The following is a 115,343-nucleotide window of genomic DNA, read 5'->3' as shown; positions in this document are numbered from 1 at the left end:
ATCTCTTTGTTGAGCGTTTTTTAAGTTAAAAGTGTGCCATGAAGCTAAAATCATTGAATCGCATCGACGAATCTTTTCGTGATTTGCTGCGGACGGGTAATGGCGCCCCCGACTACTACTGCATGTACGTTCATATCCAATACTGAACGCGCGATTTCCGGGGTGATGACATTTCCTTCAGCAATCACCTTTGCCTTTTTCACGGCATTTACGATTTCTTTCAGCACGGCATAATCATCGTGATAGATTTTCTCACCGCTCGTTTCATCCGTATAGCCATATAAGGTTGGCGCGACAATATCGAATCCTAACTGGTTGGCGTAAATGGCCTCCTCTTTGGAGGATACATCAGCCATGAGCAGGACATCTGGATATTTTGCCCGGATTTCCTCGTAAAACTGTTTTAACGTTTTGCCATCCGGCCGTACACGCGCTGTCGCATCGGTCGCGATGATTTCTGCTTTCGTTTCCATCAATGCATCGATTTCCGCCATTGTAGGGGTGATATAGACATCGTTTTGTCCATATACCTGTTTAATGATTCCTATCACTGGCAGGTCGACATTTTTCTTAATCTCGATGATATCCGCTACAGAGTTAGCGCGAATGCATTTCGCCCCGCCCTCCTTGGCGGCAATGGCCATGCGCCCCATGATGAACGAGCTGTGCAGAGGCTCATTCTCCAATGCCTGACATGATACAATCAATCCTTTGTGAATGGTATCCAGCACATTTTGCATGTGTAACACTCCTTTATCATTTGTCTATCTGTACGCCTTAGTTACCCAAGTACTCTTCGACTTCATTTTTGATGATCGTAACTTGCGGTCCGTAAACGATTTGAATCCCTTTACCTTGTTTGACGACACCCTTTGAACCGGTCTGCTTGATGACGTCTTCTTTTACCAATGATTCGTCCTTTACCGTGACACGCAAACGAGTTGCACAGCAATCGACGATTTCGATGTTTTCCTGTCCGCCCAAGCCCGCGACGATGGTCTCGGTTCTTTCTGAAGCAGCTACTTGCTGTGACGGGGCTTGTTCCTCATCTTCACGGCCAACGACCTTTAAGTTCTTTTTCCTGATCAAAAACTTGAACGTGAAGTAGTAAAGGAAGAACCAAGGGATACCTACCAGAAGGACATACACCCAATTTGTTTTACTGATTCCTTGCAGGATCCCGAATAAGGTGAAATCGATGAATCCCCCAGAGAAGGTTTGGCCGATTGTGATATTGAAAATATCCGCCATCATGAAAGCCAAGCCATCGAATATAGCATGAATAACATAAAGGATAGGAGCGACGAATAAGAAACTGAATTCAAGCGGCTCGGTAATCCCTGTTAAGAAGGATGTCAAGGCTGCTGAAAGAAGCAAACCGGCCACTACCTTCTTGTTTTTAGGCTTAGCACAATGATAGATGGCCAATGCCGCTCCCGGCAAACCAAACATCATCGTGATGAAACGCCCGGACATGAACCGGGAAACACCTTCATAGTACTTGGTCGTGGTTGGATCGGCCAATTGGGCGAAGAAGATATTCTGCGTACCGCTTACAATCTGGCCTTTGATCTCCATCGTTCCGCCTAAAGCTGTTTGCCAGAAAGGCAGATAGAATATATGGTGCAGCCCCAATGGTCCGAGCATCCGTAAAATGAACCCATAAAAGAAGGTTCCGATCGTCCCTGTGCTTGTTACGAGTGCGCCAAGCTGATTAATGAAAAGCTGGAAGTAAGGCCATACGACAAACAATACGGCGCCGACCAGGATCGATGCGAAGGAAACGACGATCGGGATGAAACGTGAACCGCCGAAGAATCCCAATACTTGAGGAAGCTGGATTTTATTATATTTATTATGCAATAATGCCGCGGTGATCCCGACTATGATCCCGCCGAAAACGCCAGTCTCCAGTGTTTGGATCCCAACAGCCATCCCCTGTCCGGCACCTGCCAAATTGTCCTTGGCAAGCTCCCCGGTTATTTGAAGCAAAGCATTGATCGAACTGTTCATTACGAAGTAGCCGATCATGGCTGCCAAGGCAGCGGTTCCTTTATCCGAGCGCGCCAGCCCTACAGCGACACCTACGGCAAAAATGACAGGCAGGTTGGCAAAAACGATGCTTCCTGCAGAGCTCATGATCGTGAATATGGCTTGGAGCCAGGCAAAATCCAAAAATGGATACGCCTCAACTGTATTAGGATTGGAAAGAGCACCGCCAATTCCCAGCAATAATCCGGCCGCCGGTAAAACGGCAATCGGGAGCATAAAAGACTTACCGAACTGCTGCGCTTTCTCAAAAGCTTTCTTCATAAAACATTCCTCCCTTATTCAATGGGGCCCATGCCCTTCTTTATTTTTAGCTGAGCTATACTTGTATATTAATTCCCGATAAAAGCGTTTTCAATAAGCGGCAAAGAGATATCAATTGTTTTCAATAAGAGATAGATTTCTCTGAAAAAATTTTCAACGCCACTACGCGCCCGGAAACAAACGGAGGAAAAATTGCGCGAAATGAATGGATGCCTCACTATAAAGTTATATGAATATAGTGAAGGATCGTCACCAACTCCCTGGTATAATTCGGTTATTGGTTGTTAAATGGGCGTTTTTAATAAAATTGAACATTTTTTTATATCAAAACCGAATATTATCTTGTGCAATTCAAAAAAAGTATATATAATTACCTCAAATCAAAGTTTGGCAGGTGATAGTCATCTTACCGATAAACTCTAATGAAACGAAGAAATTGCTTTCTCATATGTATAATGAGGTATCGAAGGAATTGTTCGGTTTTGGTACGACGGTGCTCAAGGTTACCGTTGAACTGAATGTAATCACATTTCAGGCCAAACATCGCCGTGCACCACGCTCTCAAGCTTTGGAGGGGGAAGTTCCCAATCTGAAGCAGGAGGTTGATTTTCATATGTCACTGCTTTATAAAAAGAAATTGAGACAAAAGCTGGAAATACAAACGGATTGGGAAATTGAAGCGGTCCTGAGGGATTATGACTCGGCGACGCAGCTGGCATTCACCAATATTGTATTGAAGGAAAAAATATAATCCCATAGTTGGATTTCGCTCCGGATTCATCTGGAGCGAACGCCGCGAATGCACCGAATGATAAGTTTTATCTTTGTTTACAAAGAAAAGACAATCTTGGGTAGAATGTAAATTCTATTTAAGATTGTCTTTTTTTACATGTAAAGCAGTAAAAAGGGAATTTTATACAATATCAAATTGGAGGTTTCGAAGATGAAAAAAATAATTAGCTTATTCATGATGATTTCAGTGTTCACACTCGTTTTAGCCGCATGCTCCTCGAAGGAGGAAGGAAAGGGGAAACCGGCCAAACTAGTCGTCTCCACGTGGGGATTTGCCGATGATTTCTTCCGTCCTGAGGTCTACGCGCCTTTTGAAAAGGAACATAATGTTAAGATCGTCGTCGATTCAGGAAACAATGCAGATCGCCTGAACAAGGTTCGCCAGGCAAATAGTGACGTGGATGTCATCTACTTATCCGATTATTATGCACAGCAGGGCATCGATGAAGGCCTATTCGAGAAAATCGATGCTGCAAAGGTTCCGAACATGAAGCATATCTACGACCAAGCGAAGGCTCCGAATGGCGCCGACTATGGTCCGGCCTATACGATTGCCCAATTCGGCATTGCCTATAATCCCGATGAAGTGTCTGCACCGATTTCTTCCTGGAAAGATCTTTGGAGCAAGGATTTAAAAGGGAAAATCACGATTCCATCAATCACTTCAACGACTGGCCCGATGTTTTTGGATGCCGCTTCGAATGTAAGCGGAAGTAAGGAATTCAATGAAGATAAAGCCTTTGCCCAAATGAAAAAGATCATGCCGAATGCCGTAAAAGAGTACGGCCAAACATCAGAATTCGTCAACATGTTCTCACAAGGGGAGATTGCGGCTGGACCGATCATGGAAATGTATTTCGGTGATTTGAAGGAAGCCGTGCCGAATGCGAAGTTCATCGCTCCGAAAGAAGGCGGATACGCAGTCATGAATACGGTCAATATCGTAAAAGCCAGCGACCAAAAAGAATTGGCCGCAGAGTTCATGAACTACATCTTAAGCAAGGAAGTACAGGAAAAATCAGCCAAGGCGAAAATCGATTCTCCTGTCAATACGGAAGTGAAGCTGTCCGAAAAAGAGGCGACAGGCTTAACGTATGGGGATGACGTCATTAACAGCCTGCGTGTCCTGGACATGAAGTTCGTCAATGAAAGCTCGAAGCAATGGATCGATCGCTGGAATCGTGAGCTTGCACACTAACAATGGAAAGAGGTTGGATCGATGAAGAAAAAATTGATTCTCGATGTAGATACTGGGATAGATGACGCAATCGGGATCATTCTTGCTGTCAAAAGCCGTCAATTCGACATATTGGCAATCACCACCGTTAACGGCAATGTATCGCTTGATACCGCGACACTCAACACATGTAAAATACTCGATATGCTCGGCGAGCAAGACATTTCCGTCATAAAGGGCGCGGATGCCCCCCTTATCAGGCCTTCCTTTTTTGAACATAGGATCCATGGGGAGGATGGGATTGGTGGCGCGCTCGCCAATGTCCCGGTTACAAAACAGCCGGATGAGGGGTTTGCAGCCGATTTCATCATCAATTCCATTTTGAACTTTCCTGAAGACGTGACGCTGATCATGACAGGACCGCTTACGAATTTGGCACTAGCGGTGAAAAAATGTCCGCAAATCACCCAGCTTGTGAAAGAAGTCATTTTCATGGGCGGAGTTGTACAAGGGGGCGGCAATGTCACGCCGACCTCCGAATATAACGCATTCGTCGATCCGGAAGCAGCCAAGATCGTCCTGCATGCCGGGTTCCGATCGATCACACAGGTCGGTCTTGATGTCACAAGAAAGGTGCTGCTGGGCGAGGAGCATATCCAATCGCTTCAAGACGAAGCACTTGCCGGCTATATAAGTGAAAGCACCACAGACTATCGCAAAAGGTATTTTGAACGTAATGGTGTTTGGGCCTGTGCGATGCATGACCCTTTGGCGGTTGGCGTCGCCTTGCAAAAAGATCTTGTCATGACCAAAGAATATTATGTGGATATAGAAACAAAAAGTGAGATTTGTGATGGACAGATGATTTGCGATTTTCAGAACCGGCTGATGAAGCCAGCGAATGCGCATGTCTGTCTGGATGTCAATGCAGAAGCGTTTTTCGACCTGTTCATTCGCATCATCAATTCATAAATCAAACGAACAGGGGGCTCCGAGGTGAAAAAACGCTATCTATACCTGCTGCTGTTGCCAGGATTACTTTTTTTGACGGTTTTCATGATCATTCCCATCTTTCTGACGATCGGAACGACATTCATCAATGACCACGGTTTTTCGATACAAGGATATCTCGACTTTTTCAAAGATCGATACTTTGTCGAAATCCTGCTCACGACACTTAGGGTGAGTCTGTTCACGACGATCCTTTGCATTCTCTTAGGTTTTCCAGCAGCCTATTATATTTCGAAACTGAAACAAAGAAAAAAAGCGATCATGCTCTTGCTGACGATTTTTCCGCTCTTGACGAGCCCGGTCGTCCGCTCATTCAGCTGGATGGTGATCATCGGTAAAAACGGCGTGGTGAATAAAGTGCTCTTGAGTATCGGCCTGATCGAAAAGCCGCTGGACATATTATACACGCCGACGGCAATCATCATCGGATTGGTCCATTTATTCCTGCCTTTGATCATCGTGACGCTGGTGGGTGTGATGGAAAACATCGAGACCGATTTATTGAAGGCGGCGGAGAGCCTTGGAGCTTCACGGCTGGCCGTATTTTCAAAGGTGGTCATCCCGCTATCCGTTCCAGGCTTGGTCATCGGCAGCATCCTGGTTTTTGTAGGAAGCTTCACGGCTTATACGACGCCGGCTTTATTAGGCGGCAAGCAGCGCGTGATTTCAACATTTCTTTATCAAAATGCCATTACGTTGAATGAATGGCAGGTGGCATCGATCGTCGCGACGATCATGATTGCCGTAACCGTCCTTATCATCTCGATCATGAATGGTTTGGCGAAAAAATTAAATCCGAAGGGGTAGAGGTGTATGCAGGAAAAAAATCGAGGCTTGGGCCTGTTTACTCTCCTGGTGTTTCTTTTTTTACTAGGGCCTTTGCTGATCATATCGGTTACATCATTCGAAGGCGGAAATATTTTGAAGTTCCCGCCAGAAGAGCTTTCTTTAAGATGGTATGAAAATATTTTCCATGTCGAAATGTTTTTGGTCGCGTTTAAAACGTCCATCCTTGTTTCATTGGGAGGCAACCTTTTGGCGCTGTTACTTGGAGTGCCGGCTGCCTATGCATTAAGCAGGGTCGAGTTCAAAGGGAAATCCGTCATCAATGCGGTTTTCGTTTCGCCGATCTTGGTTCCGGGCATCGTGCTTGGCTTTGCGTTTTTGCGCTATATTGTAGGAACGTATCAGCTTCCGATTTATGCGGCCCTGTTTGTCGGACATACAGTCATCATGCTGCCGTTCATCATCCGCGTGATTTCTTCTAGTTTGTCGAACTTCGACTTTTCCATTGAAGAAGCGGCCGAGAGTCTCGGGGCAAGTAAGCTGGGGACATTCTTCACGGTCGTCCTCCCGAATATAAAATCAGGAATCCTGGCAGCCGTGATGATTGCCTTCTTGGAATCCTTCAATAATGTAGACATTTCCGTATATATGACGGGACCGGGTGTCAGCACGTTCCCGATCCAGATGCTGACGTATGTAGAGAACTACTTTGATCCAACCATTTCGGCCATATCCGTATTGCTCATGTTCATAACGGCTTTCTTCATGTTCATGGTAGAACGGCTCATGGGCTTGTCTTATTTCACAAAACGATAAAGGAGGTAATGAAGGATGGCTTTATTCACTTTACAAGATATATCTGTAGCCTATAACAAACAGAATATTTTAAAGGACTTCAACCTTGAGATTGAAAAAGGGAAATTGGTCTCCCTCCTTGGCCCGAGCGGCTGCGGGAAAACGACGACCCTGCGTTTGATTGCCGGATTTTTAAAAGCGAATGAAGGGAAATTTTTATTCAAGGATAAGGATTATACGAAGGTTCCCGTCAACAAGCGGAATTTCGGCTTTGTGTTCCAAAACTATGCATTATTCCCGCATTTGTCGATTTTCGATAATATTGCCTTCGGTCTGCGCCTGAGAAAGAATTCTAAGGCGGAAATCGAAAAAAAGGTAATGAATGTGCTGGAAATCGTAAATTTGAAAGGATTTGAAAAACGCTATCCCCAAGAGCTTTCCGGAGGGCAAAAGCAGCGGGTTGCGATTGCAAGGGCGCTCGTGATCGAACCCGATATCCTTTTATTCGACGAACCGCTGAGCAATCTTGATGCGAATTTAAGGGTGAATATGCGGGTTGAAATACGCCGGATCCAACAGGAATTGGGAATTACGACGGTGTATGTTTCCCATGACCAGGAAGAATGCTTCTCCATTTCCGACCAAGTGGCGATCATGAATAAAGGGGTCATCGAGCAGCTTAGTGATCCCGCGACCATTTACAAATATCCTGAAACCAAATTCGTCGCCGATTTCATTGGCTTCAAGAACTTCATTGACTTTGATGAGCGGACGGATACTGGCGGTAAGATTGAACTGAGTAAGTCAGGATACTCCTTCGTATTGGATAAGGATGCCCGGATGTTCAATCATGCTGGGAAAATAGGCGCGATCAGACCGGACGATCTGTTGATCAGGGAAAAAGGAGACGCCGGAGCCGTTCAGGAAAATAGCTTATCGGGCCGTGTGAAGGTGAGTACGTATCTTGGAAGAAGCTATCAATATGTCGTGGAAACGCCGATAGGGGATTTCATCGTCAACAAGGAAATGACGGAATCCTATCGGATGGGCCAGGAGATCATCCTTGAAATTCCAAGAAACCAGATGGTACTCGTCGATTAAGGTAGAGGGGGAATTATGCGAATGGATATGCTCATAAAAGATATCAATATTTTCAACAGTTATTTTAAAAAATTCATGAAAGGCAATGCGGCCATCAAGGACGGCAAATTCCATTATATTGGCGAAAGCGAGCTGGATGCCTTCCCTTCCGAACGAATCATCGATGGAAGGGGAAGGTATATGGTTCCGGGACTGATCGATATCCATCTGCACATTGAAAGCACGATGGTGACACCGGCCACATTTTCTTATGGGCTCATCAAGAATGGCGTGACCACAATCGTGCCGGAACCGCATGAAATGGCCAACGTCTTCGGGATTTCCGGTGTGAAGGAAATGATCAAAGCGAGTAAAGAGTGTGTCGCAGATATGTTTTATGCCATCCCAAGCTCCGTTCCTGCAACCTCGATGGAAACGACGGGAGGTTCCATCGAAATATCAGACATGGACGAATTGATGCAAACCGAGGAAATCATCTGCCTCGGCGAAATCATGAACTACCATGAAGTCATTTCCGACCCGGATTGCAAAACGAATAAGATCTTGTCCCATATCCGTACCCGCTATCCAAATCTGATCATAGAGGGCCACGTTCCAAAGCTGCTGAGCATGGACTTGCAAAAGATCATTCAGGCCGGAGTGAACTCTGATCATACCCACCAAACCGTGGAGGGAATGGAAGCGAGGATCGCTGCCGGGATGTTTCTTGAAATTCAAGAGAAATCGATGACGGAAGAAGTGATGGAGTTCTTGAAGAACAAGCAGGTGGATGAGCACTTCTGCTTCGTTACCGATGATGTCATGACCGACTCATTCCAACAAAGAGGACATTTGAACGTCCTGCTAAAGAAAGCGGTCGAAATGGGCATGTCCCCTGAAAAAGCGATATATGCCTGTACGTATACACCGGCACAGCGGATGAGGATGTATGATCGCGGCGCCGTTGCACCTGGAAAAGTGGCTGACTTCCTGCTTATCTCGGACTTGCAAAGCTTTGACATCGATCAGGTGTATAAAAACGGTGAGCTCGTATATGATTCGTCACAGCCCTATGTGCAGCAAGCAAGCGAGAAACAATTTCCGGAACACTTCTATCAAAGTGTGAAGCTTGCGGAACTAAGCGCAGCCGATTTTAACATATCTGTACCGAATGAGCAGGGACAAGCGAAATGCCGGATCATCAATGTCCAGAACGGTTCCACGTTTACCAGCGAAACACATGATTGGCTGACGATGGAGAATCATCAATTATGTTGGGAAGAAAGCCCCTACGGATTGATTGCCACCTTCGAGCGGTATGGGAAAAACGGCAACCGGGCGCACGGCCTGATCACCGGCGATGTTCTGAAGCGCGGGGCGGTTGCCACCACCTATTCGCATGATAACCATAATCTCTTGGTGATCGGCCGCAACAAGCAGGATATGGTGATGGCCGCCAACGAAGTCATCAGGAACCAAGGCGGTGTCTGCTGTGTCCACGACGGCAAGAAGCTTTCGATGATCCATCTTCCGGTGGGAGGAATCCTTTCCGAAGAACCGATGGACATCGTATCGGAACAGGTCGAGCAACTGACTGACGCGCTTAAATCATTAGGCTATGAGCATTACAATGTCATCATGTCATTAAGCACCTTATCGCTGCCAGTCAGCCCGGCCCTGAAAATAACGGACCATGGATTGATCAACGTAAATGAAGGGAAAGTAGTCCCGCTCATAATGAACACAGAAGCCTAAACGGCAAAGAAGGGGACCATCCTATGGATGATCCCCTTTTCGTATTTATCTTATGTGAAATTTCAAAAAAATGGAAAGTTGTGATAAAATAAAGGGACAACTGAGGACAGAGTGGTAGGTCACATACTTTTCCATCTACTTATGGATGGGAAGGAGGTGACTGCATGATTCATTTCTTATTGAACGTAATGATAGATATGGGGAAAGAGATAGTTGTTGCAGTAGCAACCAGTCTTATCCTGTCTATGTTCGGCAAGAAACGGAAAAAGAACCACTCATCCTCCCAAGATGGCAATGGTTCTTCTTCTGACGATTAATTTAAGTTAGTTGTGACCAACCACTCTTGCTAGTTGTCAGCCTCATGTTAGCGCATGGGGCTGTTTTTAGTTTATGATAATATAAGGATAACATACCCGGATTTTAAAGTAAATATTCAGACATTGAAGGGAATTACGCAAGCAGCATGAGAAAATGAATGCTAAAGCATTGATTAACTAACAAAAGAAAGAGCGTGCTTTGAAAAAATTGATCAAAACATGCTCTTAATATATTCGATTGAAGGGTTCTATAATTTTCCTCCATTAAAGCGAAGGTTCTTAATATAAGCTACTCGTAAAGTTCATACTGTCAGGTACCCTGAACCTATATAAAGGTGACGTTAAAAATGACTCAGGTTGATGATACCGGAACAGCGTCACTATTTTGCACAGGTGGTTTCACATCAGATGGAATACCAGATTTGTAGGTCAATCCTTTTGTGCTTGCTATGAACTCGGCTTTTGCTTTTTCAAGAATGCCACTTTGATCTAGCAGCAAATCATATGCAGATAACGCCATTACTTTCGCTGCGTAATGCATTCCCTTCATTCCGATCGATGAACCAAATGAGGCCGTAGCCTGCCAGGTATGGAACTGAATTCCGAGCGGTGCGCAGGTGGTCATGATTTGTCCGACCGGCGTGATCCAAGAGACATCGCCTACATCCGTTGATCCGCCCATGGTGATATCGAAATGCTTACGGTTGTGATAGAAACCTGTATCGAGTAACTTGTTAACATCACTTATGACTTGCTGCTTAGCCGCGGCCAGCACGGATGGATCAACCGTTTGGCACAATTCCTCAGAGAATTTCTCTTCTTCTTGGGAAAAAACCATTGATCCTGCTGCTTCCGCTTGCGTATACATCAGCTCATTTAACGTTCGATTAGGCAATGTATCGTAGCACCCAGATTTGATTTCCCAGAGTACCGACGTTTCTGTCATCATAGCTGCCCCTTGCGCCACTTTTATCAATCGTTCTTTCAATTCTTCCACCTGCCTACGGTCTGCACTGCGCAAGAAATAATAAACGCTTGCAGTATCTGGCACGATATTCGGTGCCATCCCTCCGTTTGTAATCTGATAGTGGATTCGGGAACCATCTGGCACATGCTCCCGTAAATAGTTAGCCCCTACATTCATTAACTCGACCGCGTCCAGTGCACTGCGTCCAAGATGCGGAGCCGCCCCAGCATGGGAAGTTCTTCCGGAAAAATGAAATTCGATTGCGGTCAATGCCTGAGAACGAAAATTGGCGGTCATATTGGACGTTCCCGGATGCCAAGTAAAGGCGCAGTCTAAATCATCGAAAATGCCAACCCTCGCCATGAATGTTTTTCCAGAGAGCAGTTCTTCAGCGGGACAGCCATAATATCGAATGGTACCCGGCAGCATTTCCGCATCGATTCTTTCCTTAAGCGAAATCACAGCTTCTACCCCTGCTGTTCCGAGCAAGTTGTGCCCACAACCATGTCCTGGTCCATGCTGAACTACCGGTTCATATTTTGGAGTGGCTTTTTGGGATAATCCTGGCAGGGCATCAAATTCACCAAGAATACCTATGACTGGTTTTCCTTTTCCATATTCTGCTACAAATGCAGTCGGCACATCCCCTATCCCGGAAGTAATCGTAAACCCCGCTTCTTTTAATGTCTTGATTTGCAAGGTAGATGCAAAGGTTTCCGTATACCCTACTTCAGGCTGGTCCCAAATCCGTTTGGCAATGCCTGTGAATTTGGCCTCGTTTTCATCAATCCATTTTGTAATCTTCGACTTTCCCATTCTTATCACACCTCTCGTTTGTATTGTGATTAACGGCAAAAGGTCCTTCAACCTACTGTTTTTACAGTTGCATCCGCAACCTCTTGATTTCTTTTAGCTGACGGTAAAAAACAGGCAATGACACCAGCGATTAAGCAGCATGCAGTTAAGAATAAGAACGCACTTTTGTAAGATCCCCCTGACGAAGCGATAAGAGCACCCATGATCATCGGGGAAAAAATTCCTGCAGCTTGACCTCCGAAATTTAATATACCGAATGCGGTACCCACTACCTTCTGTTCCATAACCCGATGGGGCAACGTGAAGATAAAGCTCATGACAAATGACATAAAGGTAAAAGCCATGCACTGGTATATAATCACTTGGGTAATGCTGGTGGAAAGCGTCATCAGATAAAGTGAGATCCCCATAATGAAGATTCCCGTGATGACTCCATACTTTGCATTAGATCCAATCTTATTAATGATTCGACCGCTAATGATCATGCCTGCTGCCAAGAACAAGGCGGGGATGGCACTGATTATTCCAATTGATTTAAGATTGATTCCAAGAACCTGCATCAAGTATGAAGGCATCCATGAAGAGAGACCCCAGCTTGTTATATTAATAAAAAAGAAAACTAGAAGAACCTTCCATAAGTAGGTATTTAAAAGTAGCTGCTTATACTCTTCCCGCTTAGGCTTATGTGCTTTATCCAAGGAATTGGAGTATACACCTGCTTGTCTTGTGGATAGGAGGAACCAGATTACAAAGATGATACCTAGTAGGGAGATCACCCAAAATACATGACGCCACCCTAGCCATACAAGTAGAGGAGCACAGATAATCGGTGCAAGAGCCCCGCCAAGTGCATTTGAGGACATCATTGTGGATTGGGCTTTCGTCCTTTTATCAGCCGGAAAATAATCGGATATGGCTTTAGTACTTGCTGAAGGATATCCTCCTTCCCCGATTCCGAACAGAAAACGAATGAGAAGTAGCGAAGTGAGGGACCAGGCAAGTCCAGTCAAGGCAGTAAATGCGGACCAGAACAAAACAGCTATAACGATGACCTTTCTTGATCCAAAACGGTCTGCGAGCCATCCGCCTGGAATTTGCATGATCGCATAGCCCATGAAGAAGGCACTTAATACAATCCCCAATTTTGACGCATCAAGTGATAAATCTTCTCCGATTTTTAATATGGAAAGACTTACAACAGTTCTGTCAATATACGATACAATCCAGCCGAAATAGAGAACTAATAAAATCATTTTGTTTTTTGAAGAATTGAGATTGGCCCCCATATAAAACCTCCCTTTTTAATGATTACAAGTTAAATATTAATAAAACTGGCTGACGGTTGTCATTGTCAGAATAAACAATGTATTCAGAATTCGATTGTAAATCTCTACAATGTGTAAGATAATGTATGGAGAATTGTACAATTAATAACAAAAGAGTGGGGTAAGGGGGAACGCTATGGAACAACGAGGAAGTTTAATGTGTCGATCTGATGGCACCTTAACATACCATGTTTGGATCTTGGATTCCACGGAGGATTGGGTCCACCTGTGTGGGGAGCCCCTAACCGATAATGATAAAAACACTTTTTCAAATGAAGATACATGGCCGAATTCATCATGCATGGAAAGTAATGATTATGTTACTTACTACCATGCTCAAACCGGTAACCAACTATTTTTGTTTGTAACGGAAGCTCCTGATCCAACTTCAGTTCGTGCGTGTGTTCATTCTGGTAGGACGTTAACTGAATTGGAGTCCGAGCATTTTGTGTTACAAGTCCGTTATATGCTGCTTGAACAAACAATTAAGCGGCATTGGCAAGAGAACGATGCATGGCTCGAAGGCTTGCATTCACTGACTTCCATGCTTGAGTTGAATGAACTGTTACACAACATCATGGAAAATGCATTGATTGCCATTCCAGCCGTAGACAGTGGATTTTTAATGCTTTATGACGCGGAAACACAAAAGCTTGTCCCTAAAGCAAGCATTGGAATGGGAGCTTCCATCTATGACTTCAAGACCAATTTAGGGGAAGGTGTTGGAGGGAAGGTATTCCAAGGCGGGATCGGCCGTATCTACAATAGGGAGCAAGCATTTGCAGCTATATCTAATATTCAGGCTAACAACATGAAAAGTTTAATGGTTTCGATGGAACATACTGAGGAAAATCCCAACCTAATGGTGATGGCTGTTCCTGTCAGGATGAACAAAGCTAAGCTTGGCGTGATGATTGTCCACCAGAATAATAAAAAGCAAAAGCTGACTACCGATGATTTAAGAAGGTTGCAGGGTTTTGCCGATCAGGCAGCGATTGCCATTACCAATGCGAGACTTTTCTCGGATTTAAGGGAAACAAACGATTATTTGGTTAAACGGAACCATATTCATGATGTTTTTACTAGACTCTCTTTTAAGGATTCTGATTTGATAATGGTTGCTAAAACCGTTGAACAGATGACCAACCTTCCTGTTTCTCTTTTTGATCTGACTAAAAATGAGTGGTATCCCCATTACACGCCTCTTTCAAGGAAGCTAATGGATACGGATTTTCTAAAAAAATGGGAAGAATGTGTGGAAGCATTGACAGTTACTACTAACGAAACATCCATTCATTTGTATCCGATTGTGAATGATGGAGTTCCAATCGGTTACTTTGTCGTCGAGCTTCACCGATCGCTCCTCCCCCTTGATACTGTAGTGTTGGAGCAGGGCAGTGCTTTAGTTGCATTAAAAATGGTCAATACCTATTCAATGACGGATATGTACTATAAACAATGCTATGAATTTTTTAATGAACTTCTCCAATATAGGGAGCCCAATCAGCTTGCTTCTAAATCACGGGATTTTGGTCTTTCTCCAGACATCCCACTCTTCGTTACAGTATTGCAACTTAGTGGGAAGGCACAAGTCCACAAGAAAAGGGAAACACACCAGAGAATGCTCATTGCCGCTCTGCATAAAGAGCTGGGGTCTTTAGATTACCTTCTATTCGGTTTTCATGACAAAGTGACGATCATCATGAACGCTAGTACCGAGTCCCTACAGGAAGTGTTGATCGAAAAATTGAACAAAGTGGTAACGTTATGGACAAATAAGGATGTCCCAATCCTTAGGGGAGGTATAGGCAGATCTTACACAGGTTTAGAGCATGTTGCCAGAAGCTCTGAAGAAGCGAATAAGTCGTTAGCTTATCTCTTAAGTCGCGGTACTCCTGGCGTAATCAGTTATCAAAGTATTGGCATCAACCGATTATTTCTAAATCAGCAGACCGAGGATATCGAACAGTTCATTCAAGAGGTGTTTGCACCGCTCCAATCTCCCAAGGCTAAGTCGAGTGATCTGGAATTGACACTGAAATCATACATTGCCGCTAACCGATCTATATCCGATACGGCAGAACGTCTTCATATTCACCAAAATACACTCTATCATCGAATAAGAAAAATCGAGGACGCTCTTGCAGTTGATCTAAACGATTCTAATGTTTGGCTTAAGCTGCTCCTAGCCTATCATCTAAGTGAAACGTATTAGAAGTTAAATGAGAAGATAGTAACTCCTTAATGAACCATCATTCAACACAATAAGGTGAACAAAGGTAAAAGAGTTTTAATTCCTTTATTGAAAAAGCAAAATCCCGGCAAGAAAAAGGGCTTGGCAGCGAGCAGAAAACGAAAAAAACGAATTGACTCTTTCTTGCTAATATGGTATATTAGTTCCAATTCTTAGAAAAGGTGTGGTGTTTTATGTCGGGAGTAGGTATCAACTAATTTAGTTGAATAAGGTATTTAATCACTGATGGATCAGTGATTAATGTATGCCTTTTTTCACGGTGCATTCACGCATTGTGGATACCTACCTTAAGACTGCTTCCTTTTCCATAATTCGTGTAACATGTAGGTGTTACGGCGAAAAGCATGGTGGGATTTGTCCTATCATGCTTTTTTGTTGTCTGCCAGGTTTATTTGACCTGCCTATTTTGTTATCGATTTTAGGTTCTTATCATTGATGAGGCCGATGCCCGCAGGAGCTTTCTACTCAAATGGCTTGTTCATTTGTAAAGGTAGGGAGGACTTTTGCGGGCATTTTTTTGGATTTATGGAGAATATCACACTCATTCAAGGAGGATCATGCTATGAATACGATGACATATGAAAAACTACAATATATTCAACTGAAGGACATGGTGAAAAACCATTGTGTAAGCGGCTTAGGAAAGGAATTATTGGATCGGCTGCAGCCAAGCAGCATATTGAATGTGGTCAAGAATCGTTTGAAGGAGACGACGGAAGCAAGAAACTTATTGAACGCGGAAAGCCATATTCCCTTAAAGGGCATTTCCCATATCGGCTTCCATATCGAAAAGCTGGAAAAGGGAATGATCTTGGAGCCGAGTGAGCTTGTGGCGATAGCCGACTTCTTGAGGGGCTGCCGGAATATCAAGAAATTCATGACCGATAAAGAGTTCTTTGCTCCTGCCCTGCATTCGTACGCGCATTCGATGACCGAATTCAGGAGCATGGAAGAAGAAATCCAATTCACGATAAATGGGAATGCGGTTGCTTCGGAAGCCAGCAAGGACTTGAAGCGCATTCGTAATCAAATCAGCAAAACGGAAGGAAAAATAGAGGAGCGTTTGAATAAGTTCCTCAAAAGCGGGGCCAATAAAGAGTTCATTCAGGAATCCTACATCAGCAAAAAAGATGATCGCTACACCATCCCGATCAAAGCCTCTTACAAAAACCAGGTGGCCGGAACGATCGTGGAGGTTTCGGCCAAAGGAGCCACCGTGTTCATCGAGCCAGCCAACGTGACGAAGCTGAATACAGAATTGGCCAGCTTCAAAGCAGAGGAAGCGATGGAGGAGTATCAGCTATTGGCCTCATTATCAGGCATGGTTTTCGAGCAGCTAAAGCCGATCAAGATCAATATCGAGCTGATCAGTCAATATGATATGATCTTCGCAAAAGCCAAGTTCAGTAAAAGCATGGACGGAATCGAACCGAAAATCAATGATCATGGGTATATCCGATTAGCAGGCTGCAAGCATCCGCTATTGCCCGCCGACAGTGTTCCCTTGGATTTCGAAATCGGCCAGGATTATCGCAGCTTGATCATCACGGGACCCAACGCCGGCGGGAAAACGGTCGTCCTGAAGACGATCGGCATCCTTACGCTGGCCGCGATGTCCGGACTTCATATTGCCGGAAAGGAGGGGACGGAGCTGGCCGTCTTCGATCACGTATTTGTCGACATTGGCGATAACCAAAGCCTGGAAAATGCGCTGAGTACGTTTTCGTCGCATATGAAAAACATTTCGGAAATCATGCTTGCGGCAACGAATGACTCGCTGCTGCTTTTCGATGAAATCGGCAGCGGAACGGAACCGAATGAAGGCGCGGCGTTGGCGATTGCGATACTGGAGGAATTTTATCAAAAGGGCTGCATCACCGTTGCGACGACCCATTATGGGGAAATCAAGCGCTATTCCGAAATTCACAGCGACTTCATGAATGCGGCGATGCAGTTTAACAGTGAAACATTGGAGCCGAAGTATAAGCTGCTGATTGGCCAATCCGGCGAAAGCAATGCCCTGTGGATCGCGAAAAAAATGGACCTTCGCCAGCAGGTATTGCAAAAGGCAAAGCGTTATATCGACAACAAAGACTATGACCTGCAACGTGTCAGGGAGGGGAAAATCAAAAAAGCGAAAGTCGAGTCGCCAAAGAGAGCCTTGCCCCCATTTACGGTCGGTGACAAGGTGAAGGTAAGCGGACTTGACGGAAGTGCAATTGTCTATAAAGAGAAGGATTCATACAATCATGTCGTCGTCCTTTTTGAAGAGGAATTCAAGGAGGTTCATGCCAACAGGCTGGAGCTTGAAATAAAAGCTGTCGACTTATATCCGGAAGGCTATGATCTGAACGCCCTATTTGTCAGCTACGAAGAAAGGAAGCTGGATCATGACCTAAAGCGGGGATCGAAGAAAGCATTAAGGAATGTCGCGGCGGATATGCGGAAGAAGCTAAACGAATAAACAACGTTGGGGCATGGGTTCTTTATGGATTCATGCCCTTTGATTTCGTCGTGTATATTGTTACCCGTTACGGTGTAGCGAGAAAAGACTGGGAAATCAAGTGAAAACCTAAAATAGGGATTGGGCGTAGATAGGAAAGGTATCAAACAAATATTAAATTTGTGGAAGAAGTATTAGTAAAAGGCAAATTTACTGACTATTAAATTTGATGGAAATGAACGGTGAAATAAGAAAGGTGATGCAAACAGCCTCCGAAAAGGTTGATTGTATCACCGGAATCTTTAGCTTTTTGAATGATCAAACATCTTTAAAATAAAAGCGGCACGTAGAAAAAGGACTGGAATTCCTACAATAAAATAATAAATACCTTTGGGCATGTACATTTCAAAGAAATATAAAAATAAGACCACCCAGAGAAATAGGATCATATATTTGGTTAATTTTCTCATGAATAATCAATCATCCTTTATAACAATCACTACATTTTTTTTCCTCATTTTTCTTTCTCTTGTGAGTTTGACCGATTAAGATAAATACCAAACCTATTATAAACAAGCAAATAAATAGATTGAAAGACTTTATATATCCGAGCGGAAATAATCCTGCACCAACTAATGATATTCCCCCCAGCGTATAAAATGTCAGGACCTTACTGATCATGATTCCTCCTAATAAGTACTAGCTTTGCTGACTCCACTTTACATGTTTTTTCAATTTGCTGGGTTCCTAAAATGATCCGTACAGTTTCAGAAGTGGGACGCCTTCCCTGATGATGGGCTGGTCCACCCGCAAAAACAAAATTCGACAAAGATTTCAAGGCTGTTGTAAGATGAATGAAAAAGCCAGTAATGGGGGGGGATGAGTTGGTTCATTTATTACCGTCGCTGTTTGAAAAAGTGGGGATCATCGTGATTGCTGCGTTCCTGCTTTCTTATATGAAGCCGTTTCGGCAAATGATCGGCCATGAGCATCAAATGTCAAAGAAAATCATGCTCATCGTCCTTTTTGGCACATTCGGCATCATTAGTAATTATACCGGGATCGAAATCGGAAATCATGAGATGCCCATAGGTGATTGGCATACAGAAATCGCTCCGGAAAATGCGATTGCCAACACCAGGATCATGGGTGTCGCAATCGGCGGCTTGCTTGGGGGGCCATTTGTCGGCTTGGGAGTCGGGTTGATTGCAGGGATTCATCGCTATACTCTCGGCGGTTTTACAGCAGGGGCTTGTGCCATCGCGGCGATTTTGGCTGGCATCTTGTCAGGTTTTTTAGGGGAAAGGCGGCAAAGGCATGGGCTGATCACCCCTTGGTTTGCCCTCCCGATATGCATGGCCCTGGAAGCGATCCAAATGGTCATCATCCTGGCAACGGCCAAGCCATTTGATCGGGCTTGGGAGCTTGTACAGGTAATCGGCCTCCCGATGATTTTCATCAACGGCTTTGGGACGTTATTATTCATGCTCATCATTCAATCGATTACGAGGGATGAGGCACGGACGCGGGCCGTGCAGACGAATTTGGCATTCCTGATTGCCGATCAGACGTTGCCTTATTTCCGTCAAGGCTTGAATCAAGCCTCTTGTAAAAAAATCGCCGAAATCATCCTTGGGCTGACGGAAGCCGATGCCGTGGCCATAACCAATGAACATAGCGTACTGGCTCATGTGGGCGCTGCCTCGGATCATCATGTTCCGAGGGAAGGCATCGCGACGGGCTTAACGAAAAAGGCACTCGAACAGGGCAATATCATCGTCGCGAAAACAACAAAGGATATTTATTGCTTTCATGATCAATGTCCTTTGCAAGCAGCGGTCGTGCTGCCGCTCCAGGTCCAACGGAAAACGGTCGGGACGTTGAAGATGTACTTCAAGCATCCCGATAAATTAAGCCAGGTGGAACAGGAGCTGGCTGAAGGGCTGGCGAAGCTTTTCTCCACCCAGCTGGAGCTGGCCAAAGCGGAAATGCAGACGGAGTTATTGAAAGATGCTGAAATCAAGGCCCTGCAGGCACAAGTGCACCCGCATTTTTTGTTCAATGCAATCAATACGATTTCCGTTTTATGCCGGACGGATGTGGAGAAGGCAAGAAGCCTGTTAATGGAGCTGAGTGCTTTCTTTCGCAGCAACCTGCAAGGGGCCAGGCAAATATTGGTGCCGCTAGAAAAGGAATTGGAGCATGTCCAGGCATATCTATCGCTGGAGCAGGCCCGATTCCCGGATAAATACCATATCGTTCAAAACATTGAACCAAGTCTTAAGGAGGTCCCGCTGCCTCCGTTCACACTGCAGCCGCTGGTTGAAAATGCGATACACCATGCTTTTTTGCAAATGAAACACAAAGGGGAAATCCTCATTGATGTATTTTTGGAAGAAGGGGCGATGTGCATTGCTGTGAAGGATAACGGCAAAGGGATCCCAAGCGGGAAATTGGCTGAATTGGGGAAGCGTACTGTAAAATCGCCGAAAGGTACAGGAACGGCCCTTCATAATATCAGTGAACGGCTGGAGGGCATCTATAAGGGCCAGGCCAGCCTCTCGATAGAAAGTGCAGCGAATGTTGGAACACAAGTGAAAATAACCATACCACTCAACGAAAAAGGAGCATATGACAGCGATGTTGAAAGCATTTATCGTAGAAGATGAACCCCTCGCAAGGGATGAATTGAAATACCTTCTGAAGAGAAGCAGGCAAGCTGAAGTCATCGGTGAGGCTGAAGGGATAGAAGGAGCCATCAGGGATATTCCCAGCTTAAAGCCAGATCTTGTTTTTATGGATATTGAGCTGGCTGACGGCACAGGCCTGCAATTGGCGAAACAATTGGCTGGGCTTGACCCTGCACCGACGCTCATTTTTGCCACGGCTTATGACGAATTTGCCCTACAGGCCTTTGAGTCGTATGCATTTGATTATTTATTGAAGCCCTTTGATGAAAAGCGAATACGTCAAACATTGGACAGGCTCGATAAAGTGCGCAAAGCAGGGGAGCGTGACACCAGGACAAAGCCGCCGCTTCGCAGTGTGGCGGAGCAGACAGGCAAACTGGCTGTTGAAATCGATGACCGGATCGTTTTGATCGATCGGGATTCGATATTATTCATCGGACTCATCGATGGAAAGACGATCATTAAAACGGAAGAAAATGAATATAAAATGGGCGACCCGCTCATCGTGTTTGAACGGAAGCTTGACCCACGCTCGTTTTTACGGGTGCATCGCGGGTTTATCGTCAATGTCATCCATATAGCCGAGATTCAGCCCTGGTTCAATTCGACGTATAACCTCATTATGAGCGACGGATCGAACATACCCGTGAGCCGCACCTATGTAAAAGAGCTAAAGCAGCTTATTGGTTTTTAAAATTTTCATAATTCTGCATTTTAGTATCTTTATATTGCAATCCAAGCCCCATTATCTGCATTATAGCTTGAAAACCCTTTGCATCCGCTTACATCGTGATATCATCAGTCTACGATGTAAGAAATAGAGGGGGTTTTCAAAATGAATGCGGTTTCAATCGTCATCGGCTCGATTTGTATATTAATGATCGCTTACCGTTTATACGGGACATTCATAGCACGGAAAGTACTGAAGCTGGATGATACCAAGCCAACACCGGCTCATGCCTTGGAGGATGGAAAAGATTACGTTCCAACCAATAAATGGGTGGCATTCGGCCACCACTTTGCCGCCATCGCAGCGGCAGGTCCGCTCGTCGGTCCGATCCTAGCTGCACAATTCGGTTATTTGCCAAGTTTGTTATGGCTATTGATCGGAGCTGTCATCGGCGGGGCGGTCCATGACGCCGTCGTGCTTTTCGCTTCCATGCGCAAAGATGGAAAATCGCTATCGGAAGTTGCCAAGGAAGAACTTGGCCCAGTCGCAGGCTTCTGTACAGGACTTGCCATGCTTTTCATCATCACCATTACGATGGCAGGACTTTCTATGGTCGTCCTGCATGCCTTGGAAAATAACCCATGGGGAACGTTCGCTGTCGGGATCACGATTCCCATCGCCATGGGAGTCGGGCTGTACCATAAAAAAACGGGCAATTTAAAAGGCGCGACCATTGTCGGCTTCGCCCTCATCATGGCTGGAATCTTGCTTGGTCCGAACATTCAAGGAACGGCGCTAGGTGAACTGCTGACACTTGATGCAAGCACGCTTGCCCTTATTTTGCCGATTTATGCTTTCTTCGCAGCGGCATTGCCCGTGTGGCTGCTGCTGGCACCGCGAGATTACTTAAGCACATTCATGAAAATCGGCGTCTTTGCCGCATTGATCATCGGCGTGTTCGTGGTGAATCCAGAGATCCAATTTCCAGCGTTCACCGAATTCGTCAATGGCGGCGGACCGATTGTCGCCGGCCCTGTATGGCCATTCATTTCAATCACGATCGCCTGTGGGGCGATTTCAGGATTCCATGCATTCGTCGGCTCCGGAACAACGCCTAAAATGCTGAACCGCTGGAGCGATATCAAATCCGTCGGTTTCGGAGCGATGCTGGTGGAGTGTGTCGTTGCCATCATGGCCTTGATCGCGGCAGTATCGCTGCAGCCAGGTGATTACTTTGCCATTAACTCATCGCCTGAAGTCTTCCAGACATTAGGCATGGAAAAAGTGCACCTTGATGCGCTAAGTGATGAAATCGGCATTAACCTTGAAGGACGGACAGGCGGGGCCGTAACCCTTGCTGTCGGAATGACCTATATCTTCACGGAAATTCCTTTCTTTGAAAAATTGGCTTCGTTTTTCTTCCAATTCGTCATCATGTTCGAAGCGGTGTTCATATTAACCGCAATCGACTCGGGAACACGTGTCGCCCGCTACTTGATCCAGGACTTCTTCGGCGAGTTCTATAAACCTTTGAAGAAAGTAGATTGGCTGCCCGGCAACATTTTCGCCAGCGCGTTAGCCTGCTTCATCTGGGGCTATCTGCTTTACTCCGGGGACATCGGCTCGATCTGGGCACTCTTTGGCGTATCCAACCAGCTCATGGCGTCGATCGGCCTCATCATCGGGGCGACCGTCGTCTTGAAAATCGCCGACAAGCGCTGGTATATGTGGACATGCCTCGTCCCTCTAGCATACCTGTATGTAACGGTTAATGTAGCAGGATACTGGATGGTGAAAAACGTATACTTGAACCCGGACGCCGCAGGCTTCAGCATCCTTAACGGAGTATTGTCGATCATCATGCTATGCCTTGGCTTGATCATTCTCATCACAGCCTTGAAAAAGTGGCGCGAGCTCTGGAAAATCCCGCAAGCCGAACTACTGAAACAATCAGCCTAACATTTGATTGATATAAACTCTAGTTTGATCGACAAATCCTCAGTACAAGAGTTGTATCACCTAAAATGGAGGAACCTAAAAAAGGAAAGTATCAATACCCCCAAATTTGTTAATGATAACAAATGAGGAGGTGTAATACGATGGCTAAAGATGTTCTATGTGAGGTAAACAACTGTGTACATTGGCATTCTGGAAACAAATGTAATGCTGAAGCTATTTATGTAGTGAGTCATAAAGGGAATCATGCATCAAATAGTAAAGAAACGGATTGCAAAACATTTGATCCAGGAGTTTAAAACAATGGAGGAGGGTAACCATCAACTGGTTGCCCTTCTTCTTTTTTATTATTGATAATAAAAATCATTTTCATTCACGAAAATTGAAATTCCTTTTATTTTTCTACATCTCTGCATGAATTTGACTGATAAACCTGAGTTGGAGCGATATAAATCTGAAATAGACAGCATGACGAATTTGGCGTGAAATTCAAATTCCCGGAAAAGGCCTCAAATTCGCGAGTTAAAGCCCCAAATTGGCGAGTAAAGCTCCGATCCAGTGAAAGAAAGCCCTAAACTTCGGGAATTTTACCCCAAGTCCGATAGTAACGCAATCAATCGCTCAATAAATCACGCCAAATTATGCGTCAACCCCAATTCGCGAGTAAAAGCCCCAAATTGGCGAGTAAAGTGCTCGAATTCGCGAGTAAAAGCCCCAAATTGGCGAGTAAAGTGCTCGAATTGGCGAGTAAAGCACCGATCCAGTGAAAGAAAGCCCTAAACTTCGGGAATTTTGCCCCAAATCCGATAGTAACGCAATCAATCGCTCAATAAATCACGCCAAATTATGCGTCAGCCCCAATTCGCGAGTAAAAGCCCCAAATTGGCGAGTAAAAGCCCCAAATTGGCGAGTAAAGTGCTCGAATTGGCGAGTAAAGCACCGATCCAGTGAAAGAAAGCCCTAAACTTCGGGAATTTTGCCCCAAATCCGATAGTAACGCAATCAATCGCTCAATAAATCATGCCAAATTATGCGTCAGCCCCAATTGGCGAGTAAAAGCCCCAAATTGGCGAGTAAAGTGCTCGAATTGGCGAGTAAAGCTCCGATCCAGTGAAAGAAAGCCCTAAACTTCGGGAATTTTACCCCAAATCCGATAGTGACGCAAGCAATCGCTCAATAAATCACGCCAAATTATGCGTGAACCCCAATTCGCGAGTAAAAGCTTCAAATTGGCGAGTAAAATGCTCGAATTGGCGAGTAAAAGCCCCAAATTGGCGAGTAAAGTGCTCGAATTCGCGAGTAAAAGCCTCAAATTCGCGAGTAAAGTGACCAAATTCGCGAGTAAGCTCTGATCTCGTGAGAAAAAAGCCTTAAATCTCGGATAATTTGCCCGAAAGATTGGCTGTTTTATAAAAAAGTTTCAAAAGTTTTCATTCCAGAAACTTTTTTGTTGTTGCGGGAACTGGAAGCCCTTTCCATCTTGCGTTTGCGCGACCTCATTTGGAAGCTGGATTCCCGTCCTTTCACAGAGCTCGAATTCATGCCCTTCTTCCGTTAAGCAGCGCTGCTTTATTGTGCACAAAAATGAATAGAGTATAATATTGTGCAGTCGAAGTGACAACAAACGAACTCAGAAACCGTTCATTTCTGCTGAGAAGTGAGATATGGTAGAGGCAGGGAGAGGGAATGAGCATGTTTTTAGATGAAAGAAGCGCCAATTTATTAAAGCTATTGCAGCATTCGCCGCTTTCGAAGATGAAAGAGCTTGAAGCGCAAACAGGTTTGACGAGAAGGCAAATCCAATATGCGCTTAGTAAAGCGAATGATTGGCTTGAATTTCAAGGTTATGAGCCAATTCAATATAGTCGTGATACGGGCTATTCCTTTTCTGGAACAATCAAGGACGAAGAGTTGAAGGTTAAGCTGACAAAACGTAATTATATATTTTCAGAGGCGGATAGAGAAAGAGTTTTTTATCTGATGATTTTGTTGAGTGGGGAAGAATTGTCCGTCTACCATTTCCAATCACTCACAGGTATATCACGCAATACCGTGTTGAAGGATTTAAAGCGGCTTAAGGAAAAGCACAGGAACATGGAACTGAAGATCCAGTATTCAAAACAAGATGGTTATGTGGTGAAGGGAGAAAGCCGGGGTAAGAGATATGTCATTGAGCATCTGGTGCATGATGTGCTGAACAGCCCGAATAGCGAGCCGGTCATGGAGTGCATTTGGGGGCGATACGAAAGCCGGATCAGCGCCATTCGGTCGCAGCTTGAAAAAATCGAGCGTGAATTGGGCATCACCATTACCGATGATCGTCTTCATGAGCTGACTTATTTGTTCTTATGCACCGATCAGCTCATTGGTAAAGGGGAGGCATTATCGGCAGAGCCGAGCTGGGAGCCATTTGTTACGACTGAGGAATACAAGATGGTCGAGGAAATGACCAAGACGGAAGCGTTTCACTCGACATGGAGTGAAACGGAAAACCTTTATGCAACCTTACATGTCTTGAGTGTGAATCGCACGAAGGACATCTCGCCGCTAAAGGATGATGAAATCATACAGCGGTTATTGGAGGGAATCGTGGAAGAATTCGAAAGGCTCGCTTTTGTCCACCTCCAGGATAAAGAGCAGTTATGCCAGCAATTGTATGTTCATTTCAAACCGGCCTACCACCGCCTCAGATACGGGTTGCCGCAAATGAATCCGATGACGGGACGTGTCCAGAAGGTTTATCCTGAACTGCATCATTTGACGAAAAAGTCGATGTGGCTCCTGGAGAAGGAGCTGGACTGTCCAGTGTCGGAGGAGGAAGTGGCTTACTTCACGATCTATTTTGGCGGCTGGCTGCGCAGACAAGGAACGACGTTGGATGATCGAAAAAGAGCAATTGTCGTTTGCCCGAACGGAATCGGAATCAGCAATATCCTCATTTATACATTGAGGGAGCTGTTTCCCGACATTTTGTTCCTGGATGTCCTGTCGGTTCGAGCTGCGTCCGATTACACACTCTCGTACGATCTTATCTTTTCAACCGTGCATATGCGGACAGACGCGACATTATTCGTCGTCCCGCCGATCCTGGAATTGCAGGATAAGCATACATTGCGCCAGCAGGTTATGCAGCAATTGTACGGATATACGACGGATCGTGTGGATGTTGCCGCGTTATTAAAGATCATTTCCAAGTATGCTACGATCCATGAACATGATCAGCTTGAAAAAGCACTGCAGTCGAGGGTGTATGAACATACGCCAAAAGTAACCCAATTTTCTTTAAAGGAGGCAGAGAAGCCTGTGTTGGAAGAACTGCTCAATATGCAAACGATTCAAATACAGCCGCACGTTTCTGATTGGAAGGAGGGCATTCGAGTAGCGGCCAAGCCCCTCGTGGACTTAGGAACCGTCGAAACACGATATGTGGATGCCATGATCGAGGCGATCGAAACGAATGGCCCTTATGTAGTCATCACTCCCGGGGTGGCGATCCCCCATGCACGGCCGGAGCAGGGCGTCCGGTCCTTATCGATGAGCTTATTGAAGCTGGATGAAGCCGTGGACTTTGCGTCGGATAAACCGGTGCGCTTGATCATCATTTTGGCTGCGGTGGATAACGATTCGCATTTGCGTGCATTGATCCAGCTGACTCAATTATTGAATGATCCAGCCAATATAGAAGAAATGCTGCGAACTTCTGACAAAGAGGTTCTTATGGAGTACGTTCATACATATTCAAAGGAGGAAGCGGAATGAAAAAAATCATGGTAGTATGCGGGAATGGATTGGGCAGCAGCTTCATCATGGAAATGAATGTGAAGAAGGCATTGACGGAAATGGGAAAAACGGCGGAGGTCGATCATACGGATCTGGCATCGGCAAAAACGGTTCAGGCGGATATTTACCTGGGAGCGGCGGATATCGTCGGGCAGCTCGATGATGGATCGCGTACGATCGTCACGCTTGAAAATATGATGAGCATTCCTGAAATCAAATCTAAATTGGAAGTCCACTTCGGATAAAAGGAGAGATTGATATGAAAAAAATCATGGTAGTATGCGGGAATGGATTGGGCAGCAGCTTCATCATGGAAATGAATGTGAAGAAGGCCTTGACGGAAATGGAAAAAACGGCGGAGGTCGATCATACGGATCTGGCATCGGCAAAAACGGTTCAGGCGGATATTTTCCTCGGGGCCGCGGATATCGTCGGGCAGCTCGATGATGGGTCGCGGACAATCGTCACATTGGAGAACATGATGAGCATTCCTGAAATTACATCGAAATTAACTTCACATCTATAAGCAGAAAAGATAAAGATAAGGGGGAGAGGCAATGCTGGAGCTTATCATGAATGACATCTTGGGTACACCATCGATACTGGTCGGGCTGTTTGCGCTGGTCGGCCTGCTGTTACAACGGAAAGCGGCGGCAGATGTTGTATCTGGAACGCTAAAAACCGTTATGGGCTTCATCATCATTGGAGCGGGAGCGGCAGTACTCATTGGCGCCCTGGATATATTCAGTAAAATGTTCGATCATGCCTTCAATGTTCAAGGCGTCATCCCGAATAATGAAGCCATTGTCGCAGCGGCACAAAGTGAATTTGGGACTTCCACTGCCTTGATCATGGTTTTTGGAATGGTGGTCAATATTTTATTGGCTCGATTCACGCCATTTAAATATATATTCCTGACAGGACATCATACCTTATTCATGGCTTGTTTACTTGCGGTCACCCTGTCTGTCGGAGGGCTTGACGGCGTTGCGCTCATCTTGGTCGGTTCCATTTTGCTGGGAGCATGCATGGTGCTGTTTCCTGCGCTCCTTCAGCCATACGTACGGAAGATCACCGGAAGCGATGATTTCGCCATCGGCCACTTCGGGACGGTCGGATATTTCGTTTCTGCAACCGTCGGAAAATGGTTTGGCAATAAGGAAAAGACGACAGAGCAAATCAAGGTGCCAAAATCGCTGGGATTCTTGAGGGACACATCGGTCGCTGTTTCCCTAACGATGACGCTGTTCTTCGTGATCGTCGCCCTGTTTGCCGGCCAGGATTATATCGAAACGAAATTATCCGGCGGTTCGAACTTCATCGTATTTTCCTTTATCCAGGCAATCACATTTGCTGCCGGCGTTTACATCATTCTTGCGGGGGTACGGATGCTGATCGCCGAAATCGTCCCCGCCTTCAAGGGGATCGCGGATAAAGTCGCGCCAAACACGAAACCCGCGCTGGATTGCCCGACGATCTTTCCATTCGCACCAAACGCCGTGATCATTGGGTTCTTATTCAGCTTTATAGCTGGACTATTGTCGATGTTCCTTCTGCCAGTTATCGGATTGAAGGTCATCGTTCCAGGACTCGTTCCCCATTTCTTCACTGGGGCGGCAGCGGGTGTATTCGGAAATGCGACAGGCGGCAGACGAGGGGCGATGCTCGGATCGTTTGCCAACGGCCTCATCATTAGCTTCCTGCCGGCCATACTCCTCGTCTTCTTGGGGGATGTAGGATTCGAAGGGACGACATTCGGTGATTCGGATTTCGGTGTTGTCGGTCTCCTGATCCTAAGTGTCATGAAGCTTTTAGGATTATCCTGACATGTTATACTGTTACATGAAGAAAAATAAATGAACGAAACCAGCAGCCTATGATCGATTCGAGAGTGGGCTGTTGGCATTTTCATTCCATGCTGAGGTGATGTACATGACGATTGAAGCCATTGTGCTGGACTTGGACGGCACGACATTGAACGAAGTCAATACAGTGAACGAAACCCTGATCCAGTACATAAGCGAACTAAGGGAAAGCGGTAAACTTGTTTTCATTGCAACGGGAAGGACGCTGGAAGAAGTGAAGGACGTTGTGCCGCCGCATATGCTCGTCGATGCCATGGTGACCGCGAATGGCATGTCCGCATTCATCGGAGGGAAACAGATCGTTGAACACGCCCTGCCTCCAGAACTTGTGGAGCGGTTGGTCGCAAAAGCGGGAGCGGAAAAGATGTATTATGAGGTACATCCGAATGACGGTGCACGGATGACGTTAAAAAAAGACAAAGGCTACATGGTCGAACAAGGTATGAGACAAAAGCCGGCTGCAGTCGAAGAAAATGAATGGCTTTCAAGGCAGGATGCGATGGAAGGAAAAATAAGATGGGTGCAACAAATCGATCCTGTCAGCATCGCCAAAATCTACTTCTTCAGCAATGAAATCCCTATCATGGAGAAATGGATTGCTGAGCTGGAACTGATCAAGGAGGAGCATGCCTTCACCACTGCATCCTCAACCCATCATAATGTGGAAGTGACCGTGGAGGGCGTATCGAAAGCAACAGGCGTTCAAATCTTGCTGAAACACTTCGGGGTGGACCCGAAAAATATCCTCGCTGTGGGCGATGGAGAAAATGACCTTCCGCTATTTACATTCGCCGGACGCTGCGTCGCCATGAAGAACGCGACGGATCTCGTCAAGGAACAGGCAGATGAAGTGACGGAGTATTCATATAGGGAGGATGGGCTCCATCGCTTTTTGAAGAAAAAATTCCAATGATGTGCAGGAAGGAAAGGGCTCGTTTAGCGGGGGCCCTTTTTTTTATTGGTCAATCCGTAAGAAAAATTTGCAATATTATGATATATTATAAGGGATGGAAATCCATTACCGTTTATTTGGAATCTTCCCATTGTTTTAGTTTTCTAGGATAACAAATCCTATGCGTAGAAAGGATTAAATAAGTATGAAGAGATTGACGACGGAAGATGTGGCAAGAATTGCCGGTGTATCACAATCAACGGTTTCAAGGGTGCTGAATGATTATCCGTACATCAAGAAGCATACCCGTGAAAAGGTCCTTGCTGTCATCGAGGAACTGGGGTTCACAAGGGACGAAATTGCCCGGAGCCTTGTTGAAAAAAGGACGAAGTCCATTGGGCTGATATTGGGGAGTATTTCCAACCCATTCTTTGCCGAAACGGCCGAGGTCATCATCGAGAGGGCCCAGGAATTGAAATACGATGTCATCGTATACAATACCGGGCACAAAGATGAGAATCTGGAGCAGGCGATCAATTTGCTGATCGGCAAGCGAGTGGACGGAATCATCCTTACCAGCGTAAGTAAAAACTATACTGAAAAAATCAAGAAATTACATAATAATGGATTTCCAGTATTATTATATAATAGCTCCCTGGATATTGAAGATGTGAACTTCATCGTCCTGGACAATAATAAAGGCGCGAGGCTCGCGGTCCAGCACCTGCTGGAATTGGGACATGAAAAAATCGCGAAAATATCCGGGCCTTCCAAGTACTTAGCGACCTATGAGCGAACGATGGGCTATAAACAGGAGCTGAAGGACAATGGATTTGAAATCGATGAGGATTTGATTTTCAATAGTAATTTTTCCTATGATGAGATTTATTCATTTACGAAGAAAGTGTTGATGAAAAAGGACAGGCCAACCGCAATCATAGCCGCATCCGATCAAATGGCCCTCGCCGTATTGGGGGCAGCCTCCAGCCTTGATTTGAAAATACCGGATGATTTGTCCGTTGTCGGGTTTGATGATATAAGGCTCGCCTCCAATGAATTCATCGGGCTGACCACCATCTCGCAAAAAATGGATCAAATGTCGCTGGCGGCTTTGGAAAAACTGATTTATTTGATTGAACATAAGAAAGAAGCAGTTGAATCGGTCCAAATTTTCCTGGAGCCTGAATTGATGGTCCGCCGTACAACAGGGCCAGCCCCGAAACAAGCTGGAGTGTAATGACCGGTTTTGGGGCGGGCCTCCATCATTTAAAAAATAATAATTTTACTATTTACAAAAGTCAGAAAGTTGTATATATTTTTATTTGTAATCAAAAAAACATGACATCCCATTTTTGAATACGTATTCAAAAGCAATCGCTTTATTCCGGAATTCGCAAAATACGCCTCCATGAGGTGAAGATGGGTGATAGATTGGAAATCAATCAATTATTTAATTTACATGGTAAAGTAGCGGTCATTACAGGTGCAAGCAAGGGAATCGGCAAAGACTTGGCAAAAACCCTGGCGCATGCGGGAGCACATATCGCTCTAATTGCCCGCAATAAAGAGCAGCTCGAACAAGCTGCACATGAAATTGAACGAATCGGTGTGAAGGTGTTACCCGTTCCTTTTGATTTAACGGAGGTCGAGGACACCGCACAGGTAATGGAAGGAATATACAGGCATTTCGGCAAGATGGACATTTTAATAAACAATGCCGGCATCAACGTGGCAAAGCCAGCAGAAGAGCTGATACCCGAAGATTGGGATAAGGTGCTGGACATCAATTTAAAAAGTGTGTTCTTCACGAGCCAGGCAGCAGGAAAGTATATGATCGACCAGAAAAAAGGGAAAATCATCAATATGTCCTCGCAAATGGCATTTGTCGGCTATTACAAGCGGGCAGCTTATTCCTCCAGCAAGGGAGGGATCACCCAGCTTACGAAAGCGCTGGCAATAGAGTGGGCGCCGCATCAAATCAATGTCAATGCCATAGCGCCAACCTTCATAGAGACACCGATGACCAAGCAGATGTTTGAGGATGAAGCCTTCAAACGCGAAGTATTGGGCAGGATCCCTCTAGGCAGGCTTGCCAAAACGGAAGACCTTTTCGGCGGCGTGCTTTACCTGGCATCGCAAAGCTCCGATATGATGACAGGCCAAACCTTGGTGATTGATGGAGGTTGGACGGTCTGGTGAGTTTTTTGAATACGTATTCAAAGGAGGATGAGACATGTCAGTTAATCAAAATGGACATCATAGTATCCGCGATTTTCGAATGCCTGCCGTTTTCCGGTTCGGTGCCGGGGCATTTGCGACGTTAGTGAAAGAAATTGAAACGTTAGGGGCCAAGAAGGTGGCGATCGTTAGTGACAAAGGGCTTGAAAGGGTGGGAGTCGTCCAACGTGTGGTCGATCTTATCGAACCGCTATCCGTGCCAAGCGTCACATATACGAACATTGCCGGCGAGCCAACGTTTCAGCTATTGCAGGATGCCGTAGAAACGCTTCAAGCCGAAAATTGCGACTTGATCATCGGGATTGGCGGGGGCAGTGCGCTGGATGTGGCCAAAGCAACAGCGGCATTATGCGGAAAAGTCAATTTGGCCCCATATTTAAGTGGCGAGGAAACGATCGAATCGCGAACGGTGAGATGCATCCTTCTGCCGACAACCTCAGGAACAGGTTCGGAAGTGACGATGAATGCCATTTTTGGCGATGAAGAGCAACAGGTCAAAAGAGGGATCGTCAGTCCGGTATTCCTTCCGGATGCAGCCATCATCGATCCGGAGCTGACCATTTCCTGCCCGCCACGGGTAACCGCGGCATCAGGGGTGGATGCATTCACACATGCGATTGAATCGTATATCGCCATCAAAGCGACGCCGCTCACCAAGGTTTATTCGGAAAGGGCCATGAAGCTATTCAACTCGAACATCGCAAAAGCTGTTCACAATGGAAGGGACTTGGAGGCACGGATTGGGATGAGCTGGGTAAGCTCGCTTGCCGGTGTGGCCCTTGCCAACGCGGGGGTTGGGGCGGTTCATGCACTCGCCTATCCGTTAGGCGGTACATTCCATATTGAGCATGGAGTCTCGAACGCCCTCCTAATGCCTTATGTGTTCGAAGTGATCGGCAAGACATGCACAAGGGAAATGGTGGAGGTCGCGTCCTTTTTACAGCTGGGCGATTTCAAGACACAACCAAATCAAGCATTAAAGGCAGTGGTCGATTATATGCATCAGCTTCTGGACGACCTTGATCTGCCGCATACGTTAGCGGAGCTTGGCATAGAAGAGGATTCATTGCCGTTGATGGCAAAGCAGGCAGCAAAAATCGATCGCCTGCTATCGAACACCCCTTATCATTTGAATGAACAAAAGATTCTCGGAATCTATCAAAGCGCGTTTAAAGGACGGGAGGCAAAGTAAGTTGATTGGTACCGATACGAAAAAGAAATTATTCATCGGCGGCGAGTGGAAGGACGGGAAGGATCATTACAATTTACTGTCTCCTTATTCCGGAAAGGTGATTGCCCAAATCCCTTTGGCAGGAAAAGAAGCCGTTTTAAGCGCGATAGCATGTGCCGAACGCGGTGCCAAGGAAATGAGAAGGCTAACTGCCCTTGAGCGTTCAGCCATTTTGGAGAGAGCAGCAGCACTATTCCAGGAGAGGCTTGAGGAATGCGCACTAATCCTTACACGAGAGAATGCCAAGCCTTTAAAGGCTGCAAGAGGGGAAATTCTTCGCACGATCGAGACCTATAAGTTCGCGGCGGAAGAGGCAAAACGGCTTCACGGTGAAACGATCCCGATGGATGCCGCCAAAAACGGGAAAGGTCGTTTTGCTTATACGAAACGTGAGCCGCTTGGTGTCATTGCTGCCATCACACCCTTTAATTTTCCGTTCAATTTGGCTGCACATAAACTTGGCCCTGCGTTTGCCGCAGGTAATGCGGTCATATTGAAGCCGGCGTCACAAACGCCGCTAAGTGCGATCATGGCAGCGGAAATCTTTGAAAAAGCAGGCCTGCCGAAAGGGGCGCTCAATGTCGTCACGGGTAAAGGGAGCATCATCGGTGATGTGTTGGTCACTGACCCAAGAATCAAAATGGTTACGTTTACAGGGAGTGTGGATGTCGGTTTAGGCATCAAAGAAAAGGCCGGCTTGAAGAAGGTGACACTGGAACTTGGCTCCAACTCAAGCGTCATCATTGACAGTGTCGAAGACCTGGATGCCGTTGCCGCGCGCTGTGTGGAAGGATCCTTTGCTTATTCAGGTCAGGTATGCATCTCGGTTCAGCGAATTTACGTTCAAGAAGATTTACATGAAGCATTTTTGCAAAAGTTTATCGAAAGAACAAAGAAGCTTACATTTGGCGATCCGGAGTCTGAAGCTACCGACCTATCCGCTTTGATCCATATCAATGAAGCAAAACGCGTCGAGGGGTGGATTGAAACGGCCAGGGCGGAAGGAACTGAAATCATCTATGGCGGAACAAGGACAGGCGCAGTCCTTCACCCCACCATCATCAAGAATGCCAAGCCGGAACAAGCATTGAGCTGCCAAGAAGCCTTTGCACCGATCGTGTCAGTGAACGCCTACAAAACTTGGGATGAAGCCATCGGCCTTGTGAATGATTCATTATACGGCCTCCAGGCAGGGGTGTATACGACCTCCATGCCAAAAGCCTTCGATGCCGTTGAACGGCTTGAAGTCGGCGGTGTCATCGTGAATGACATCCCATCCTTCAGGGTTGACCATATGCCATATGGCGGTGTGAAGAACAGCGGCACGGGCAAGGAAGGGGTCAAGTATTCCGTTGAAGAAATGACGGAATTGAAGCTTGCCGTATTTACCTTATAAACGAATAAAAAAATAACGAATATGGAAGGGGAAATTAACATGACAGTACAAGAACCAAGAGTGAAAAAAGCGGTAACGAATGAGGAAATGGAAAACAACTGGATCGTCCGGTTCGATCAAATGAAGGCAAAAGGCATTCCGCTCATGTTCATTGACAGCATCATTCCAGGACATCAGCGCATCAACTATACATTGATTGGCGATACAGCAAGTGAAAATGATAGCTTCACACCGGAAATCACCGAGCCGCACGGGTTTCAAATCGGTATGGTCAAAGCGCAAAAAGGCAATGGCCCGGCATACCATACGCATGATTACATTGAATCCTTCCTTCCTCTATCAGGCAAATGGCGTTTTTACTGGGGAAAGGGACCGGATGAAATTGATGGCGAAACGATCATTGAGCAGTGGGACTTGATTTCATTGCCGCCAGGTTTATGGAGAGGCTTCGAAAACATCAGTGAAGAAGATGCCTGGATCTTTGCTGTCTTGGAGCAGCATGAAGTATTTGATGGGAAAGATCCATACTGGTCGCCAAAGGTGATTAAAGAGGCAGCTAAACATGGCTTCCACGCCAATGAGTTAGGAAAAATGATTAAACCGGATAACTTCAAGGATCTTGAAAAGGAAATCGCAGATAAATTGAAAATGGGTGAGAAATAAACATGAAAAAAGTACCGCTCATGCTGCTTCCGGGCACGCTTTGTGATGAACGTTTATGGGAATCAGTGAACCTTTCGGACATGGCAGATGTGAGGGTATGTGATGTGACAAAAGCAGATACGATCGAGGGCCTGGCAAAGTCGGTATTGAAAGAAGCACCTGACCGGTTTGCCCTGGCAGGTCTATCATTGGGCGGCATCATCTCTCTAGAAATCATGCGCCTTGCACCCGAGCGGGTCATAAAGCTGGCGCTGCTTGATACGAATCCAAGCCCTCCCCAGCCTGAACAAATCTCAGGTTGGGGGAGGTTCATCGAGATGGCCAATAATGGCCAATTCCTTGATATTACACGAAACCATCTGCTGCCGGTGTTAATCCATCCAGACCGGAGAAGTGATGAAGCATTGGTTTCAAAAATTATCGATATGGCAAATAAAGTCGGGCCTAAAGGGTACATCAATCAGCTGAAAGCGGTGATGACGCGCTCTGATCAACGTCCCATCCTTTCCGACATTCAGTGCCCGACCGTGATTTTAGTAGGCAGGGAAGACGCGGTATGTCCTGTTCATATGTCTGAATTCCTGCAAAAAAATATCCCCGAAGCAAGTCTGGAAATCGTAAACCATTCAGGTCATTTAATTACGTTGGAACAGCCAGGAAAAGTTAGCTCCCTATTGAGGGATTGGTTAATGAAGTAATTCGTATTGCGAAAGGAGCGGGAAGATGATGAAGAACGCCGTAAAGGAAAAAATAACAAATGGCGAGCAGGTCCTTGGAGCATTCCTTGGCATTCATTCACCGCCATTGGTCGAAATGCTCGGCTATGCCGGCTTTGATTTTATCGTAATTGATGATGAGCATGGCGCCTTCAGTCCGACCGAGCTTGAGAATATCATCCGTACGGCAGATTCATGCGGGCTTGTCCCGATCGTCCGGGTTTCCTATGACCCCTCGAGCATTCAAAAGGCCTTGGATCGCGGAGCGAAGGGAATACAGGTCCCGATGGTCAATACTAAGGAAGCGGCGCTCGATGTCGTAAGCAAAGCCAAATTCCCTCCAGATGGAAATAGGGGGGTATCATATTCGACGAGGCCTGCACGCTACGGAAAAGAAAGTGGAAAACGATATTTAGATGAAAGTAATGAAAATGTTATGATAATTGTGCACATTGAAACGAAAGCTGCGGCCAGCAACTTCGAAGATATTGCCACGGTTCCGGGAATCGATTTGGCCTTCATCGGCTCCACCGACCTCTCCGTAAGCATGGGCCATTCCTTGGAGGGGGCAAGTCATCCCGAGGTGCAGCAGGTCATTAATGGACTTTACGAAAAAGCGAAGGAGCTGGATGTGCCGATCGGTACCGTTGCTGGAACCGGCGCTGCGGCTAATGCGGCATTCGCCAAAGGTGCACAATATGTTGGGGTGATATTGAATAATGTGATTACCGCTGCGTTATCCGATGTAATCTCTGCCGTCAAGCCAGTACAATCTATTAAATGAAACTCAAGAGGAGTCAATAAGATGACTAAATCTATTGAAACCATCGATGTGAACGAGGGAAAAGATTCAGTACAATCAGCTGTAACAAGGAAGATAGCAAATTCCAAAAACGGGAAAATCCATTATGGAAATAGTGAAGAAGTTAATAGGTTGGGCTTTCATGATTTCAATGAGTATAGGAAAAACCTGAATCGAAAGCAAAGCATGGAAGGTTTTGATCCACAGTATTTGGACATAGTCGATTACATCATGAAAATCACGCACCAAATTTGGGAAGAACGGGGCATTGGTGTTATTTATAAAACGTACCATAATAATGTCACCATGCACTGCGGGTCTGTAAATCTTCAAGGATTGAATGCCGTCATCTCCAATACCCTGCAAACATTACATGCTTTCCCAGACAGGAGATTAATAGGAGGAAACGTTGTTTGGTCTGGAAACGATAAAGAGGGCTTTTATTCCTCCCACCGAATTAATTCGACTGCAACGAATTTAGGAGACTCGACTTTTGGAGCTGCGACAGCTAAAAGGGTGAATTTTAGGACCACTGTCGATTGTGCCGTACACTCGAACCGGATCTATGAGGAGTGGTTAGTGAGGGATAATCTTCATATTGTGGAGCAACTTGGTCTCGACCCTCATGAGATAGCAAAAAGCCTGGCAAGGAATTCAAAGGGCATCTCATCTTCCTTGCAACTGAACTATGGTTTAAGCGAGACGATGAATGGCCAATTGATGCCGGCCTTGTATGAACCAAAATCCTCTCAATTCGATATCGGGGAGTTCATTTTGGATATGTACAATAAGATTTGGGAATGGCGTTTGTTTAATCAACTACATGACTATTACGCCGATCAAGCAGTTGTCCATTATATTTGTGATAAAGATCTCGTTGGCTACGATCAAATTCAAGGGATGCTCGTTAGCCTATTTGCATCCTTTCCGAATGCTAAGTTCTTGATAGACCGTGTGACTTGCAATCCGATAGATGATCTTGATGCTTGGGATGTATCTGTAAGATGGCGTGTCCAAGGATTACATGAAGGAATAGGCTATTTCGGTCAACCTAGTTGGAAATCGGTCGAGATTCTTGGGATCACCCAGCTGCGAGTAATGCATGGCAAAGTAGTCGAAGAGTGGATCACATTCGATGGATTGGATGTCCTCAAACAGATTTACTTGAACACAGATGATGATTTGGGGATATCCCCTCTTTAATCTAAGAATTTATCTAAAGGTACAATAAGGATGAGAAAGCTGTATGGGCTGGAAATGATAAAACAAATCCATGCCGATCAAGAAACAGAGGCATGAAAAATGCAGGGGATGTGTGGAATATTGACAAAAGTGGATGATAGTAAAGTGGTGATGGAAAAGAAAGAATCACGGGAGCTTAACAGCACACACAATGATATCGTTCTTCATGACAAGGTTTTTTACGGAGATAATGCGGAAGTAAATCGTTTAGGCTACGCAGATTATAACGATTATTCGAAGAAAACAATAAGAAAACAAAGCATGAGAGGCTTCGAGGAAACCTATGTAGACATTGTGGATTATATTGTGAAATGCACACACCGCATTTGGGAAGAAAATGGTTTTGGCTTGATTTATTCCCACTACCATAATGAATCGATTTTACATGCAGGATCACTTAACCATTATGGAATCAATCATGTCCTGTCCAGTTCCATCCAAATGCAACATTCCTTTCCAGATCGAAAGGTGGTGGGGGAACAAGTCATTTGGTCAGGCAATGATCAAGATTCATTTTATACCTCGCACCGCAGTATGTCATTGGGGACAAACCTAGGAGCAACAAGCTTTGGACCAGCGACAGGTAAAAGGGCATCTTTCAGGGTGATTGCAGATTGTGTTGTTCATTCTAACAGAATCGTAGAAGAATGGCTTGTAAGGGATTATCTTCATATAGTGAAACAATTAGGACATAATCCGATTGAGATTGCTAAAAAACTTGCAACCAGATCTCAAAAACAGGCAAGTTTCGGGAGACCTGAACCGATGGAAGGTCAATTCATGCCAGAAGTATATACTAAAAAGCATGAATTTTTCGAAATTGGAGATTTCGTTTTGGATATGTACAATAAAATTTGGGAAATGCGATTATTTAATCATGTAAAGGATTTTTACGCAGATCATGCAGTGGTCCATTACATTTGTGATCAAGATATCGTAGGGCATAACAGAATCCAAGGATTGCTTGTTAGTTTATTTGCATCGTTCCCAACGGCGAAAGTAATCTTGGAAAGAGTTACGTGCAACCAAAATGAAGGTAATAAAGAGTGGGATGTTGCTGTAAGATGGAGATTGCAGGGTATTCATGAGGGAATCGGGACCTTTGGTTTGCCAAGCGGAAAGCCTGTTGAAGTCCTTGGCATCACTCATCTAAAGGTTCGCAATGAAAAAATTGTTGAAGAATGGATCGTATTTGATGGGATAGATGTATTACGGCAAACCTTTTTAGATACGGAAGATGAAATTATCTAATTGCTGCATGTCTCCCGATTTCATATTTAAAGCAGCTTTCAGACGCCAAATTATCATCCTGCGAAAAGGAGCCTTCTGTTACTTTTAGGGGGAGAGTAATGGAGGTTTCCACTTTTGAAATTTTTTATTTACATTAGTTAGAAAATTGTTTATATTCGATAATATCAATCATTTTGAATACGTATTCAAAGCAATATTCCTGATGGGGCAAAATGGTTGAACAGGTGATATCACATTTTTGTGATGACGTACTGAATTGAAAAACCAGATGAACTTGTAAGGAAATCACCGAGAGCTTGAAAGTGGAGCAAAATAAAGTCTTTATAAAGTCTAGATATTTTACGTTTCAATGAAAGGAAACTATTACTCTATTCAAAAAAGGATGGTTATCTACTATGGCAGAAAAAAATTCAGGTTCAATCGAAATGGCGGTAAAAGAGGAAAAAGCAGGTTCAGTCAATGTGGCACCAAAGGACGGAAAGGCAGCCAGTAAAACGAGTCTGCCAATCAAGAGATCGCCCAACTACATCTTCTATGCAGACGCTGATGAAGTGAATATGCTGGATACGAAGGATGACTCCGATTACATAAATATAGAAGAAATGTATCAAAAGAAACAGCGGATGAACGGTTTTGACCCGGAATACAATAACATCGTCGATTATATCGTGAAAATCACGCGTCAAATCTGGAAGGAAAAAGACATCGGCCTGATATACGATACGTATAGCACAAGTGTCTCCGTTCATAAAGGGCTGATCAACAGTCATGGGGTGAACGAAGTCATTTCAGGCACGCTGCAAACCTTGCATGCGTTCCCCGATCGGAAAGGATTGGGTTGGAGTGTAATCTGGTCCGGGAATGATGAAGAAGGATTTTTCACCTCGCACCGGGGACGTTCGGTCGCAACGAATCTGGGAGATAGCTTATACGGTCCGGCAACAGGAAAGAAAGTGATGTTCAGAACAAGTGCCGACTGTATGATCTTGAATAATAAGATTCATGAAGAATGGCTTGTGATGGATACCTACCACCTTGTTTTGCAGCTTGGCCTGGATCCTGTCGAGTTCGCTAAAAAAATGGCCAAAAGCACGCAGAAGCTTGCTCCAGCGATTCAATTCGGCTTTAATGAGACAGCAGAAATGGGGCTTCCGCCAAAGGTCTTCACCCCATCCTCCGATGAATTCGAAATCGGGGAGTTCATGCAGCTTGTATTCAACCGCATCTGGGCACGGCGCTCCTTTAACTTCGTTCGTGACTATTATGAGGAAAATGCCGTTGTTCATTATGTCTGCAATAAGGATGTCATTGGGGCAAGTGAAATTCAAGGAATGTTCATGAGTTTGTTCGCCTCCGTTCCGAATGGCAAAGTGATTGTGGAAAGGGTGACATGCAATAAACGCGGATCGGAAGGTGACTGGGACGTAGCGGTGCGCTGGAGGATCCAAGGGATGCACGAAGGAACAGGTTATTTTGGGGCTCCAAGCGGAAAAGCCATCGATATTGCGGGGATCAGCCATTATAAAATCCGCAATGAAAAAATCCTTGAGGAATGGTTATTGTTTGATGGGATGGAAGTTTTGCGCCAAATCCATTTGCCGAAGGAACAGGATTCGGAGCAAAGCGCCGAAGCAGCAGTGGAAGATGGGAACTTTACCGGCGTATCGTGATTTAGCGGTTTTAGCGGCTGTGCGGCAGCCGCCTTTCAATTACAAGATTAGGAGGAAAACAAGATGGAGTATATGAAGCAAGCGGAGACGTTGGAGCAGACGTCTTCCCATGATGTAGAACAAACGGTAACGTCCATTATTGAGCATGTAAAAGCGGGCGGAGATGCGGCCGTACAGGAATACGAAAGGAAATTCGGACAGTCCGATCGACCGGTCCGGGTAAGTGAAGAGGAACAGGAGCGCTGCATAAGAACGCTTCCGGATGAAGTGAAAGTACTGATCGACCGGGTCGTGGATCGGGTTTCAGACTTCGCCAAAGCGCAGCTGAGCTGTCTGACACCATTCGAACAGGATTTTGGCGAAGGGATCAAGATGGGACATCGAATCGTCCCGATTGAAAAGGTAGGTGCTTACGTACCAGGGGGGAGATTCCCTTTATTGTCATCAGGCCCCATGGTCGTTGCCCCGGCCAAGGTAGCCGGAGCAAAAAGAATCGTTGCCTGCAGTCCGGCCAATTATGAAGGCGGCATCCATCCTGCTGTTTTATATGGGCTGATCCGCTCCGGTGCGACAGACATTTTTGCCATTGGCGGTGCCCAGGCAATTGCTGCGATGGCGTATGGAACGGAATCGATTCCCGAAGTGGATATCATCGCTGGACCAGGAAACCGCTTCGTCGCAGAAGCGAAGCGCCAAGTATTCGGCAAGGTCGGCATCGACCTCATTGCAGGACCGAGCGAGGTCATGGTATTTGCCGACGATTCCGCATCACCGACTAAAATCGCGGCTGATCTGCTTGCCCAGGCAGAACACGATCCGTATGCACGAGCAATTCTTGTCACGACTTCCCGGGCGGTGGGCAAGGGAACGGAAACCGAAGTCGCACGGATTTTGAAATCCTTTTCACCTTCATCGCCCGCTCACGAATCATGGGAAAAAAGAGGCGAAATCATTTTGGCGGATTCCCTGCAGGAAGGTCTCGATATTTGCAATGACTATGCGATCGAGCATTTACATCTGCATATTCAAAATAGCCGTGAATTGATGGACAGGTTATATAATTATGGATCATTGTTCCTCGATGAAGGCAGCTCCGTCGTCTTCTCGGACAAAGTCTCGGGGACGAACCATACCTTGCCGACGCAAAAGGCAGCAAGGTACACGGGCGGATTATGGGCAGGAAGCTATGTGAAGGTCATGACACATCAGGAGATTACAGGCCGCGGCATTCAATTCCTTGCCTCCCATGCGGAAGACCAATCCCAAATCGAAGGATTGGAAGGGCATAAGCTATCGGCCACGGTCAGGATAAAATAAAGAATATGAACCTATGAAAAAAGGATTGTAGACAAGCTCGATTCAAATCGGCAATGTCTGCAATCTTCGCCTGAATATACAAATGTCTATGATACCCACCTAGGGTGATCTATTTCTTCGGCGACATTCATTAGGGGACAGGGATTAATTAAAGCATTCAATGAAGGTCATCAGCATCACGAAAATTACGAGCTAATGCAACTGCTCGTTTTTTTTGGTAAATAAAAGGGAGAAAATAACAATGAGGTGACCTAATGAACAAAGTCCAATTCCAATCGAATATTATATTATTTTTTATCATAACGGTACTCTTCTTTATTAGTATTTCCGCCTTCGATCCATTCATTTCATCATATGCCAAAGATTTAGGCATTTCACCTGCAGTGATAGGCAGTGTGATGGGAGTAACGGGGCTTGCATCCATGTTTTTCCGTTTTCCGCTTGGGATATTCTCGGATATATTGAACAAAAGAAGATTGATTATTCAAGTGGGGCTTTTAATTACGATCATTGGTTGGTTAATCGCTTTTATGGAACCGAACGCTGCCACTTTATATCTCGCGAAATTTTTGGATGGTGTAACGGGAGCTACATGGGTTCTTTATACTGTGATGTTTGCTTCTTATTTCGGCGTTCATAATTCCGCAAAAGCTGTCGCTTTCTTGACTTTGGCAGATTACATTGGCGCTTTGGCAGGTTCGATAATCGGCGGGATTGTCGCGAAAAGTTACGGATATTCCTATTCCTTTCTTGTTGCCGTGGTTGCTGCGGCCATCGCCTTTGTTTTAACGTTCCTTTTAAATGAGAAAAAGGCGTTCGTGAAAAAGAAAAAGCATGATATAAAGCAAATCGTTAAGGAGCAAATGACCGATAAAAACTTATGGCTTTTATCCCTGCTGGCGATCATAGCCCTTATGGCTTCTTTTGGGATGAGAGTTACCTTTACACCTCTTGTCGCAAGAGATTTAGGTGCTGATGCGATTGCTCTAAGCTGGTTATCCAATACATTTTTAATTGCAGGAGGAATTGCTGCCGCATTATGCGGAGGCCTTTTTTATAAAAAGGCAGGTTTAGTGAACACGGCGGTCCTAGGGGCAACGTTACAATGCGCTGTTGCCATTCTAACGCCATTTGCACCAAGTTTACTTTTGCTCTTTGGCTTGCAAGCGTTTTCTGGTATCGCTTTTGCATTGAATTTCACTGTATTGATGTCTTTAAGCATTATGAATATTCCTGAACATAAGCAATCTACAAGGATGGGCTTTTTCCAAAGCTTGTTTTCGTTTGGAATGTTTTTTGGCCCTGTTTTGATGGGGATATTGACGGAGGCTTTCTCAAGAAGTTTCAGTTTCATAATAATAGGAATCCTGTCAGCGATTTCAGGTATCGTAATAAAGCTTTTCATTAAAACGAAAACAATCGGAGACGAAAGCTCAGTATCCGAAATCGATCAAGTTGGTTAATACAAATGGAAGGGGTGGTGCAAATTGATCGTAACGATAAAAGAACTAATGGAAGGATATAAAACGAAACAGTTTTCCCCTACGGAAATCACAAAATGGTATGTAAAAAGAATAAGAGAATTAAATCCAGACATGCATGCCTACATTACACTAACGGAAGAAAAGGCTTTAGATCAGGCAAAAAAGGCGGAAGTGAAGCTGAGCGCAGGAGAAGCGAGTGGCCTGTTGGGCGTGCCTATTTCGTATAAAGATTCTATTGATACTGAAGGGATCTTAACAACCAGCGGCTCAATAATCGATGGGAAGCGAATCCCGGCTGAAGATGCTGAAGTCGTGACAAAGCTTGAGCAAGAGGGCAGTATTTCACTTGGTAAAACGAACATGTATGAGTATGCATTTGGCATCACCTCCCATAATCCATTTTTTGGTGATGTCATAAATCCATGGAATCGGGATAAGACTGCGGGCGGATCAAGTGGCGGTTCAGCAGCAGCTGTAGCAGCGAACCTTTGCTTAGGTTCAATCGGTACCGATACTGCAGGCTCGATTCGTGTGCCAGCAGCTTGTTGTGGGGTTGTAGGCATGAAGCCCACCTATGATTTGGTTAGCATGAAGGGAATGACCCCGCTATCGCGGACCTTGGATCACGCAGGGCCTATTTCAGGAAACGTTGAGGATACAGCGATCATTATGCAAGCCCTAACAAACATCCCGTACACAAGGGCATGCCTGAATGGGCTGGCAGGATTGAGGATCGGTCTCCCGACACATTATTTCAATGAAACGATGGATCATGAAGTCCGCAGCATGTACGAAAAGGCAATCCGGAATATGACCGATCTAGGAGCTGACGTAGTAGAAGTAGATACCTCTTTTTTAACGGATGTAGTAAGAATAGCAACGACATTTGGGACGTCTGAAGTGGGAGTGGTTCACCAAGAACGAATCCAGACTGCTTTCCACCTTTACAGTGAAGGTGCACAAAAAACATTCGAAAAAAGTCGGCTCATTTCGGCGTTTGACTATTTGACTGCTATGCAAATAAGAGCAGAATGGACTCGCAGATTTTCAGGAATCTTTACGGATATTGATGTGATGATCACCCCGGCGATGCCTATAGTGACACCTGACGTACAGGCAGAAGAAGTGACGATTGACGGGGTAAACGAATCTATCGGGGATTGTCTGATTCGGTACACGAGTCCATTTAACATCACGGGGCACCCCGTACTCTCAATACCTGCTGGTCTTACGGGTACGGGCATTCCACTCGGATTACAGTTAGTCGCCAATCACAATAGGGAGGATCTCTTATTTCGTGCTGGATATGCCTATGAGCAATATGCCTTGACTAATTTTTACTCTGAACGGCACCTTCAATTGAATTAAATGAAGCAATCGTTTAGCCAGTTCATCCAGAAAAAATCTGGACGGTACAAAAAGAAGAATGGAAGAGATGAGTCATATGAAAAAGTGAGGCTCAAAACGATCAAGACAAGCTGTCCCTGCAGAGTTTCGCCTTGGAAAGTATATGAGGAATATGTGTAAACATTAATGACATAGCCTTTTTCTGACTACAGGGATGAAAGGGGAATGAGAGGGTGGAAAATATGAACCGCACCAATAAATTGAACAATCGAAAAGAAACGATTTTATTCTTTATCATTAGCTTATTGTTCTTTGTCACCATTACGGCCTTTGACCCATTTATCTCCTCTTATGCCAAGGAACTTGGATTCGACTCCGTGGTGATCGGCAGCATAATCGGAATATCGGGGATAGTCGCCTTACTGACCAGACTACCATTGGGTGTGCTTTCTGACATGATGCATAAACGGAGATTGTTCATCCAGGTGGGGCTGCTGGTCACGATCGTCTTGTGGACGTTAGCCTTTTTCATACCGAATGCAACAACCCTGTACCTCGGGAAGATTTCAGATGGACTGACAGGCTCGACGTGGGTGATTTACAACGTCATGTTCGCTTCCTATTATGGCGTGAAGGAAGCTGCGAAGGCTGTCGCCATATTGAGCGTCGCATCGCCGATTGGCTCGATCCTGGGTACGACGACCGGTGCGTTGGTGGCCAATAGCTATGGCTATCGTTACAGTTTCCTGGTCGCTGTTGCCGCAGCGATCCTTGCGTTGATACTAACCTGCTTCACGAAGGATTTGAGCGTAAAGGATATCAAAGCGAAATACGACAAGAAAATACTGGTGGAGCAAATCACCGATAAAAAAATCTGGATCATTTCCGCCTTGGCAACGGTTGCCTTGATGGTGACCATCGCGACGAGGGATACGTTCACTCCTTTGGTTGCAACGGACCTTGGCGCAAATCCCTTGATAATCGGAATGCTCGCAAACACGCATCTGGTCATATATGGGGCAGCGGCAGCATTATGCGGCAGCTTTTTTTATAAAAGAATCGGGTTAACGAAAACGGCATTCATAGGGGCGGTAGTGCAAGGGGTGATCGTGATAGCGATTCCTTATGCCCAAAACCTGTCAATGCTTTTCCTCCTGCAAGCCATTCAAGGCTTTGGATACGGCTTGATCTTTACGGTCGTCACTTCCTGGGCCGTTGAAAACATACCGGAGATCAAGCAATCCACGAGACTGGGCTTATTCCAAAGTCTCTATTCCGGGGGGATGTTTTTGGGCCCTGTCCTGATCGGGATATTGATAGAAATGTTTTCAAGGACGACTGGCTTCCTCATCATTGGCATCCTGTCGATCGTGTCCACGCTCCTGATCAGAGGAAAGGTCAAACCAGCAAAAGGGAAATCTTCCCCTGAGGTCCATCCTTTTATAGCAGATCCTGATAAAAAGAAAATCACCGTCCGCTGAAATGATAACGCATACATCGTCGATGAAAAGGCAAGCCCTTGGGGTTTGCCTTTTTAATTTTGAGCCGCTGAGCAATTAAATGCATGCAGTCGTTGTTAATGGCCATAATGATTTTTATTCACAAAATTTCAGAAATGTTGACGGTAGTAATGCATGACTTTATCATAACAACAAGATAATGATAATCATTTTCAATTATAACTTCATTGCTAAAACAGAAAGGGTGCAAACAATGCGGGAATCCAAGAAAGCAAGAACAGTAGGCGGAGGAATATTCATCCTGTTGTTCACGATGATGATGATATTGTCAGGATGCAATACCTCCCAAAAAACGACAGAAGCAGATCAAACATCTGCAGAAGCAAAGAATCAAAACATTAGAACCATCAAGCACGAAATGGGGGAAACGGAAATCAAGAATACGCCCAAAAAAATCGTTACCCTTGAGTTATCTTTCGTGGATTCTTTAAATGGCTTAGGCATGGAGCCGATTGGGATTTCGGATGATAACAAAAAAGATATGATTACAAAACTTGTAGGAAAAGAAATCGATTATACCTCTGTAGGAACGCGTGAACAGCCAAATTTAGAGGTGATCAGTTCTTTACAGCCGGATTTAATCATTGCAGATGCCGAGCGTCATAAAGGGATTTATAAAGATCTGCAAAAAATTGCCCCTACGATTATCCTGAAAAGCCGGGAGTCTACTTATCAAGAAAACCTGGATTCGTTTAAAACGATCGCAAAGGCAGTCAACCAGGAAGCTGCCGCTGCAAAACGATTGACAGAACATGAAAAAACGATTGAGGACCTGAAGGCAAAGCTTACGGTCAATACCAATATGACGGTTCTGCCAGCCGTTGTACGCGATACTTCCTTCCAAGCCCATACTTCTTCTTCATATGATGGAGAATTACTTGAACGGCTTGGATTGAAGAATGCCATTCAGCAGGATCAGCCGCATGCCGAGATGAATTTGGAGCAGCTTGTCGAAATTGATCCAGATGTCTTGCTGCTGGCGAACAATGAGGGCAAGCTACTGACTGATGAGTGGAAGGATAATCCTCTTTGGAAAAATCTGAAGGCCGTAAAAAACGGGCAAGTTTATAGCGTCGATCGTGATTTATGGACAAGATACCGTGGTGTTGTATCAGCAGAAGCCATCGCCAAGGACACGATCAAAATGCTTGATGAAAAATAAAGGAATAACAGAGAAGTAAGAAACATGTTTCTTACTTCTTTTTTCCAATCGTTTTAAATTTCGTTAGGAAGTGTGTTGTCTCTAAATGGAAATTATAGGTAAAGGTAAAGTGAAAGTATATGCTACAGCTATAGCTGGAGTGGTTTTGTTGATATCAGGAATTTTATCCAGTATTGCGGTGGGGGCAGCGGATATTGATGCATCAATGGTGCTGAAATCCTTTTTTGAAATGGATTCGTCCAAGGAACAAACCATCATCAGGACCATACGCTTACCCCGGGCCTTGGTCGGGGCCCTCGTCGGGGCAAATCTAGCGGTGGCTGGTGCCCTCATGCAGGCAATCACCCGAAATTCATTAGCCTCGCCACAGGTGTTTGGCGTGAACGCCGGAGCCTCATTTTTCATCGTGTCCGCTTTTGTCTTCTTTCCCAACCTATCATCCGCCTCGCTCGTTTGTCTTGCATTTGCCGGGGCAGCAGTGGGTGGCATGTTGGTTTATTCGTTTGCCTCGGGAGGAGGAATGACACAAGTGAAGCTGGCATTGGCTGGGATGGCTGTTCACTTTTTTTTATCTTCTTTGACGCAAGGCATGATCATCTTCAATGAGCAAGCGAAAGACGTGCTCTATTGGCTAGTCGGATCGATAAATGGAAAGACCTGGACGCATGTAAACCTGATTCTCCCATGGTCCTTGTTAGGGCTATGTCTTGCTGCCGTGCTCTCCCGCTCTGTTTCCATCCTTGTCTTAGGAGAAAATATGGCCCAAGGGCTTGGGCAGAAGGTTCACCGAATCCGGATTCTTGCAGGGCTCCTGGTAATCATCCTGGCAGGTTCCTCGGTTGCCGTCGCAGGACCCGTCGGCTTTGTTGGACTGATCGTTCCCCATATCGCCAGAAAGCTGGTGGGTGGGGACTATCGAAGGATCATTCCCTTTTCTGCCTTATTCGGGGCTTTATTGTTAGTATATGCAGATGTTCTCGCCCGTTTTATCGCCTATCCGTTCGAGTCGCCGGTAGGAATCGTAACAGCTATTATCGGTGCACCGTTCTTCCTTTATTTAGCGAGAAGAGGGAGGAATATTAAGCAATGACTTTAAAACGGAATGTGAAAGCAAGAGTGCGCCCACGTACCATTCTCCTGTTGCTTGCCTTGATCACGTTGTTGCTCTCGTTGCTAAGCCTCGGGTTGGGGGCGATCTATATTTCCCCTTTAAAAATCATCCAAAACCTCCTTGGAGAGGGGATGCAAAGCCAGGCATTCATTCTTCACAACTACCGGATACCACGCATTTTAATTGCAGTGATAGTGGGAGCGGGATTGGCAGCGGCTGGGGCCATCTTGCAGGGAGTCCTGCGGAATCCATTGGCTTCTCCCGATGTGATCGGGGTAACGAAAGGGGCCGGATTGGCGGCCGTTATCGTAATCGTGTTATTTCCGCAATCACCCATCATCATCCTGCCTCTCTCAGCCTTCATCGGAGCGGCGATCACGGCGGCCATTTTAATGCTATTCGTTTATAAAAAAGGAGCTCAGCCGAATACGTTAGCTTTGGTGGGAATTGCTTTAGGTTCCATATGTCAAGCGGGCATAGAGTATTTCATGGTCAAATTCCCGGATGATGTCAATACGACACTGCTGTGGTTGACCGGCAGTTTATGGGGAAGAGGGTGGGATCAAGTATTCCTTTTGCTGCCATGCCTTCTTCTGGTCCCGATATTGATTCCCTTGACGTCGAAATTGGATGTGCTGAGCCTTGGCGACGATATAGCTACAGGTCTCGGTGAAAAATCAAAATCCCTGCGCTATCTATTACTGGGTGTATCGGTCATTTTGATCGGAGTATGTGTAGCGGCAGTCGGCTCCATCGGCTTCATTGGTTTGATTGCCCCCCATATTGCCCGAAGACTGGTAGGATCGAAATTTAAGGTATTACTTCCTGCATCCGCTCTTTTCGGTTCGATTTTTCTGCTTGTTGCCGATAGCCTGGGAAGGGGATTATTCCCGCCAATCGAAATACCCGCCGGAATTATCACAGCGGTGATCGGCGTGCCGTATTTTCTATATTTATTACGTCGTGAACGAAAAATAACATAAGGAAGGCTGGCGATTATGACAACATTATCAGCAGAGCATCTTACTCTCTCTTACGGATACAATCGAATCATCGACGATATCGATTTAGATATCCCGGAAGGCAAAATAAGTATAATCATAGGAGCCAATGGATGCGGCAAGTCCACCATCCTGCGGTCCCTGGCTCGATTATTGATGCCTCAGGAAGGGACGATCTATTTAGATGGAAAAGCGATCGCCCTTCAATCTTCCAAGGAAGTGGCAAGGAAATTGGCCATCCTGCCCCAAGCTCCGGAGGCTCCTGAGGATATAACCGTTAAGGAACTGTGTCATTATGGCAGGCATCCGCATAAGGGGCTATTTTCCAGACGAACCCCGGAGGATGAGGCCATTGTCGACCGGGCGTTATCCGCAACTAAAATGACGGAGTTCGCTGATCGGACTCTGGATGCCTTGTCTGGAGGACAACGGCAAAGAGCGTGGATTTCGATGGCCTTGGTACAAGAAACGGACCTTTTACTATTGGACGAGCCGACAACGTATCTTGATCTAGCACACCAAATCGAAATATTGGAATTACTGCGCGATCTAAACCAAACCTACGGACGCACGATTGTCATGGTTTTACATGATTTAAATCAAGCAGCACAATATGCCGATCATCTGATTAGCATCGTGAAGGGGAAAATCTATAAAGAGGGGCCGCCTGAAACGGTGTTTACCAAAGAAATGATCAAGGACGTCTTTAGACTGGAATGCTGCATCATCGAAAATCCTGTCGACCAAACGCCGTTATGCATTCCGATTGGGCTGGCACAAAATCCATAAAACGTGTGGCACAATCAGGGGGATATCCATCTCCCTGATTTTTTTTCATCATGATAAAATAGAAGGAACTTGATAGTGAAGGAGACTTACGATATTGGAAGCCACATGCGCAAAATTCTATGAGTTCGGAAATCCGCAAAACGTGATAAAAGTGGAACATACATCTATACAAAAACCTTTAGGCGGGGAAGTCCTCGTTCGGATGACCACCCGTCCGATTAATCCGTCTGACCTGCTGCCCATCAGAGGCGCCTATTCCCACAGAATTCCCTTGCCTGCAATTCCGGGTTATGAAGGTGTCGGCGTGGTGGAAGAGGTGGGCCCGTTTGTCTCGAAAGACCTCATCGGCAAGCGAGTTTTGCCTTTACGCGGCGAAGGTACGTGGCAGGAATATGTACGAACCTCTGCCGAACTTGCCATCGTCATTCCCGATTCGATCGAGGATTATGTTGCGGCACAATTATATATCAATCCATTGACGGCCTGGTTGATCTGCACAGAAACGTTAGCGTTGAAGCCGGATGATGTATTGCTCGTGAATGCCTGCGGATCTTCGATTGGCCGTATCTTCACCCAGCTAGCGAACATCCTTGGCTTCAAGCTGATTGCCGTAACGAGAAACGATACCTACACCGATGAACTGCTGAAGCTTGGTGCGGATCATGTGGTCGACACGTCCAAGACCTCCATGATCGAGGCCGTGATGGAGGTGACGAATGGGCGCGGAGCGAAGGCGGCGATCGATTCGGTGGGCGGCATTGCTGGCTCGGAGCTTGCATTTTGTGTTCAGCCTGCGGGCATTCTGCTGACGATCGGTCTGCTATCAGGTCAATCCGTCAATTGGGCGAAAATTTCACAGCAAACAAAGGTTCAAGTGAAGATGTTCCATCTGCGGCATTGGAATCATCAGGCGTCCGTTCGGACTTGGCAGGAAACGTTTGACCGCCTGCTCGGCTTCATTGCCGATCATCGCCTGAAACTCATGCTGCCACATTCCCACTACGATCTTCGCGATGTGCAGGAAGCCATCACTGTCGCCGAAACTCCCGCCAGCAATAGAGGGAAGATTTTTTTGGAATGAGGTTCCTAAGGTAAAAGGCAATCACCCCTGATAATATGGAAGTACTTGATTACAGGTAAGGTACTAGTTTAGAATGTTGAGCAATGATATGACTTTGGAGGAGATACGAATGAAAACGATATATATGAATGCTACTTTTTTTACCATGGATAAGGAAAATCAAATCTTTGAAAATGGCATGATGGTTGTACAGGACCAAATGATCTCCTCCATCGGTCCGCATGCAAACGAACAATTGAAGGATGCAGATCAAGTGGTCGACCTAGGCGGGAAATGGGTGATGCCAGGCCTTGTGAATGCCCATTCCCACATCGTGATGACGCTATTGCGCGGAATCGGTGATGATATGCTGCTGAAGCCATGGCTAGAAACGAAAATCTGGCCGATCGAAGCCCAATTCACGACAGAAATAGCCTCTGTAAGCACGCAGCTTGGCCTTCTGGAAATGATGAAATCAGGCACGACGACCTTCTCGGATATGTTCAACCCCAATGGAATAGATGCAGGGGCTGTCATGGAAACAATAGGCGAAACAGGCATGCGCGGAGCCTTCTCCTACACGATTTTCAGCTTGGGCACCGAAGCGGACCAACAAGCGAACCTCAGCGGAGCGGAGCAGTTCTCGAAAGCGTATAAGCATTTTGCCGATGGCCGCCTGACCGCCATGGTCGCCCCGCATAGCCCATATGCCTGTACCCCTGAAGCGATTTCGGAGAGTGCACGGATCGCAAAGGAAAATGACCTGATGGTGCACATTCACGTTTCGGAAACGGACTTTGAAATCCTCGACATCGAAAAACGCTACGGCTTCCGTCCTGTCGAGCACCTTCGCCGTCTAGGCCTGTTCGACCAGCCAACCGTGATGGCCCATGGTGTCGTCCTCAACGATGAAGAACGGTCGATCTTGAAACAGCATGACGTCCGTGTGGCCCATAACCCCATCAGCAACCTCAAGCTCGGCTCGGGGATTGCCGATGTGGTCAGCCTTCTGGATGCGGGCATCAAAGTGGGCGTGGCAACCGATGGCGTCGCCTCCAATAACAACTTTGACATGTTCGAGGAAATGAGGACCGCGGCCTTGCTGCAAAAAGGCATCTACAAGGACGCCACCAAATTCCCAGCCCAAACCGCACTCGCCATGGCCACCAGAATGGGCGCCGAAGCGATCGGCATGAGTCACACCGGATCACTCGAAGCAGGTAAAAAAGCAGACTTCATCACGATTTACCCTCACGACAAAGAACATCTGCAGCCGCTGAGCGAAGCCTACTCACACTTGCTCTATGCCGCACGCGGAAATGATGTCAGTGATGTATACATCGATGGCAAAATGGTCGTCAAAGACCGCGTCTCCCTCACCATCGACGAAGAAAAAGTCATTGCTGAAGCCAATCGCCTCCAAGGCACCCTTTCACGATAAAAAAGAAGCTGCGTTTTGCAGCTTCTTTTTTAATGGACTGAATGATGCAAGGGAGGTTTGGTCGGAATAAATAATCGTATGGCGGAAAAAGTGTGGTGAAACACTAGTAGTTTTTAAGTTCTTTGATAAGAGAGGAAAATAAATAATAAGCACTATTAAATATCCTTATATTACCAATATTTAAGGAGAGATGTTATTTTTAGCGAAATCGAAAATTTCACCGTAAAAATTTGGGGTAAAATTCAAGTGAATTAGTAGTTTGTAATTGGGCAAATGGTTTCGTTTTACATCCTTATCTTTGCGGGAAAGTTTTTTATTTAGGAAACGGTAGAAAAATATGGGCAATACTGGTAGGGTGATATAAGCAATATATAATGAAAACTGAAGAAGTGAAGGGAAGTAATTTTATAAAAAAACATACTGCTATATGAACGGAGGAATGGGATATGCAAATATATAAAAAAACTTTACTCTCTGCTGTAATGGTTTCACTCATAATAATAACCATATTCTTTACTAGCATTACGCTATACTCTCTTTTTACTTTTCAATCATTTAGCATAGGTGATTTCTATAGGCTGGAAATTACAAAGGATCCCGCAAGCTTCAATTTAGAGGCGTCAGAGGGCATGTTGTATCTGCTCGTAATAACAATTATGTTCTTTCTCCTTTTGTTCTCCATTTTTCAAATGATGAAATCCAAGTTGTTAAATTCAAAATAAGAATAGAAAAACAATCGCATTTAGATTAAGTATCTAAACTTAGAGAATTAAGAAGTTCAATCTTGCAATATGTTAAATGCAGATGGCAAATGTTTTTTCACCAAGGGACGAAAACAAATTGTCCTCTTATTTAACAATAAAGAGTGCAAGTACCTGTCATTATTATTCCAACAAAACGAAAGAGGGGGATGGAATGATCTTTCGAACCATAGATATCGACAAGGATAAGGAAACAATCGTTGCATTCCGGAAGGATTCGTATGTGGTAAGCTTTGGGTCGGAAGATGGTTTTGGTGACGAAGAGGCCTATCTGCAACGCATGCGGGAAAGGGTGCACCAGTTTCCGGAGGGACAGGTGATCATGGAGCTGGACCGGCGGCCAATCGGACAGCTGGAGCTTCAAATTCGGGAGCATGAAGGGACTGAAATAGGCTATGTGAATCTTTTTTATCTCATTCCCGAATACCGGAGCCAAGGGCTTGGCAAGGAATTGGTCGGCTATGCAGAAACCTTTTTCAGGAAGTTCGGGGTATCCGAATATCAGTTAAGGGTGTCTCCGGATAATCAGCAGGCGGTTCGGTTTTATACGAAGTCAGGAATGGTGAAGCTAAGGGAAGAAAACGAAAGGCATCTTGTATGGAGAATGAAGAAATCCTTGTAAAAAATTATTTTAATATAATAAAAGAGTAGTTCGTTTATTATCTTGTTAAAATATTTAGAATGATGAAAATGGTGGTTGACTTTAGCGGGATTTGAAGATATAGTGAAGGACATAATTAAATATACCGTTATTTCTTATCAAGAGATGTGGAGGGACTTGGCCCTATGATACCTCGGCAGCGGGTTTTTACTTTTGTAAAAATACTGTGCTAATTCCAACGGACGAAAGTTTGAAAGATAAGAAGGAGCTTTTCTTAGATAATTAAATTAAGAGTTTACTCTTTTTTATTTCTAAAAGAGGCCTCTTCTGTCTGATGACGGAGGGGGCCTCTTTTGTTTATTCATTCCAAAGCTCTTCTCTAGATAATGAAATCGAAAAAAAGAACAACTTGGGGGGAGACAGGATGATTGAGTTTCAGCGCGTTAAAAAGGTGTACCAAACAAAGAAACAGACCGTCGAAGCTTTGAAAGGAATCGATTTGACCGTCGAGAAGGGAGATATATTCGGTGTAGTCGGTTATAGCGGGGCCGGAAAAAGTACGTTGATCCGGCTTGTCAACCTGCTGGAGCATCCTTCGGAAGGTCAGGTGATCGTTGGCGGGAAGGACCTTACTTCACTGAACCCGAAGGAATTACGGGCAGAAAAGAAGAAAATCGGGATGATCTTTCAGCATTTCAACCTGCTTGATTCAAAGACCGTATTTGATAATATTGCGATGCCGCTGGTTTTATCAGGCACACCGAGCAGGGAAATCAAAGAGCGGGTGGGCGAGCTGCTTGAGTTCGTCGGCTTATCAAGCAAAGCCAGGAGCTATCCGGAACAATTATCCGGCGGTCAGAAGCAGCGGATCGGGATCGCGCGGGCATTGGCCACCAACCCTTCGATCCTTTTGTGTGATGAAGCGACATCCGCATTGGACCCGCAAACAACGAGTGCGGTGCTGCAGCTCTTGAAGAAAATCAATCAAGAATACCATATCACGATCCTGCTCATCACTCATGAAATGTCGGTGATCAGGGAGATTTGCAACAAGGTGGCAGTGATGGAGGACGGCTGCGTGGTTGAACAAGGGTCGGTGTTCGAGGTATTTGCCAAGCCCCAAACCGCTACCGCCAAAAACTTCGTGAGAACGGTGATCCATGATGAGATCCCGCAAAGCTTCCTCAAAGGCATAGGGACGCACATTCCGATTATTTGGAAAATTAACTTTATTGGGACTACTTCGGGTACGCCGCTGCTTTCTACGATCTCGAAAAAATATGATGTTCACTTAAGTGTACTTTCCGCCAATATTTCCGAAATTCAAGAAACGCCGTTCGGGAATTTGATCATCGAAGTGACGGGTGACAAGCAAGAGGTCGACAAGGCTTATCAATATATTAAAGATGAGGGAATTCTCGTCCAGGAGGTGCAGGTAAATGGGTAATACACTTTGGGGGATGGAAATAACGGCAGAACAGCTGTCGACCGCTTTCGGGGATACTCTTTATATGGTGGCCATTTCATTGATTTTTTCCGGGCTGATCGGGCTTCCGCTAGGCATCCTGCTCGTCATAACAAGGAAGGGGCATATCCTTGATAATAAATGGGTCTTTAATATCTTGAACCCTGTCATCAATATTTTGCGTTCTGTCCCGTTCATCATATTGCTTGTGGCAGTCATTCCTTTAACTAGATTGATTGTAGGCAGCGCAATCGGAACGAATGCGGCAATTGTTCCGCTCGTTTTTTACGCGGCTCCTTATATTGCCCGCCTCGTGGAAAACTCCCTGCTGGAGGTGGACAAGGGAATCATCGAAGCAGCGCAGGCTATGGGGGCAACGACATGGCAGATCATCCATCGTTTCTTGATTCCTGAGGGACTTAGTTCGCTGATCCTTACCTTTACGACAGCGACGATCGGGCTTGTCGGAGCCACGGCAATGGCAGGTGCGGTCGGTGCTGGCGGTGTAGGTGACTTGGCCTTGGCTTACGGATATCAAAGATTCGATACGATGACGATGATCGTCACCGTAGCGGCGCTCGTGATCATCGTTCAATTACTGCAATCGACAGGGAACTACGTTTCCAGAAAAATCAGAAGAAGATAAACATATCAGGAGGTAGGAGACATGAAGAGAATTTTAGTAACGATCATGGTATTGGCATTTGCGTTCGTAACGGCCGCATGTGGAAATGGAAAGGAAGCATCAGGCGGTTCAGGTGAAGTGAAAACAGTGAAAGTCGGTGTCAGCAGCGGGGATACGAGAACATGGGAATATATTGTCGAAATAGCCAAAAAGAAGAATCTGAATATCGAGCTTGTTACGTTTAACGATTATATTCAACCAAACCTTGCCTTAAGCGAAGGCGAAATCGATGCGAACTCGTTCCAAACGGTAGCCTACTTCGATGAATTCGTCAAAGATCAAAACCTGAAATTGGAGGCCATCGGGGCGACTGTCATTGCGCCAATGGGTCTTTATTCGAAAAAGCATAAAAGCTTGAAAAGTCTGCCGGATGGAGCAACGATCGCCGTTCCGAATGAAGCAACGAACTTTGGACGTGCCCTACTCCTTCTTCAGGAAGCGGGATTGATTACATTGAAAGACGAATTCAATGGATCGGGTTCATTGGAGATCATTAAAGACAATCCGAAAAAATTGAAAATCAAACCTGTTGCGGCTGGCAATACGCCGCGCCTGTTGGATGATGCCGATGCTTCCGCGATTAATAATAACTTTGCCGTCGAAGCAGGACTCACGTTAAAGGATGCGTTATTCCATGAAAGTAAAACGGCCAAGCCGTATATCAATATCATTGCCGTCAAAAAGGGAGATGCCGATCGTCCTGAGCTGCAGAAATTAGTCGACCTTTATCAATCAAAAGAAGTGGAAGCATTCATTAAGAAAACGTTCAAAGGAAACACGATTCCGGCATATGTAACGGTAGATGAATTGTTGAATTACCAAGATGCCTGGACAAAACCGGCTACGGAAAAATAAGCAGGGAAGAAATAGGTGGGGAGCGCCGGATGGAACATCGTCAGCTATCCGGCCTTTTCATTCAAAAGCGAAAAAGGGAGAGAGGAATATGGGAATAGAATTAGTGAAGTCGCCTCAGCAAATCATCTCCGATCACATTGATGATCATTGCAAATTATATGCAGAAACGAGTCAGGCCATCCATGCAAAACCGGAAATCGGCAATCAAGAGTTCTTCGCATCGGATACGCTGACGAAATTGCTTCAGGAGGCAGGCTTTGAAGTGACCCGCAATATAGCTGGACACGAAACAGGCTTCATCGCCAGAAAAACCTCTTCCAAGACAGGGCCCACCATTGCCTTTTTGGCTGAATACGATGCACTTCCTGGCCTGGGTCATGCCTGCGGCCATAATATCATTGGCACAACAAGCGCGGCGGCAGGGATTTCCCTCGCTCAAGTGCTGGAGGAAACAGGCGGTGAGGTGATTGTATTCGGAACGCCTGCCGAAGAGGGAGGTCCCAATGGAAGTGCGAAGGGGAGCTTTGTGAAGCACGGACTGTTCGATGAGGTGGATGCTGCGATCATCATCCATCCAGCCGGCAAAACGGGTGTATCAAGTCCATTCTTGGCTGTCGATCCGCTTGATTTTCACTTTTACGGCAAGGCGGCACATGCAGCAGCTGCACCGGAACAAGGCGTGAATGCATTGGACGCGGTAATCCAGCTGTTCACGGGCATTAATGCTTTGCGCCAGCAGCTTCCAGCAGAAGTCAAGATTCACGGAATCATCACCCATGGCGGGGAAGCACCTAATATCATTCCTGAATATGCTTCCGCCAGGTTCTACATCAGGGCCACAACCTGGAAACTATGCCAGGAAGTATCCGGAAAAATCCGTGATATCGCAAAAGGTGCAGCACTTGCCACAGGAAGCACGGTCAAGGTCGACCGCTTCCAGAATGAAGTGCTCGATTTCATCATTAATCCGGTTCTCGATGAGGTGCTAAAAGAAGAGCTGACTCAATTAGGGGAAAGTGTCGCACCTAAAAAAGAGAGCGGTTTTGGCTCGACGGATGCAGGCAATGTAAGCCATGTGGTCCCGACAGCCCATCCTTACATTAAGATTGGACCCGATGAGCTGATTGCCCATACGAATGAATTCCGCGATTGTGCCAAATCTCCTGCTGGGGACCAAGCCATCCTCACTGGCGCAAAGGCCCTTGCGCTTACAGGTTATCGATTGCTAACGGATAAAAACCTGTTGGATCAGGTGCGAGCGGCATTTCAGGAAGCGAAGCAAAAGGCTGAATGAACGTTGGAAAAAAAAGAAAAAAGTTGTTGACTATGAAGCAGAGAGTTTGTAATATAAGAGTCAATAATACTTAGTAAACTAATAGGAATTATAGATGATTGACCGGAAAACCGGAGACCTTTTCTTTTGGATAAAGAGATGTCTCCGGTTTTTTTGTAAGGTCAAGCTGGAACCGTCGCGATTTATCATGAAGGAGGGTTTTATTATGGGGATGAGACTGCGCAAGGCAATTGAAACGAAACGGAACTTTTTGATCAACCAGCTCATTAACGAGGGAATTTATAAAAAGAATGATGCCCATCTGTTTGAATGGACCTTGACTGATTTGGAGCAGGAATATAGGAAATTAAGTAAAGCGAAGCAGGATGTCGCCGATCCAGAGGACCTCCCTCCCTGTTTGATTGAACAGCATTGGGCAATCCATTAAAGAATAGGAGCGGATGATATGAAGCGAGATGCGAAAGAAAGGCAACGGGAATTAATCTATAAACTAAAAATCCATCAGTTAACCAAAAGCGAGGAGCAGCTTTTGAAGCTATCTTTACCTGAATTGGAAACAGAGTACAAACGGATGCAGACGGACTGTCATCCTCACAGTGACTCGGGTTCGATCCATTGGATTCATGCAAAACGTTAGCACCTCATGCTTCGTAAAATCAGACTTGATGATTCTCGATTATCGTTGGAGCCACTGAAGCCTTGCTGTCCATTGAAAGTATGGTAATCGAAAGACTTTGATTGCAAAATCGCATCAATTCATCCACGTCAACAGCTCGTTCTTTTTGAGCAAGAATAGCAGTACAGGGAGCAGTGGCACCCATTCGATAATACCTGATACGAGAGCCGTAAAATCCAACGAATCCAACGAACCCATCCACCCATTCTTCCTCACAGCCCATCCAGGCCACAGTTTCACCTGCACAGATTTCCATGTTCGGGGCATCAGTGAAACCTGCCTCCTCCCTAAAATGACGATAAGCGCCCTCTTTCCTGAATGACGAAAAACTAGCTCTCGTTCCCATAAATTTGGACAAATGACATCAAAACGCTCGAATAGGGCGAAGCAAAACCTGCCTAAAGAAAAGAAGAAAAAGGGCAGGAAAGGAGTCTTACAGAGTGGAAGATAAATTTATTTCGGGTGATAAATGAGTTAGGGAGTAACAACATTTTCCATATATCCAGTGTAAGAAGCAGGGACAGGAGGAATGATCATGATGCCCATAAAAAAAGCCTATGGCTATGTGACCAGAATCAGAAATGGGAGGACGGAGGTGTTGGTTTTCCGACATCCCATCAGGGAGGCTGGGATCCAGATACCAAAGGGGACAGTGGAGCTCCATGAAAATGCGTACGAAGCAGTGATTCGGGAGATAAAAGAAGAAACAGGACTTGCATCATTTCAGGTGGAGAAATTGATTGCCGAAGATTTTTGGGAGAATGCAGATGGGACCATGCACAATAGATTTTTTTATCATATCAGCGTATCGGACGTTCCGGATCAATGGGGCCATCAGCCAACGGGCGGCGGAGAAGAAGATGGGCTGACCCTTCATTTCTTCTGGATTTCATCTCAGCATGAGGTCGAACTTATTAAAGGGCATGGAGATTATTTAAACCTGATATTCAACTAACTCATCAGTGTTTATGACAAGCGGCCAAGATCATCATGGATCTTGGCCGCTTGTTCTTTATGATCAGGTTTGATTTTCGGTAATGAAAGTTTTTACGGTTGGCGGCTCATATGTATTGAATTGATCAAGAAGTCCCTTTGGTTCAACATCTACCAGCGCCATGGAACGGAATTTTTCATGGAGGAACTGCTCGTCGGACATATGATTGAATAAAGCGACCAACGGATCATAATAGTGATTGATATTCAAGAGTCCGCAAGGCTTTTGATGAAGGCCAAGCTGGGCCCAAGTGAAAATCTCGAAGAATTCCTCCAATGTTCCAGGTCCGCCTGGCAAGGCCATGAACCCGTCTGAAAGCTCGGCCATTTTCGCTTTTCGTTCATGCATCGATTCCACGACGATCAGTTCGGTCAAGCTCTTATGTGCGATTTCTTTCTTTTCTAGAAAATCGGGCATTACGCCAATCACTTTACCGCCTGCTTCCAAAACGGAATCGGCAACTGCACCCATGATTCCTACACTTGAGCCTCCATAGACAAGAGTAATCCTCCGTTTCGCCAGCTCCTTACCCAGCTTTTTGGCCTCTTCAACATAGACAGCAGATGCACCTTTGCTCGATCCACAAAATACAGCCAGACTTTTCAACATATCACATCTCCCATTTCGTAATCTTTCTTTCTTATCATACAAAACAAAGAGGGATTTGTTAATGAAAGGAGATGAACTTTGAACATCACTGTATTTTAAAATGTGTAAAAAGTTATTATGAAGCGCGGGTCGGAACTGGATCTTTTCATTGGCATGGGCTTTTCGGCAGAAGAAAGCGATGACGTTGCATGAGCGATTCGCTCCCTTGAAGTCATTGGTTCGCATGAAGAGAACAAACAAGAGCTAACCGAAGGGGTGGTGATGTGCTGGGAAACGTGATCGTCATTGCCAATACGTGCGATATTCCTTGGGAGGAATGATCATACAAGGAAAGTATCTGGATGCTGTGGACATGCATGACGAGTGGAAGAGCTGTGACAATCAGCTTGTCTATTTTTATGGGGCAAACGGATGATTAGTCGTTCGTTTTTCTTGTTTTTCGGAAAATAAATCAATCTTTTGACCCTCTTTTCTTTATGAATCATTCACAAATTTTGGGTATTACGCTCGATTGAGATTGGGTTTTATTGGGTATACACTTGCAGGGATAGGAATGAACGTTCATTCCGCATTTTCTGGATGAAAGGCTGATTCATATGATAACGGCAGTTAATAAACGAGACAGCATCGTATCCAGCGCCTTGGAACTATTCTCGGAACGGGGATATGATGCGACGACGATTCCGATGATTGCAACAAAGGCAGGAGTTGGAGCGGGTACGATTTATCGTTACTTTGAAAATAAGGAAGTACTGGGGAACAAGCTCTTTCAAGAATACGTGGATATTTTCACGGCGACCATCAAGCATGGATTTCCGCATGAGGCTTCGATTCGCAAGCAATTTCATCATATTTTCAAGTCAATGGTCGATTTTACGATCGAGCAGGACCAGGCGCTGTATTTCATTAAAACCCATAGCGGGGCCCATTTCTTAAATGAGGATAGCCACACTAGCTTTCAAGGACTTTTGAACATATTTAAAAGCTTCTTTGATTCAGGAAAGGAAAGAAATGAAATCAAGCTGCTTCCTTCTTCCGCTTTGATCGCCATCATATATGGAGCATTTCTTGAACTGCAGCGGCTTGTCCTTATCGGGGAGCTGGAACCTGAAGCGAAGCTTTTGGAAGATGTGGAAGAAAGCTTTTGGGATGCTGTCCGTCTGCACGGAGACAGATTCGAATGATTAGCCATTGGGCGGAATGAACGTTCATTCCGAAATTTTTGTAATAGAGGTGCTAAGCATGACAAAGACCACTGAAATACCACAGCCAAAGACATATGGGCCATTAGGAAGCCTGCCTGTCATCGATAAGGATAAACCGCTTCAGTCTTATATGAAGCTGGCACGTGAGCTTGGACCGATTTTTCAATTCCAATATCCGGGCCGGATTGGTACGTTCGTTTCAAGTGCAGCACTAGCAAAAGAAATTTGCGATGAAACAAGGTTTGATAAAAAGGTTGGTCCGGCACTGCAAAAAGTGAGGGCATTCGGCGGGGACGGTCTCTTCACAAGTGAAACGGCGGAGCCGAATTGGAAAAAGGCGCATAACATATTGCTGCCTAGCTTCAGCCAGCAGGCAATGAAGGGCTATCATGCTAAAATGGTGGACATTGCGGCCCAGCTGATTCAAAAATGGGCCCGCTTGAATCCAGCGGATGAGGTTGATGTGCCCGAGGACATGACCCGCTTGACCCTGGATACGATTGGACTGTGCGGGTTCAATTACCGCTTTAACAGTTTTTATCGCGATACCACTCATCCATTCGTCGCCAGCATGGTCCGGTCGCTCGATGAAGCGATGAGCCAAACCCAGCGGCTCGGCATCCAGGATAAACTGATGCTGAAATCAAAAAAACAATTCCGCGAAGACATTCAATACATGTTTTCCCTTGTAGATGAATTGATTGCTGAACGAAAGCAAACCGGCGATCAAGGCGAGGATGATCTCCTTTCCCATATGCTCAAGGGAGTCGATCCTGAAACGGGAGAGACACTGGATGACGAAAACATCAGGTATCAAATTATTACCTTCTTGATTGCGGGACATGAAACGACGAGCGGTCTCCTCTCGTTCGCCATCTATTTCCTGATGAATAACAGGGACAAATTAAAAAAAGCGCAGCAGGAAGTCGATGAAGTGCTCGGTGACGGGATCCCGGATTACAAGCAAGTCAAGAAACTGAAATATGTCCGGATGGTGCTCAATGAAGTGCTTCGCCTTTGGCCGACAGCTCCGGCATTCACCGTTTACGCGAAGGAAGACACCGTGCTTGACGGAATATACGAGGTGAACGAAGGCGATGTGTTCTCACTTCTCATACCTGAGCTTCATCGTGATCGATCCGTTTGGGGCGATGATGTCGAATCGTTTCTTCCGGAACGCTTCGAAGATCCAAGCTCCATTCCTTATCATGCGTATAAACCGTTTGGAAACGGGCAGCGCGCCTGTATCGGACAGCAGTTTGCGCTTCATGAAGCGACGCTTGTGCTCGGAATGATATTACAGCACTTTGAGTTGATTGATCATAACGAGTATCAATTGGACGTGAAAGAAACGTTGACGCTTAAACCGGACGGATTAACGATGCGCGTTTCGCCAAGGAAGCCCATGCTGTCGCTTGCCGTTGATTCCTCAGAATCGGTTTCAGCGAATGAAGAAGCCTCTGCCCCAGCCACCGAAGCGGCTCATGGCACACCGTTGCTCGTCCTGTTCGGATCCAACATGGGAACAGCGGAGGGAATGGCCCGTGATCTCGCCGAGATAGGGAAACAACAAGGATACCATACGGAGGTTGCTTCCTTGAATGATTATGTCCATCGACTTCCACGCGCAGGAGCTGTCCTGATTGTCTCGGCGTCTTACAATGGAAATCCCCCAGATAATGCGGACGACTTCGTTTCAGCGCTGAAGGAAAGTAAGGAGGGCAGCTTGGATGGAGTCCGCTATGCGATTTTTGGATGCGGTGACCGCAACTGGGCCACTACGTACCAACGCATTCCATCCTACATCGATGATCGGCTGGAGGAATCTGGTGCCGCTAGATTGTCAGAAACGGGCTATGGAGATGCAAGTGATGATCTAGAAGGAGATTACGAGAAATGGACGGACGCCCTTTGGCCGAATCTTGCCAGAGCCTTTAACATCGAACTCAATCCGGATGATCGGGAAACAAGCTTGATTACGATGAACTTCGTCAGTGATGTAAGCGGCACACCGCTCGCCCGCAGCCACCATGCCTTTACATCCGTTGTCAAAACGAATGTCGAATTACAACATGCAGCTAGCGGAAGAAGTACACGACATATAGAACTGGAGCTGCCAGCTGGAATGAAGTATCAGGAAGGCGACCATATGGGGGTCCTTCCCCAAAATCCAGCGGAACTTGTCGAGCGAGTGCTCAGTCGATTTGGTTTGAACGGGGAAGATTATATCAAGCTTACAGGTGATTCGGGTAAAGCCGCCCATCTGCCTACGGAAATTCCGGTAAAACTAGCGGAAGTTCTATCAAACCATGTCGAATTCCAGGAACCCGCGACTAGGGCGCAAATCCGGGCGCTTGCCGCTCATACTGTATGCCCACCACATGTAAACGAGCTAGAAGCGCTGCTGGATGAAGACACCTATAAACGGGAAATCCTGAGCAAGCGCATGACCATGCTAAATTTAGTTGAAGAATATCCTGCGTGTGAAATCCCATTTGCAGGCTTCCTGGCATTGCTTCCGCCATTGAAAGCAAGATATTACTCGATTTCAAGCTCCCCGCTTCACAAGGAGGGAGAAGCGAGCATCACGGTCAGCGTCGTCCGCGGCGAAGCATGGAGCGGCAACAGCGAATATAAAGGCATTGCCTCCCATTACTTGGCAGGACGCGCGGAAGGCGATAAAGTAGCCTGCTTCATTCATACACCGCAATCCAACTTCCAGCTTCCGGATCAACCTGGAAAACCAATCATCATGATCGGACCTGGAACGGGGATTGCACCGTTCAGAGGCTTCATCCAAGCCCGCCGCGCCCTGAAGGAAAAAGGCGAAACACTGGGCGCCGCCCACCTATACTTTGGCTGCCGCAACCCGGAACACGACTTCCTCTATCAAGATGAACTCGTGCAAGCGGAACAAGACGGTCTCGTAACCTTGCACACCGCCTTTTCACGATGCGAGGGCCAAGAAAAAACATACGTCCAAAACCGCCTTGCGGAGAACGCTTCAAACATTCTCCCTTTATTAAATGAAGGCGGACACCTATACATCTGCGGAGACGGAAGCAAAATGGCCCCAGATGTTGAACGAACCTTAATCGAAAGCTATAGACAAATCCAACAAACAACCAAACAAGAAGCCACATCCTGGCTGCTATCCCTAGAACAAACCGGCAGATATGCAAAAGATGTCTGGGCAGGCGCATAAATCAACCTGAAAGCAGCAAGTTCCTGTTGGAACTCGCTGCTTGTTTTTATATAGCGGCGAAAGCGGAAACTCGCGAGTAAAGAGCTGGAATTGGCGAGTAAACCGCCAAAATTGGCGAGTAAACCGCCTAAATTGGCGAGTAAACCGCCCGAATTGGCGAGTAAACCGCCTAAATTGGCGAGTAAACCGCCCAAACTTGATAGAAAATCGCTCAATATGCGGATAACAAGCCCAATCTAGCGTGGAAAGTACTAAATTTACGAGAAATCCTCGAAATGATAGAGCAAAGCGGAAACTCGCGAGTAAAGAGCTGGAATTGGCGAGTAAAGTACTCAAATTGGCGAGTAAACCGCCTAAATTGGCGAGTAAATCGCCTAAACCTGATAGAAAATCGCTTAATACGCGGATAACAAGCTCAAAACTAGCGCAAAATTCAGACAAACTCATGACGAAAATCTGTTTTTAGGTTTTCGCTGCTTGAAGTTTCGAGCGGAAGTATCCTCAAAATGGACATAAAAAGGTACAATGATGTAAAAATATATTCAAGTCGAAATGATTCGTTAAAGCGGTGAGATGTCCTGCTGATATGATGAGTGAATGATAGAGGGGATAAGTTATGTTTAAGTATACGGTTTGTTTTGTAAAGAGGATGGATGCAATCTTGATGCTTAATCGGGAGAAGGCTCCCATCATGGGGGTCTGGAACGGGGTCGGCGGCAAGATAGAGCAAGGGGAAACCCCTGATGAGGGGGCGATGCGTGAGGTGTTCGAGGAAACGGGCATCCGTGTCGGGCGCTATTATTCTAGCGGAACGGTGATGTGGGAGAATGCAGCGGGTGAGCGGGATGGAATTCATGTTTATTTGTATGAAGCGAATGATGATTTAACCTATGAAACTCCCAAAAAAACGCGAGAAGGAATTCTTGATTGGAAAACGATTGATTGGATCATCGCACCCGAAAACCTTGGGATTGCGGCAATGGTCCGGGAGTATTTGCCGGTTTTATTGAAGGAAGAAGGTACTTACTCTTTCCTGCATGAAAATGGTCAAACCTATCTTTCGTAATCTTTTTAGCCTAAGAAAGACGCAAACGGCTATATTGGAAAAATCTCATATGCCACTATAGTAAACTGGTATAATTGTTTAAGTGTTCCATTTTTGAAATGGATCATGCAGGAGGTGCAATCATGCATGTCATGAAATATATCTTAGCGGTGATCGTCGTCGCTTTATCACTTTATCAGCTCATGACGGGAGAAACTGAACTGATGCCGTATATGATGCTGTGTCTGGGCGCCATGGTGCTGGTGATGGGATTTGTCGATCGTCGAAGGGATCGGAAGAGATCATGGTATATATTCCTTGTTATCTCGGTCTTTCTTTTTTTAGTCTCGATCCTAGGTTTTTTCGGGTGATGCGGAGTCTATAAGGGGAGGGAGGTTTTTGGATGGAATTAGTCTGGATGTTCGTGATATTAATAAGTGTCATGTTCTTTATCGATAAAGTTTTAAGGAAATGGCTTGGCGTGAAAAAGAAAAAAATATCGGAAACCCCTGGGAAGAATATCGATCGTTGGGGGAGGGGGAGCATTTTAGTCCTTTATTTGTGCATTTTACCTTTTGTTATAGAGGATTCACAGCACATGAAGATGTTCATATGTTGCTATTTCATAGTCCTAATGGGATTTCAGTTAGCTATGGAGAGACTATACCTGAAAAACAAAGAATATATGTTAACACTTGCTAATCTATTGTTCATCCTTATGTTTTTTTATTATATCGATTACTTCATCTGAACGTTTACTATTTGCTGATATGAGTGTCGCGAGAAAATGTAACGGAGACCATGTTAGTGTAATGCGAGGCAAACCACCCCTTGAATCAGGGTGGTCAGCAGGCTTCCTCTCATTCCAAGCCCACCTGTTGTTCACTCCAATGCCAGAATCGTTCGGCAAGCTCGTCATCTTGGGCAAGCTTTGAAAGGGGGGCTTCTTTTTCATCGTAAAAATAAGTGCCGGAAATACCTTTGAGGTGTTCGCTTGTTGCTAGAAATACGGCGGTTTGTGCCCCTCTTTCAGGGGTTCGGAAAAAGGGGACGAGCAGCTTGATGAAGCGCTTGCCGAATCCGGTGTCGCGATCGACGCCTATATTCGTTGCAACCGCACCGGGATGCAGGGCATTAACGCTGACGGATGTGCCGGCCAGTCTTTTGGCCAATCCTTTCATGAACCAAACATTGGCTAGTTTGGAGCGGCCATATCCTTTAACAACATTGAAGCCTTTGTGAAAGTGCGGATCAGCGAAATCGAAATTCCCCCATTTATGCGCTCCCGACGATACGATCACGACCCGCCCATCCTCCGACCGCTTTAACTCATCTATGAGAAGATGGGTCAGTAAAAAATGGCCAAGATGATTGACGCCCAGCATCGATTCGAACCCGTCCTTCGTTTCCTGCCGCTTCAATGTAACGACACCTGCATTATTGATCAATAAATCAAGTGAATCATGATTCTCCTTAAACTCCTCCGCAAACTGGTGAATGCTTTCGATGGATGCTAAATCACCTATCATTAATTCGATGCTGTTGGAATGGCTTTCTTCCTTGGCCCATTCAAGCGCTTTCCTTCCCTTTTCTTCATTACGGCATAGCATGATGACGTGCATATTCTTCTTGGCTAGGGCTATTACGGTTGCCAGGCCCATTCCTGAATTGGCCCCCGTTACGATCGCTCGTTTCTTCTCCATCTTTTAGCTCCTTTTTTGAAAGTGACGTTTATTGTACCCTATTCCCTGACTGGACCAATGAAAACGCCATAGCCACCTCAGTGGAATCAATTATTGTACGTCTGGTCGACGTTCGCAGCATCGAAAGGAAATGGCGTTATTGCCATTATCATTTATATCGTAACCGACAACAATGGCTTTTTTTCTGGATGGGCCTTTTATTTGTGATCATCCCAGTCATTTGCTAAAGGGTTCCTGGCGGCGAATTTCAAGGCGACAAGCTGGTTCGATCGTATGAATGATCAGCTCACGCGGCCTTTGTTCCTGACGCAATAATTGCAAAAAATGGTGGCATGATGCTTGGGAAAACTCTATCGTAGAAGGCAGGGGAAAACCGCTGTGATGTTCGTTAAGAATGCAAGGAGGGAGTTGTTTCTGTGGGAGTTTTATTGTCAAATGGAAAAAATATCGAGGTGGACTGTTTGAGCTGTGCCCTAACAAGCGGCGTAATCGAGCCGGAAGGCGGTGCCATCATAGAAACGGAGCATTTTCACGCCCACCAGGATGTGGCTTACCCGATCAAAGGGTTAATCATTTTAGCATCAAAACGCCATATTAAGGGCTTTGATGAGCTGAATGAAGCTGAAAAAATCGATTATATCCATTTGTTGACCAAAATCAGGCAGGCTCAAAGAACCGTATTGAACATCAAGCATGTGTATTATTTTTACAATGAAGATACGTCGCACCATTTCCACACGTGGATGGTTCCGCGATACGATTGGATGGACGAATTCGGCCGTTCGGTCGAATCCGTAAGACCCATCCTTTTGCATGCGAGGAAGCATATGAACGATGAGAAAAATAGTAAGGAAGTGCTGCATGCACTAGCGGCGCTGACCAAGGAATTGAATGGAAAATGAATGCTGAAGGAGGAAAGCTGAATCTTTTGGGAGTCCCGTGTAAATTCGAAGATATTCTATGATGTTGGAATGAGGGGCTTGCTTTTGAGTTATCTCGCTTTCTGCTTCCGTTGATCATATAAATGATTGTAGACGATCTGTTTCATCAGATAGGTGGAAATTAATTGATCGTTGGAAGCCGCAAATGAATGGGGCGATTCCCACAATTTCTTGAATGTGACGAACAGCAGGTTCTCGGCATTGATTTCAGAACCCGTCAATTTGATGGCCGTGTTTTTTAACATGTCTTCATATTGGGTGTAAAGCTTTGAAAAGTAAAGCTGGTCCCTTTTTAATAGGCGGTCGATTATTTCTGGTTTATTCATCATCCCTTTATCTCCGTTCCATGATTATAGGTAATAAGTACCTTCTTTTGCGTAAAATGAAACCTGTATTTGAAAAATATTGGAATATTGTAAAACGCATGCCCGGATGGAGGGCATGCGTGAGCGTCATTGCTTTATGATTTCCAACTTTTTCAGGGCATCCAGTGTAATGGCCTTTGCCGTACTTCCGCTGCCGTCCAAGTTCGTGGCGAAAGCCCATGTTCCTTTATCCGTTTCAATATAACCGACATACCAGCCCAAGCCCATATCAGAGAGCCGCGTCCCTGTTTTTCCGTGAAGGACATAATCATCGGCTTCTTCGTTGATCATGATCCTCTTAACCGTTCTCATATGCTGCTTATCAATTGGCAGTTTTTCATCCACCAGGTTCTCAATGAATCGGACCTGCTCCTTTGCAGAGATGTTCAGGCTGCTATCCAGCCAGAAGTGATCGATGCCGCCAGACAGATCACGGTTGCCGTAATTGAGCTTGTCCACATATTGCTGCATGTTTTCTGCTCCGATATCGCGGGCCATCGCTTGATAAAACCAGATCACCGAATATCTCATGCCTGAAGCAAGCGAATGGTCCCTATTCCAATCTTCGAATTCGCGGACGACCCCATCCCATCGCTTCACCTCATATTCATCGCTTATCGCCTTTGTCTGCAGGCCAATCAAAGCATTCGCCACTTTGAACGTCGACTCCGGAGTATAACGAATGACACTTCTTTTTTTGTTATAAATATATTCTTTATCCGTTGTTACGTTTTGGATGACGACCGTTCCATCCACACCGCCGAAAGATTCCCCAATTTTCAGCTCCTTCACCTTATGACCGTTTGCACTTGCATGAATTGTGCCCACGGAAGCTGAGACGAGCAGGACCAGAATGAAACATAACGATTTGATTTTCATTGCACACTCTCCTTTAAGGTTGGAATGGTATTTTTCCAATAAATAGGACAACAACTAAATTATACGTATTATGGTAGGGAAACGAAACCATTAATCATGGCAACAAAGCAGGGATTTAGTCTTCAGCTGATGAATGTATGGAGTAAATGGCATTCTAGAAATGTGGATGAAAGGATATTACGAGGAGGGTGGGTCAATGAGTAAGGGAAGCGAGCTGCCGCCAGAGTTGGCGAAGCCTGCACAGCGGGCATTGCAGGGGGCAGGATATGTGCAATTGGAACAATTAGCCAAACTGACTGAAGGGGAGGTCCTCAAGCTGCATGGAATGGGGCCGAAAGCATTGGGGCAGCTTAAGCGAGCCCTTGCGGAGAAGGGGTTAACCTTCCGGGATGGCTCCTGATCGGGTGCATTCGATGAAAAAGCCCAGTTTTTCCTTGAAGCAAGTGAAAAACTGGGCTTTTTATTAATTGATGATATTTTTCGTAGCAGGAGCAAAGCCTTTTATCATTTGTGTCATATCCTGTGGCGCCAATTGCGGCACTTGGTAATAGCGATGCTTGTTTTGATACAAGAAGATTTCATAGGCCATTTCAACAAAGTTCGGTACACTGTCTGCGATGACCCTTCTCAGCACAGGATTGGTGATTTCGACTGCAGTCATTGCAAGCAGGGATCCTGTTGATTTGATCAGTCCCAGCATGTGACCGGAAACACCCTTTTCATTCATCTCGTTTACGGATTGATTCGGTTTTTTAGGCTGAGATGGCGTGAGGCCATAAACGACATCATTGTTTTGGTGCATCTCGTAGGGCTGGGATACGTGCGATGGTTTCTTTCCTGTAGTGAAGGCTTCTACAGCAATGTTATATACATCTGTCACGAAAGTATATTGATGCTGAAGGATCGCTTTCAGCTCCTGATCCTTAATATGCTGGTCAAAGAGTTGGTACTGATCCAACACATTGATAAATCCTGAAAGAACCTCGTGTGCATCGAATAATTCATGGCCGCCATGATTCATGTTCGGCACCATGCCTTGCGGTTGCTGGGTATTGGACATGTTCGGCTGATTTTGCAAAAGTATTACCTCCCAAATTTTTTAGCATACCTCTTTAAGATGGACAGTGATGTAGGATAATATGTAAGCGGTTAGTAAATAACAGAGGGGTGCGTTTATCCGAACAGCGAGGGATTATAAGGAATTAACATGCTATAATATGGCACAATGACATTCAAATGTTGAAAGGAGAAATGATGGAAGGAGCCAAAACTTTTCATTCAATCGATGAATATATCCTGCAATTCCCCGCTGAGGTACAGGAAATCTTAACGAAAATAAGGAAGGTGATAAACGAAGCGGCACCGGATGCCAGTGAAAAGATCAGTTATCAAATGCCGACCTTTGCCTTGCGTGGAAACCTGGTCCATTTCGCGGCTTATAAAAACCATATCGGGTTTTATCCGACATCTAGCGGAATTACAGCCTTTGAAGATGCTTTATCCGAATTTAAACGGTCGAAAGGGGCCGTTCAGTTTCCGCTTAACAAGCCGATTCCTTATGATGTAATCAGTGAGATCGTTACCTTCAGAGTGGAGGAGAACTGTAAAAAAGCGGCAGCCAAATCGAAAAAGAAATAAGACCACCCAGTGATCGGGGGGAAAGGGGCGATTCTTCCATAAGGAGAATCGCTTTTTTACGCTGCAACGTCCCTGCCCTGCGCGTTCCGGAACCTGATGATTCTCAAATGGGGTCGACTTATGATAAGCTTGTATTTATCGGAATTAACAAAATATTAATGGTTTCGTTGGTGAATGTGCACGCATCAAATGGAAGAAAGGTGGGAACGATCATAACTGCTATATTGATGGAGGAGTTCAATGCTGCTGAATTTGCAACAACTTTAACGTGGCACTCCGAGCCCAAAGCGTGGAGGGTGAATGCTGAGGATTCGACTTTAGTCATCGAAACGGATGATCGGACCGACTTTTGGCAAAAAACGCATTATGGCTTTGCGGCCGATAATGGGCATTTTTTATTCCATGAGGTCAAAGGCGATTTTCGTTTAACGACTAAAGTGAAATCCAAGCCGGTGAATCGATATGACCAGGCGGGCTTGATGGTGCGTTTTTCAAGTGAGACATGGCTGAAGACGTCGGTTGAATATATCCCTGATGGCAAAAGTAAATTAGGAGTGGTTGCCACAAACCAAGGTTATTCTGATTGGTCGAGTCAGGAAATTACCCAAGCCGGGGCTTCACTTTTTTATCGGATAACGAGAAGGGACAACAATTATTATGTTGATTATTCCTTGGATGGCAGCACGTGGAGCCAAATCAGAATGACCCATCTCGTTGAAGGGGCGGATACGATGAAAGTCGGCATTTATGCCTGCAGCCCGCAAGGAAAAGGATATGAAGCAGCATTCGAATTCATGAAAGTGGAAACCATAAATACAGATACAAAGGTTTATTAAATCGAATGATTTGCACAACATAAAGGGTAAGGCAGAATTCTTTTCAGTGCGGGATTCATACAGCTTGTTGATACGATAAATATAACTGGAAAGAGGAAGGTGGCTATTATGTTCAAGAAATTATTCGGAAAGAAAGATAGTGTGGAGCAACTGCTTGCACCGATCAGCGGACAGGTTATCAAGATGGAGGATGTTCCGGATCCCGTATTCTCAGGAAAGCTAATGGGGGATGGTATCGCGATCCTTCCGGAAGAGGGTCTTGTCGTGGCTCCGATCGATGCAGAAGTGGTCCAGGTATTTCATACGAAGCATGCTATAGGACTTCGGACAAAAAATGGGATTGAATTGTTGATGCATATCGGGTTAGAAACGGTGAACCTGAAAGGTGAAGGATTTGAAGTGCATGTTGCAGAAGGGCAGCGTGTAAAAGCGGGGGACAAGCTTGTTACATTCGATATCGAATTCCTTAAATCGAATGCACCCAGCATCATAACTCCGATCGTCATCACGAATGGCGAGCTGGTTGAAAAAGTGGAAAAAACAACTAGCGCCGAAGCAATCATGAACCAAACGGAAATCATGAGTATCTTTTTGAAGTAACAGCTTTGGTTACGGGTCACTTCGGATTACATAGGCTTCATGAAGTTGTTTGCAGGATTACCGAAATGAACGGCGAATAGTAGGTCTTGAACGAAAAACTGATCAAGTGAGGGTGAATGTGATGGGAGTTCAAGCAGAGAAGATATTCGTTAACCTTCCTGTTAAAGATTTGGATGCGTCGATGGAATTCTTCACCAAGGTAGGCTTTGTCTTTAACGAGCAAATGACCAATGAAAACGCAGCGTGCATGGTCATCAGCGAATCGATTTACGTCATGCTATTGGTCGAGGAGTACTTCAAGACGTTTACGAAAAAGGAAATCCCGAATTCAGAGACGAGTGCGGAAGCGATTGTCGCCCTCTCGGTTAACAGTAAGCAAGAAGTCGACGAAATCGTCCATAGGGCATTGAAAGCCGGTGCACAGCCCTACAATGATGCCATCGATCACGGATTCATGTATGGCTGGAGCTTCAAGGATCTTGACGGACATCTTTGGGAAGTATTCTACATGGATGAGAGCTCATTCAGTCAAGGTTAATGGTAAAGCAAGACACAGCCCTTCAATTGGGGCTGTGTCTTTTATATTTTATTTAATTGTTAATAATTAACTATATATGATACTATTACCTTTAGTTTGTTTGAACATGGAAGAAGGTATGGAATGAAAGCAATTTTCCGAACTAAAATTTTTTATGTAAGTATTGTGATCGTATTGCTCGCCCTTGGCTTTGCCTATATGCAATCCGATGATGCCGAAAAAAAGGAGACAATGACCGATGCGGAATTTTATGCAGCGTTGGGAAAGGGGAAGGTGACTTCCTTGAAATTGGAACCGAAAAAAAGTGTATATCAAATAAGCGGTCGGCTGAAGGATCATGGGGAGAATTTTAGCGTACTTGTCCCGAACAGTGAATTCGCGATGGATACGATCAATCGAGCTGCGGAAGAGCATGATATAAAACAAATCGTGGTGATACCGTCTGATATCGAGGTAAGCGAGTGGGTCACCGTTCTAACAACGACAGTGCCCATCATACTACTATTAATCATGGTTTTTGTCATTTTTCTTATGGTACTCGTAATAAAAAAATGGAACCGTACTAGATATTAAGAGTTTTTATTCTACTTTGCTAGTCAGGAGAAATTCAAATATCTTTCGACGGTAAACCTGGCAGTCCAAATGAAGGAACGGTTGAAGGGGTTCTTCAGTTTTAGGAGGATGCGCAGGGGCGTTCATCGGGACATGATTGATGGAACGAAAATAATTTAAACTTTAAATTGAAGAATGCTGAATAATTTGATAAAATGAAATAAATGAAAAGACTATGTGCAACTGGCGAAACGCGGATAACCGTGAGGGAACACATAGTGTCGTAGCCGTTCGCCTGGGCAGAGGTAAGGGATTATATCCCTTGCCTCTTTCTGTTTATGATCAGACAATAGTGAAGTCTGCAGGAATACAGATTTTCATGAATTTGGATGGCAGCTAGGCTTTAGATACTGTTAGCATTTGGAAAACTATCATATTTGAAAAGAGGAGCATACGACATGAGTACAATCACTTTAGAAAAAGCGAAAACGATCAAAACGTTAAATAACATTGCACAAAGCGGGTTAAATGTATTCAATAAGGATGGCTTTACAATTGATAATGACAGCGAAAATCCCGATGCAATCGTTGTTCGCAGCTTTAATATGCATGCGATGGAATTAGGTTCCGATCTAAAAGCGATCGCAAGGGCAGGAGCGGGAGTCAACAATATTCCGGTCGGCAAATGCACGGAGCAGGGAATCGTTGTGTTCAATACGCCTGGAGCGAACGCCAACGCAGTCAAAGAAATGGTATTGACTTCATTGATGGCTTCATCTCGTAATCTCTTTGCCGGTGTTGCTTGGACAAAGACGCTCGAAGGTGAAGGACAGCAAATTCCAAAGCTTGTGGAAGCAGGAAAGAAGCAATTTGTCGGTAAAGAAATCAAAGGTAAAACGTTAGGTGTCATCGGCTTGGGCGCGATTGGTGCGCTCGTAGCGAATGATGCGCTTGATTTGGACATGGATGTCATCGGGTTTGACCCGTTCATATCTGTCGATACAGCCTGGAATCTATCACGCAATGTACAGCGCGCGATGACGCTTGAGCAGTTGTTTGCCGAGTCGGATTACATAACTGTCCATGTTCCATTGACGGATGACACTAGAGGGATGTTCAACCAAGAAACATTTAGCATCATGAAGCCGGGCGTTCATATTTTGAACTTCTCACGCGGTGAGCTTGTGAATGAAACCGATATGCAAGCGGCTCTTGAAGGAGGGCAAGTCGGTCAGTTCATTACAGACTTCCCGAATGAAAATGTGCTGAACATGAAAAATGTCGTGCCGATCCCCCATCTTGGCGCTTCGACACAGGAATCGGAGGAAAACTGTGCCATAATGGCCGCCCGTCAGGTGAAGAGCTTTTTAGAAACAGGGAACATCAAAAACTCCGTGAATTTTCCTAACACCTCCCTTCCTTATACAGGTAAGCGACGTGTGGCTGTATTCCACGAAAACGTTCCTAACATGGTTGGGCAAATCACACTGGCTGTCTCAAGCTTGAACCTAAATATCGCTGACATGGTTAACAGAAGCCGGGGCGGATATGCGTATACGATCATCGACCTTGACGGTGAAGTGAATGGCGATCTCATTCCTGGGCTGGAGGAAAAGATCAAGCAAATCACAGGTGTCGTTACGACCCGCATCATTTAACCGTAAATATATCAGATAAGGTCTTGATTCCTTTTTAGGGATTGAGGCTTTTTTTGTTTGCGATAAGGCTCTGCCGCAGGAATAAGCTGGATGGGGAGGGATATGGCGTAAGTTTGGCGAAAGTAAACTATAGACGTGTGCTGCACAAGCACCGAGCATCCGGACTAGAGGTTTCAACAAACTTGATGGAATCATGTTGAAGGCTGGGCGCGTTAAGAGAAGCTGCACTCTTGAAAACGAAACGGATCCGTTTGAAAAAAATTCATGAAGGAGTGTCTCGTATGCACAAAAAAGATGGTTCCAAATCAATGTGCCAGTGTTTCATCGTACCTAACTATATTTTAGAGAACTTGGCCCTGAATGAAGTGGAAGCGGCGCGGGTCAGTTTAGCGAAAAGCCGGCAAATGCGCAGGCGCAGGATTTTCAAGGAATATGATATCAATGGTGTCATTGCTTTGACCGATGCTGGTTTGGTGCGGCACGGTGAGTCGGCCCGGCATGTGTATGATTGCAAGGGCGGCACGAAGCTCAGAGTGAATGAAGCAAGGAAAGAGGGAGACCGGTCAAGCGGGGACCCCGTCGTTAACCAAGCATATGATTATAGCGGCGTCGTCCGTGATTATTTCAAGGATGTCCTGCACCGTAATTCGATGGACAACGAAGGCCTTGATCTCATCCTGAATGTCCATTATGGGGATAAATTCACGAATGCTTACTGGGATGGCGATGAAATGGTCTTTGGTGACGGTGATGGTGTCATCTTTAGCAACTTTGCCAATTCACTGGATGTCATTGGACATGAACTCACACATGGGGTAACGCAGTTCACAAGCGGATTGGAGTATGTCGGTCAGTCAGGTGCCTTGAATGAACATCTGTCAGATGTGTTCGGGGTTACCATTAAGCAATACTATTTGAAGCAAACGGCTGGAGATGCCGATTGGCTGATTGGCGCCGATATAATGGGGCCTACACTGAAGGGACAGGCGCTGCGTTCGATGAAAGCACCAGGTACGGCGTTTGACAATAAATTGATGGGAAAGGATTTACAGCCGGATCATATGAGGAACTTCTATAAAGGCGAGCGCGATAATCATGGTGTCCACATCAACAGCGGGATACCAAACAAAGCCTTTTACCTTGTATCGATGGAAATTGGAACGGATAAAGCGGCCTTGATTTGGTTCGATGCGATGCAGAGTTTATTTGCGACAGCGAATTTCAATCAATTCGTACAAGTTGTCACCAAATCTGCCCAAAGGCTTGCGGATGGCGGAAAAGTTCCTGACACAGCGATCAAAACGATCGAAGATGCTTTTAAAGCTGTTGGGCTGCCTGAGAAGGTAAATTGAAACGAATGGGAGGCAAAAACGAACATGCTCATCCAGTTTAGCTGTGTCGGCGGAATGGCCAACCTCGATTTGAATGTGGTGATAGATACAGAAGAATTACCACAGGGGAAGCATGAGGAGCTTCAGCAACTCATGCAAACAGCCGATCTGTCCAACCTATCCTCAAGTAAAATGGCAGGGGCTAAAGCACAAGGAGCGGATGCGTTTTCATATCAGCTGGATATCGCAGGGGAAACGAAGAAGCAAAACTTCTCATTCACGGATGTCACAGCGCCAGAGAGGGTACGGCCACTATTGGATTATCTACGCAATTTGGCCATGGAAAAGAAGCTCGCCGAATGAAAATAGACGAAAGGCTGCCATGATTCTTCGGGCAGCCTTTCGTCTATTTGCTTGGACCTCTCATCATTTACAGGATTTCTCTGCCGGTCCGACCGTATACATACTCAATGCAGGATCAGGGTTGTTCCAGGCGCTTTCGAACACAAAAACGATCTTATAGCTTTCGTTGTCCGTATAGGTGACATAGTACATCCCCTCTTGCTCCTTGGCACTAGCCGGCTCCCCGAGCAAATTCTTTACCTGTAATAAATGAATCGTTTGCAGCTGCGGACTGAATTCATCAATCGCAGTGATCGTTTTCCTGGGGGTTGACTCGTCATAGAGGAAACGAACATGATGGCTCCAGTAGTTGGCGGCGACTGTGCTCAAGTCCTCCGGTTCACCCCATGATTTTTCCACTTTCTTTAACGAATCACCAACAGAAAAAGGCCTGCTATTAATGGATTGCTGAGATTCCGAGGCTACCCTCATGATTTTGCCAATCAAGCGATCAGACGAGGACTTCGCCGATGCTGCATGAACACTTCCGCCGCTAAACATGAGTGCAACAAGGAGGAGCATGGTGAAGCAACGGATATAACCACTTTTGTGTTTCAAGCTTGAACACCCTTTCTGCAATTGAAATTGATGAACCACCTAAATATCATACGCAGTCCTCCTGGAAAAAGAACACGCATGCCTTCATCTGCACATGACTAGCATGATGGGAGGAAGGTAGTACTTCATGAAGGGCTGGGGGATGACGAAGATTCAGCCTACTTCAGCTGAACTTTTTTTGGTGTGATAATTTTTTCATAAAAACGTCATTTTTCACCACTTTATATCATGTTATTCACCATTCGTTCACAAAATGGACACGAACTGCTCCAAAAAAAAGGAAGATATTCACCAGTTCAGAAAAAGAAATCAAAAATTATAGCCCTTTAAAGCAAACTTGTAAAGAGTAAGTAAAACTAATGGATAATCGACTCGTAAAGGGGCATGTATTTTGGAAGAGTGAAAATGAGAGCTATTTTACAAAAAATGCTTAAAATAGGATAATGGTCGCAGAGAGGTGAAAAACATGACATATCAGGAAATGAAAGTGTCGATTTCAGGAAACAGTATTACCCAATTCGGGAAGAGAATATTGATCTCGCAAATCCAATTTTCGACTTTGGAGGCCATTTTTGAGATCGATGAGGCAGTTCAAAGAAAGCTCGATCACAAGCGGAGGGCGGATATCAGGGAGTTCATCATGAACGCCGTTGCTGAGGGGGACTTTTACTTTTCGCCGTTCATCTTCTCAAGCAGGGGGGCGATAAAAGAAGTGCCCGAAGGCGGGGAGCTGCCCCCGGGAAGTAAAATTTATATACTGGATGGCCAGCACAGAACGTATGCCCTCATTTCAGCCATCAGTCATTTAAGGGCACGAAAGGAAATGGAGGAAGAAATCGGTCATTTCTCCGAAGCAAAAAAGCTTCAAAGCCAAATTGATAAGCTAAAGGCGTACCCCGTCACGATTCAAATTTATTTAAACCTCGAAACGAAAGAAGAAAGACAGCTATTCAATGATATTAATACAAAGCGGAAAGAACCCCATGTCGGTTTGGTGATGAAATATGATCAGCGTGATGAATATGCTGAACTAACAAGAATCATTGGAGATCAATTGGAAAGCAAGATGGAGATAGAGACCACACTGTCCAGAATATCCATCACAAGCTCGGCCGTGACCTCGCTGACGATCATGAGGCGCTGCCTCATTGCTTTATTCGAAGGAAAGATTACCGATAAAACCGGCAAACCGAAACTTGGAGAGCTAACAAAGGAAGAGATTTTCACGGTCGCATCTGCATTTTTCGAAGCGTGGCTGGAAATTTTTCCGAAGAAGATGACAGATCGGAAGACATTTACTTCAGGCTATTCCGGCATTCAAATAGCCCTCGCCCAAACCATCCAGCAGCTCCACAAACATCATGAAATCCCCTATGAAGAAGCGATTGGCCATATGCTGAGGCTGAAGACAGCCTGTACATGGAAGCACGATGATGAGCTCTTTTCGCACATCTACGACCCTGTAAAAAAACGAATCAAGAATCATTCCACCACGAACGCCATCCAGAAAACGGCTCTCCAGTTCAAACGGGAAATTGAAGGAGGATGGATGCATGATACTAAGTGAATTGGACCGGAAGCGAAGATCGATTGTCTCTTATTCCATCATGGAACTGGTCGATATGTATCGCAATGGTCAAATCGCCACAAGGGAAATAAATCAGCTGCGCGTCCGATCGATCAAGAATTATCTTTTGGAAAATGCCTTAACGAATCAAATCTATCTGCCTCCGCTCGTTGCCAGCTGCAGGGAAGGGACCTTCTCCGTAAAAGAAGCTGCTCAGCTATCGATCATCGATGGAACCCAACGGATTGTGGCCTTTGCCCAATTGGAGGACAGTATCCTGAAAGCATTGAAGAAGGATGAGGAGAAGGTGAAACAGGCATACAAACTCGATTCGCTCATGAAGGACAGCGCAATTGCCGTCCAGGTATTCGAGGGACTTACAGAGGCGGAGGAATCCCAGCTATACTTGGATATCAATCTTAGAGGCAAGAAAGTGCCCCTATCAAAACGAATTTCATTCGACTCGCGAAACAACCTTAATGTCATCACCAATCAGGTGCTTCATACCCACCAAGCATTAAGGACAGCCGGTGTCGAACTCGAAAAACGATCGATTAACCGTCCGGCCAACAAGAACCTGCTTTCCCTATCGCAGCTAAGGCAGGTCATCGGCATCTTCATGACTGGCAGGGTATATGTAAACATTGAAGAGAAAGTATCCTCTTGCCCGCTAGCGAGCAGCGAATATATCACCTTGATTCATTTATATCTGAATGAATTATTCGAGATGTTCCCGCCGGAGCGAATGGGCGATTGCACCAAGTGCATGCTCGCCTGCTATCCGCTTTTCGTAGCGGTTGCCTTGTATGCGAATGATCAGATGGAAAACCAGCCGATCGACCATAGAAAACAGCTGATTACAACAAGGATGTCAAAATTGAAGGCGGTCGATTGGAGCCCGGCGAATCCGATCTGGAGGGAATTTAGCGGCACATATAAAGGCCGCCCGTCCGTATTTCAGCTCAGCAACGATAAACACAATATCAAGGCAATGGTCCGGTGGCTGTATACCCTTTAAGGGAGGTGAGAAATATGTGAGGGAAACAGCAAAAACCCCCTAGGTGAATTTGTCCTGGCAGACCGTCACCTAAGGGGATCGAGCAGGAGTATACCTGGCTCTATGTCTTAGTATACTCCTAAAAAATCATTATGGGAATGAGGAGTGAACGGAATGATGATACGAAAGAAATATGTAATGAACAGGGAAACCATAGCAATGATGGAGCACTATGATGCACATGGCGAGGAGCTGGCGATGGTGGTTGAAGGGGAGAGCACCTTCCTTGTTGCACAGCCGCGCCTTGATATCCTCAATCAGTCGCTCAATCACTTTGGACTGAATCTTGATGGCGGACTTGCAGGAGCGAAGTCGGTGCTTGGCGGCAGATATAGGCTGCCAGTCTGCGTCAGCGCCCAGCTCGGCATGGTCTGGTTCTCCTCCCGCTCCTTCCGCTTAGGCGGAGGTGTCTGGTTTTCCTATATTCACATCGATGACTTCGAGGAAGTGAACGAAAAAGAAACGTTGGTCCACACAGACTATGGTCATTGCCTCTCTGTATCCTTAAGCAAAAATCAACTCATCTTCAAAAGGGACCAAGCATCCTATCTGCATACCACCTTCCATGAACGCTCGCTAGGTAAAAAAACCTTCCATTATGAGCCAGGAAGCGGAATCACCTTTTGCAAGGAACCCGGGGAGCTCCATTACAGGGTAAAGCGGAAGGAATCATGAAAAAATGCTGTGAGAAAGACCGCCAACGTATGGGCGGTCTTTTGTTTTTATCTACCTTTCTTTGTCATCCCTGTTTTCTTCAAGCTTCGCTTTAATGAATTCGATCCACGTTCGCGTTGCGTAGGAGATATAGCTATCTTTTTTCCAAGCGATTCCTACTTGCCACTTGATATGAGGGATTAAGGGGAGCGTGACGATCTCCTCGTTACTTATATCCATCTCTTCCAGGTCACTTTTGGGGAGAACCGTTATTCCCTGGTTGAAGGAGACCATCTCCATGATGAACTTCCACTGTGAAGTTTCACAAATGATATTCGGTTCAAAGCCATTCAGCTTGCAAGCCTGCATGATCAATTCATGAACCTGATAGCCTTCGCGGAAGATGATGAAGCTTTCATCCTTTAAACGGTCCCAGGAGACATGTTCTTGATTGGCCAGTTGATGATGATGATGAACGACAAGACGCAGATCGCCTTTCATGAACGGAATGCTCTCGAACGTATCATCGATGGGCAGGGGCATCACCACTAAATCCAGGTCACCTTGAAGTAAGGTGTTTTTTAGATGCAGGGCGCCATCCTCCACAAAACGGACGGTGATGAAGGGATATTCTTTATGGAATTGGGCCATCAGCTCAGAGAAAATATCCGTTCCAAGCGTTGAAAAAATGCCCATTTTTATATTCCCCTTTTTACTATTCTTCATATCGTCCAATTCGTCATAAAAATGCTCGATCGATTGGGAAATGCGCTGGCCATATTGATAAAGCAATTTTCCTGTATCGGTCAGTTCGATCTTCCTGGTCGTACGGGTCAATAGCTTGGCATCCAATTCTTTTTCAAGATCTTTAATCGATTTACTGATGTTCGGCTGCGACAAGAATAAATGTTCAGCCGCTTTGGAAAAGCTGCCTTGTTTAACGACTTCGGTAAAGTACTGTATTTGTTTGAAATCCAACTAAAACACACCCTCATTTATTACTGGCATTTATAGAATATATCATTATTATATATTTCACTTATATGTATGGGAATATTATATTTGAATAGTAGTGAGTGCGTGACCCAACTTGTAATTATATTCGTTAAAGGTTGGGAACAGTAAAAGGGGAAATCAAAAATAACCGACAACCGGATGAACACGTTCATTCGTCGTTTTTTTATGATGGCTTGTTACTATTTATTTGCAAAAAAGGGGGAATTATTATATGGGTACAATCGGAATTTTGATTGCGATTGCTTTGATCGTCATTCTGGCCATGAAGGGTTTTAGCATCGTATTTATTGCCCCGCTGGCCTCGATTATCGTCATCGTGACGAATGGCATGGATTTCTTTCCTTCTTTAATCGGAACGGAAACATCATTCATGACAGGGCTGACAGGATTTTTAATCAACTATTTTGGCGTATTTTTATTAGGTGCGATATTGGCACAATATATAGAGAAAAGCGGTGCGGCACAGGCCATTGCGCAAAAGGTCCTGTCCATTACTGGTACGGAAAATCCCTTTTCCGTATTACTTGCGATTTATGCGATCAGTGCGATATTGACATTCGGGGGCATCAGTTTATTCGTCGTATTGTTCGTGGTCATTCCTTTGGCGAAGCCATTATTCAAGCAACTGAATATCGGCTGGAATTTAGTTGTGATTCCCGTATTTATGGGGATTGGAACATTCACGATGACGATGCTTCCCGGGACACCTTCGATTCAAAACGTTGTCCCGACGACGTACCTTGGCACGACTTTAACGGCAGCGCCATTCATGGGAATCGTCGCAACCTTGATTTCGATTGTAATCGGGGTCATTTATTTAAGGTATACACTGAAAAAAAGCTTGGCTAACGGTGAAACCTTTGCACCATATGCAGAAGAAGAGGAAGAAAAAATTGTATTAAAAGAAAAGATCCCTTCCTTCTTTATCAGTATTTTACCCATCCTTGTACTCATCATCATTATCTTTACAGGCAGTGCCATGAAGGTTGCCAACATCGTATTGATTGGCTTGGCGGCCGCAATCGTGGTAGCCGCTGCATTATTCCATAAATACATTCCGTCACACAAAGCGGCACTCAGCTTAGGAGCGAATGGATCGATCACGCCGATATTCTTCACGGCCGCAGCCGTGGCCTTTGGCGTCGTCATCACCATTGCACCAGGCTTCAAGGTGATTTCCGATTTCATATTAGGAATTCCGGGGAACCCTTTGATTAGCTTATCAGTCGCCTCCGCGGCCCTCGGCGCGATTACAGGTTCTTCATCGGGCGGCCTGGGTATTGCGATGGAGGCATTTGCCAAGTCTTACTTGGCTCTCGGAGTCAATCCGGAAGCGATGCACCGCATCTCGGCCATAGCTTCCTCCGTATTCACGGCCCTGCCGCATGCAGGAGCTATCCTATCGATGTTTGCCTTAACGGGCCTGAATCATAAAAACGCTTATAAATACTCATTCTATAGCACGACATTGCCGAATCTATTTGCGCTCATAGCCGCTTTGCTGCTAGGAATCATGTTTTATTAGGAACAAGCGGAGGGTCCATTGAAGGAGGTGATGAAGAATGGCAAAGTCAATGCGTGAACAAGTCGTCGGTACATGGTCATTGGTATCATACGAAACGAAAGATGTGGATGGAAACAAGGTTTATCCTTTAGGTAAAGATGCCAAAGGCTTCATTATGTATAATCCAGATGGCTATATGTCTGCCCAACTGATGGCGGACGGACGCCCTGCATACAAATCCGGGGACCTGCACACAGGAACACCGGAAGAAATGGCAGAAGCGGCACATGGGTACCTGGCCTATTCAGGCCCGTTCGAAGTGGATGAAGAAAAACAGGAGCTGACCCATCATATGGATGTCAGCATGAATCCAACCTGGCTCGATCAAGCGCAGCCGCGGCTTGCGAAGATTGAGGGTGATCATGTGGTTATTTACAATGGCCTTCATCCGGATGACAAGCTGATCTGGAAACGTGTAACGAAACATTAAGTTTGAAACGAATTTAACACAAAGGGAGATTGAAATCATGACAAACGAACGCACAGTAATCGTAACAGGGGCAGCACAAGGGATTGGATACGCTATTGCAGAATCCTTCATCAATAACGGGGATTTTGTAGCCATTTTCGATTTAAATGAAACGGCAGCGATAAGTGCCGCTGAAAAACTAGGCAATGCAAAAGGCTACAAAGTGAACGTAGCTGACGAACCAAACGTACAAGCGGCTGTTCAACAAGTCATCGCTGAACGCGGCACGGTCGATGTACTCGTCAATAATGCAGGACTTCAATTCATTTCACCAGTGGAGGACTTCCCTGTGGAAAAATGGGATCTTGTAAATGATGTTATTCTAAAAGGAACGTTCTTATTGACCAAGCATGCGCTCCCAGCCATGCAAAAACAGAAAAAAGGACGCATCATCAATATCTCCTCAGCTCATGGCAGAATTCCTGATGCTTACAAATCCGCCTATTGCGCCGCTAAATTCGGGCAAGTTGGCTTCACGAAAGTAACGGCACTGGAAAATGCCTTGAACGGCATCACCTGCAACACGATCATGCCAGGGCCCGTTCGCACGGAACTAATCGAAAAGCAACTGCCAATCCTTGCAGAACAAGACGGAACAACCGTAGAAGAAGCGCTAAACCATCACATCCTAGGCAAACAATGGATTAAACGCTTACTCGAACCATCCGAAATCGGCGCAACAGCCGTATTCCTAGCCTCAGACGGCGCCGCTGCCATCACAGGCGAAGAAATCGGTGTAGCAGGCGGAATCTAATTGCCTATAAAGAAAAAGCATGATTTCTTTTGAAATCATGCTTTTTTGTTTTATGGCTATAGCGAGCTGTGTTTTACTTGGCTGGGGTTTGAAGCTGTTCGTTATACCCTTGCTTAAAAAGAATGGTAAATTAAAGGAAGGGGGATTTCCCCCACTTTATTGGAGGTGAGGGATCATGGTTAAGCCGAAAGTGATCGTATATAAGAAAGTAGATCAAGAAGTGTTGGAGTATATTCAACATACTTGTGATGTCACCTATTTCGAGGATCTTGATGCACGGAACTATCCTGTATTTCTTCAAGCCTTGAAGAATGCACAGGGGATAGTAGGGTCTGGTTTGAAAGTGGATAAAGCATTACTGGACCAAGCGCCGGAATTGAAGATCGTTTGTAATGCTTCGGTTGGTTACGATAATTTTGATGTAGCGGAGCTGTCGAATCGGGGAATCATGGCTACGAATACGCCAGAGGTCTTGAACGAAACAGTCGCAGATACGATTATGGGCTTGATGTTATCGGCAGCAAGAAGATTGCCTGAGCTGGATCGACTGGTTAAGTCAGGGCAATGGACAGCTTCGATGGGGGAAGATTTATTTGGATTGGATGTCCACCATAAAGTCTTGGGGGTCATCGGTATGGGCGGAGTAGGCTCTGCCGTTGTGAAAAGGGCTCGTTTCGGATTCGATATGGATATCTTATATCACAACAGATCTAGAAATGAAGAAGCGGAGCAAACGTTTGGAGCTACATACTGTACATTGGAGGATTTATTAAAGCGGTCGGACTTTGTCTGCTTAATGACACCTCTTACTCCTCAAACCGAAAAGATGATGGGGGAGAAAGAATTCAAGCTGATGAAAAAAAGCGCCATTTTCATCAACGGCTCAAGAGGAGGAACGGTGGATGAGGCTGCCTTGGTCACTGCACTCAAAACAGGTGAAATCCACGCGGCAGGATTGGACGTCTTCGTGCAGGAGCCTGTCGGGGCAGACAATCCATTGCTTTCCATGAAGAACGTCGTCACCTTGCCGCATATCGGTTCCGCAACAGCCGAAACTAGAAGGAAAATGGCGATGCTGGCGGCAACCAATCTTGTAGCCGGTCTAAAGGGTGAGGTTCCGCCAACCTTGATCAAAACCGGTGTAAAGGCAAAGTGAATTTGTAGAAAATCTATATGAACGTCAATGGATAGCCTTAGGGCTATCCATTTTTTTATTTCGTCCATACCGTAACAAGGAGGTAGACGGCCATAAAAAAACCAGTCAAGCGTAGCTCGACTGGTTACTGAATGTAAATGAACATGTAAAAAGAAATGGGTAAAATCCATTGATATATATCATGATTTGTGATAAATTAGGATAGAAACACATTTTATTAATATATATGCATTTTATCCCTTACTATAAGTATAAGGTAAAGCTCACCTCTAGTCAACCCCTATTATTATTTTTTAAGGAGTGTCTGATATGAACGATGAAATTCGGCAGGAGCAAGAGCGTTTGGATGAGGTACTCGAAACGATTACGCAACAGATGGACAAAATAGAAGGAGAGACGTTACAGCGTAAAAAAGAAGTGGTCAATATCCGTAAACACTTTTGGGATGACCTCAAGGTGAATGTGGATACGTTTGATGACTACCTGGAGACCATCATTGGTTTAAGGCAACAGGCCCAAGCCCTGTCTGTAAGCGAGGGTGAACATAAATATACTTCAAAGCGACTGGCAGCCTTGCGCCGCATGAAGGAATCGCCTTATTTCGGCCGAATTGATGTCACGGAAGAAGGGTCTTCGATTACGGAACCTATTTATATTGGAACCTCGACGCTTACTGATCCAGCAGGTGAAAACTTCCTGATATACGACTGGAGAGCTCCGATTTCGAGCGTGTATTATGACTATCCCCCCGGCCCAATGGAATACTCCACTCCCGGAGGCGTCATTAGGGGAGATCTGGAGAAAAAGTGGCAATTTATCATCAAGGGAGGCGCAGTCGAATCCATGTTCGATACGAGTCTCACGATTGGAGATGAGATCCTGCAGCAGGTGCTGGGCAAGGGTACGGATAAGCATATGCGCAGCATTGTCTCCACGATCCAGCGAGACCAAAATAAAATCATCCGCAACGATCGCGGACGGCTGCTCATCGTTCAAGGGGCGGCTGGCAGCGGCAAGACATCGGCCGCCCTCCAACGGATCGCGTACCTTCTCTATAAAAATCGAGAAAAACTAAAAGCCGATCAAATCATCTTGTTCTCCCCAAACTCCATGTTCAATAGCTACGTATCCAATGTGCTACCAGAGCTTGGTGAAGAAAATATGCAGCAAGTAACCTTCCAGGAGTACTTGGACCATCGTCTGGCTGACTCGTTTCAAGTGGAGGATCCGTATGAGCAATTGGAGTTTTTGCTGACTGAAGCGGATGATCCTTCCTATAACACGAGATCAGCGAGCATTACATTCAAGGCATCGCTTCGCTTTTTCGAGATAATCAAAACGTACAGCCGATCACTGGAGCTATCTGGAATGCTCTTTAGAGGGATAAGATTCAGGGGGGAAACGCTTGTCTCCGCCAAACAAATCTCAGAAAGATTTTATACCAGAGACACTGGACTAAACTTTCACAATCGGATTGATAAACTAAAAGAGTGGTTAGGCGAGGTACTTGATGAAACGGAAAAGCTTGAACTGAAAAAATCGTGGGTCGAGGAGGAAATCGAGTATCTTGGCAAGGAAGACTATCAAAAGGTATACAGCCAAATACAGAAAAAACGCGGCGATACGGAGGACTCCTTTGATGATTATGAACAAGAGAATGAATTGCTCGCGCGTATGATCGTTCGCAAGAAGCTGAAGACGCTGCGGAAACGGATCAAAGCACTTCAATTTATCAATATCAAGGGCATCTACAAGCAGCTTTTTGATGAAAAAACAAGGATCGAATTATGGCATGGCAGCAACACACCTGCTGAAAGGGAAATATGCTCCGTAACGCAAAAAATGCTTGAGGAAGGTAAGCTGTATTACGAAGACGCGACGCCATTCTTGCTGCTGCAGGAGCTCATTCAAGGATTTCAGACGAACAGCTCCATTAAATATGTACTAGTAGACGAGGCACAGGATTATTCCCCATTTCAATTTGAATTCCTAAAACGCTTGTTTCCTTCGGCAAGGATGACCGTGCTCGGTGACTTTAATCAGGCAATATTTGCTCATGCCAGCGAACAAGTGAATTTCGATACGCTTACAAGTTTGTATGGAACCGATAAAACAGAGACGATTACCTTGGATCAAAGCTACAGATCGACAAAGCAGATTATTGAATTCACCCGGGAACTCATTCCGGAAGGCGATCGCATTAAAGCGATCGACCGAGAAGGAGAAAAACCTTTACTGACAAGAGTGTCCAGCCAGCAAGAATTGCACGGGGAAATCATGGCTAAAGTGAAAGAGTGGCAAAGCCGTCAGTATAATACCATCGCGATCATATGTAAATCGGCTGCGGAAAGTGCCGCTGCATACAAAGCATTACATGCCATCGACGAATTGAAACTCGTACAGAAAGGCACGAATGAATATGAGCAAGGCGTTGTCGTTATTCCCGCTTACCTGGCCAAGGGCATCGAATTTGATGCGGTCATCATCTATGATGCATCGGCGGAAACATACGGCGATGAAAGTCTGCGCAGATTGTTCTACACGGCATGTACGAGGGCCATGCATGACCTGCAGATCTATACGGTCGGCGAGCCGAGCCCATTCTTGCTCAACACAAGAGCGGACAGCTTCCTTCAGAGCACCCATTAACCAAGCCGCTGCCTGCTTTCAAGAATATCCGAAGCCTGCATGGACACACGTTCTATGCAGGTTTTTCATGGATGGAGCCGGACCGTCACAGAAAGAAAATTAATTTGTCAACCGGTCGGACATAATAATCGTGGAGGTGAAGGAAATGAGCAAAAAATCAGCAGGTAGAGGCAGGATCGCACCAAGTGTTAATCCTCAAGGACAAGGAAAAGATGTGGAATTCTCCACAGAGCCCAAAAGCGAGCTTGAAAACAAGGCAAAAAAGTCCAATACGAAATAACGGTACGTAGTAAAAGCAGCCCTTCTCTTCTTTGAGAGGGGTTTTTGATAGGGGAGCTGAAATCAACGCTCATTGATTCGGTCTCATTCTCGGTATTTGTCGAGGAACTCTACGTTTTCGAAGCATGGAAATATGAAAGAATAACAGAATGAAGCTAGCTAAAAAACATACCAATTATATCTATCGCTATGCTAACATGAAAGACCGGGTGAAAAAACAAATGGAGAGGAGTTACTTATGAAAATAAACCAATTGATAGCGAACAATATTAATGAACTGGATACAGTGCTGCCAGGCGATCGATCGTTAGGGATAGCGGGGTTGTCCGGTTCAGGGAAAACGACCTTTTGTCAGACCATAGGGGAGGAATCGAAGAAGCGTCTCGTCTCCTTATTGCCGAAGGCGGAGTATCAATATTTATTTCCTGATATTATGGAAACCAATTTCAGTGCCATCAAGATGGAGGAAATGCCGCTGGTCCTTTTCCTCGGCAAATCGTCCATATCTTCCAATCCCCGTTCGACCATTGGCACCCATACTGGGGTGTATAAAGAGATTCGAGTTTGCCTTGCTGAAAAATTCAATCTTTCTCCAGAGGTTTTTTCCTTTAATAACGCCTTAGGCTGGTGCCCCGCTTGCAAAGGACGCGGGACGACGAAGAACGTCGAATGTCCGAAGTGTAAGGGGAAGCGCTACAATCAAGAAGTCGAGCAATATACGATTGAATTATTCGAGCGTCCGCATACCATATCGGATATCAATGAGTTAAGCATCGAAACGATTCTTTCACTTGCAGAAACATTACATATTAGTGAAGCTAAACAGCATATCCTCCAAAATATAATCAATATGAATAGTGGTTATTTAAGCATGGACCGGATCATGGGGACGGTGTCAGGGGGAGAATTGACGCGGCTTTACTTAGCCGAATTCATGGCGACAAGCGAAAATACCGTGATCATTATTGATGAAATCTCCGTCGGTCTCGATCATCGAACGTTGTTGAAGATATTGGAGCAGGTGAAGCAATTAGGCGGCAAAAATCAAATATGGCTCATTGATCATTCAGACACGGTGTTGGATAGCACGGACCAGCCATTATTCTTTGGACCTGGCAGCGGGAAGTATGGCGGTAAAATCGTGACGGAATCACCGCGTCCGAAGCCGATCAGCTGGGAGCGAAATGCGGCAGCACCAACGGAATCCTATCAATTTCACGATCTTCACTGCCGTACTATCCAAATCGAACAAATTCAGATTCCGAAGAATCGCCTCGTTACCTTTACGGGCGAGTCAGGCTGCGGTAAATCCACACTGGTCAATGAATGTATCGCCAAAGATTTTCAGAACCGCTATCCAAAGGATAAACTGGTCATGGTCGGTCAGGATCGCAATAAGTCGATCACCAGCCGTTCGACCGTTGCGACGTTCCTTGATATCAAGAAGAAGCTCACCAAGTACAGTGAGGAAATTGATGATATCTTTCAGCGCTCGATCGAGGATATCATCGATGAATTGCCTAATGAGGACATCGCCCATAAACGCTTGAGCTTATTGATCAAGCTTGGGCTTGGGTACTTGACGTTAGCGCGGAGAACACAATCGCTATCGACGGGGGAATTCCAATGTGTCCACTTAGTTTCCGAGCTGTTCGCGAAGACAAGGAACCCGCACACCCTGTTCATTTTCGATGAGCCTTCAAAAGGGTTATCGCAAAACATATTAAACCAATTTATTGATAGCATCAGGGTCATCCTCAAGGATGAATCGGTCTCGATCATCATGATCGAACATAATCGGTATATGCTGGAAAGCTCGGATTATATCGTCGATTTTGGTAAAAGACAGCCTGCGCCAGTCAAGCATCTTGACGTCGTCAGTCATGATGCATACTTTCAAGATAACAACAGTGAAAAGCGAATGGAACCGCTGCATATATCCTCCGCTCTCCAGTCAAGAAGCGGCATCGATTATTTGCAGGAAAACCAATTGGCCTATTTCAAGCGGGCAGAGAATATCTATAAGGGAGGTATCCTCAAAAGCTTGTCTTCGATGGCCCGGTTGATTTATGGGGAATACGAATCGGACACGATTGCACCTGTTATCGCGATTGATCTTGAGCGGCACTTATACAGTCAATATACGTTTTTATATGAAGTGGGCGGTATGATCAATCATCTGGTTGCGGCACATCCGACCAATAAAGATACAAGAAGCTTCGACTTTTATTCTAAGGATAATCATTGTCCAAGCTGTTCGGGCCGCCGTGTCATCGAAAAGTTTGATATCGATGTCGTCATTCAAGATCAAAACGTCCCCTTCTGGGATGGTTTATTACATCCGGACGTGATGGAAGTATTGAAATATTACCAATATCCAAAACTGCAATTTTTATTTGATGAAATCAAGCATGAACTCGGTCACGATTTGAGTAAAAGCTATAAGGAGATGACCGATGCTGAGAAGCGGACGTTCTTATATGGATATTGGGAAAAGTCCTTTTATGATAAAGTCGGCAAGGCCTCTCGGACATGGGAAGGCTTCAACCTCATCATCTCGCGCTATATGTTCATATCGAAATCGATCATTAAAGAGCAAATGAAGGCATCAAAGGAGACGATCACCTGTCCGGTCTGTCTTGGAACAGTGTTGAATCATCATAAAAAACTGACATTTGCTGGTACGGACATTCGCGAGATCATCCAACAGCCAATTGATGAAGTCATCAAAATAGCAGGAAACATGCCAGTACTGGAAAAACTAAAAGCGATTGTAGGCGGCGATATCACACTGACGGCTGATGTCTCATTCCTTCCACGGGAAACACAAGCTGCCTTGAAAATGCTCGAGCTTGAACTGGCAAGCTTCCAAGGATATGAAGTGGTCCTGCAAAATGCACGGCCTTTCTGGAGCAGCATAACAGGCAGTCTTGAAGCCATCAGCAGAAAAAATCAAATCACCATCTGTGATTTTGGCGATATTAATGAAACTAGGGAAACGATCATTGATAAATATTTCACCAATGGGACATACAAAAAACTTACCTATGTCTATGAAGTGTTTGGCTACAAGAAAATCGTCACCCAAATCAATAAAATCAAAGCAAGTCATAAATGCCCATTTTGTAATGGGAAGAAAGTGATTTCCGAAGATGGCCTTCATGACGGGGTCCATAAATTAACGATACCTTGTGTGAGCTGTCATGCCAGTGGCATTGATGATGAAGGACGTAAAGCGATCGTCGAAGGCATCAATGTGGAAACCTGGCTGACAGGGAAAGTGAGCGATGTCGTGGGTGAAGGTGAGCGTACCGAAGCCGTTGCCGATATTCCGATCTTCGCCCGCATTCGTGAATTGAACAAACGTGATATGATGGCGGTTCATGCATGCCTGGAGCGGTAAAGATAAATATGACAGCACTTCAATGAAAAAAGTCCGCCGGAAATGGCGGACTTTTTAAATGGAGCAGCAGCTTCTCCTTATATGGAGGAAACTGCATGATAAACAGGAAGCGTTACCGTAATCGTCGTCCCTTTATGAGAGGCACTATTTATATGAAGCGTGCCATTCATCGTTTGGATCGTTTTGACAGCGACCATCGAACCTAGCCCTGTCCCTTTCTCTTTGGAGCTATAATACGGCTCGCCAAAACGATGGATTTGTTCTTTGTTCATGCCGATGCCATCGTCCCTGATTTCGATAATGATGTCATCATCATTTACATAGGAGATAATGCGAAGCTCCCCGCCGCTCGGCATGGCCTCGATCCCATTTTTAATCAGATTGAGGAAGCATTGCTTAAAATGCTGAATATTGCCGCGGGTGATACCTGGGGTCAGCTGTTCGGATATTGTAACCACATTCATGTTAGCTAAAGGTTTAATCATTTCAATCAAATAGCCTATTTCACGGTCGATGGAAATGGTATCGACCTTTTCGTGGGCAGGTTTGGCGAATGCCAAGTATTCACTAATGATCGATTCCGCACTATTAAGCTCCCGAACGACATGCTGGATATATTGCTCTTTTTCGGTTTGGGTAAGATCGGGTGCTTTTAGCAGCTGAACGAATCCTTTCACTACCGTTAAAGGGTTTCTGACCTCGTGAGAGATGCTGGCCGCAAGCTGACTGACGACTTCCATCTTTTCAAGCCGCACCATTTGTGTTCGGATTAAAATCGCATCCTTTAAAATTTCTATGATATACACAGCTAAACCGATAATGAAAGGCGGAAGGATGATGAAATAAAAGATATACGCCTCGGTTATTTGGAATGAATCAGACATAGCGAGTGCAAGGAAACTGGATAGGATACCCAGGAACACGATCAATACGATCGAGCTATTCAGCTTACTTTTTCTGTTAAATGCATTGAATTTAGCAGAAAATAGTGCCGTAATGACGAATATAACAAGATAAACAAGTAAAGTAAGGAGATTGAAGCCATTCATAACAAACCTGCCAGTCAAGAGAATGACCAATAAGACAGCACCGACAGGCCAACCGCCATAAAGTGTCCCGATGATAAAAGGGATTTGCCTGAGATCATGAACACAATATTCATCGATATAAATAGGAAACTTCATACATAAAAGAATGGGAATGCTCATGCATGTAGTGATCAGGACCTTGCCATACTGACTTAACTTCTTGCCGTGATCTAATAATGTGGAATAAATTAAAATACTTACCAGGATATAAAAGAGGTTATCTAAAATGTGTTGATTCATATAAGTGAAATTCATCGGATTCTCCTGAAAAATTACAATTTGGTCTACCTACAAGAATAACACTAAAAAGGAGAATTTGAATAAAGTAATTTATTGTAAGAACGATATTTTGAAAAAGAATGATTGATTCGCAGTGTAAGTCAACGATCGCGAATCAATTGAAAAAGGCTTTGGAATTCCTCATTCCAAAGCCTTTACTTTTGATGTCGATAATCATGCCAACTAGAGAAAGTCACTTCAAATAGGCTAAGAAGCGGTTAATTAAGATGTTCATCTGTTGATACCATCAAGACCTTGACATTTTGTTCCTTGAGATTATTTATGTAACTTCCTGTCACATCATCATCCGTTATTATCGTATCGATTTGTTTGACTGAAGCAAAGGAGGCTATTGAATTTTTATTGATTTTGGTATGGTCAAGCAAGGCAACCACCTTGTTGGAGGCGCTGACCATGGCTTTTTTCAGTTCGACCTCATATACACTGAAATCCGTTAATCCTGATTCAAAAGAAAACCCATTAGCGGACGTAAACATCAGATCGATATTAATTTGATTTAGAATATTAATCCCTAAGCTGCCTTCGAGGGAGAAGGACCCTTTTTTGATGATGCCTCCCAATAATATGACAGTAATATGGGGATTTTCATTTAATTCCAGGGCAGTATTGATGCCACTCGTTACAACGGTCAGCCTGATCGGCATGTCTTTGATGGTGCGTGCAAGTTCAAGAGCGGTCGAGCTTGAATCGAGCATGATGCATTGCCCGTTTGAAAGAAGTTCAGCTGCTTTCTTGGCTATGGCAGCCTTTTCATGGCGGTTCTTTAATTCTCGTGTAGTGAAGCTTGTATCGCTATCTTGCTTATCCGATAGTATGGCTCCTCCATGTGTCCTTTTTAGAAGACCTTCCTCCTCCATTTTCGATAAATCCGTGCGTAATGTCGCTTCAGATACTTTAATGTCTTCTGAAAGTTCTTTGATGGTCACGCGATGCTGATCTGTTAGTTTTTCAAGTATGATTTTCCTTCGTTCTGACGCAAACATTTTTTTCATTTTATCACCTATATACCTGAATTATTTTATCCTTACTTGCGAAAGGGGCTTACTGAAATACATATAAGAGAAGTCTTTAAGATTCAAAAGAGGCGGAATGGAAACGATTGATTGAATTTTCTTTTCATTATCATCATACATCATTTTTGTGAATTTATCTAAAGTAATTAGAAAACGAAAACAAATGAAAAATATAATGAAAATAAACGAAAGTATTTATTGACCATCCAACAATAAATGTAATATACTGAAAATAGAAAAAAGAGAAAAACTGTAAAAAACATGAGGTATGATTGAAAAATTTCATTTTACACCGATTATGTAAGCGTTATCCAAGAAAAAATATTCGAGGAGAGATGTAGAATGGTTCAAAGTCATGAAACAGCAGTACAGGAAAATGAAAAGAGTGTATCCATCCCTGCGACGATGAAAGCAGTTGTGGCCTATTCCCCAGGTGATTACCGCCTTGAAGAAGTACCTGTCCCGCAAATCGAGGATGGAGAAATTTTAGTTAAAGTCGAAGCATGCGGCATTTGTGCCGGAGATTTGAAAGCGTTCGATGGGGCGCCAAGCTTTTGGGGTGACGATCAGCAGCCAGCCTACATAAAAGCCCCGATGATCCCGGGCCATGAATTCATCGGTCATGTTGTCGCACTTGGTGAGGGAGTCAAAGGCGATTTCAAGATTGGTGACCGTATTATATCCGAACAGATTGTTCCTTGCTGGGACTGTCGCTTCTGTAATCGAGGACAATATTGGATGTGTGAAAAACATGATTTGTATGGGTTCCAGAACAATGTAAACGGCGGTATGGCTGAATATATGAAATTTACAAAAGAAGCAATTAATTATAGCGTGCCGGAAAACCTTCCAATCGAAAAAGCTATTTTGATAGAACCATATGCGTGTTCCTATCATGCTGTAGAGCGTGCACAAATTCAATTGGGAGATGTTGTTGTACTGGCAGGGGCCGGAACACTTGGACTGGGGATGATAGGTGCAATCAAGAAATCAGGACCTGGTAAATTGATTGTACTCGATCTGTTTGAAGAGCGGTTAGAAATGGCGAAGCAATTCGGGGCGGATATGGTATTGAACCCAGCAAGAGATGATGTAAACGCAATTGTCAAAGAGCTGACGGACGGTTACGGCTGTGACATCTATATTGAAGCGACTGGAGCGCAAAAATCCGTTGAGCAAGGGTTGAACTTGATTCGTAAACTGGGGCGTTTCGTCGAATTCAGCGTATTCAAAGAACCGGTAACAGTGGATTGGAGCATTATCAGTGATCGGAAAGAACTGGATGTACTCGGTTCCCATCTTGGTCCATACTGCTACGAGCCTGTTATCAAAGGGATTGCCAATGGCGATCTTCCTACAGAAGGTGTTGTCACACATGAACTTCCACTTGAAGAATTCGAGAAAGGATTCCAACTAGTGAAAAGCGGCAAAGAGTCATTAAAGGTCATCTTGAACCCAAATCTATAACACGATCATAGGCAAATGGGTTCCTTCTTTGTTTCGGAACCTGTAGATGAAAAGAGAAGAAGAGGAGGAAAAACGATGAATCAGGGACTATTAGGAAAGCTGGGGATGGATTCCAAAATGGCCATGGGGTATCTTGGTGTACTGCTGTTCATGATGGGTGACGGGTTGGAATTAGGCTGGCTATCTTCCTATTTAATCGATAATGGATTAACTGTTCAGCAATCTGCCCTTCTATTCAGTGTATATGGGTTCGCGGTTGCCATCGCAGCCTGGCTTTCCGGCGTACTAGCTGAAGTATTGGGCCCCCGCAAAGCCATGTCCTTAGGGGTAGCCCTATTCATAGCGGGAACGCTCGTTTTTTTAACCGTCGGCCTTCCTACCATGAATCTAGCAATCATGATCCCTACCTATTCACTTCGGGGACTTGGTTACCCTTTGTTTGCCTACTCTTTCCTCGTTTGGCTGACATATTACGCACCGGCAGAAAGGCTGGGAACGGCTGTCGGCTGGTTCTGGGTCTCGTTTGCCGGAGGGTTGAATGTTCTTGGAGCCTATTACTCCAGCTTTGCCCTTTCTTATCTAGGAGAATGGAAGACGCTTTGGAGTGCCCTTGTATTTGTGACACTTGGAGCCATAATTGCCATTTCCTTAAACAAAGATGACGGAAGTAATAGAAGGAAATTCGCTTCTAAAGCGGAAGCATTTAAATATATTTCCAAGGGAATCACGATAGCTTTTGAGCGTCCGAAAGTCGGGCTTGGGGGTATCGTTCGTACGATCAACACGGCAGGTGCATATGGATTTGTTGTGTTTCTGCCAGCTTATATGATGGAAATTGGATTTATCCGAACTGAATGGTTGCAGATTTATGGCGCATTATGGTCCAGCAATGTAATTTTTAATCTGATATGGGGCATTATCGGCGATAAATTCGGCTGGCGTAACACGGTGATGTGGTTTGGCGGTGTAGGGTGTGCTGTATTCACAGCGGCACTCTATTATACTCCTTTCTTCCTTGGAGCGAATTACATGGCGACAACACTCGTTGCCATTTGTTTCGGTGCTTGCCTTGCTGCATACGTGCCCCTTTCTGCATTAATTCCATCACTTGCCCCGGAAAACCGCGGGGCTGCCATGTCCATTCTGAACCTGGGTGCCGGCCTGAGTACATTCGTTGGTCCGGCTCTTGTCGGTCTTTTCATTGGCAGTGTCGGAACGGCAGGAATAATTTGGATTTATACAGGATTGTATTTGATCAGTGCGTTCATGATGAAATTTGTTACATTACCTAAGAAAATGGAAGCAGAAAAAGTGGATACGTCTCCTAACGTTCAAGTAGTGCAATGAATCTCATTGTTGAACGTTGATAATGAAGTTAATAATGAAAAAATGAAGCTGATAATGATGAATATTAAGCGAAAAAAAACTGAAAGGGCGTTGTATAATGAAAATTGGGTTAGGTTCCGATCATAATGCTTTTGATATGAAAGATAGTTTGAAAGAGTATATTCAAGAATTGGGACACGAAGTTATCGATTACGGTTCGGAAGATTCATGTACGGAGATTGATTATCCAGGAGTGGCTTTTCAAGTAGCTAATGACATTAATGAACAAAAATTGGATCGTGCCATTTTAGTTTGCGGTACAGGTATCGGAATGGCAATTGCGGCAGGAAAGGTCCCGGGCATTCGTGCAGCACTTTGCCATGACACCTACTCAGCGGAGCGTTCACAAAAAAGTAACGACGCTCAAGTGTTAACCATGGGAGCAAAGGTGATTGGGATCGAAACGGCCAAAAATATAGTGAAGGTGTATTTAGCGTCTGATTTTCCGGGTGGTAACTCAGCAAGAAAAGTTCAGCAAATAATGGATAAAGAGCAGGATTTTTTGAAAGGAGCTGCAGCAAAACATGAAAAAGCTCATTAATGATCCAACAAGAGTCGTGGAAGAAATGATTGAAGGATATATAAAAGCCTACCCGAAACATGTAAGGCAATTAGCTGAAAACGATCGGGCACTTGTTACCGCGAAGGAAACAAGAAACGGAAAAGTAGGCGTCCTCATTGGCGGCGGATCGGGCCACGAACCAGCATTTATTGGATATGTGGGTGCTGGCATGGCTGATGGCGTTGCCGTAGGGAATATTTTTGCTTCTCCTCCTCCAGATCCGATTTTGGAAGCGACGAAAGCCATCGATAAAGGAAAGGGCGTTATTTATATATATGGCAACTATGCCGGGGACGTAATGAACTTCGGCATGGCGGCAGAACTGGCTGATCTTGAAAGCGATATCCGTGTTGGATCCGTGCTTGTAACGGATGATGTAGCTTCCGCGCCAAAAGAAGAAAAACAAAAACGCAGAGGGATTGCAGGGGAATTTTTCGTCACGAAGGCAGCAGGGGCTGCAGCGGATAAAGGGTATAACTTGGAGGATGTTGTACGAGTGGCTCAAAAAGCAAACGATTACACGCGGACAATGGGCGTCGGTTTAACACCTTGCTCACTGCCACAGACAGGAAAGCCCAGCTTTGAACTTGCTGATAACGAGATGGAAATCGGCCTTGGCCACCACGGTGAACCTGGCATCGAAAAAGGTGACTTGCTGCCGGCTGATCAGGTGGTCGATCGCCTTATGCATGATATTTTGATAGACATGCCAGTAGAATCAGGCGAAAAAGTAGCCGTTCTTGTAAACGGATTAGGCTCCACAACGAATATGGAACTTTATATCATGTTTAGACGTGTTGAACACATTTTACGTGACAAAGGCATTATCATTCACCGTTCATATGTAGGAAGCTACAGCACATCTCTTGAAATGGGCGGTGCGTCTGTCACGATTACAAGATTAGATGAAGAATTGGCAGCGTTCATCGATCATCCTGCAGACTGCCCATTGTATGTCCAAAAATAAGGAGGAATTAACGATGAAGATAACAGCGGCAGAATTCAAGACCTTTTTAAAAAACGTTGTCACGATGATGGAAGAACAAAAAGATTATTTGTGTGAATTGGACCGGAAGCTGGGTGACGGCGATCATGGGGTCACGATGTCCATTGGCTGGCAGGCTGTTAACGAAAAACTGGATGGCGAACTCAAAGACGAGCAGGATTGCGCAAAAATTAGCATGTTAGCAGGTCGTACGTTTTTAAGTGCCGTCGGTTCATCGGTTGGTCCTCTTTATGCAACTGGTTTTATGAGGGGCGCGAAAGCAATTCAAGGAAAATTGGAACTTGGTGATCAAGAATTAAGGGATTTCTGGGTCGCTTTTGTGGATGGGATTAAGGAACGCGGCAAAGCGGAAGTTGGCGAAAAAACGATGATAGATACCCTGCAGCCAGCAGCTGAGAGTTTGCAAACGAAATTTGCCCATACGAATGACTTCGTTGCATCCTTTACGGAAGCGGTGAAAGCGGCAGAGCTAGGAATGGAGTCAACAACAGGAATGCTATCTAAGCGCGGACGTTCAAGCCGTCTTGGGGAACGCTCCCTTGGAACGAAGGATCCTGGTGCCGCATCCTCTTACATGATTCTCCACACATTTTTAACAACCATTACATCGGCTCAAACAGTATGATGCACGACATTCAATCACATATCAAAAATAATTAGATTATTCCGATTAAAGTTAATGGAAATATGCAGCTGAATTTCGCTTGTGTGTGGATAAAAATACATATTCATGAAAAAGGAAGGAGCTGATTCGTGTTGTCTATTGTGAACATCAAGCAAACTGAAAATGTTCAATCACTGGCCGGTGACTTTCTGGTCGTTGCTCAAAAAGCGGCGATCGCAGCATATCCCTTGATTGGGAAAGGCGACAAAATCGGTACGGACAAGGCCGGAACAACAGCCATGCGTGAAGAGATGAACCGCATAAATATGAATGCAACAATCGTCATTGGCGAAGGGGAAATGGATGAAGCGCCGATGCTGTATATTGGTGAAAAGCTTGGTACTGGCACTGAACCTCAAGTAGATATTGCGGTTGATCCGATAGAAGGAACGACCCTCGTTTCAAAAGGACAGGATAATTCGCTGGCAGTGATTGCTGTGGCTAAACGCGGTGCCCTCTTGCATGCCCCTGATATGTACATGGAAAAACTTGCAGTCGGCCCGGGTGCGAAGGGCAGTATCGATATCGAAGCTTCGCTTACAGAAAACATGAAGTCCGTCGCAAAGGCGCTGGGCAAGGATGTGAGGGAATTGACCGTCATGATGCAGGAACGAACGCGTCACAATCATTTAATGAAGCAAGTATTTCATCTCGGCGCAAAAGTTCGATTATTTTCAGATGTTGATATTACAGGAGCTGTTGCTACAGCGGTTGACGAATTGGATGTTGATATCCTTGTCGGAACGGGCGGTGCCCCCGAGGGTGTGATTGCTGCAGTTGCATTGAAATGCCTTGGCGGTGATTTTCAAGGTCGACTTGTTCCCAAATCTGAAAAGGAACTGATGCGGTGTAAGAAGATGGGGATATCCAACCCCCATGCCCTATTGACGATCGATGACATCGTGAAAACCAATGATTGTTTCTTCGTCGCAACCGGGATCACAGACGGCCCTTTATTAAAAGGTGTCCGCAGAAAAAGGAACAATAAGCTGATTACCCACTCTTTCGTTGCAACAGCGGAGCAATCGCAGTTTGTAGAAGCGCGCCACAACGTCCAAGACACATGAAAATGGGGACCGAGGTATCCCCTCAATCAAAGAAGCATCGCTTGCGCTTGCAGTTGAAGCGCAGCGTACACTGGCATAAGAAGGTTAGGAATGTCTTATGCCTCCTGTCAAATCGTAAAAGGTGCACTTTTACGATTTTTTTGATGTAAAATAAACTGTTTGGAATTTCCTATAAAAGTAAATATAATTAAGACAGAGGTGATATTCAGTGAAATCGTGGAAAAAAGAAATCGAAATAAATGCACCAATCGAGCATGTATGGAAGTATCTTGACGGTTCTTTAGAAAATATGCAAAAAATCATGCCCCAAGTGATTGAACAAAAGCCGATCAAAATAACGGAGGAAGTGGTCGGGAGTATATATCGCCAGAAATATAGAGAAGGCAAACGAACAGAGGAATATGATATCGAAACACTCGCGTATACCAATGAACCTGATGAGAAAAAGCTAAAAGTGGGCTTCATCCTGGCCAAAATGTTTGAGATAACAGCATTGTATGAATTGAATAAAATCAACGACAGCCAAACTTCCTTTACATACACCGTCACCAGCCGCCCGTTAAAATGGTACCTGAAGTTACTATTGATATTTGCTACCGATAAAGTGGTCGTTGAGTTTTTGGAACGTTTCAAGAAGGTAGCTGAAGCGGAAACGGGTGGGGAATGATTTAAGTTTACTAAAAAAACTGTAGGTAAGAATTTGATCAAGTTGTGAAATGTAGGTAATAAAAACTATTTAACATTTCAAACCCTTGGCACTTCTAGTGTCAGGGGATTTTTTGTTTGTGGGGGAAATGTATCAGATGAGTATACAGTAATTATTATTCTTTTTCGGTTTTTGTGAGTGAATCACAAAATTGAAGGAGGGGTGTTCCAATTTTGGAGTTTTGCATTTCAAGATTGGATCCTAAAAAATCTAGTTCTTGGTTATTATGTGAATATGGAAGCAAAAATTATTAAAGGAGGATAAGAGAATGTAAAAACAGTAAATGATGGTATGTAATTTATGTGTTTTGTTAAGAGAATAGAAGTATATGAAAATATGTATGATTCGCCTATTAATTTATCGAGGGTACTTGAGGTTATTAACACCTCGTATTGACCAAATATGCAAATAATATAATATGTGTAACTTTATACATAACATGTATGTTTATTAGAATAGAGAGGGTATATTTTGAGTAAAACAAAAAAAATATTAAAAGGTAGTTTAGTTGTAACTTTGTCTTTGCTTTTTTTCTTTAGTAGTTATTCAGTTAATTTCTTTGCCAAAGCTAATGATAGGAAAGAAACCATAAATGATTTATCGGAAGAAAAGAATATAGTTATTATTACTGATAATGAAACAAGCACAGAAGAAACCGTTAATACTGTTGTTGAAGAAAATATTGATCCGGAGTTTAAAGATATTCAAGATAAAGTCGATAACACCGAATTGAACGTTAGCGTTGTTTCCCCCGAAAATAAAAGAGATTTAGAGAAATCAAGTACTATTGCTGCTGATGTCGCTGTTGTTGAAGGTAATGATTTATATAAAGATTTTCTGAAAGCGGAATTAGAAGGTGGTAAAAGAGTATTCCTTTACGGTGATGTTCAAGCCGAGGAATATAAAGAGATCTTTGAATTAGATGAACTTGCAGTTAAAGAGAATAATGGACAGTTAGAATTTGGTTTGAGTGAAGAAGAACTGAATAAAAAAGCAATTGAAAATGGTAAAGAAGTTGTTGACGAAAAACTTACAGACGATGAAGGGAATGAAAAAGGTTCACTTGATGCTGCTGAATCTAAATATACAAGTCATGTAATAGGGTATACAATAGATAACAATCAAAAACTTCAGTATGTAGATGTATCTATTAATAATTTTGATGAAAATGGTAATTCAATTCCCAACACAAAAGGAATGGTGTTACAAGAGGTGTTAAATACTCAAACAGAGATTATTGATAGTGAAAATGAACCTAATCAAGAAAATAATACGACTGCTGCTTCTACTTTTATTACTACTAATAAAGTACAAGCAGCAAATGTAAGAGTTAAAAACAAATATAATATTGTTGAAAAAGGCTATCGTCTTGGACTTTTGGTTGCTAGAATGGATACAGATTGGCATTTGTACAAGCAAAATAGCGAAAAGAGTAAAAAATATGATTATTTCACTTTAAAACCTATAACTCAAGTCACAAGTTATAAAGGGTTATGGGCTAGATCTATTTATACGGATATAGATATACCTGCAGATACAGATCATTTAGACGATTGGGGCCCTATGGGTGACCAAGGGACGTCTTCTGTTAGCATGTCACTAGGATATCCGTTTTCAGTAGGGATTTCCATGGACTTCGGGGAAAATCTACAAATTGATGATCGATCTAGTTTGGCATATGATTATGCTAGATGGCAGTTAAACGATGGAGCCATGGATTTAAATAGAAATATAAGTGGAAAAACCTTTAACCCTGCTGCTGGGTAGGCTTCCACAGGAACTTATGCTAGAGCTGGATTAACGGTTGTAGGTAAATTTGAGATAATTATATAACACTAACGACTAAATCTGATGTAAGTTATGATTATAAAAAGGCCACTTACTAAAGAGAGGTATAAGTTTTCATGAATAATACAACTTTTAATATAATTCTTTTACTATTACTAAGCATTTTAATCGTGGTTCAAATATTTATGACAAAAGCAGTATTTGATGTTATTGACCAACTGAAAAATATATCTCAAACATTACCTGGTTTATTGAATCAATAAGGGGATCACGAAAACGAAACTATAGTGGGTAGTCGTAATTTTATGATCCTTGTAGAGCTTTCTGAATTTACTTATGGGTTCATGAACAAAAAATCAGAAAACCCCGATGCTATTAGCAATATAAATTTTCCAGTAATGCTAGTAGTGATTTTTCAGGAAAATAATATGAAGATGTTGAAGGATAGCCATTTAAGTAATAGAGAGGTTCTATAATAACAAAATAAAATAACTTATCTTCTTCTGTTTTTTTGAAAATTTGCTGAAAAAGAATCCATCTTGATTGTATTTTTCAAGATGGATTCTTTTATTTGTAGGGAAAAGGTGTCACTAAGAAGTGTACTAATTTTATTTTTTAAAATATTAGTAATTATTTTTGTAGAATTAACCCTTATATCTTTTATTGGTTCAAAGAAGAAATTTAAAAAGATATCATTCATAATTTGCGAGTGAATCAAAGAAACGAAGGAGAGGTGTTCCAATTTTGGAGTTCTTCATTTCAAAATTGGAACCTAAAAATTTGAATCTTCGGCTATTATGCCATTAGAGATGTTTCTACAAAGACATCATTAAGTGCAAATGATAAAGCTTCTTATGCCTCTGCTTATAAGAAATACTAACAAAAAAGGAGAAATGAAAACGATGGGTAAGAAAAAAGTTCAGATACTTGCTTCACTGTTATTTATGGTTAGTTTTTCTTTGATCGTTTCAGCTTGTTCAAATACCCAGAAAGATGTAAGTAATATAAGTCCAGAGGATAAAAAAAATCTAAAGGTCATTCGAATGGATGGTAGTTTTGCGGTAGATGTGAATAATCCAAAAGAAACTGTAGGTGATGCAGATTACGTTTTTATAGGCCGAGTTGATGAAGATATCGATACTATATACAAAGATCATGTAACCATTGAAACTAGAGAAGGTACTAAAGAGGTTTCAACACCGTATACCAATTACAAAGTTACTGTGCTGCAAAATATAAAGGGAGATTTAGTTACAGATACCTCAATATCTATTCAAAAGGCTGGAGGGATAAATCAAGATGGTTCTTCTGTTGTACTGTATCAAGATGATTCACTACCTAAAGAAGGAAAATCATATGTTTTTTTAGCGTATGCACAAGATGATGAATCTTTATTAGTATTAGGTCCCAATTCAAATGAATACGTTGAAGGGATTAAGCAAGATGTGACTAGTGAAAAAATGGTAAAAGGTAAAGCTTCACTGAATGAGGAAGCTATAGAGGTAGTTTCAGAGTATGAAAATGCCTATGAAAATGAAATACCTACTGATAGAGACCGTTCAGAATCTGAATTTGATGCTGAACAATAAGTTTTTTTATAAGGGCTGTTTTCGTAAGCTTTTGTGTTTTGGAAAAAGAAAGTATAATACTATTATGGTATAAAAAGTTAAAAAGGAGGTGGCTCGTCTTGGTACTTTAACAATAAGTCAAACTACATTGCCAGAACCGTTACACTGGTTATTGATAATAATTGCAGTGATTCTTAATATTACCACTGCAGTGGGTTTGATTCTGCACATTGGTATTCAGAAACTTAATAAAAATTAAAATTATACTATTCCTTTTAATGTATTTACAGAAGTTTTAATGTTTTTTTGACAATTGGAAAAAAGCATTTGGTGCATGATCAAATCCCTTATCTTAAAAAAACGAAGATACTGGTAAAACGGATCTAGCTCGATTACAATGAATTAGAGGTAATTCAATTAACTAGCCAGCTTCAAACAAAATGCAAATAAAAAAGCAACTTTAAAAAGAGAGATATATACATGAATTCAACGACTTTTAAGATAATTCTTTTACTATTACTAAGCATTTTAATCGTGGTTCAAATATTTATGACAAAAGCAATAAGTGATGTTGTCCGCCAACTGATGGATATTGCTCAAGTATTAACTGGTTTAGTGAATTAATAAGGGTAGTAGTGCCGGACACATGAGTATGGTCTTCGCTTCTCCACTAAATAAAGCTTTTAGCCGCCAAGACTTGGCGGCTTTTGTTTTGGGGATTGTTCAAGCTTTTATCGCAAATAACCGGCGAAGTGCATGAACGAAGTAGGTGGAAAAGAAAAGATCGTCATGCGTTCCTTCTGGATCAGATTCGAATGATAGATGATCTTCCGAATAGCCTTCCTTGATGAATTCAAGGTGGGCCTTCTTTGTATAGTCGACCATATGCTTTTGTGCCGTTTGTTTATAGATGCCCTCTAGTTCGCCCACATATAAATAGAGCTGATGATTTTGGCGATTCACCGTTGGTTTGGTATAGCTTTTTCCTTGTCGTTCAATCTTCTCGCCTTGAAGGTAGCGAAGCACATCCTCGTACCAAAAGGAAGGGGATAACGAGATATATTGATGGAATACCTCCGGATAATAGTATGAAGCGAAAATCGAAACGAGTCCACCCAAGGAGCAGCCGGAAATGGCTGTATGGGAAGGTGCGGGATTCGTTGCATAATGGACATCGATATAAGGCTTTATTTCGGTTACGACCGTATGTAAATAAGCAGCTGCGTGACCTCCAAAGCCACCGCGATGCGGAGCGAGCGAAGGGGCTGCCCAAGGCGTATAGTCATCATTGCGATTGATCGAATCAATCCCAATGACGATCAGTGGTTCAATTTGACCGGAAAGAATCAAATGGTCGATATGATTGACAGCCTGCTTGGCCGTTTCTCCCCCGTCATGCATATAAATCGTCCGGTATTTCTTTGTGTGATCGTAACTAGAGGGCAGAATGACACATACCTCATAGTCGGCAATTTTATTCGTAACGTATCGAACCATGCAGTTGCCTCCGTTTACTTGAGTGAAATAGTTGATAATGATAACCATTATCAACTATGATTATAATACACGTGTCATCATTTTGAAAGACGTGATTGAACTCATGGAGAGAAAAATTCATCATGCAAGTTTAATAATAATCATTCTTATCTAAATCGTCTCTAAGAAAAGCCAAGATGTGTATCGTCGGCTTTTTTTTAAAATGGAAAGGAGGAGCTGAATGGGTTCTGGAAGTATTCACCTGTTAATTTGTGTCTTTGCAATTGGCCCTCATTAATTGATAAAATGATGTATCCGTTGTGTTTCTTTGGGCAATATATTACTTTCAACAAGTAGGAAGTGGGATTTTATGATCAACCTGCATCAAGTGAGCAAGAAGTTTTCACAGTTTCAGGCCATTAAGTCTGTCACTTTGACCATACCAAAAGGTGAAATCCATGGAATAATCGGGGCAAGCGGAGCAGGGAAATCAACGCTGCTGCGGCTGATGAATTTGCTCGAGAACCCGGATGTGGGCGAAGTGGAGGTCAACGGACAAAGATTGACAGCCTTGAACAATCAAGCACTTCGAGAGGCACGGAAGTCGATCGGGATGATCTTTCAGCATTTTAATCTTGTCGCAAACAAAACGGTTCATGACAATGTGGCCGCTTCGTTGGAGCTGGCAGGTTACCCAAAAAAAGAGCGTCGGAGCCGTGTGGCAGAGTGTCTTCGTTTCGTCGGATTGGAGGGGGAGATGGGGAAATATCCTGCACAATTGAGCGGGGGGCAAAAGCAGCGTGTTGCCATTGCCAGGGCACTGGCAAATAACCCGCAGGTGCTGCTATGCGATGAGCCGACCTCTTCCCTTGATCCTCATACAACGGCTGAAATCTTGGAGGTGCTGGCGAGTATAAACGAGCGCTTCGGAGTAACGATTGTGATCGTCAGTCATGAGCTGGAGGTCATCAAAAGTATATGCAAGCGTGTAACGGTCATGGCAGCTGGAGAGATTCATGACACGGTCACGATTGAACCCACAGGGATCGAAAAAAGCGATGATCGTCCAGAATACTTCATCGAACAATTAACAGGGAATGGTGGGATCGGTCATGCCTGAGATTTTGGTGCAATATGAGGCAGAAATCTGGCAGTCGATTGCCGCAACCATTACGATGGTTGGTGTGTCCATTTTAGCTGCCATCGTGATTGGCTTGCCAGTCGGGACGTTGCTGTTTCTTTGCCGGAAGGGCCAGCTGCTTGATAATCGCTCGGTTTTCTCGATCTTGAATTTATTGGTCAATATTATTCGTTCTTTTCCATTCTTGTTATTGGTCGTTTTTTTGATCCCCTTTACGAGACTCTTGATCGGCACGGCGATCGGTACAGCAGCGGCCTGCGTTCCATTGGCGATCATTGCGATTGCCCATTATTCGCGCTTGGTCGAGCAATCCTTATTGGACGTGCCGAAGGGTGTGATCGAAGCAGCGATTTCGATGGGGGCTTCGGTGAAGGATGTCATCTTTAAATTTCTTTACGTGGAGGCTCGTTCCGGACTGGTCCTCGGACTAACGACTTCGATCATCAGCTTCATTTCCTATTCAACGATCATGGGAGTGGTCGGAGGCGGCGGCATCGGCGATTTTGCCATCAGGTACGGCTATCAGCAGTTTCAAACAGAATTAATGATTTATATGATCATCATTATGATCATCCTGGTACAGCTAATCCAGTTCATAGGTACAGCTACAGCCAGAATGATCGACAAAAGATAATGGAGGAAACCATCATGAAAAAATTACTCCTTCTCATGGCAGCAATGATGCTGTTTTTAGCAGGGTGCGGCAAGGCGAATGAAGGAAAAGAGAAAGAACATGCGCAAAAAGAGGAGAAGGAAGAGGTAACATTGAAAGTGGCCTCGCTCATTCCCCCGATGACGGAAATACTAGAGTTGGTTAAACCAAAGCTAGCCAAGGAAGGCATTAACCTCGATATAGTCATATTAAGTGATAATGTGCAGCCGAACACGGCACTGGCGGCAAAAGAAGTCGATGTGAACTTCTTCCAGCATGTTCCGTATATGGAGGAATTCAACCGCAACAAAAATGCCGAGCTTGTTCCAGTGAAACCGATCTATTTCGCCAATTATGGCGTATATTCCAAGGAATACGACTCCATGGATAAAATGCCGGAGGGTGCCGTCATTGCAATTGCAAACGACGTGTCGAACATCGATCGGTCATTATCCTTGCTGGCACAGCATAAAGTGATCACGTTGAAGGAAAAAAAGGGACCATACTATACGATGGCCGATATTAAGGAAAACCCGAAAAACTATAAATTCAAAGAAGTGGATTTATTAATGCTGGCAAGAACGTATGATGAAGCGGATGCGATCGTGATCACACCTGCATACGCAGCACCGCTTGGGCTGACACCAAAGAACGATGCCCTGCTCACCGAGGGTGTTGAGAATGACTTTGCGATTACATTGGTGGCGCGCAAGGATAATGTCGACTCCGAACCGGTCCAAAAGCTGGCAAAGGCGATGACAAGCCCTGAGGTACGCAAATTCTTAGAAGAAAAGTATAGCGAAACGGCCATACCAGCCTTTTAAATGGTAGGCAGCGAAAGGGCCATTCCACTGGGAATGGCCCTTTTTTCGTGTTCTATTAAAGAAAAAATAATCGACTTTTAAAAAAATTATGTTGTATTATTTCAAGTTACATATTATGATGATTTTCGAGAATGATAATCATTATCAAATATATCTAGTCCAATTTATTCATCATACAGGAGGTGAATGTAGCAGGGAATGGCTACAAACAGAGTAAGTAAAAGTAATTACTATTATCTTATTATTTTATTTTTAATAGGGTTGATCATGGTATCCGCCGTCTACTCGGTATCGATCGGGCAGGTGCATATCCCTTTTAAGCAATCGATGGAGATCATGCTTCATACATTGACGAATGGCAGATGGGGTACACTGAATGTCGAAAATGAATCCTATTTAAATATTATTTTACAGGTTCGAATGCCTCGCGTTATTTTTGCCCTGCTGATCGGCATGGGGCTTTCATTGTGCGGAGCGGTAATGCAGGCCGTCGTGCAAAATCCGCTGGCTGATCCATATATCCTGGGCATTTCATCAGGAGCTTCCCTGGGGGCAACCTTTGCCATCCTTGTCGGACTTGGAAGCGGCGCGATCCTATCGCAATTTGGGGTGGCATTCGGTGCTTTTACGGGGGCGATGCTGACGTCGATAGCGGTACTGGTTTTATCGAGTATCGGCGGTAAAGCAACATCCGTCAAGCTCGTCTTATCAGGCGTAGTCATCGGCGCATTATGCAGTTCCTTTTCGAGCCTGATCATTTATTTCGCCAACAATGCGGAGGGCATCAAAACCGTCACGTTCTGGTCGATGGGAAGCTTGGCATCATCCAGCTGGGCGAAAACACCGATCCTGGCAATCATCGTTTTGCTCGGATGCGCGTTGTTCCTTTTCCAGCATCGAGTGCTGAATACGATGCTGCTAGGCGATGAATCCGCTATCACACTCGGCATTAACTTAAGTGTCTACCGTAAATTTTATATGATCGTCACCGCCCTTATTACGGGAACGATGGTGGCCTATGCAGGAATGATCGGTTTTGTAGGGTTGATTGTCCCTCATATAACCCGGGGAATATTCGGTGCGGATCATAAACGGTTAATGTTGGGAACCATCCTGCTGGGCGGACTGTTCCTGATTTGGGCAGACATCTTGTCAAGAACGCTGATCACCAATGTGGAATTGCCCATCGGGATCATTACATCTGTCATTGGTTCGCCGCTATTCATCTACATGATTGTGAAAAAAGGCTACAATTTCGGAGGGTGAGACATGCAATTAATCGCGAAAGACATGGGAATAAAAATCGGCAAGAAGGAAATTGTCAAAGACATTTCGATTTTAGTGAAGAAACAGCAATTTGTTGGTTTGATCGGTCCGAATGGCTGCGGGAAATCGACGCTATTAAAAAGCATTTATAAAAGCCTGGCCCCTACTAAGGGAACCGTTCTACTGGACGATATGGATGTTCTGAAAACCTCTGAAAAGAAGGTTTCACAGCAATTGGGTGTCGTCGGCCAATTCAATGAAGTGAATTTCGATCTGACCGTGCACCAGATGGTGATGCTGGGCAGGACCCCCCACAAGAAAATGCTGGAGTCCGATAAACAAGAAGATTTCCTGATTGTTGAGGAAGCGCTGGAGCGAACCAATCTGCTGGACTACAAGGAGCGGAGTTTCCTATCCCTTTCCGGCGGTGAGAAGCAAAGGGTCATTTTAGCGAGGACGATTGCCCAGCAACCGAAATTCATGATACTGGATGAACCGACGAATCACTTGGATATCCGCTATCAGATCGAAATTTTATCATGTGTAAGGAATTTACAGATTGGGGTGCTCGCTGCCCTTCATGACCTGGAAATGGCTGCCCATTATTGCGACTATCTTTATGCAATAAAGGACGGCGAGGTCTATGCTCAAGGTACACCGGAAGAGGTACTGACACCGGAAACGGTCGAGGCATTATATAAAATCAAGTGCCAAACGTTTATCAATCCCGTTACGAATGGATTAGGTTTTGCGTATGGCGTATAAAATAGGAGGAATACAGTTGAAAAAGAGATTATTACTAGGAGTCGGGTTGGCGGCCATGTTAACGCTATCAGCCTGCGGAAATTCTACCAAAACCAGTTCTGAAGAGAAACAGGAGCCAAAAAGCCAATATCCATTAACCATTGAAAACTTCACGAAAGCTGAAGGCGGAACAAAGTGGGAGAAAAAGGATCAAGTCTTCGATAAAGCACCCGAACGTGTCATGGCCAATACAAGACCGGCAGCGGAACTGTTATTGCACCTAGGATTGGCTGATAAAATTGTCGGCGTCGGCGCAAACTTCGGTGCACCGGATAAAGCGGTTGAAAAAGAATACAAAAAACTCAACATATTGAGCGACGAGTATGTAGGAAAAGAAGTTACATTAGGAACGAATCCAGATTTAGTCTACGGCCGTGGCGGTCTATTTGACAACGCTGATTGGGGAGTAGGAACAGTCGATACATTAAATGAAATGGGTGTGAAAACGTACGTCTTGAATTCATCGGTCACGGGCGGAACGTATAACTCGATTTATAAAGATATCGAAAACCTCGGCAATCTGTTTAATGTACAAGACAAGGCAGATGGCTTCATTAAAGAACTAAAGACTAAACAAGATTCGATCACTTCGAAATTATCAAGCATTAAAGAAGAAAGAACGTTTGCTTATTTACATATGAGTGATCCAAAAGAAGTTTATGTATATGCAGCTCATGACGAAACCTTCTTTAATGACTCATTCTCTATGGTGAAACTCAATAATATTTTTAAAGATGAAACTGGTGAAGTAAGTGTGGAAAGGCTGATCGAGGCTGATCCCGATGTATTGATCATTCCAGATTGGAGCACCACTGATGGAGTAAGCGCAGATAAGATTAAAGCAGCACTTTATGCGAATGAAAAGCTATCGAGCATGAAAGCAATCAAAAACAAACAAATCTATGCAGTCGATTACAACTATATGTTCAGCTATAGCTACAGCACGATAGAAGGAATGGAAATGCTAGCGAAGGAAATGCATCCAGATTTGTTTAAATGATCCTTTCCTAAACAAGCTAGTTTAAGAGTATGATATGGAATCAAAGAGGGAGATCTTCGTTGAAAATAAGTTACTTTCACGAGCATCTCCTTTCTTACTGTAAAGGGGGAACTCCTGGCTATCATGTTAAAAGACTTTTTTGCTTACTATAAGCCGTATAAATGGTTATTCATCATGGATTTTTCTTGTGCAATTTTGGCGGCCTTGCTGGAGCTCGCCTTTCCTTTGGCCTTCAATAAGGTCATCGATGATTTATTGCCTACAGGTAACTGGACCTTCATCATCTGGGCGTGCATTGCGTTATTAGGCATTTATGTAGTGACGGCCTTTCTGCATTATGTCGTTACATATTGGGGGCATATGCTCGGGATCAATATCGAGACAGATATGCGCAAAAAGCTATTCAATCATGTGCAGAAGCTGTCCAATCGCTTTTTTGACAATACGAAGACAGGACACCTCGTTTCACGGATGACCAATGATTTAATGGACATTGGGGAAATTGCCCACCATGGTCCCGAGGACTTGTTCATTGCCGTGATGACACTGTTTGGCGCCTTTGGGTTAATGCTCTCCATCAACTGGAAGCTTGCTTTATTGACGTTCATCATCATTCCCTTCCTGATTAGCCTATCCATCTACTTTAGTAAAAAAATGTCACATGCTTTTAATCAAATGTTTGCGGATATTGCAGACTTCAATGCAAGAGTCGAAAATAATGTCAGCGGCATTCGTGTCGTCAAGGCCTTTACGAACGAAACCCACGAAATGGAAAAATTCGCTGTGAACAATGGCCGTTTCCGTAAAACGAAGCTTGTTGCCTATAAGGTCATGGCCTGGAATTTCTCGATCAGCCATATGCTGATGAAGATCATTTCATTATTCGTCCTAGGGTGCGGCACATGGTTCGTCATTTATGGACACATGACATTTGGTGAATTCATCGCCTTCGTGCTGCTCTCCAATGTATTCCTGACACCGATCAACCAAATCAACTCCGTCATCGAAACCTATCCAAAAGGGATCGCCGGCTTCCGCCGTTATCAGGAATTGCTGAACACGGTACCGGATGAGCTCGATGCCCCGGATGCCATTGAGGTGAAGCAGGTAAAAGGAGACATCACATACAAAGACGTCACATTTGGTTATGAGGGAAAAGGAAACGTCCTCAGCCATATCACTTTCAGCGTAAACAACGGCGAAACCATCGCCCTGGTCGGCCCGTCCGGAGCTGGAAAAACGACAATTTGCAGCTTGCTTCCGCGATTTTATGATATTCATTCAGGAGAGATCGCAATCGATGGCATCAACATCAAAAGCATGACCATGGAATCCCTGCGTCATCATATCGGAATCGTCCAGCAAGATGTCTTTCTTTTTGATGGAACGGTCAGGGACAACCTTACCTATGGAAAACTGGATGCAACCGACGAGGAAATCTGGGATACAGTAAGACGCGCCCAGCTAGAAGAGATCATTCACAATATGCCGGATGGCTTGGACACATTGATCGGGGAACGCGGCGTCAAACTATCAGGAGGTCAAAAACAAAGGGTCTCCATCGCCCGCATGTTCTTGAAAAACCCGCCGATCCTCATCCTTGATGAAGCCACATCAGCCTTGGATTCGGAAACGGAAGCAGCAATCCAAAAAGCCCTGAACGAACTATCCAAAGGGAGAACCACACTCGTCATCGCCCATCGATTGGCGACGATCAAAAATGCCGATCGAATCCTCGTCATCACCGAAGAGGGAATAACCGAACAAGGAACCCATCATGAGCTGATTGAAGTCGGCGGAAAGTACAGCAAACTTCATCAAGCACAATTTCAATGGGTATAATAAATCAAACCCCTGACTTTTGTCAGGGGTTTTTCATTTTGGGATGATCTCAGAAAACGAGCTGAAAATTCCAAATGTGAAATACTTTGTTTCATTTTTGGAACGAACCGGCCAGATTATTTTGCTATCATTATGCCAGAACAGGAGGTTTAAGAAGATGCTAATTGAAAGTATGAGTGACTATTTATATGAGCCGTTTTACATACCGATTTTATTGCTGCTTGGATTATTATATATCGGTATTTTAGTATATAGCTTCACAGAAGTTACATTTACGATCATAGGCTATGGTTTAATGGGGATATCGATCCTAACGTATCTTCTTGTTGGCTTGTATATGACTGGAAAAGGATATTATTTAGATGGTCATTCTCCAGATATATTGGTTTTTGGAAGTATCGGTTGTTTAGAGCTTACTGTATGAACCTATCCTTATATATTTCTTACCTTGGCGGTGGTGCTTGGTAAAAAAGGCGAGTAATGAAATCCTGATAAATAAAAGAAGTATTGAAGAACGACTCAACGTTCTTGATACTTCTTTTTCTTGTTCATGGCATTCGCAGTTCTGTCTTATGCTGCTTTCTTTTGTTGTTGTTGGTTTTGGTCCAAGCGAAAACTTAAGAAGGTTAGCAG

The 115,343-nt window shown here is 44.6% G+C and carries 108 protein-coding genes and 2 riboswitches (1 of these 110 only partly in view); of the genes, 92 read left to right on the top strand and 16 right to left on the bottom strand.

The genetic code is table 11. The features are described 5' to 3' along the window. Positions 1–50: 50 nt before the first annotated feature. Both QNI08_RS10365 and QNI08_RS10360 read right to left on the bottom strand, forming a co-directional pair. Positions 51–740: an N-acetylmannosamine-6-phosphate 2-epimerase gene (locus QNI08_RS10365; protein WP_285767345.1), complete on the bottom strand. Its 690-nt coding sequence runs from the start codon at positions 738–740 to the stop codon at positions 51–53. Between the two features lie 37 nt (positions 741–777). After that, positions 778–2,313, bottom strand: a complete 1,536-nt coding sequence (locus QNI08_RS10360) for a maltose/glucose-specific PTS transporter subunit IIC (RefSeq protein WP_285767344.1) — start codon at positions 2,311–2,313, stop codon at positions 778–780. Positions 2,314–2,761: 448 nt separating this feature from the next. On the opposite strand from QNI08_RS10360, the gene QNI08_RS10355 reads away from it, so the two are divergent. The 8 genes from QNI08_RS10355 (at position 2,762) to QNI08_RS10320 (ending at position 10,026) form a co-directional block, all read left to right on the top strand. Next, positions 2,762–3,064: a DUF2294 domain-containing protein gene (locus tag QNI08_RS10355; RefSeq protein ID WP_483313769.1), complete on the top strand. Its 303-nt coding sequence runs from the start codon at positions 2,762–2,764 to the stop codon at positions 3,062–3,064. A 192-nt stretch (positions 3,065–3,256) separates the two neighbouring features. After that, positions 3,257–4,303, top strand: coding sequence for an ABC transporter substrate-binding protein (locus QNI08_RS10350; RefSeq protein ID WP_285767343.1), 1,047 nt, complete (start codon positions 3,257–3,259; stop codon positions 4,301–4,303). A 21-nt stretch (positions 4,304–4,324) separates the two neighbouring features. After that, complete coding sequence (locus tag QNI08_RS10345; RefSeq protein ID WP_285767342.1) at positions 4,325–5,254, top strand: nucleoside hydrolase; 930 nt, start codon at positions 4,325–4,327, stop codon at positions 5,252–5,254. Between the two features lie 24 nt (positions 5,255–5,278). Then, positions 5,279–6,100 (top strand): ABC transporter permease, encoded by an 822-nt coding sequence (locus tag QNI08_RS10340; RefSeq protein WP_285767341.1) that lies wholly within the window; start codon positions 5,279–5,281, stop codon positions 6,098–6,100. 6 nt (positions 6,101–6,106) lie between these two features. Further along, on the top strand, positions 6,107–6,895 hold the full coding sequence (locus tag QNI08_RS10335; protein WP_285767340.1) for an ABC transporter permease: 789 nt from the start codon (positions 6,107–6,109) through the stop codon (positions 6,893–6,895). 15 nt (positions 6,896–6,910) lie between these two features. Beyond that, positions 6,911–7,975 carry an ABC transporter ATP-binding protein gene (locus tag QNI08_RS10330; protein WP_285767339.1) on the top strand — a complete coding sequence of 355 codons (1,065 nt, stop codon included), beginning with the start codon at positions 6,911–6,913 and terminating at the stop codon, positions 7,973–7,975. A gap of 15 nt (positions 7,976–7,990) precedes the next feature. After that, positions 7,991–9,709 carry an adenine deaminase C-terminal domain-containing protein gene (locus QNI08_RS10325; protein WP_285767338.1) on the top strand — a complete coding sequence of 573 codons (1,719 nt, stop codon included), beginning with the start codon at positions 7,991–7,993 and terminating at the stop codon, positions 9,707–9,709. 164 nt (positions 9,710–9,873) lie between these two features. Then, a complete protein-coding gene (locus QNI08_RS10320) occupies positions 9,874–10,026 on the top strand; it encodes a hypothetical protein (protein WP_285767337.1) in 153 nt (50 codons plus the stop codon). 352 nt (positions 10,027–10,378) lie between these two features. Here QNI08_RS10320 and QNI08_RS10315 read toward each other — a convergent pair whose 3' ends face one another. Then, on the bottom strand, positions 10,379–11,809 hold the full coding sequence (locus QNI08_RS10315; RefSeq protein ID WP_285767336.1) for an amidohydrolase: 1,431 nt from the start codon (positions 11,807–11,809) through the stop codon (positions 10,379–10,381). 47 nt (positions 11,810–11,856) lie between these two features. Continuing rightward, positions 11,857–13,095 (bottom strand): MFS transporter, encoded by a 1,239-nt coding sequence (locus QNI08_RS10310; RefSeq protein ID WP_285767335.1) that lies wholly within the window; start codon positions 13,093–13,095, stop codon positions 11,857–11,859. 175 nt (positions 13,096–13,270) lie between these two features. On the opposite strand from QNI08_RS10310, the gene QNI08_RS10305 reads away from it, so the two are divergent. The 40 genes from QNI08_RS10305 to QNI08_RS10110 all read left to right on the top strand — a co-directional run bounded on the left by QNI08_RS10305 (position 13,271) and on the right by QNI08_RS10110 (position 59,423). Then, positions 13,271–15,349, top strand: coding sequence for a helix-turn-helix domain-containing protein (locus tag QNI08_RS10305; protein WP_285767334.1), 2,079 nt, complete (start codon positions 13,271–13,273; stop codon positions 15,347–15,349). A 601-nt stretch (positions 15,350–15,950) separates the two neighbouring features. Further along, the gene (locus tag QNI08_RS10300) at positions 15,951–17,852 is read left to right on the top strand and encodes an endonuclease MutS2 (RefSeq protein ID WP_285767333.1); all 1,902 of its coding nucleotides are present in this window, start codon (positions 15,951–15,953) and stop codon (positions 17,850–17,852) included. An 863-nt stretch (positions 17,853–18,715) separates the two neighbouring features. Beyond that, on the top strand, positions 18,716–20,500 hold the full coding sequence (locus QNI08_RS10295; RefSeq protein WP_285767332.1) for a sensor histidine kinase: 1,785 nt from the start codon (positions 18,716–18,718) through the stop codon (positions 20,498–20,500). Beyond that, entirely contained in the window at positions 20,472–21,215 is a 744-nt protein-coding gene (locus QNI08_RS10290; RefSeq protein ID WP_285767331.1) for a LytR/AlgR family response regulator transcription factor, read from the top strand. Before QNI08_RS10295 ends, QNI08_RS10290 begins: the two co-directional genes overlap by 29 nt. Before the next feature lie 141 nt (positions 21,216–21,356). Beyond that, a complete protein-coding gene (gene cstA, locus QNI08_RS10285; RefSeq protein ID WP_285767330.1) occupies positions 21,357–23,150 on the top strand; it encodes a carbon starvation protein CstA in 1,794 nt (597 codons plus the stop codon). A gap of 140 nt (positions 23,151–23,290) precedes the next feature. Continuing rightward, positions 23,291–23,446, top strand: a complete 156-nt coding sequence (locus tag QNI08_RS10280; protein ID WP_064505156.1) for a DUF1540 domain-containing protein — start codon at positions 23,291–23,293, stop codon at positions 23,444–23,446. Positions 23,447–23,788: 342 nt separating this feature from the next. Next, a complete protein-coding gene (locus tag QNI08_RS10275) occupies positions 23,789–23,914 on the top strand; it encodes a hypothetical protein (protein WP_285767329.1) in 126 nt (41 codons plus the stop codon). Between the two features lie 426 nt (positions 23,915–24,340). Continuing rightward, positions 24,341–24,499, top strand: coding sequence for a hypothetical protein (locus QNI08_RS10270; protein WP_285767328.1), 159 nt, complete (start codon positions 24,341–24,343; stop codon positions 24,497–24,499). Between the two features lie 334 nt (positions 24,500–24,833). Continuing rightward, positions 24,834–26,906 (top strand): BglG family transcription antiterminator, encoded by a 2,073-nt coding sequence (locus QNI08_RS10265; RefSeq protein WP_285767327.1) that lies wholly within the window; start codon positions 24,834–24,836, stop codon positions 26,904–26,906. Then, entirely contained in the window at positions 26,903–27,172 is a 270-nt protein-coding gene (locus QNI08_RS10260; protein WP_285767326.1) for a PTS sugar transporter subunit IIB, read from the top strand. The genes QNI08_RS10265 and QNI08_RS10260 overlap by 4 nt, the downstream gene beginning before the upstream one ends. Positions 27,173–27,186: 14 nt before the next feature. Next, complete coding sequence (locus QNI08_RS10255) at positions 27,187–27,453, top strand: PTS sugar transporter subunit IIB (RefSeq protein WP_285767325.1); 267 nt, start codon at positions 27,187–27,189, stop codon at positions 27,451–27,453. A 31-nt stretch (positions 27,454–27,484) separates the two neighbouring features. After that, on the top strand, positions 27,485–28,753 hold the full coding sequence (locus QNI08_RS10250) for a PTS ascorbate transporter subunit IIC (RefSeq protein WP_285767324.1): 1,269 nt from the start codon (positions 27,485–27,487) through the stop codon (positions 28,751–28,753). A gap of 106 nt (positions 28,754–28,859) precedes the next feature. Then, positions 28,860–29,705, top strand: a complete 846-nt coding sequence (locus tag QNI08_RS10245) for an HAD family hydrolase (protein WP_285767323.1) — start codon at positions 28,860–28,862, stop codon at positions 29,703–29,705. A gap of 184 nt (positions 29,706–29,889) precedes the next feature. Further along, entirely contained in the window at positions 29,890–30,921 is a 1,032-nt protein-coding gene (locus QNI08_RS10240) for a LacI family DNA-binding transcriptional regulator (protein ID WP_285767322.1), read from the top strand. A 182-nt stretch (positions 30,922–31,103) separates the two neighbouring features. Beyond that, positions 31,104–31,883, top strand: a complete 780-nt coding sequence (locus QNI08_RS10235; RefSeq protein ID WP_285767321.1) for an SDR family NAD(P)-dependent oxidoreductase — start codon at positions 31,104–31,106, stop codon at positions 31,881–31,883. A 34-nt stretch (positions 31,884–31,917) separates the two neighbouring features. Beyond that, positions 31,918–33,114 (top strand): iron-containing alcohol dehydrogenase, encoded by a 1,197-nt coding sequence (locus QNI08_RS10230; RefSeq protein WP_285767320.1) that lies wholly within the window; start codon positions 31,918–31,920, stop codon positions 33,112–33,114. Position 33,115: 1 nt separating this feature from the next. Next, a complete protein-coding gene (locus QNI08_RS10225; protein ID WP_285767319.1) occupies positions 33,116–34,549 on the top strand; it encodes an aldehyde dehydrogenase family protein in 1,434 nt (477 codons plus the stop codon). Between the two features lie 39 nt (positions 34,550–34,588). Beyond that, on the top strand, positions 34,589–35,212 hold the full coding sequence (locus QNI08_RS10220) for a cupin domain-containing protein (protein ID WP_285767318.1): 624 nt from the start codon (positions 34,589–34,591) through the stop codon (positions 35,210–35,212). A 2-nt stretch (positions 35,213–35,214) separates the two neighbouring features. Then, a complete protein-coding gene (locus QNI08_RS10215) occupies positions 35,215–35,910 on the top strand; it encodes an alpha/beta fold hydrolase (RefSeq protein ID WP_285767317.1) in 696 nt (231 codons plus the stop codon). Positions 35,911–35,935: 25 nt separating this feature from the next. Next, on the top strand, positions 35,936–36,712 hold the full coding sequence (locus QNI08_RS10210; RefSeq protein WP_285767316.1) for an HpcH/HpaI aldolase family protein: 777 nt from the start codon (positions 35,936–35,938) through the stop codon (positions 36,710–36,712). A 21-nt stretch (positions 36,713–36,733) separates the two neighbouring features. Beyond that, the gene (locus QNI08_RS10205; RefSeq protein ID WP_285767315.1) at positions 36,734–37,933 is read left to right on the top strand and encodes an ester cyclase; all 1,200 of its coding nucleotides are present in this window, start codon (positions 36,734–36,736) and stop codon (positions 37,931–37,933) included. 129 nt (positions 37,934–38,062) lie between these two features. Next, on the top strand, positions 38,063–39,223 hold the full coding sequence (locus tag QNI08_RS10200; RefSeq protein ID WP_285767503.1) for an ester cyclase: 1,161 nt from the start codon (positions 38,063–38,065) through the stop codon (positions 39,221–39,223). Between the two features lie 395 nt (positions 39,224–39,618). Next, entirely contained in the window at positions 39,619–40,893 is a 1,275-nt protein-coding gene (locus tag QNI08_RS10195; protein ID WP_285767314.1) for a nuclear transport factor 2 family protein, read from the top strand. A gap of 63 nt (positions 40,894–40,956) precedes the next feature. Beyond that, positions 40,957–42,210, top strand: a complete 1,254-nt coding sequence (hisD, locus tag QNI08_RS10190) for a histidinol dehydrogenase (RefSeq protein WP_285767313.1) — start codon at positions 40,957–40,959, stop codon at positions 42,208–42,210. Between the two features lie 254 nt (positions 42,211–42,464). Then, positions 42,465–43,673: an MFS transporter gene (locus tag QNI08_RS10185; RefSeq protein WP_285767312.1), complete on the top strand. Its 1,209-nt coding sequence runs from the start codon at positions 42,465–42,467 to the stop codon at positions 43,671–43,673. 24 nt (positions 43,674–43,697) lie between these two features. Continuing rightward, positions 43,698–45,062 (top strand): amidase, encoded by a 1,365-nt coding sequence (locus QNI08_RS10180; RefSeq protein WP_285767311.1) that lies wholly within the window; start codon positions 43,698–43,700, stop codon positions 45,060–45,062. Between the two features lie 221 nt (positions 45,063–45,283). After that, on the top strand, positions 45,284–46,522 hold the full coding sequence (locus tag QNI08_RS10175; RefSeq protein WP_285767502.1) for an MFS transporter: 1,239 nt from the start codon (positions 45,284–45,286) through the stop codon (positions 46,520–46,522). 232 nt (positions 46,523–46,754) lie between these two features. Next, positions 46,755–47,723, top strand: coding sequence for an ABC transporter substrate-binding protein (locus tag QNI08_RS10170; RefSeq protein ID WP_285767310.1), 969 nt, complete (start codon positions 46,755–46,757; stop codon positions 47,721–47,723). A gap of 85 nt (positions 47,724–47,808) precedes the next feature. After that, the gene (locus QNI08_RS10165; RefSeq protein WP_285767309.1) at positions 47,809–48,813 is read left to right on the top strand and encodes a FecCD family ABC transporter permease; all 1,005 of its coding nucleotides are present in this window, start codon (positions 47,809–47,811) and stop codon (positions 48,811–48,813) included. Further along, positions 48,810–49,817, top strand: a complete 1,008-nt coding sequence (locus tag QNI08_RS10160) for a FecCD family ABC transporter permease (protein ID WP_285767308.1) — start codon at positions 48,810–48,812, stop codon at positions 49,815–49,817. The genes QNI08_RS10165 and QNI08_RS10160 overlap by 4 nt, the downstream gene beginning before the upstream one ends. Before the next feature lie 15 nt (positions 49,818–49,832). Further along, positions 49,833–50,624, top strand: a complete 792-nt coding sequence (locus tag QNI08_RS10155; RefSeq protein WP_285767307.1) for an ABC transporter ATP-binding protein — start codon at positions 49,833–49,835, stop codon at positions 50,622–50,624. A gap of 94 nt (positions 50,625–50,718) precedes the next feature. Then, positions 50,719–51,705: a zinc-dependent alcohol dehydrogenase family protein gene (locus QNI08_RS10150; RefSeq protein WP_285767306.1), complete on the top strand. Its 987-nt coding sequence runs from the start codon at positions 50,719–50,721 to the stop codon at positions 51,703–51,705. Positions 51,706–51,814: 109 nt separating this feature from the next. Then, positions 51,815–53,125, top strand: a complete 1,311-nt coding sequence (locus tag QNI08_RS10145) for an amidohydrolase family protein (RefSeq protein ID WP_285767305.1) — start codon at positions 51,815–51,817, stop codon at positions 53,123–53,125. A 915-nt stretch (positions 53,126–54,040) separates the two neighbouring features. Beyond that, positions 54,041–54,508, top strand: coding sequence for a GNAT family N-acetyltransferase (locus QNI08_RS10140; protein ID WP_285767304.1), 468 nt, complete (start codon positions 54,041–54,043; stop codon positions 54,506–54,508). Between the two features lie 131 nt (positions 54,509–54,639). Beyond that, positions 54,640–54,751: riboswitch (SAM riboswitch) on the top strand. Positions 54,752–54,911: 160 nt separating this feature from the next. Further along, positions 54,912–55,934 (top strand): methionine ABC transporter ATP-binding protein, encoded by a 1,023-nt coding sequence (locus QNI08_RS10135; protein ID WP_285767303.1) that lies wholly within the window; start codon positions 54,912–54,914, stop codon positions 55,932–55,934. A 13-nt stretch (positions 55,935–55,947) separates the two neighbouring features. Then, complete coding sequence (locus tag QNI08_RS10130) at positions 55,948–56,598, top strand: methionine ABC transporter permease (RefSeq protein ID WP_285767501.1); 651 nt, start codon at positions 55,948–55,950, stop codon at positions 56,596–56,598. Between the two features lie 21 nt (positions 56,599–56,619). Further along, positions 56,620–57,492 (top strand): MetQ/NlpA family ABC transporter substrate-binding protein, encoded by an 873-nt coding sequence (locus QNI08_RS10125; protein WP_285767302.1) that lies wholly within the window; start codon positions 56,620–56,622, stop codon positions 57,490–57,492. A gap of 88 nt (positions 57,493–57,580) precedes the next feature. Further along, positions 57,581–58,786 (top strand): M20 family metallopeptidase, encoded by a 1,206-nt coding sequence (locus tag QNI08_RS10120; protein WP_285767301.1) that lies wholly within the window; start codon positions 57,581–57,583, stop codon positions 58,784–58,786. A 205-nt stretch (positions 58,787–58,991) separates the two neighbouring features. Next, positions 58,992–59,213 (top strand): Fur-regulated basic protein FbpA, encoded by a 222-nt coding sequence (locus tag QNI08_RS10115; RefSeq protein WP_285767300.1) that lies wholly within the window; start codon positions 58,992–58,994, stop codon positions 59,211–59,213. 18 nt (positions 59,214–59,231) lie between these two features. After that, positions 59,232–59,423, top strand: coding sequence for a Fur-regulated basic protein FbpA (locus tag QNI08_RS10110; RefSeq protein WP_285767299.1), 192 nt, complete (start codon positions 59,232–59,234; stop codon positions 59,421–59,423). Positions 59,424–59,442: 19 nt separating this feature from the next. On the opposite strand, the gene QNI08_RS10105 is transcribed toward QNI08_RS10110, so the two are convergent. Then, positions 59,443–59,820, bottom strand: coding sequence for a hypothetical protein (locus QNI08_RS10105; RefSeq protein WP_285767298.1), 378 nt, complete (start codon positions 59,818–59,820; stop codon positions 59,443–59,445). A 177-nt stretch (positions 59,821–59,997) separates the two neighbouring features. Between QNI08_RS10105 and QNI08_RS10100 the strand changes: the two genes are divergently transcribed. Further along, complete coding sequence (locus tag QNI08_RS10100; protein ID WP_285767297.1) at positions 59,998–60,417, top strand: NUDIX hydrolase; 420 nt, start codon at positions 59,998–60,000, stop codon at positions 60,415–60,417. A gap of 63 nt (positions 60,418–60,480) precedes the next feature. Here QNI08_RS10100 and QNI08_RS10095 read toward each other — a convergent pair whose 3' ends face one another. Then, entirely contained in the window at positions 60,481–61,062 is a 582-nt protein-coding gene (locus QNI08_RS10095; RefSeq protein ID WP_285767500.1) for an LOG family protein, read from the bottom strand. A 599-nt stretch (positions 61,063–61,661) separates the two neighbouring features. Here QNI08_RS10095 and QNI08_RS10090 point away from each other — a divergent pair. The 6 genes from QNI08_RS10090 to QNI08_RS10065 all read left to right on the top strand — a co-directional run bounded on the left by QNI08_RS10090 (position 61,662) and on the right by QNI08_RS10065 (position 67,271). Continuing rightward, the gene (locus tag QNI08_RS10090; protein WP_285767296.1) at positions 61,662–62,249 is read left to right on the top strand and encodes a TetR/AcrR family transcriptional regulator; all 588 of its coding nucleotides are present in this window, start codon (positions 61,662–61,664) and stop codon (positions 62,247–62,249) included. Between the two features lie 58 nt (positions 62,250–62,307). After that, positions 62,308–65,475 (top strand): bifunctional cytochrome P450/NADPH--P450 reductase, encoded by a 3,168-nt coding sequence (locus QNI08_RS10085; RefSeq protein ID WP_285767295.1) that lies wholly within the window; start codon positions 62,308–62,310, stop codon positions 65,473–65,475. A gap of 90 nt (positions 65,476–65,565) precedes the next feature. Continuing rightward, positions 65,566–65,715 (top strand): hypothetical protein, encoded by a 150-nt coding sequence (locus tag QNI08_RS10080; RefSeq protein ID WP_285767294.1) that lies wholly within the window; start codon positions 65,566–65,568, stop codon positions 65,713–65,715. A gap of 376 nt (positions 65,716–66,091) precedes the next feature. Continuing rightward, a complete protein-coding gene (locus tag QNI08_RS10075) occupies positions 66,092–66,541 on the top strand; it encodes an NUDIX hydrolase (protein WP_483313768.1) in 450 nt (149 codons plus the stop codon). Between the two features lie 122 nt (positions 66,542–66,663). Further along, entirely contained in the window at positions 66,664–66,891 is a 228-nt protein-coding gene (locus QNI08_RS10070; protein ID WP_285767293.1) for a DUF3953 domain-containing protein, read from the top strand. Between the two features lie 32 nt (positions 66,892–66,923). Beyond that, positions 66,924–67,271: a DUF4181 domain-containing protein gene (locus QNI08_RS10065; protein ID WP_285767292.1), complete on the top strand. Its 348-nt coding sequence runs from the start codon at positions 66,924–66,926 to the stop codon at positions 67,269–67,271. A gap of 109 nt (positions 67,272–67,380) precedes the next feature. Here the strand turns inward: QNI08_RS10065 and QNI08_RS10060 are convergent, their stop codons facing one another. Further along, positions 67,381–68,223 carry an SDR family oxidoreductase gene (locus QNI08_RS10060; RefSeq protein WP_285767291.1) on the bottom strand — a complete coding sequence of 281 codons (843 nt, stop codon included), beginning with the start codon at positions 68,221–68,223 and terminating at the stop codon, positions 67,381–67,383. Positions 68,224–68,639: 416 nt separating this feature from the next. Between QNI08_RS10060 and QNI08_RS10055 the strand changes: the two genes are divergently transcribed. Then, complete coding sequence (locus QNI08_RS10055) at positions 68,640–69,125, top strand: HIT family protein (RefSeq protein WP_285767290.1); 486 nt, start codon at positions 68,640–68,642, stop codon at positions 69,123–69,125. 89 nt (positions 69,126–69,214) lie between these two features. On the opposite strand, the gene QNI08_RS10050 is transcribed toward QNI08_RS10055, so the two are convergent. Then, positions 69,215–69,493, bottom strand: a complete 279-nt coding sequence (locus QNI08_RS10050; RefSeq protein WP_285767289.1) for a sigma factor — start codon at positions 69,491–69,493, stop codon at positions 69,215–69,217. A gap of 123 nt (positions 69,494–69,616) precedes the next feature. Then, positions 69,617–70,402, bottom strand: coding sequence for a class D beta-lactamase (gene blaOXA / locus QNI08_RS10045; RefSeq protein WP_285767498.1), 786 nt, complete (start codon positions 70,400–70,402; stop codon positions 69,617–69,619). A gap of 202 nt (positions 70,403–70,604) precedes the next feature. On the opposite strand from blaOXA, the gene QNI08_RS10040 reads away from it, so the two are divergent. Next, the gene (locus tag QNI08_RS10040) at positions 70,605–70,808 is read left to right on the top strand and encodes a helix-hairpin-helix domain-containing protein (protein WP_285767288.1); all 204 of its coding nucleotides are present in this window, start codon (positions 70,605–70,607) and stop codon (positions 70,806–70,808) included. Positions 70,809–70,871: 63 nt separating this feature from the next. Here QNI08_RS10040 and QNI08_RS10035 read toward each other — a convergent pair whose 3' ends face one another. After that, positions 70,872–71,468, bottom strand: a complete 597-nt coding sequence (locus tag QNI08_RS10035) for a spore coat protein (RefSeq protein WP_285767497.1) — start codon at positions 71,466–71,468, stop codon at positions 70,872–70,874. A 194-nt stretch (positions 71,469–71,662) separates the two neighbouring features. On the opposite strand from QNI08_RS10035, the gene QNI08_RS10030 reads away from it, so the two are divergent. From QNI08_RS10030 to QNI08_RS09995, 8 genes are all read left to right on the top strand, one after another. Next, the gene (locus QNI08_RS10030) at positions 71,663–72,046 is read left to right on the top strand and encodes an iron chaperone (RefSeq protein ID WP_285767496.1); all 384 of its coding nucleotides are present in this window, start codon (positions 71,663–71,665) and stop codon (positions 72,044–72,046) included. A gap of 227 nt (positions 72,047–72,273) precedes the next feature. After that, entirely contained in the window at positions 72,274–72,882 is a 609-nt protein-coding gene (locus QNI08_RS10025) for a DUF1349 domain-containing protein (protein ID WP_285767495.1), read from the top strand. A gap of 108 nt (positions 72,883–72,990) precedes the next feature. After that, entirely contained in the window at positions 72,991–73,482 is a 492-nt protein-coding gene (locus tag QNI08_RS10020; RefSeq protein WP_285767287.1) for a PTS sugar transporter subunit IIA, read from the top strand. 121 nt (positions 73,483–73,603) lie between these two features. Further along, entirely contained in the window at positions 73,604–74,020 is a 417-nt protein-coding gene (locus QNI08_RS10015) for a VOC family protein (protein WP_285767286.1), read from the top strand. A 123-nt stretch (positions 74,021–74,143) separates the two neighbouring features. Then, positions 74,144–74,593 (top strand): ATP-dependent metallopeptidase FtsH/Yme1/Tma family protein, encoded by a 450-nt coding sequence (locus QNI08_RS10010; protein ID WP_285767285.1) that lies wholly within the window; start codon positions 74,144–74,146, stop codon positions 74,591–74,593. 208 nt (positions 74,594–74,801) lie between these two features. Beyond that, positions 74,802–74,880: riboswitch (ZMP/ZTP riboswitch) on the top strand. Between the two features lie 150 nt (positions 74,881–75,030). Further along, entirely contained in the window at positions 75,031–76,230 is a 1,200-nt protein-coding gene (locus tag QNI08_RS10005) for a phosphoglycerate dehydrogenase (RefSeq protein WP_285767284.1), read from the top strand. Between the two features lie 281 nt (positions 76,231–76,511). Next, complete coding sequence (locus QNI08_RS10000) at positions 76,512–77,582, top strand: M4 family metallopeptidase (RefSeq protein ID WP_285767283.1); 1,071 nt, start codon at positions 76,512–76,514, stop codon at positions 77,580–77,582. Between the two features lie 24 nt (positions 77,583–77,606). Beyond that, positions 77,607–77,924 (top strand): protealysin inhibitor emfourin, encoded by a 318-nt coding sequence (locus QNI08_RS09995; RefSeq protein WP_285767282.1) that lies wholly within the window; start codon positions 77,607–77,609, stop codon positions 77,922–77,924. A gap of 63 nt (positions 77,925–77,987) precedes the next feature. On the opposite strand, the gene QNI08_RS09990 is transcribed toward QNI08_RS09995, so the two are convergent. Further along, the gene (locus QNI08_RS09990; RefSeq protein WP_285767281.1) at positions 77,988–78,521 is read right to left on the bottom strand and encodes a DUF4309 domain-containing protein; all 534 of its coding nucleotides are present in this window, start codon (positions 78,519–78,521) and stop codon (positions 77,988–77,990) included. Between the two features lie 466 nt (positions 78,522–78,987). On the opposite strand from QNI08_RS09990, the gene QNI08_RS09985 reads away from it, so the two are divergent. The 3 genes from QNI08_RS09985 to QNI08_RS09975 all read left to right on the top strand — a co-directional run bounded on the left by QNI08_RS09985 (position 78,988) and on the right by QNI08_RS09975 (position 81,820). Beyond that, a complete protein-coding gene (locus QNI08_RS09985; protein ID WP_285767280.1) occupies positions 78,988–80,088 on the top strand; it encodes a DGQHR domain-containing protein in 1,101 nt (366 codons plus the stop codon). After that, positions 80,075–81,106 (top strand): DNA sulfur modification protein DndB, encoded by a 1,032-nt coding sequence (locus QNI08_RS09980; RefSeq protein WP_285767279.1) that lies wholly within the window; start codon positions 80,075–80,077, stop codon positions 81,104–81,106. The genes QNI08_RS09985 and QNI08_RS09980 overlap by 14 nt, the downstream gene beginning before the upstream one ends. Before the next feature lie 153 nt (positions 81,107–81,259). Further along, complete coding sequence (locus QNI08_RS09975) at positions 81,260–81,820, top strand: competence protein ComK (protein WP_285767278.1); 561 nt, start codon at positions 81,260–81,262, stop codon at positions 81,818–81,820. 51 nt (positions 81,821–81,871) lie between these two features. Here QNI08_RS09975 and QNI08_RS09970 read toward each other — a convergent pair whose 3' ends face one another. Continuing rightward, a complete protein-coding gene (locus QNI08_RS09970; protein WP_285767277.1) occupies positions 81,872–82,777 on the bottom strand; it encodes a LysR family transcriptional regulator in 906 nt (301 codons plus the stop codon). Between the two features lie 250 nt (positions 82,778–83,027). On the opposite strand from QNI08_RS09970, the gene QNI08_RS09965 reads away from it, so the two are divergent. From QNI08_RS09965 to QNI08_RS09935, 7 genes are all read left to right on the top strand, one after another. Beyond that, entirely contained in the window at positions 83,028–84,341 is a 1,314-nt protein-coding gene (locus QNI08_RS09965; protein ID WP_285767276.1) for a GntP family permease, read from the top strand. Positions 84,342–84,378: 37 nt separating this feature from the next. After that, on the top strand, positions 84,379–84,810 hold the full coding sequence (locus QNI08_RS09960; RefSeq protein ID WP_285767275.1) for a lipocalin-like domain-containing protein: 432 nt from the start codon (positions 84,379–84,381) through the stop codon (positions 84,808–84,810). 37 nt (positions 84,811–84,847) lie between these two features. Beyond that, positions 84,848–85,603, top strand: coding sequence for a 3-hydroxybutyrate dehydrogenase (locus tag QNI08_RS09955; protein ID WP_285767274.1), 756 nt, complete (start codon positions 84,848–84,850; stop codon positions 85,601–85,603). Between the two features lie 175 nt (positions 85,604–85,778). After that, on the top strand, positions 85,779–86,759 hold the full coding sequence (locus tag QNI08_RS09950; protein WP_285767273.1) for a 2-hydroxyacid dehydrogenase: 981 nt from the start codon (positions 85,779–85,781) through the stop codon (positions 86,757–86,759). A gap of 309 nt (positions 86,760–87,068) precedes the next feature. Continuing rightward, positions 87,069–89,408, top strand: coding sequence for an RNA polymerase recycling motor HelD (helD, locus tag QNI08_RS09945; protein ID WP_285767272.1), 2,340 nt, complete (start codon positions 87,069–87,071; stop codon positions 89,406–89,408). Positions 89,409–89,553: 145 nt separating this feature from the next. Continuing rightward, the gene (sspL, locus tag QNI08_RS09940) at positions 89,554–89,688 is read left to right on the top strand and encodes a small, acid-soluble spore protein L (RefSeq protein ID WP_285767271.1); all 135 of its coding nucleotides are present in this window, start codon (positions 89,554–89,556) and stop codon (positions 89,686–89,688) included. A gap of 237 nt (positions 89,689–89,925) precedes the next feature. After that, entirely contained in the window at positions 89,926–93,090 is a 3,165-nt protein-coding gene (locus QNI08_RS09935) for an ATP-binding cassette domain-containing protein (protein ID WP_285767270.1), read from the top strand. A 77-nt stretch (positions 93,091–93,167) separates the two neighbouring features. Here QNI08_RS09935 and QNI08_RS09930 read toward each other — a convergent pair whose 3' ends face one another. Both QNI08_RS09930 and QNI08_RS09925 read right to left on the bottom strand, forming a co-directional pair. Beyond that, positions 93,168–94,433 (bottom strand): ATP-binding protein, encoded by a 1,266-nt coding sequence (locus QNI08_RS09930; RefSeq protein WP_285767269.1) that lies wholly within the window; start codon positions 94,431–94,433, stop codon positions 93,168–93,170. A gap of 242 nt (positions 94,434–94,675) precedes the next feature. After that, positions 94,676–95,470 carry a DeoR/GlpR family DNA-binding transcription regulator gene (locus tag QNI08_RS09925; RefSeq protein ID WP_285767268.1) on the bottom strand — a complete coding sequence of 265 codons (795 nt, stop codon included), beginning with the start codon at positions 95,468–95,470 and terminating at the stop codon, positions 94,676–94,678. A gap of 363 nt (positions 95,471–95,833) precedes the next feature. On the opposite strand from QNI08_RS09925, the gene QNI08_RS09920 reads away from it, so the two are divergent. The 9 genes from QNI08_RS09920 (at position 95,834) to QNI08_RS09880 (ending at position 105,726) form a co-directional block, all read left to right on the top strand. Next, positions 95,834–96,958, top strand: coding sequence for an MDR/zinc-dependent alcohol dehydrogenase-like family protein (locus QNI08_RS09920; RefSeq protein WP_285767267.1), 1,125 nt, complete (start codon positions 95,834–95,836; stop codon positions 96,956–96,958). Positions 96,959–97,033: 75 nt separating this feature from the next. Further along, positions 97,034–98,305: an MFS transporter gene (locus QNI08_RS09915; RefSeq protein ID WP_285767266.1), complete on the top strand. Its 1,272-nt coding sequence runs from the start codon at positions 97,034–97,036 to the stop codon at positions 98,303–98,305. A 97-nt stretch (positions 98,306–98,402) separates the two neighbouring features. Beyond that, on the top strand, positions 98,403–98,885 hold the full coding sequence (rpiB, locus tag QNI08_RS09910) for a ribose 5-phosphate isomerase B (RefSeq protein ID WP_285767265.1): 483 nt from the start codon (positions 98,403–98,405) through the stop codon (positions 98,883–98,885). Then, on the top strand, positions 98,869–99,873 hold the full coding sequence (locus QNI08_RS09905; protein WP_285767264.1) for a dihydroxyacetone kinase subunit DhaK: 1,005 nt from the start codon (positions 98,869–98,871) through the stop codon (positions 99,871–99,873). The genes rpiB and QNI08_RS09905 overlap by 17 nt, the downstream gene beginning before the upstream one ends. A 13-nt stretch (positions 99,874–99,886) precedes the next feature. Beyond that, complete coding sequence (dhaL, locus tag QNI08_RS09900) at positions 99,887–100,537, top strand: dihydroxyacetone kinase subunit DhaL (RefSeq protein WP_285767263.1); 651 nt, start codon at positions 99,887–99,889, stop codon at positions 100,535–100,537. A gap of 131 nt (positions 100,538–100,668) precedes the next feature. Next, positions 100,669–101,643, top strand: a complete 975-nt coding sequence (gene glpX / locus QNI08_RS09895; protein ID WP_285767262.1) for a class II fructose-bisphosphatase — start codon at positions 100,669–100,671, stop codon at positions 101,641–101,643. Positions 101,644–101,851: 208 nt separating this feature from the next. Next, positions 101,852–102,310 (top strand): SRPBCC family protein, encoded by a 459-nt coding sequence (locus QNI08_RS09890; protein ID WP_285767261.1) that lies wholly within the window; start codon positions 101,852–101,854, stop codon positions 102,308–102,310. Between the two features lie 510 nt (positions 102,311–102,820). Continuing rightward, positions 102,821–104,116, top strand: coding sequence for a hypothetical protein (locus QNI08_RS09885; RefSeq protein ID WP_285767260.1), 1,296 nt, complete (start codon positions 102,821–102,823; stop codon positions 104,114–104,116). Between the two features lie 923 nt (positions 104,117–105,039). Next, a complete protein-coding gene (locus QNI08_RS09880; protein WP_285767259.1) occupies positions 105,040–105,726 on the top strand; it encodes a cell surface protein in 687 nt (228 codons plus the stop codon). A gap of 702 nt (positions 105,727–106,428) precedes the next feature. Here the strand turns inward: QNI08_RS09880 and QNI08_RS09875 are convergent. Continuing rightward, positions 106,429–107,202: an alpha/beta hydrolase gene (locus QNI08_RS09875; RefSeq protein ID WP_285767258.1), complete on the bottom strand. Its 774-nt coding sequence runs from the start codon at positions 107,200–107,202 to the stop codon at positions 106,429–106,431. Positions 107,203–107,551: 349 nt separating this feature from the next. Between QNI08_RS09875 and QNI08_RS09870 the strand changes: the two genes are divergently transcribed. The 8 genes from QNI08_RS09870 (at position 107,552) to QNI08_RS09835 (ending at position 115,134) form a co-directional block, all read left to right on the top strand. Further along, on the top strand, positions 107,552–108,301 hold the full coding sequence (locus tag QNI08_RS09870; protein WP_285767257.1) for a methionine ABC transporter ATP-binding protein: 750 nt from the start codon (positions 107,552–107,554) through the stop codon (positions 108,299–108,301). Continuing rightward, positions 108,294–108,956, top strand: a complete 663-nt coding sequence (locus QNI08_RS09865) for a methionine ABC transporter permease (protein ID WP_285767256.1) — start codon at positions 108,294–108,296, stop codon at positions 108,954–108,956. Before QNI08_RS09870 ends, QNI08_RS09865 begins: the two co-directional genes overlap by 8 nt. A gap of 14 nt (positions 108,957–108,970) precedes the next feature. Further along, positions 108,971–109,798 (top strand): MetQ/NlpA family ABC transporter substrate-binding protein, encoded by an 828-nt coding sequence (locus tag QNI08_RS09860; protein WP_285767255.1) that lies wholly within the window; start codon positions 108,971–108,973, stop codon positions 109,796–109,798. 198 nt (positions 109,799–109,996) lie between these two features. Then, positions 109,997–111,064: a FecCD family ABC transporter permease gene (locus tag QNI08_RS09855; protein ID WP_285767254.1), complete on the top strand. Its 1,068-nt coding sequence runs from the start codon at positions 109,997–109,999 to the stop codon at positions 111,062–111,064. A gap of 3 nt (positions 111,065–111,067) precedes the next feature. Then, positions 111,068–111,829, top strand: a complete 762-nt coding sequence (locus QNI08_RS09850) for an ABC transporter ATP-binding protein (RefSeq protein ID WP_285767253.1) — start codon at positions 111,068–111,070, stop codon at positions 111,827–111,829. 16 nt (positions 111,830–111,845) lie between these two features. Then, the gene (locus QNI08_RS09845; protein WP_285767252.1) at positions 111,846–112,868 is read left to right on the top strand and encodes an ABC transporter substrate-binding protein; all 1,023 of its coding nucleotides are present in this window, start codon (positions 111,846–111,848) and stop codon (positions 112,866–112,868) included. Positions 112,869–112,991: 123 nt separating this feature from the next. Then, positions 112,992–114,710, top strand: coding sequence for an ABC transporter ATP-binding protein (locus QNI08_RS09840; protein WP_285767251.1), 1,719 nt, complete (start codon positions 112,992–112,994; stop codon positions 114,708–114,710). A 157-nt stretch (positions 114,711–114,867) separates the two neighbouring features. Continuing rightward, positions 114,868–115,134 (top strand): hypothetical protein, encoded by a 267-nt coding sequence (locus QNI08_RS09835; protein ID WP_285767250.1) that lies wholly within the window; start codon positions 114,868–114,870, stop codon positions 115,132–115,134. 146 nt (positions 115,135–115,280) lie between these two features. Here the strand turns inward: QNI08_RS09835 and QNI08_RS09830 are convergent, their stop codons facing one another. Beyond that, positions 115,281–115,343 carry the final stretch of an MFS transporter gene (locus tag QNI08_RS09830; RefSeq protein ID WP_285767249.1) on the bottom strand. 1,137 nt of this gene lie beyond the right edge of the window, so the window shows 63 of its 1,200 coding nt (coding positions 1,138–1,200); its start codon lies beyond the right edge, outside the window; the stop codon is at positions 115,281–115,283.

The organism is Peribacillus folii (genome assembly GCF_030271255.1).
In the GTDB taxonomy this organism is placed as follows: Bacteria; Bacillota; Bacilli; order Bacillales; family DSM-1321; genus Peribacillus.
Note: the sequence above shows the minus strand (reverse complement) of the source record. Positions and strands in the feature narration are given on the sequence as shown.

Excerpts from the sequence above, each read along its gene's own strand:
- QNI08_RS10365 (WP_285767345.1), bottom strand. The coding sequence starts at position 740 with ATGCAAAATGTGCTGGATACCATTCACAAAGGATTGATTGTATCATGT.
- QNI08_RS10360 (WP_285767344.1), bottom strand. The coding sequence starts at position 2,313 with ATGAAGAAAGCTTTTGAGAAAGCGCAGCAGTTCGGTAAGTCTTTTATG.
- QNI08_RS10355 (WP_483313769.1), top strand. The coding sequence starts at position 2,762 with ATGTATAATGAGGTATCGAAGGAATTGTTCGGTTTTGGTACGACGGTG.
- QNI08_RS10350 (WP_285767343.1), top strand. The coding sequence starts at position 3,257 with ATGAAAAAAATAATTAGCTTATTCATGATGATTTCAGTGTTCACACTC.
- QNI08_RS10345 (WP_285767342.1), top strand. The coding sequence starts at position 4,325 with ATGAAGAAAAAATTGATTCTCGATGTAGATACTGGGATAGATGACGCA.
- QNI08_RS10335 (WP_285767340.1), top strand. The coding sequence starts at position 6,107 with ATGCAGGAAAAAAATCGAGGCTTGGGCCTGTTTACTCTCCTGGTGTTT.
- QNI08_RS10330 (WP_285767339.1), top strand. The coding sequence starts at position 6,911 with ATGGCTTTATTCACTTTACAAGATATATCTGTAGCCTATAACAAACAG.
- QNI08_RS10325 (WP_285767338.1), top strand. The coding sequence starts at position 7,991 with ATGCGAATGGATATGCTCATAAAAGATATCAATATTTTCAACAGTTAT.
- QNI08_RS10320 (WP_285767337.1), top strand. The coding sequence starts at position 9,874 with ATGATTCATTTCTTATTGAACGTAATGATAGATATGGGGAAAGAGATA.
- QNI08_RS10315 (WP_285767336.1), bottom strand. The coding sequence starts at position 11,809 with ATGGGAAAGTCGAAGATTACAAAATGGATTGATGAAAACGAGGCCAAA.
- QNI08_RS10310 (WP_285767335.1), bottom strand. The coding sequence starts at position 13,095 with ATGGGGGCCAATCTCAATTCTTCAAAAAACAAAATGATTTTATTAGTT.
- QNI08_RS10305 (WP_285767334.1), top strand. The coding sequence starts at position 13,271 with ATGGAACAACGAGGAAGTTTAATGTGTCGATCTGATGGCACCTTAACA.
- QNI08_RS10300 (WP_285767333.1), top strand. The coding sequence starts at position 15,951 with ATGAATACGATGACATATGAAAAACTACAATATATTCAACTGAAGGAC.
- QNI08_RS10290 (WP_285767331.1), top strand. The coding sequence starts at position 20,472 with ATGTTGAAAGCATTTATCGTAGAAGATGAACCCCTCGCAAGGGATGAA.
- cstA (WP_285767330.1), top strand. The coding sequence starts at position 21,357 with ATGAATGCGGTTTCAATCGTCATCGGCTCGATTTGTATATTAATGATC.
- QNI08_RS10280 (WP_064505156.1), top strand. The coding sequence starts at position 23,291 with ATGGCTAAAGATGTTCTATGTGAGGTAAACAACTGTGTACATTGGCAT.
- QNI08_RS10275 (WP_285767329.1), top strand. The coding sequence starts at position 23,789 with ATGCGTCAACCCCAATTCGCGAGTAAAAGCCCCAAATTGGCGAGTAAA.
- QNI08_RS10270 (WP_285767328.1), top strand. The coding sequence starts at position 24,341 with ATGCGTGAACCCCAATTCGCGAGTAAAAGCTTCAAATTGGCGAGTAAA.
- QNI08_RS10265 (WP_285767327.1), top strand. The coding sequence starts at position 24,834 with ATGAGCATGTTTTTAGATGAAAGAAGCGCCAATTTATTAAAGCTATTG.
- QNI08_RS10260 (WP_285767326.1), top strand. The coding sequence starts at position 26,903 with ATGAAAAAAATCATGGTAGTATGCGGGAATGGATTGGGCAGCAGCTTC.
- QNI08_RS10255 (WP_285767325.1), top strand. The coding sequence starts at position 27,187 with ATGAAAAAAATCATGGTAGTATGCGGGAATGGATTGGGCAGCAGCTTC.
- QNI08_RS10250 (WP_285767324.1), top strand. The coding sequence starts at position 27,485 with ATGCTGGAGCTTATCATGAATGACATCTTGGGTACACCATCGATACTG.
- QNI08_RS10245 (WP_285767323.1), top strand. The coding sequence starts at position 28,860 with ATGACGATTGAAGCCATTGTGCTGGACTTGGACGGCACGACATTGAAC.
- QNI08_RS10240 (WP_285767322.1), top strand. The coding sequence starts at position 29,890 with ATGAAGAGATTGACGACGGAAGATGTGGCAAGAATTGCCGGTGTATCA.
- QNI08_RS10235 (WP_285767321.1), top strand. The coding sequence starts at position 31,104 with ATGGGTGATAGATTGGAAATCAATCAATTATTTAATTTACATGGTAAA.
- QNI08_RS10230 (WP_285767320.1), top strand. The coding sequence starts at position 31,918 with ATGTCAGTTAATCAAAATGGACATCATAGTATCCGCGATTTTCGAATG.
- QNI08_RS10220 (WP_285767318.1), top strand. The coding sequence starts at position 34,589 with ATGACAGTACAAGAACCAAGAGTGAAAAAAGCGGTAACGAATGAGGAA.
- QNI08_RS10215 (WP_285767317.1), top strand. The coding sequence starts at position 35,215 with ATGAAAAAAGTACCGCTCATGCTGCTTCCGGGCACGCTTTGTGATGAA.
- QNI08_RS10210 (WP_285767316.1), top strand. The coding sequence starts at position 35,936 with ATGATGAAGAACGCCGTAAAGGAAAAAATAACAAATGGCGAGCAGGTC.
- QNI08_RS10205 (WP_285767315.1), top strand. The coding sequence starts at position 36,734 with ATGACTAAATCTATTGAAACCATCGATGTGAACGAGGGAAAAGATTCA.
- QNI08_RS10195 (WP_285767314.1), top strand. The coding sequence starts at position 39,619 with ATGGCAGAAAAAAATTCAGGTTCAATCGAAATGGCGGTAAAAGAGGAA.
- hisD (WP_285767313.1), top strand. The coding sequence starts at position 40,957 with ATGGAGTATATGAAGCAAGCGGAGACGTTGGAGCAGACGTCTTCCCAT.
- QNI08_RS10185 (WP_285767312.1), top strand. The coding sequence starts at position 42,465 with ATGAACAAAGTCCAATTCCAATCGAATATTATATTATTTTTTATCATA.
- QNI08_RS10175 (WP_285767502.1), top strand. The coding sequence starts at position 45,284 with ATGAACCGCACCAATAAATTGAACAATCGAAAAGAAACGATTTTATTC.
- QNI08_RS10170 (WP_285767310.1), top strand. The coding sequence starts at position 46,755 with ATGCGGGAATCCAAGAAAGCAAGAACAGTAGGCGGAGGAATATTCATC.
- QNI08_RS10165 (WP_285767309.1), top strand. The coding sequence starts at position 47,809 with ATGGAAATTATAGGTAAAGGTAAAGTGAAAGTATATGCTACAGCTATA.
- QNI08_RS10160 (WP_285767308.1), top strand. The coding sequence starts at position 48,810 with ATGACTTTAAAACGGAATGTGAAAGCAAGAGTGCGCCCACGTACCATT.
- QNI08_RS10155 (WP_285767307.1), top strand. The coding sequence starts at position 49,833 with ATGACAACATTATCAGCAGAGCATCTTACTCTCTCTTACGGATACAAT.
- QNI08_RS10145 (WP_285767305.1), top strand. The coding sequence starts at position 51,815 with ATGAAAACGATATATATGAATGCTACTTTTTTTACCATGGATAAGGAA.
- QNI08_RS10140 (WP_285767304.1), top strand. The coding sequence starts at position 54,041 with ATGATCTTTCGAACCATAGATATCGACAAGGATAAGGAAACAATCGTT.
- QNI08_RS10135 (WP_285767303.1), top strand. The coding sequence starts at position 54,912 with ATGATTGAGTTTCAGCGCGTTAAAAAGGTGTACCAAACAAAGAAACAG.
- QNI08_RS10130 (WP_285767501.1), top strand. The coding sequence starts at position 55,948 with ATGGAAATAACGGCAGAACAGCTGTCGACCGCTTTCGGGGATACTCTT.
- QNI08_RS10125 (WP_285767302.1), top strand. The coding sequence starts at position 56,620 with ATGAAGAGAATTTTAGTAACGATCATGGTATTGGCATTTGCGTTCGTA.
- QNI08_RS10120 (WP_285767301.1), top strand. The coding sequence starts at position 57,581 with ATGGGAATAGAATTAGTGAAGTCGCCTCAGCAAATCATCTCCGATCAC.
- QNI08_RS10115 (WP_285767300.1), top strand. The coding sequence starts at position 58,992 with ATGGGGATGAGACTGCGCAAGGCAATTGAAACGAAACGGAACTTTTTG.
- QNI08_RS10110 (WP_285767299.1), top strand. The coding sequence starts at position 59,232 with ATGAAGCGAGATGCGAAAGAAAGGCAACGGGAATTAATCTATAAACTA.
- QNI08_RS10100 (WP_285767297.1), top strand. The coding sequence starts at position 59,998 with ATGATGCCCATAAAAAAAGCCTATGGCTATGTGACCAGAATCAGAAAT.
- QNI08_RS10090 (WP_285767296.1), top strand. The coding sequence starts at position 61,662 with ATGATAACGGCAGTTAATAAACGAGACAGCATCGTATCCAGCGCCTTG.
- QNI08_RS10085 (WP_285767295.1), top strand. The coding sequence starts at position 62,308 with ATGACAAAGACCACTGAAATACCACAGCCAAAGACATATGGGCCATTA.
- QNI08_RS10075 (WP_483313768.1), top strand. The coding sequence starts at position 66,092 with ATGTTTAAGTATACGGTTTGTTTTGTAAAGAGGATGGATGCAATCTTG.
- QNI08_RS10070 (WP_285767293.1), top strand. The coding sequence starts at position 66,664 with ATGCATGTCATGAAATATATCTTAGCGGTGATCGTCGTCGCTTTATCA.
- QNI08_RS10065 (WP_285767292.1), top strand. The coding sequence starts at position 66,924 with ATGGAATTAGTCTGGATGTTCGTGATATTAATAAGTGTCATGTTCTTT.
- QNI08_RS10060 (WP_285767291.1), bottom strand. The coding sequence starts at position 68,223 with ATGGAGAAGAAACGAGCGATCGTAACGGGGGCCAATTCAGGAATGGGC.
- QNI08_RS10050 (WP_285767289.1), bottom strand. The coding sequence starts at position 69,493 with ATGATGAATAAACCAGAAATAATCGACCGCCTATTAAAAAGGGACCAG.
- QNI08_RS10040 (WP_285767288.1), top strand. The coding sequence starts at position 70,605 with ATGAGTAAGGGAAGCGAGCTGCCGCCAGAGTTGGCGAAGCCTGCACAG.
- QNI08_RS10035 (WP_285767497.1), bottom strand. The coding sequence starts at position 71,468 with ATGTCCAATACCCAGCAACCGCAAGGCATGGTGCCGAACATGAATCAT.
- QNI08_RS10030 (WP_285767496.1), top strand. The coding sequence starts at position 71,663 with ATGGAAGGAGCCAAAACTTTTCATTCAATCGATGAATATATCCTGCAA.
- QNI08_RS10025 (WP_285767495.1), top strand. The coding sequence starts at position 72,274 with ATGGAGGAGTTCAATGCTGCTGAATTTGCAACAACTTTAACGTGGCAC.
- QNI08_RS10020 (WP_285767287.1), top strand. The coding sequence starts at position 72,991 with ATGTTCAAGAAATTATTCGGAAAGAAAGATAGTGTGGAGCAACTGCTT.
- QNI08_RS10015 (WP_285767286.1), top strand. The coding sequence starts at position 73,604 with ATGGGAGTTCAAGCAGAGAAGATATTCGTTAACCTTCCTGTTAAAGAT.
- QNI08_RS10010 (WP_285767285.1), top strand. The coding sequence starts at position 74,144 with ATGAAAGCAATTTTCCGAACTAAAATTTTTTATGTAAGTATTGTGATC.
- QNI08_RS10005 (WP_285767284.1), top strand. The coding sequence starts at position 75,031 with ATGAGTACAATCACTTTAGAAAAAGCGAAAACGATCAAAACGTTAAAT.
- QNI08_RS10000 (WP_285767283.1), top strand. The coding sequence starts at position 76,512 with ATGCACAAAAAAGATGGTTCCAAATCAATGTGCCAGTGTTTCATCGTA.
- QNI08_RS09995 (WP_285767282.1), top strand. The coding sequence starts at position 77,607 with ATGCTCATCCAGTTTAGCTGTGTCGGCGGAATGGCCAACCTCGATTTG.
- QNI08_RS09985 (WP_285767280.1), top strand. The coding sequence starts at position 78,988 with ATGACATATCAGGAAATGAAAGTGTCGATTTCAGGAAACAGTATTACC.
- QNI08_RS09980 (WP_285767279.1), top strand. The coding sequence starts at position 80,075 with ATGATACTAAGTGAATTGGACCGGAAGCGAAGATCGATTGTCTCTTAT.
- QNI08_RS09975 (WP_285767278.1), top strand. The coding sequence starts at position 81,260 with ATGATGATACGAAAGAAATATGTAATGAACAGGGAAACCATAGCAATG.
- QNI08_RS09965 (WP_285767276.1), top strand. The coding sequence starts at position 83,028 with ATGGGTACAATCGGAATTTTGATTGCGATTGCTTTGATCGTCATTCTG.
- QNI08_RS09960 (WP_285767275.1), top strand. The coding sequence starts at position 84,379 with ATGGCAAAGTCAATGCGTGAACAAGTCGTCGGTACATGGTCATTGGTA.
- QNI08_RS09955 (WP_285767274.1), top strand. The coding sequence starts at position 84,848 with ATGACAAACGAACGCACAGTAATCGTAACAGGGGCAGCACAAGGGATT.
- QNI08_RS09950 (WP_285767273.1), top strand. The coding sequence starts at position 85,779 with ATGGTTAAGCCGAAAGTGATCGTATATAAGAAAGTAGATCAAGAAGTG.
- helD (WP_285767272.1), top strand. The coding sequence starts at position 87,069 with ATGAACGATGAAATTCGGCAGGAGCAAGAGCGTTTGGATGAGGTACTC.
- sspL (WP_285767271.1), top strand. The coding sequence starts at position 89,554 with ATGAGCAAAAAATCAGCAGGTAGAGGCAGGATCGCACCAAGTGTTAAT.
- QNI08_RS09935 (WP_285767270.1), top strand. The coding sequence starts at position 89,926 with ATGAAAATAAACCAATTGATAGCGAACAATATTAATGAACTGGATACA.
- QNI08_RS09930 (WP_285767269.1), bottom strand. The coding sequence starts at position 94,433 with ATGAATTTCACTTATATGAATCAACACATTTTAGATAACCTCTTTTAT.
- QNI08_RS09925 (WP_285767268.1), bottom strand. The coding sequence starts at position 95,470 with ATGAAAAAAATGTTTGCGTCAGAACGAAGGAAAATCATACTTGAAAAA.
- QNI08_RS09920 (WP_285767267.1), top strand. The coding sequence starts at position 95,834 with ATGGTTCAAAGTCATGAAACAGCAGTACAGGAAAATGAAAAGAGTGTA.
- QNI08_RS09915 (WP_285767266.1), top strand. The coding sequence starts at position 97,034 with ATGAATCAGGGACTATTAGGAAAGCTGGGGATGGATTCCAAAATGGCC.
- rpiB (WP_285767265.1), top strand. The coding sequence starts at position 98,403 with ATGAAAATTGGGTTAGGTTCCGATCATAATGCTTTTGATATGAAAGAT.
- QNI08_RS09905 (WP_285767264.1), top strand. The coding sequence starts at position 98,869 with ATGAAAAAGCTCATTAATGATCCAACAAGAGTCGTGGAAGAAATGATT.
- dhaL (WP_285767263.1), top strand. The coding sequence starts at position 99,887 with ATGAAGATAACAGCGGCAGAATTCAAGACCTTTTTAAAAAACGTTGTC.
- QNI08_RS09880 (WP_285767259.1), top strand. The coding sequence starts at position 105,040 with ATGGGTAAGAAAAAAGTTCAGATACTTGCTTCACTGTTATTTATGGTT.
- QNI08_RS09875 (WP_285767258.1), bottom strand. The coding sequence starts at position 107,202 with ATGGTTCGATACGTTACGAATAAAATTGCCGACTATGAGGTATGTGTC.
- QNI08_RS09870 (WP_285767257.1), top strand. The coding sequence starts at position 107,552 with ATGATCAACCTGCATCAAGTGAGCAAGAAGTTTTCACAGTTTCAGGCC.
- QNI08_RS09865 (WP_285767256.1), top strand. The coding sequence starts at position 108,294 with ATGCCTGAGATTTTGGTGCAATATGAGGCAGAAATCTGGCAGTCGATT.
- QNI08_RS09860 (WP_285767255.1), top strand. The coding sequence starts at position 108,971 with ATGAAAAAATTACTCCTTCTCATGGCAGCAATGATGCTGTTTTTAGCA.
- QNI08_RS09855 (WP_285767254.1), top strand. The coding sequence starts at position 109,997 with ATGGCTACAAACAGAGTAAGTAAAAGTAATTACTATTATCTTATTATT.
- QNI08_RS09850 (WP_285767253.1), top strand. The coding sequence starts at position 111,068 with ATGCAATTAATCGCGAAAGACATGGGAATAAAAATCGGCAAGAAGGAA.
- QNI08_RS09840 (WP_285767251.1), top strand. The coding sequence starts at position 112,992 with ATGTTAAAAGACTTTTTTGCTTACTATAAGCCGTATAAATGGTTATTC.
- QNI08_RS09835 (WP_285767250.1), top strand. The coding sequence starts at position 114,868 with ATGCTAATTGAAAGTATGAGTGACTATTTATATGAGCCGTTTTACATA.